Below are 83,819 nucleotides of genomic sequence, written 5' to 3' on the forward strand. Positions count from 1 at the left end.
CCTCTGCCCCGATCTGATCGAGGGAGCTTAGAACCCGAACTTCGATCTGTGCCTGATCCATGTGCCCTCCGCGCCTGAACAGTATCTGTGGCCGGACAACCCCGGATCAAGCCGAATGCGCAGCCAGATACCCCTCGAAGGTCACATTGTCGGCAACCTTGCGCGCCTCTGCCTCCTGCTCGGGCGAGCGGATCGTCCAGCACAGGATCGGCACACCGCGCGCCTTGAGTTCCTGAACGCGGGGGCGATTCAGGTCATGCCATTCATGGCTGATGAAGCTCGCCTGCACCCGGTCGAAGTCCGGAATATCGCGGAGGTGATCGCGAACGGCCTGTGACAGTGGCCAGTTTGAGCGTTCGTAAGCGCTGGTAACGATCCCGCGTGGGACGTCCGGCATCAGACGCGCCATGGCGGCGGTGCTGTTGGGGTTGAAGGACATGATTGCAAGCGGACCGTCATAGGCCGAGAGCATCGCCGCCGCCGCCTCTTCCAGCGCGCCGACGTCAGTGCCCATGCCGCCATCCTGATCCTTGATCTCGACCAACAGCGGCACCTGACCCGCGACCATGTTCAGCACCTCGGCAAGCGTCGGGATGCCCTCGCTATCGGAATGCAGCAGCGACACCGCCTCGGCCTCGGCCGCGGTCAACCGGCGGATCGGGCCGGGCTGGCCGGTCAGGCGCGTCATGTCATAGTCGTGAAACACCATGGCCTGACCATCAGCGGTCAGTTGCAGGTCGATCTCGATCCCGTACCCGGCCTTGATGGCCGCGCGGATCGCCGCGCGGCTGTTTTCAGGGCGCCCCTGCGTGATGTCGTGCAGCGCCCGGTGGGCAATCGGCACGTCCAGAAAGGCGCGTGGCAACTCCGGCGTCATCGGATCTCGAAGATCCCTTCGATCTCAACCGCAACGCCCAGCGGCAGGGCCGCCGCGCTAACCGCCGAGCGCGAATGCCGCCCGGCATCGCCCAGCGCCTCGACCAGAAAGTCGGACGCGCCGTTGATGACCTGCGGCTGCTGGGTGAAATCGGCGGTCGAATTCACAAATCCGGTTAGCTTGATCACCCGCACCAGCCGTTCGATATCTTCGTCGCACGCGGCCTTGACCTGTGCCAGAAGGTTGATCGCACAGACACGCGCCGCCGCAGCACCTGCCTCGACCTCCATACCGTCGCCCAGCTTGCCGGTGATCAGGTCGTCATCCTTCGAGATCTGGCCCGATACATAAACGATGTTGCCGACACGCACGAAAGGCACATAGTTGGCCGCCGGTGCCGGAGCGTCCGGCAGGGTCACGCCCAGGCTTTCAAGTTTTGCTGCGATGCTCATGAGTCGCGTCCTCCCACAATCAGGTTCCGGCGGACGCTAGCCGGGATCGAGGCGGTCGAAAAGCCCGAAACCGAGCACTACCCACAGAGAATTGACCCCCGCCCTACCATTCGCATGGGCAAACGCCCCGGCCCTATTCCATGCGCGTATCTCCTCTCATCCGGTCACGCTGATAGGTGTGCCGCTTTACCTTATCGCCTGAGCGCGATACATGCTTGCCTGTTTCATATCCGTCACTCATCCACTATGTGTCAGCAACACCGCGCCAATCACATTGAACCCCGGGCGATTATCTAGTTTGACCTGGCTGCGCCGCCGCCTAGCCGCCATGGAGTACCCAAGACCGTGTTGACCAGTCAGTTTATCAAGTCCCTCTGCGCCCTGGCCTTGGTGGCGGCCCTGTCGGCCTGTGCCCAGCAACCGCCCGAACAGGCCTCGCGCGGTGAGATCCATGACCCGTACGAGAACACCAACCGGTCGATTCATGCCTTCAACCGCGGGGTGGATCGGTACTTCTTCCGCCCGGCGTCGAAGAGCTATGTGAGGATCTTTCCTGATCCGGTCGTGACGGCGTTCAGCAACTTTGCGCGCAACCTGTCCACACCGGGGCAGGCCGTGGACTATCTGCTGCAGGGGAAACCGCGCGAATCCGGCAGTGCCCTGCTGCGGTTCACCGTGAACACGATCTGGGGCATCGGCGGCCTGTTCGATCCGGCCAGCGAGATGGAGATCGCGCGGCCGGACACGGATTTCGGTGAAACTCTGCACACTTGGGGCTTTGGCGAAGGCGCTTATGTCGAACTGCCGCTTTACGGCCCCTCGACCACCCGGGACGCGGTGGGTGTGGTGGTAAACCTTTTCACCAACCCGATCGATTTCGCCCCGACCCGGCCCGCCGACAACCTCGGTCTCTATGCCGAGGTTGTGCGCCGCATGGGGGACCGGGGCCGTTATTCGGACACGGTCGATTCAATTCTTTACGGCAGTGCAGACAGTTACGCCCAATCGCGCCTGATCTACCTGCAAAACCGCCGCTTCGAACTGGCAAGTGGCGACGACGACGCCTATCTAGGCCTTTATACCGATCCCTACGCCGCGGTGAACGGAGAAGACGCGGCCCCGGATCCGTATCTCGACCCATATGAGGATCCATATGCAGAGTAACATGATGAACCGCCGCCTTTTCGTGACCACCGCGCTGGCCGGGGCCGGCCTTGTCGCGCTGCCGGTGCCCGCACTGGCGCTGAGCGAGGCCAGCGCCGTCAATCTGGTCAACAGCGTGGTCGCCGAGATCAACAAGGTGATCGCCTCGGGCAAATCCGAGAATGCGATGCTCAGGGATTTCGAGAAGATTTTCGTGCGCTACGCGGATGTACCGATCATGGCGCGATACGCGTTGGGGGCTGATGCCCGCAGCGCCAGCAAGGCGCAGTTGCGGCAATTCACCCAGGCATTCCAGGGCTATATCGCCCGCAAATACGGTCGCCGCTTCCGCGAATTCATCGGTGGCGAGGTGAACGTCAAGAACGCCCGCAAAATCCGTGCAGGTTATGAGGTGCGCAGCACCGTCAAGCTGCGGGGCGAAGCGCCTTTCGAAGTGACGTTCCTGGTCTCAGACAAATCCGGCAAGGACAAGTTCTTCAACATGTTCATCGAAGGGGTGAACGTGTTGCTGACCGAGCGCACCGAGATCGGCGCCATGCTGGATGCACGCAAGGGCAATCTGGACCGCCTGATTCAGGACCTGCCCAAGGCAGGCTGACCGGTTCTGCTCATCGCGACAATGACAAGCCCGCACCCCATGGTGCGGGTTTTTCTATGCGCTAGCGGCGGGTCGGCTTTTCCTGAGACATAAAACGGGCGATGGCCTCGCCGGGCATCGCATCGGCGGCGTAGGTGAAGGTTCCGGTGGTCAGAACCTCATCGGCAGCACGTCTCAGCGCGCCCAGCGCCGCCCGCGCAAAAGAGCCGCCGACACTGATCCGGCGCACCCCTGCCTCGGACAGTTCTTGCACCGAATAGGTCGGGGCTTGAAGCCCCATGACCACATTCACTGGCTTGTCGACCGCCCGGCAGACCGCCTTTATCGCGTCGATATTAGGAAGGCCCGGAGCATAAAGCACATCCGCGCCCGCCTCGGCGAACGCGACCAGGCGTTGGATCGTATCGTCCAGATCGGGACGGTCCCACAAGTGGTTTTCGGCCCGGGCGGTCAGCAGGAACGGCAGATCGCGGGCTGCCTCGGCAGCCGCGCGAACGCGGTCAACGGCTGTGTCCATCTCATAAATCGGATTGTCGGGGTCGCCGGTCGCGTCCTCGATCGAACCGCCAACCAGTCCGATGTCACATGCCATCCGGATCGTCTCGGCACAGGCCTCAGGGGGCGCACCAAAGCCGTCCTCAAGATCAGCCGATACCGGCAAGTCGGTGGCGGCGACGATTTCCCCCGCGTTGGCCAGCAGTTCCTGTCGCGACAACGCAGCAGAGGAATCGCGCCTGCCTGCCGAAAACGCGTATCCCGCGCTGGTGGTAGCGAGGGCGGCGAACCCCATCGAGCTTAAAATCCGGGCGGTCCCAGCATCCCACGGATTTGGCATCACGAAAGCGCTCTCACCCTGATGCAGCGCTTTGAACTGTTCGTATTTCTCGGTCTGATCTGGCATCCGCTCACTCCGAAATTGCCGTGGCTCTTCGGTAGCACAAGCAAGAACAATTAGCGAACATTTTCTATGGAACGCAGAGCGCGATCAGACCAACCCGCCTTTCCTCAATTGCCCCCGAAGATATCCTTGAGCAGCCTGTCCACCGCCTGCCCGAAACCTCCACCCCTCCTTGGCTTACGGCGTTTGGGCTGCTGGGCCGTGCGGACCGGCTGTTTCGGCGCCAGCATCGGTAGCGGACTGGGGGTCATCCCCTCGGTCACGCGCACCATCGTCTCGTGCCAGATTTCCGCAGGCAGCCCGCCGCCGGTCACGCCCGACAGCGGCGTGTTGTCGTCATAACCCATCCAGACACCGGTCACGTAGTCGGCAGTAAAGCCAATGAACCAGGCATCCCGTGCGGCCTGCGTCGTGCCGGTCTTACCCGCCACCTGCCAACCAGGAAGTGCCGCGCGTTTGCCTGACCCTTGCGAGACGACCTTTTCCATCATCCAGGTCAGCTGCCGTGCCGCATCCGTCCGGATCACCCGCTCGCCAATGCCGGTGCTGGTGTCCATCAGAGGCTCGTCCTCGCCCAGCAGTTTCAACTGGGTCAGCCCGTATGGCTCGACCGAAGAACCGCCGTTCAGGATACCGGCATAGGCCCCGGTCATCTCGATTAGCGTGCTTTCCGATGCCCCCAGCGCCAGCGCCGGACCTGCGGCCAGATCGCTCTGAATTCCGAAATTGCTGGCCACGGTACGCACATTGTCCAGCCCCGCCACCTCGGCCACCTTGACCGCCGGCACGTTCAGCGAATCCTTCAGGGCCTGGGTCAGAGTCACCCGGCCGTAGTGTCTCTTGGTGTAGTTCTTGGGGCACCACCGGCCCGACCCGGGGATGTTGAGGCAGTAAGGCTCGTCCAACACGATGTCGTTTGGCGAATAACCAAGTTCAAGCGCCGTGGCATAGACAAACGGTTTGAACGACGACCCGGTCTGCCGCAGCGCCTGCGTCGCCCGGTTGAAGGCACCCGAAACGCGGGTCTCGCGCCCACCGACCATCGCGCGCACCGCGCCATCGGCGGACATCACGACAATCGCCGCCTGTGCCTTGGACCCCGGCTTGACCTTTTCCTGGAACACGAACTGCATCGCCTCTTCGGCGGCAGTCTGCAGGCGCTGGTCCAGTGTCGTGCGGATCACCACATCCTCGGTGGTGTTGCGGGTAAAGAACTCGGGCCCGCTGGCCATGACCCAGTCGGCAAAGTAACCGCCCGCACGCGCCGCCGCCGCCTCGGACAATTGCGCGGGATTGGCGCGCGCACTCTTCGCTTCGGCAGTACTCAGGTAACCCTGCTCCTCCATCAACCCGATCACCAGCTGGGCCCGATCCTGCGAGCGTTGCAGGTTGTTGGTCGGCGCATAGCGTGTCGGCGCCACCAGCAGACCGGCCAGCATCGCCGCCTCGGCGGGGCTGACCTCGGCCGCCGACTTGCCGAAATAACGCTGGCTGGCGGCCTCGAAGCCGCGCGCGCCGGCGCCGAGGAAGGCGCGGTTCAGATAAATGGTCAGGATCTCGTCCTTGGAATACTTGACCTCCATCGCCAGCGCATAGACGGCCTCTTTAACCTTGCGCCAGAGCGAGCCCTGACGGCAGTCGGACTCGTAGGCCGCCTCGGACTCCCACTGCCCCGGCTCATACGGAACCCCGAGGCACAGCAGCTTGGCGGTTTGCTGCGTGATGGTCGAGCCACCATGGCCGGACAGAGGCCCGCGCCCCTCGCGCAGGTTGATACGCACGGCACTGGCGACACCGCGCGGGCTGATGCCGAAATGGCGGTAGAACCGCTTGTCCTCAGTCGCGACCACCGCGCTCTTCAGATGTTTCGAGACAGTGTCGGCAGTGATCACCCCGCCGAACTGATCGCCGCGCCAGGCAAAGACCTTGCCTTCGCGGTCGAGCATGGTCACAGACCCACGCGCACGCCCATCAAGCAGCGCATCGACCTCGGGCAGCGTTGTGTAGACCAGGCCCACTGCCAACGCGACGAGCAGCATGACAACCATCCCGATGCGCCAGGTAAAGCCCCAGATCATTCCGAAGATCCAGCCGAAGAACCGCCGGATCGCACCGGTGATCCCGCCGCCACGCGTACCGCGCCGAGCCGTCTTGCGCGCAGTCCTTTTCGGCTTGGCTTTACGGGTCGTGGTTTTCTTTGGCGACGCCTTGCGGGTGGACTTGGCCGACGTCTTCTTCCTGCCCGCCGACGGGTATCGTTTGTCCGCCACCAATGTCGGCTTGCGCCGCTTTGAATCCGTCATTCTCAGCTCTGCCCGTTTTTTGCTTTTGCCGCACAATACCCCGACCAGCCCCGCGTGTTGAGGTGTGAATTTCCGGTATTTCCCCTCGCAACTATGCCGCTTTTTTAATCGTTCGTGTCGGTTTGTGCAAAAATTGTGCAAGATCGCCGACTTCTCATTAGATTTCAGCCCCCCGACTCGTTTCTTTGCGCGCGCAGAAACGGTCTCTTTCTGCGCGTGCAAACACGCCGATCAGATCGGCAGAACGAGGGGTAACAACGTGAAACTGATCATTGCAACGATCAAGCCGTTCAAGCTCGAAGAGGTGCGCGAGGCCCTCACCGAGGCGGGGATACGCGGCATGATGGTAACCGAAATCAAAGGGTTCGGATCCCAGTCCGGCCATACCGAGATCTATCGCGGTGCGGAATACGCGGTGAATTTCGTGCCCAAGATCAAGCTCGAAATCGTGGTGCCTGCGGGCATGGTCGAGACGATTGTCGACACCATCACGAACACCGCCAAGACCGGCAAGATCGGCGACGGCAAGGTCTTTGTCCTCGACGTCGAACAGGCGGTGCGGGTGCGCACCGGGGAAACCGATCAAGAGGCGCTTTAAGCGGCCTTTCGCTGATATCACGCATAGGGAAACGGACATGATGAAACTGAACAAGATATTTATACCTGCCGCGGCGCTCGTTGCGCTGCCGCAGATGGGGATGGCGCAGGAGGCCGCCGCCGCCGGCGAGGCCGCGCTGCACACCAAATACATCCTGACCTCGCTGCTGTTCCTGATGGGCGGCTTTCTGGTATTCTGGATGGCCGCGGGCTTTGCCATGCTCGAGGCCGGTCTGGTGCGCTCGAAGAATGTGACCATGCAGCTGACCAAGAACATGGGGCTTTTTGGCTTTGCCGCGATCATGTACTGGCTGCTGGGCTTCAACCTGATGTATCCCGGCGACGGCTGGACCATCACCGGCGTTCTCGGTGCCTTCTCGCCCACCTCGCTGGAACCGGTGGGGCTGGCCGATACCGAAACCGCGCTGGATTATGCCTCGGTCGGGTCGGACTTTTTCTTTCAGTTGATGTTCTGCGCCACCACCGCCTCGATCGTTTCGGGCACCATGGCCGAGCGGGTGAAGCTGTGGCCGTTCCTGCTGTTCGTGGTGGTGTTGACCGGTGTGATCTATCCCATCGAGGCGTCCTGGCAGTGGGGCGGCGGCTGGCTGTCCGAGATGGGCTTCAGCGATTTCGCCGGCTCGACCCTCGTGCACGCAGCCGGTGGCTTTGCCGCGCTGGCCGGGGCCATCGTTCTGGGGCCGCGTATTGGCAAGTACAACAAGGATGGCAAGGTAGTACCGATCCCGGGCTCGAACCTGGCGCTGGCGACGCTGGGTACCTTCATCCTGTGGCTGGGCTGGTTCGGCTTTAACGGCGGCTCGCAACTGGCGATGGGCACCATCGGCGACATCGCAGATATCAGCCGCATCTTTGCCAATACCAACATGGCCGCCGCTGCCGGTGCTGTCGCCGCGCTGATCCTGACGCAGGTGATGTTCGGCAAGGTCGACCTGACCATGACCCTGAACGGCGCGCTGGCCGGTCTGGTGTCTATCACGGCCGAACCTCTGGCTCCGTCACTGTTCCAGGCGCTGATCATCGGCGGCATCGGTGGTGTGATCGTGGTCTTCGCGGTGCCGATGCTGGACCGGATGAAAATCGACGACGTGGTCGGTGCTATCCCGGTTCACCTGATCGCCGGGTTCTGGGGCACCTTCATCGTGGCCTGGACCAACGCTGACGCCTCATTCGTCACCCAGATTATCGGCTTTGCCGCCATCGGCGGGTTCGTCTTCGTGGTCAGCTACGTGCTGTTCCTGATCATCAAGAGCACCGTCGGTCTGCGGGTCGGCGAAGAGGAAGAGATCAACGGGCTCGACATGGCCGAGCTGGGGATGGAGGCCTATCCGGAGTTCTCGAAGGGTTAAGACCCGTCTGAAAGGAAACCAAGCCCGGGCGTCCACGCCCGGGTTTTTTCTTGCGCCTACCGCCTACCTTGACACGGGCGACCAGCCCGGGCCGCGCCCGACCCTCCCCTCGGGAGGGCGCAATGGCGATGTCACCTCCCGCTCGACCTGAGTCCGGGGCTTTTGAGATAAAGCACCGACCACAAGCGTTGCAAAACGCCCACCCAGGATCGGGCGCGTCCCTCTGCAAAGCGCTCAAACGAAAGGCCGCCTGCGCGAAACAGACTACCCAATCAAGATCTTCAAACGGTCAATGCCGGATCAGACACCTGCGTCAACAATCGCCTTGGCAAGGATCGGCACCGTCTTCGCGTTCAGACCCGCAATATTCATCCGGCTGTCACCGACCATATAGATGGCATGTTCGGCCCGCAGTTTCTCGACCAGTTGGGGTGTGGTGCCCAGACGCGAGAACATGCCGCGATGCTGGGCAATAAAGCCAAAGCGGTCCGACCCGGTCAGGCGCTGCAGCTCGTCGGCCAGTTGCTGACGCAGACCCAGCATCGACAGGCGCACTTCTTCCAGCTCTGCCGCCCAATCGGCGCGCAGGGCGTCATCATTGAGAATGGTCGTCACCACCCGCGCGCCGTGATCCGGTGGGAACGAGTAGTTCTGGCGGTTCAGAAACGCCAGCGTCGCCTGATTCAGCGTCGTCTGGCCACTGTCCTGCGACACTGCCATCAGCAGGCCGGTCCGCTCACGGTAAACCCCGAAATTCTTCGAGCACGACGCCGCGATCAGGCATTCCTTGACCGACGAGGCCACCAGCCGGGTCGCCTGCGCATCCTCTTCCAGCCCGTCGCCAAAACCCTGATAGGCGATGTCGACCATCGCGACCAGACCTTGGGCGTTGATCAGGTCCACGACCTCCCGCCACTGCACCAGATTCAGGTTGGCACCGGTCGGGTTGTGGCAGCATCCATGCAGCAACACCACGTCGCCCGCCTTGGCCTGCTTGAGATCCTCAAGCATCCCATCGAAATTCACGCCCCGGGTCTCGCTGTCGAAATAGCGATAGGGGACCATCTCCATGCCCAGATAGTTCAGGATCGAGATGTGGTTGGGCCAGGTCGGGTCCGACACGAAAATGCGGGCACCGGGGCTGGCCATGCGGATCAGCTCAAACGCCTGACGGCAGGCGCCGGTGCCACCCGGAGTGGCCGCGGCGCCCACATTCGCGCGCGGCACCGCGTCGCCCAGGATCAGCTTGATCATAGCATCCGAATAGGCCGGATCGCCGATCAGGCCAGTATAGGATTTCGACTGCTGCTCCTCCCAGACCACCTTTTCCGCGGCCTTGACCGCACGCATCACCGGGGTCACGCCCTCGGCATTCTTGTAGACCCCCACACCCAGATCGATCTTGGTCTCGCGCGGGTCCTCGCGATAGGCCTGCATCAGCGCCAGAATCTTGTCGGCAGGCTGCGCCTTGAGATTTTCGAACATCAGTTTTCTCCGGTTGCGACGGGCAGGGTCGGGAAGGCACCCCATTCGGCCCAGGAGCCGTCATAAAGCGAGTGATCGGTCTTGCCCATGCGTTCGAGCGCGAGGCTGAGGATGGCAGCCGTCACGCCCGAGCCGCAGGTGGTGATGGCGGGTTTGCTCAGGTCCACGCCAGCGGCTTCGAACACGGCGCGGCAGTCTTCGGGCGCCTTCATCGTGCCGTCCTTGTTGAACAGCTCAGGAAACGGAACGCTGCGCGAGCCGGGGATGTGGCCCGAACGCAGACCTTCGCGCGGCTCGGCCTCGGTGCCATTGAACCGGCCTGCGGCGCGGGCATCAATGACCTCATGATCGCCCAGCTTGGCAGCGGCAGAGACCTGTGTCACGTCGCGCACCAGATGGTTCTGCACGCGCACCGTCATGTGGCGGTCGCGGATAACAGGCGGCAGATCCTCGGTCTCGCGCTCTTCGGCCTGCCATTTCGGCAACCCGCCATCGAGCACGGCGATGTTCTCCTGCCCCATCAGCTTGAACAGCCACCAGACGCGGGCCGCCGATTGCAGCCCGGCGCCATCATAGACCACCACCTGATGACCATCGCCAACCCCCATCGCACGCATGCGGGACATGAACTTCTCGACCGGAGGCGCCATGTGCGGCAGGTCCGAGCGGTGATCGGAAATCTCGTCAATATCGAAGAACCGCGCACCGGGGATATGGGCAGCGTCATATTCGGCCTTGGCGTCGCGCTCTTGCTGGGGAAGATACCAGGACCCGTCCAGAATCCGCAGATCCGGGTCCTTGATATGGGCGGCAAGCCAGTCGGTGGAAACCAGTGTTTTCGGATCGTCCTGCATGCGAACCTCCCCTTTGCGCGCAAGGGTTTCCCTATACGCGCGCGGGTTGGGGTTCAAGGTGGTATGGCGTCGAACGGTCTACAGTGTGGCCCGCAATGCCTCGGCAGCGCGACGCTCGAAATCGGCATATTGCGCTGCGACCGGCTGCAGCGCCTGGATCAGCGGCAGGCGCTTTTCGAAATCTGCTACCGAAGCGGCCTCGATGGCGCGCCGGATGTCGGCCTTGCCGTTGCAGACGATCATCCCCTCCGGGTCAATGAACCGGTCGATATTGGGGCAACCCCAATAGATCGGGACGGTGTTACAGAGGATCGCGTCGATCAGTTTTTCCGAGAAATAATTCGGCTCCTGCACGTTCTCGATCACCACCGAATAGCGATAGGGCGCCAGCCCGTCGGATTTCCGCTCGAACGGGGTATAGCCCCGGCCCATGATATCCACGTCCTGCCCGGTCTCGCGGACCCATTCGACCACTGCGTGGCGCAACTGGTGCCCGGTGGTGTCCCGCTTGGCCGAGGCGATGAGTGAGCAGGATTTGGTTTTCTCCAGCGGCAGATCGCGCCATTCCGGCACCCAGGTGGTGCCATAGGGCAGAAACACCGCATTGGACAGGCTGTTCACCAGCGTTTCGTGAAAGGTGAAGACGCGATAAAAACGCCGCCAAGTGTAGCGCAGCAGCTTGATATGCTTGGCATGGATCGCCGCCGGTTCGCCCATCATCAGCGAGATCCGCGCCCGCGTGCCACGGCGCAAACGGAAATGCGCCATGGTGTTGGGGAACATGATGATGTGGTCAGTGCGCTCCAGATCGCCCACGGTAGCGCTGGCCAGCCGGTCAGGACAGCCCAGCGGCCAGATCAGATCGGACGCCGGCAGTTGCGCTAGATCGGGGCCCAACCGTAGCCCGTAGGGCAGGACGGCAATTGCGGGGTCGGGCATCAGGCGACCTCCTGCGGCAGATCGACCTGACCGCGCATAAGCACATGTCCGGTACCCGCGACGCGAATGCCTGTCATCGCCTCAGGCGGGCCTAAGCGGGTGACGGTGGCGCGGCCCGGGCGGCCCATGTCATGGCCCTGTTCGGCTACAAAACTATCCTTGTCCATCAGCCCGCGCTTCCACAGATACGCCGCCATCGCCCCGGTAGCCGAGCCGGTGAACGGGTCCTCGGGCGGGCTGGGCGGCGCCATCAGCAGGCGCGAGAACGTGTCGCCCGCGTCTGTCGCGCCTTCAAGCGTCACCAGAAAGGGCTCCATCATGTCTGTACCGTCATAGCCTTGGGTTTCGGCCATCCGGCGCAGGGCCTCGACATTCAGCCGCGCAGCGCGCAGCGCCGCGTGATCGCGCAGGACGGTGATGCAGAACGGTAGACCGGTCGACACCATCTGCGGCGGCGAAATGATCGCATCGGCATTCAGCCCGATCCCTTCGGCCACCAATTCGGCGGGCACCAGAGCACCGAATTGCGGAGCAACCTGCGTCATCTCGATCTCGTCACCGGCAAGGCGAATCGAGACGATCCCCGCCCCGGTCTCAAGCGTCAGGGCATCGCCCTTGATCATCCCGCGCGACCGCATGGCAGCGACGGTGGCGATGGTGGGATGACCGGCAAAAGGGATCTCGCGGCTGGCAAGGAAATAGCGGACGCGGATATCGGCGACCTCTGACGGCCCGGTAAAGGTGCATTCGACCAGCGAGGTTTCACGGACGTAAGCGGTGCAAACCGCCTCGGGCAGGGACGCGCCGCCATGCACCACAGCGCAGCCATTGCCGCCAAAGGCGCGGTCGCTGAAGGCATCCACCCAATCGAAATCGAACCAGCTCATCCGCCCTCTCCCGCGTGGTCAACCCTTGGGACGGCGGGAATGCCCTGCCGACCGGGCTGCATGTTTCGCCCGAACGGCGGCAATTGTCACGTCAAATCGGTTAGTGGACCGCGACCGGAGACAGGTCGTGCTGCCGGGCCAGAGTAAAGGCCAGGTTGCGGTCGGCGACCAGCGCCAGTTGCTGGCCGTCCGCGTCATGCACGGCATAAAGCTGCGCGCGGTCACCCGCCTGCACCCGCACGTCATGCGGCAGGTCGGCAACATCGACAGCCTTGACGTAGACGATCCGGCTGCCTTCTTCCTTGAATTCATACGGTGTATGCATCGATTACCCCTTCTTTATACTGATCGTCTGCACCACGGTTTCCGGCACCGCGCGGCTGAGATCGATATGCAGCAGACCGTTTTCCATCACGGCCTCGCCCACTTCAACCCCGTCGGCCAGCACGAACATGCGCTGGAACTGACGCGCGGCAATGCCGCGATGCAGAAAAACGCGCCCCTCGCTGTCGTCGCGTTGACGGCCCCGGATCACCAGTTGCCGATCCTCGATGGTGATCGCCAGATCCTCTTCGGCAAAACCGGCCACGGCCAGCGTGATCCGGTAGGAAAAATCCGAGGTCTGTTCGATATTGTAGGGCGGGTAGCCTTCGTTCCCGGCCTTGGCCGAACGTTCCAGAAGGCGTTCCAATTGTTCAAACCCAAGCAGATGCGGGTATGAACCCAGAGTAAGTTTCGACACGTTTTCTCGTCCTTTATTGTCAAAGCGACGTTGCGCACGGCCCCGCTCAGGCAGCCGCGCCCCTGTGAATATGGGGAGAATCCCCGGCTTCCACAAGGTCTAGGCGAAAACATCCCGACCGCGTATCCTGTCGCGCAAACAGTACTAAGAAGAGCCGAGTCGCCCATGAATGCACCCACCGATCTGTCGATGAAAACCGATGAAGTTCTGAGGGTCGAATTGGAAGTGTTCCGCCGCCAGCACCGCGATCTGGACGAAGCCATCGAAGCGCTCGAGGCCAAGGCCACTGCGGATCAGCTGACGATCAAACGCCTGAAAAAGCAGAAACTGCGCCTCAAGGACATCATCCGGCTGATCGAGGATCGCCTGACCCCCGACATCATCGCCTGAACCTACCTGTCCTCGGGCGGGATATCCCGGATGCGGGCCACATGGTCGGCGATATCGTCCTGCGAGAACTTGGAATGGCGGCGCCTGTCGCTGGCCGGGTGGTTGGCAAGGCCCAACTTCAATTCAGACCGCCAGGATTTGCGCGGGCGGATCGGACGGGACGCAAAACCGCCACCGCACGTTGGGCAGACATTGTGCAGCCGCGCCTCAACGCAATCGGCGCAATAGGTGCATTCATAGCTGCAAATGCGCGCCTCAGCACTGTCGGGCGGCAGGTCGCGGTCACATAGTTCGCAGTTGGGGCGAAGTTCCAGCATGAGCACCTCCAATCCCCGCCTGAATACCCGGGATTCGGCCCCGGCGAAAACCCCTTGCGCGCGCCCTTCGTACCGCATTGCCACACCGCCCGATTTGGCTATAGTGCGCGCTCTTTCCTAAGCCGGGGGCAGAGTGGATGGCCGAGATAAAGGTAGGGATCATCATGGGCAGCCAGTCGGACTGGCCGACCATGAAAGGTGCAGCGGATATTCTGGACGAGTTGGGCGTGGCTTACGAGGCACGCATCGTCTCGGCGCACCGGACACCCGACCGGCTGTGGGATTATGGCAAGACCGCAGCGGATCGCGGATTGCACGTGATCATCGCGGGCGCCGGAGGGGCAGCGCATCTGCCCGGCATGATGGCCTCGAAAACCCGGGTGCCGGTGATCGGTGTACCAGTACAGACCAAGGCGCTCTCGGGCGTAGATTCGCTCTATTCCATCGTGCAGATGCCCAAGGGCTATCCGGTCGCCACCATGGCCATCGGCGCTGCCGGGGCCTCCAACGCAGGCCTGATGGCGGCTGGCATTCTGGCGCTGCAGGATGCGGCACTGGCCAAGAGGCTCGACGACTGGCGCGCGGCGCTTTCGGCCTCGATCCCGGAGGCTCCGAGCGATGACTGAAACCCTCTCCCCCGGCGCAACCATCGGCATCCTCGGCGGCGGCCAGTTGGGCCGCATGCTTTCGGTCGCGGCTGCACGGCTGGGGTTAACCACCCATATCTATGAACCCGGCGCCAACCCGCCCGCCGGACAGGTCGCCGACCGCGTAACCACGGCGGCCTATGACGATGCCGCCGCACTTGAGGCTTTCGCCGCCTCGGTCGATGTCATCACCTACGAGTTCGAGAACATCCCCACCCAGGCGCTCGACCTGCTTGAGGCGCACTGTCCGATCCGCCCGGGGCGCGAGGCGCTGCGGGTCAGCCAGGACCGGTTGACCGAAAAGACCTTTCTGCAAGGCCTCGGCCTGCAAACCGCGCCTTTTGCCGACATCACCGATCTGACCAGCCTTCAGGTCGCCATCGAGACCATAGGCACCCCCGCCATCCTGAAAACCCGCCGCTTCGGATACGACGGCAAGGGACAGGCGCGGCTGAATACGCCCGGGGATGCTGAGACCGCGCTAGCCGACATGGCAGGCGCACCCGCGATCCTTGAAGGCTTCGTGAACTTCACCCACGAGGTCTCGATCATCGCCGCACGCGGGCTGGACGGTCAGGTGGCCTGCTTCGATCCGGGTGAGAACATCCACAGCGACGGCATCCTGCGCACCACCACCGCCCCTGCCCGCCTGTCGCCACCGCAACGGACAGACGCGGTTCTGCTCGCCGCCAACATCCTGAACGCGCTGGACTATGTAGGCGTGATGGGGGTCGAGCTGTTCGTGACGCCGCAGGGCCTGATCGTGAATGAGATCGCGCCGAGGGTGCATAATTCCGGCCACTGGACCCAGAATGGCTGCGCCGTGGATCAGTTCGAACAGCATATCCGCGCCGTGGCCGGCTGGCCGCTGGGCGACGGGCAGCGCCATTCGGACGTGGTGATGGAGAACCTGATCGGCGCCGATATGGACCGGTTGCCCGAACTGGCGCAGGAACGTGATGTGGCGATCCACCTCTACGGCAAGGCCGAGACCAAACCGGGCCGCAAGATGGGCCACATCAACCGCGTCAAGCGCTCCGCCTGACACCGGCACCTGCGAAATCCCCGAAGGATTTCGCACGCGGTAACGAGGGCCCGCCGGGCCCGAGGCGCCGTGTAGCCTCACTCAGGGACCTAACTTACGAACCGCGCCGCGATATCCCCGCTCATATAGCTGACCCGCCCCGCCGACAGCGTCGCCGCCACCCGGTGCGAACCCTGCTCCAGCACCACCAGATCCGCCCGTTTGCCAGGGGCAAGCACCCCACGATCCGGCAATTCCAGCACCCGTGCAGGCCCTTCCGAAACCAGCGCCCAGGCCTCGGCCGGATCCAGCAGCCCCGACCGCACCAGCATCAGCGCCGCCCGGCGCGGGCTGGGATAGTGATAATCCGACGCGATCGCATCGCAAAGCCCCATGGCGATCAGTTCCACCGCGCTGACATTGCCCTTGTGCGAACCGCCCCGCACCACATTGGGCGCACCCAGAATAACGTGATCGCCCGCCGCCTTGGCCGCCTCCGCCGCCTCCAGCGTTTCTGGAAACTCGGCAATCCTGGCCCCGCGCCCGTGCCAGACTGCGCGACCCGAAGCAGTCGCATCGTCATGGCTGCCCATCCGCACCCCCTGCGCCGTAAGATGGGCACACAGTACATCTAGCGCCGCCGGAACCTCGGCCGACCGCACATGCAGTGCCATCAGCAACTCGAAGTGCGCCTCGGGATTGCGCCCGGCCTTCAGCGCCTGCCCGGTCAGGCGCGGCGGTTTGCGCCCCTCGGCCAGACGGTCATGCGGTAAGTGATTGTTGAAGACCACATAAGGCACGCCCCACTGCGCCAGACGCTCGGGCAGGCCATCATAGTCCTCCAGCAGATGCGTTTCGAACCGCAATTGCGGCATTAGGTCGGTCACTACCTCATCCTGGACCGCCGCAATCGCATCAAAGACCTGCGCCGCGAACTCCGGCCCGCGCAACCCGCCCTCCCAACTGTGAAACTGCGCCAGCACGGCGGTGGTGATGCCGTTGGCGGCTAGCTCGGCCTCGGTCGCGATGATGCCCTCGTTCATCTGCTTCATGGCCCCACGCCGGGGCGCCAGATGCCGCTCGAACCCGTCGCCGTGCAAATCCACGATACCCGGCAGGATCAGATAGCCCGACAGATCCACTCGTCTTCCGGACCCGGCGGCCTCGACTACCGCCCCATCGGCTATCGACAGTTCACTCCGCACCACGCCCTCACCCGGCAGCAGCACATCCGCCCCGCTAAACGTCAGGTCGAGTGCGGTCATTGCGTCGGTTCCGATTGCGGCTCCGAGCAATCCTGCCCGATGCAGATCTCGTCAATCGTATCCAGCACCGCATCCAGCCATGAAATCTCGGGATCAAACCGCCCGAATTCGATGAAATGCAGCGCCTGCGCGATGACGCGGGGGTTGTTCATCATAAAAGTATGGGTGACCGGCAGCACGATGTGATCTGCCATCCCCTGAACCCGTGTCGAGGCGACCGAGACCTTACCGTCATCCGGGCCCTCAATGACCGACGAAAACAGCGGGTTCAGCGAGTTCGACCCGGCAATGACGCCCAGATCGAAATTCACCGGCGGCAGGCCGAGCGGCACGCTGCCGGGGCCGGTGCCCAGCGACAGGCCCGCAGGCCCGTGCAAAAGGCCGAACACCTCCCAATCGCCCAGCTCATCTACCAACTCGCTGCCCTGATTCGGCGGCCCCATCATGACCACGCGGCCAAGATTTTCGGGTGCCCCATCGCGCAGCCAATAGCGCACCAGAATCCCGCCCATGGAATGCGCCACGATATGCGTGCGCTGATCGCCGCACTCCGCCATTGCCGCCGGCAGCGTCCGCTCGGCCAGATCCGCAATCGGCAGGTCGGTGGACGGATAGCCAGGGCGCACCACGTCATAGCCCTCGGCTAGAAACAGTTGCTCGACCACCGCAAAAGACGCCTCGGTCCGCGCCAGCCCGTGTAACAGCACCACACATTCGGCCCGCAGGGCCGCAGGCCAGAGAAACAGCAGAAGAAGCACCAGATACCGCATACCAGCGGGATACTTGGAAACGGACATCAGGAAAACCCTCAGCCCGGGTGACGCCGCGATACGGCCAGCGCAATTCCGCCCAGCACCAACACCGTACCAAGCATCAGCCGCAGGCCAACCGTCTCGCCCAGCAACAGAACGCCGCCAATGATGGCAATAACCGGAACGCTCAGTTGCACCGTGGCTGCCACCGAGGCCGTCAGTTGCGGCAATACGCTATACCACAGCGCATATCCGAGCCCCGAGGTCACCGCACCCGACAGGATCGCCAACCCGGCCCCGATGGGCGTCATACCCCAACTCCCACCCAAAATCAGAATGGCCGCGCCGGTAACCGGCAGAGCCACCACGAAATTCGCTCCTGTGCCCGCGAGCGCATCCGCCTCCGCCCGCCCGGCCAGCGTGTAGGCCGCCCAACCCACTCCGGCCAGCGCCATCAACACGGCACCTACCGGATCGACCTGCACCGTTCCCGCAGGCCAGAGGATGTAGACCAGCCCGCCAAAGGCGATACCCGCGCCCGCTAGTTGCCGCGCAGCGGGCAGCGAACCGGTGGCAGAGGTTACCCCGAACATGGTGATCTGCACGACGCCGAACAGGATCAGCGCCCCCAGCCCCGCATCAAGCGTCAGGTAGGCCGTCGAAAACCCGACCATGTAAAGCGACAGCGCCCCCGCGCCGATCATGCGCCGGCTTGACCAAAGCGGCAGACGCCCACCCCGCATCCGCACCAGCATCGCCAGCGTCACAGCCCCGGCGAAAACCCGCAGCACGGCAAAACTGCTGGGATCGCTGCCGCCACTCTCCACCGCCAGACGGTTGAGCAATGAGTTGGCCGCAAAGGCGGTCATGGTGAGGCAGGTCAACAAAAACAGGCGCATCATGCGGCCATAACCCGAGGCGCTTCGGCAGGAAACTCAAATCTGTGTTTGAGGCGCAAGGAAGGCGGGCGGGTAGATCAGTTCCGCCTCTGGCACATCCTCACCCGGTGCGGCCAGCATAGTGTATTCAGACGGGTAGGGTGTTTTCAGCTTTGCCGCCCTCGCGCGGGAAAACCCGCATTTCTCATAGAATTCCGGGTTGCCCAGAACCACGATGGCCGGAACCTGTTCAAGGGCGGGGCTTTCAGCGGCAATCGCGATCATGCTCACCAGTCTGCGCCCAACCTGCCAGTACTTCTTGCGGCCGTCCACCGGTGTGAGGGCCCCTCGCTGGAACTCAAGCCAGACGGCCACCGGGGCCAGACACAACCACCCTTCGGGCGCCACCATCCGCGACAGCGCTGCATATCCGGCAACCCGCCCGTGCCAGCAGGTAACACTCTCCGATGCCATGTCGCCATCCCGTCGCAAGGCATGGACCAGTGCCACCTCATCCTCGCCGCCGAAGGCCGCGCGCAACAACGCGTCCACCTCGGCCTCTTCACCCGGAAGCATTTCCCGACTGGAATCCGGACCGATGACCATCGCGCACCCTCCACCCTTCTTCTGTTCAAAAATATCCCCGCCGGAGGCATGCCCGCGCAGCGGGCATTCAAAACAAAAAGGGGCCGCCCAACCGGCGACCCCTCAAATCTTTGCACAAAGGTGCAGCAGATTACATCATGCCGCCCATGCCGCCCATGTCGGGCATGCCGCCTGCAGGCGCTGCGCCTTCTTTGGCAGGCTTGTCTGCAACCATCGCTTCGGTGGTGACCAGCAGACCAGCAACCGATGCCGCGTCTTCCAGAGCGGTACGGACAACTTTGGCCGGATCGATCACGCCGAACGAGAACATGTCGCCATATTCTTCGGTCTGAGCGTTGAAGCCAAAGGCCGCATCCGAGGACTCGCGCACTTTGCCGGCGACAACCGCACCGTCAACGCCCGCATTCTCGGCGATCTGGCGCAGCGGCGATTCGATGGCCTTGCGCACGATGTTGATGCCTGCGTTCTGGTCGGCGTTTTCACCTTCCAACTCGTTCAGGGCCTTGCCGGCCTGAACCAGAGCGACACCGCCGCCTACGACAACGCCTTCCTGTACGGCAGCGCGGGTTGCGTTCAGAGCGTCGTCCACACGGTCCTTGCGCTCTTTCACTTCAACCTCGGTCATGCCGCCGACGCGGATAACGGCAACACCGCCCGCCAGTTTGGCAACGCGTTCCTGCAGCTTCTCACGGTCGTAATCCGACGAGGTTTCTTCGATCTGGGTGCGGATCTGGGCAACCCGTGCTTCGATCTCGGCTTTCTCGCCAGCACCGTCGACGATGGTGGTTTCGTCCTTGGTGATTTCGATCTTCTTGGCGGTACCCAGCATGTCCATGGTGACGGACTCGAGCTTCATGCCCAGATCTTCGCTAATGACCTGACCGCCGGTCAGGATTGCGATGTCCTGCAGCATGGCCTTGCGGCGGTCGCCGAAGCCCGGTGCCTTGACAGCAGCAATTTTCAGACCGCCGCGCAGTTTGTTGACAACCAGAGTTGCCAGCGCTTCGCCTTCAACATCCTCGGCAATGATCAGCAGCGGCTTCTGCGACTGGATCACCTGCTCGAGCAGCGGAACCATCGGCTGCAGCGAGCTGAGTTTCTTTTCGTGCAGCAGGATCATGCAGTCGTCGAGCTCCGCGATCATCTTGTCTGCGTTGGTGACGAAGTAGGGCGACAGGTAGCCACGGTCGAACTGCATGCCTTCGACAACAACGGTCTCGGTTTCCAGACCCTTGTTTTCTTCGACGGTGATCACACCTTCGTTGCCAACCTTCTGCATCGCGTCCGAGATCTGGCGGCCAATTTCGGCTTCGCCGTTGGCCGAGATGGTGCCAACCTGAGCGACCTCAGCCGAGTCCTTGACTTCGCGCGAGGCAGCTTTGATGCCTTCGACAACCTTGGCGGTGGCCAGGTCGATGCCGCGCTTCAGGTCCATCGGGTTCAGACCGGCGGCAACCTGCTTGAGGCCTTCTTTCACGATCGACTGGGCCAGCACGGTTGCAGTGGTGGTGCCGTCACCGGCTTCGTCGTTGGTGCGGGAAGCAACTTCCTTCACCATCTGGGCGCCCATGTTTTCGAACTTGTCTTCCAGTTCGATTTCCTTGGCAACCGACACACCGTCCTTGGTGATGCGCGGCGCGCCAAAGGATTTGTCCAGAACCACGTTGCGGCCTTTCGGGCCCAGGGTCACTTTGACAGCGTCGGCCAGGATGTTCACGCCAGCCAGCATGCGATTGCGGGCATCAGTGGTAAACTTGACGTCCTTAGCAGCCATTATCTTGCTCCTTGAGAATTCTTGATTGGATTGAGCGATCTGAGATCAGAGAAAGCGCGCGCTTACTCGATGATCCCCATGATGTCGCTTTCCTTCATCATCAGCAGTTCTTCACCGTCGATGTTGACTTCGGTGCCCGACCATTTGCCGAACAGGATCTTGTCACCGGCCTTGACGGCCATCGCGATCAGCTCGCCGCTATCCTTGCGCGCACCTTCGCCGGTTGCGACGACTTCGCCTTCGCTGGGCTTTTCTTTTGCGCTGTCGGGAATGATCAGGCCGCCTGCGGTTTTCTCTTCGCTTTCCACGCGGCGAACCAGCACACGGTCATGAAGCGGTTTCAATGCCATCTTTGCAGCTCCTTGGGCTCAAAGTTCGTTTCTTTTCCGACCCCGCGATATGTCGCGAGAGGCCGTTAGCACTCGTCACTCGTGAGTGCTAACGGGCGAATAGCTAGGCAGATAAAAATCCTGAGTCAACGCCCTGATGAAAAAAAACGCGACTTATCCGGCTTCCCAGCTATGGGCCCAGTGCTCCAGCCCCTTCGATCCCTCGGGTGTCAGCGCATAGAGGCCGGTCCCGACACGGTCGAACCAGCCGTAGTGATTGTCGCGCATCAAACGTGTCGCCTGTTCCACCCCCGTGGCCGCCGCCACCTCGGCGCCCCGACAGGTGCCATGCTCGGCCAGATGTGCAGCACAACGCAGCGCGTCCTGCCGGTAGGCGGTGACGATCCCGTGCCGCGTTGCCCCGCCAGCGTTGGGATCGCCCTGCAACCGTTCAAACTCGCGTAGTAGCCGCGCGGTGCGCTCTTTCGACTTTCGGGGCGCGTAGGGTCCGGGATCGCATTGCACCTCGACCCGCCCGTCGGTACGCACAGTGATCAAGCCCAATCCCAGGCGGCGGCAGAGCAAAAGATTGTCCCGCAGCGCTCTCCGGGCCGTCTTGCCCTTGGGTTTCACAACCGCGACGTAGACCTGATCCGTGATCTTCAGCCGCGCCACCGCCTGATGGAACAGGCTGAGCGAGAAGCGCAGCTTGAGTTCGACGATCACCGGTGGCTCGTCCCCGCGGCGCGCAACGATATCGGCTGCGCCAACCTCGCCCTTGACCACATAGCCCTGGCCTTCCAGCAATTCCTTGATCGGTGGGTACAGATCCCGCTCGCGCTCCATAAGCGTATGCTAGCCTCTCCAGAACCGGGGGCACAATTTGCGTTTGCGGGCCGCTGCAGGACGCGCAACTATGACCCAAGCCCCACGTGTCAGGAGTAAGCCCATGATTCGCGCAATTGTCACCCTGATGCTGTGTTTGGGCATTGCCTTTCCGGCGTTTGCCCGATGCACCGGGACGGATTTGCGCAATCACCTGACCCCATCCGCCCAGAAACGGCTGGAACAGGAGATTCGTGACACTCCCTTTGCCTATGGCAACCACTGGGTCGCCACCAAGGGCAGCAAGCGCATTCACGTGGTCGGCACCCAGCACAACGGGGACAGCCGGATGCGCAAGGTGATGCGCAAACTGCGCCCGGTGATCCGGTCGGCGGATGCGGTCCTGCTTGAAGTGACAGAGGCCGAACTGAGCAGGCTGGACGAGGTGCTGCGGAAAAACCCCTCGATCCTGCTGATCCCGCGCGGCCCCGGCCTGCCCGAGATGATGTCGGCCGAGGACTGGAGCATGCTGCAACTGCGCATGGGTTTCGAGGGTGTTGACAGTGATCTGCTGGCCCGGCTGCAGCCCTGGTATATCTCGATGGCCCTGTCGCGCTCGGGCTGCGGCGGACGCGGAATCGCCGCCTATGCGGGCCTTGATGAGCGGATCGAGCGGATCGCGATTCGTCACCGGGTGCCGGTGGGTTCGCTGGAGCGCGTCGGCGACGGCATGCGCTCACTCTCGCGGCAACCGATCCGCGATCAGTTGGCCCTGCTGGAGCTGGATATCAAAAGCGGCCTCAACTTTGACGACCAGATTGTCACGCTCAGCAACGCCTATTTCGAGGAAAGCCTGGCCGAGGCGATGCTGATCCAGAAATGGACACTGTATCGCGACATCGACATCCCCCGGCGCGAGGTGGCGCGCCTGCTGGAACAGTATGACCGCCAGATTCTCGACCGCCGCAACCGTGCCTGGATCCCGGTGATCCTCGGGACCAAGGGAAACACCATTGTTGTCGCGGTTGGCGCCGCACATCTTCCGGGCCGTGTCGGTGTTCTGAACCTGCTCCGGCAACAGGGCTTTACCCTATCCCGCGCAGCATTCTGACGCCCCCGTTGGTGGTCTGGCAGGCCAAGGGTCGCACCCCTGCGGCTGCCGGGTGACAACCGGCAAGACCCACCCTATAAGGCGCCAAAATTTCCCCGAACGCAGGACAGCGACATGACCATCCAAGTTTTTGGCCACAAATCCCCCGATACCGATTCCACCGGCTCGCCCATCCTGTGGGCCTGGTACCTGAACGAGGTACAGGGCGTCGACGCCACCCCGGTGCTGCTGGGGGAACCCAACACCGAGGCCGCCTTCATGCTGCAGCGCTGGGGGCTGGAGAAGCCGGCGATCATCGCGGATGTGGAGGACGACGCACCTGTCGTGATCGTGGACACCAACAACCCGGCCGAACTGCCCACCAACATCAACAACGCCGATATCCGCACCATCATCGACCATCACAAGCTGGTCGGCGGGCTGGAAACCAAGGGCCCCATCGACATCACCGTGCGCCCGCTGGCCTGCACGGCCACCATCATGGTTGATCTGATGGACGACGATGCCGACAAGATGCCCGAGGCCATCAAGGGCGCCGCCCTGACCTGCATCCTGTCCGACACGCTGGAATTCCGCTCGCCCACCACCACCGATCATGACCGCGAAGTGGCCAAGAAGCTGGCCGCCGATCTTGGCCTCGATATCTCGGCCTATGCTGCCGACATGTTCGCGGCAAAATCGGACGTTTCGTCCTTCTCGGATGCCGAACTGATCCGCATGGACAGCAAGGAATATGAGGTCGACGGCACCAAGTTCCGCGTCAGCGTTCTGGAAACCACCGCGCCGGGCGTGGTGCTGGACCGCAAGGCCAGCCTGACCGGCTCGATGACCGAGGTCGCCCAGGAGGATGGCGTCGATCAGGTGCTGCTGTTCGTCGTGGACATCCTGAACGAAGAGGCCACCCTGCTGGTGCCCAACGATCTGGTCAAAGGCGTCGCCGAAAAGAGCTTTGGTGCCTCGGTCGACGGCGACGCCGTGGTTCTGCCCGGCATCATGAGCCGCAAGAAACAGATCATCCCGAACCTCAAGGTGTAAACCGCACCAATCCCAGATCAGGCCCCGCTGCACCGCAAGCGGGGCCTTTTTTATTCCCAGGTTTGGCGGGTTCATCCCCCATGGCCTCGCCCGCCGGGATCGGGCATAACCAACACAACCAAGCAACCCGAAGGCCCCCATGACCCAGATCATCACTGCCCTTTCCGAGGTCTCCGACCGCTACAAGGCCCTGTTCGTCGACCTGTGGGGATGCGTCCACAACGGCATCACCGCCTACCCCGAGGCTGTCGCCGCCCTGCAATCCTACCGCGCACAGGGCGGGATCGTGGTTCTGGTCACCAACTCGCCCAAACCCCGTGCAGGCGTCGGAGAACAACTGACACAGTTCAACGTGCCAACGGATGCCTATGACACCATCGCCACCAGCGGCGACTCCGCCCGCTCGGCAATGTTTCTGGGGGCCGTGGGCGAAAAGGTCTATTTCATGGGCGAATGGCAGCGCGATGCGGAGTTTTTCGAACCGCTCAAGCTGCTGGAACACCCGATCCATATCGAGCGCGTGCCGCTGGATCAGGCCGAGGGGATCGTGTGCTGCGGCCCCTTCGACCCGCATGCGGACCCGGACGTGAACCGGCCGGATTTCCTGCTGGCCAAGCAAAATGGCCTGAAACTGCTCTGTGCCAATCCGGATATCGTGGTGGATCGCGGCGAGGTGCGGGAATGGTGCGCGGGCGCCCTCGCGCGGCTCTACACCGAGATGGGGGGCGAGAGCCTCTACTTCGGCAAACCGCACCCGCCGATCTACGATCTAGCCCGCCGCAGGCTGATGGCGCTTGGCACCGATGTGCCGGATTCCGAGATCCTTGTGATCGGGGACGGCCCACATACCGACATCGCCGGTGGGATCGGCGAAGGCCTCGATTCCCTGTTCATCACCGGCGGACTGGCCGCATCGGAAACCAAAACATCATACCAGCCGGATCCGGATGCGCTAAGCCGCTATCTTGAAATGGAAAAAATGGATCCGACCTATTCGATTGGCCGTTTGCGCTAGCGGAATTGGGGCTTGATTTTCTGCGACTGCGAAGTAATAAAGTTGCCAACTTGAGGCTGGACATGATGGAATGTTACCCAGCCGATGCTGAAAGAGGGCGACATGTTGGACAATCTTCCGCGCGGAACGATCTGTATCGAAGACATCGAGATGGGCATGACCCGGCACCTGCGCAAAGTGGTGACGGATGAGGACATCGAGATGTTCGCCCAGATCTCGACCGACCGGAACCCGGTGCATCTGGACGACGACTACGCCCGCGACACGATTTTTCAGGGCCGCATCGCCCACGGGATGCTGACCGCCGGCCTGATCTCGGCGGTGATCGGCGAGCAGCTTCCGGGCCACGGCACGGTCTATATGGGCCAGTCGCTGAAATTTCTCGCGCCAGTGCGGCCGGGCGACATGGTCTATGCCGAGGTCAAGGTGGTCGATATCGACATATCCAAACGCCGCGTGAAGCTCGATTGCCACTGCGCGGTCGATGGCAAGAAGGTCCTGGTGGGCGAGGCCATGGTGCTGGCGCCGTCGCGCAAATTCGACTGAGCGCATATCCTTTTCCAACGAACTTATGGGCGCCCGACCGGCGCCCATTTTTTGTTCGTTCCGCGTCCTGACCGGAATTTCCTGCCTCGCGGTCAGGCGATCGGGGATCTCTTGCCTTTGGGTTGATATGCATCAAGGGGTGTCGGGTGGTTTGCGTCCATTTTCTCTACGGTAAATAGCTGGAACGCATGTGTGACCGACAATGGCAGCAACAAACAAAACCGAACTGCTTGAGGTTAGCGAAAAGGAATTCGCGAAGCTGGAGAGACTGATTGCCGCGATCACGAACGAGCAGGCCATTCAGCAAGATGAGGATGCAACATCGATCAAGGATGTAGTCGCCCATCGGGCGCACTGGATCGGTCTCTTTCTGGGGTGGTATTCGGACGGGCAGGCCGGGAAACCCGTCTATTTCCCGGCAAAAGGGTACAAGTGGAATGACCTGAAGCGATACAATTCCGAACTCCGATTGCAACAAAAGGACATGGGCTGGGATGCGGCTGTCAGTGCGTTGCAGGACGGAAACGCCAAGCTCATGCAGTTTATCCAATCCCACTCGAACAGCGGATTATATGATGGCCCGATGCAAGGTGCGAACAACAACTGGACCACGGGACGTTGGGCAGAGGCCGCAGGACCGAGCCACTTCAGATCTGCCGCGAAATACATACGGGCACGCCTTCGGTCGATGTGATTTGTCCAGGGTGTAGACAACTGATGACCGCATTGAAGCACCACCCGACCATGGGCGCGCGCGCAAGTTCCCTGTTTGTTGCATCATTCTGAGCCCGTCGTGAAAGCTGGCAACCACAATCAAGCGCTTGAACATGCCCCCCACTGCCATTACCCAAGCGCTCATGCGGATCATTAGGGACCATCAGTTTGTTGAGCCAGAAGATCGCGGCGCCAGCGTCGCGATTGGCAATTTTGACGGTGTGCATGTCGGTCACCAGTCGGTGATCGACCTGGCCCGTCAGGCTGCGCCTGAGGCGCCGCTGGGCATCATGACGTTTGAGCCGCACCCGCGCGAGTTTTTTGCCCCCGACGCCCCTCCGTTCCGGCTGATGCGCGGCAGCACCCGCGCCCACCGGCTTGAGAAGCTGGGGGTCAAGCGTCTCTATGAACTGAACTTCAACGCCTCCCTCGCAGGCCTGACGCCCGAAGAATTCGCCAGAGGCGTGATCTGCGACGGGCTAGGGCTGGCCCATGTGGTCGTAGGTGCCGATTTCTGTTTCGGCAGGGGCCGCAGTGGGAACGCACAGGACATGCTCCGGTTCGGGCAGGACATGGGCTTTGGCGTAACAGTTGCACCGCTGCTGGAACGATCGGAAAACGTGGTCTCCTCCACCGCAATCCGCACCGCGCTGACCGAGGGCCGCCCCCGGGATGCCGCCACCATGCTGGGCCACTGGCACCGGATCGAAGGCGAGGTGATCGGGGGTGAGCAGCGGGGGCGCGACTTGGGCTATCCCACTGCCAACATGTCCATCGACGGGCTGCACCCGCCGAGATTCGGCGTCTACGCTGTGCTAGTCGACGTGCTGGACGGCCCACATCAGGGCAGCTACCGCGGCGCTGCCTCGGTCGGCACCCGGCCAATGTTCCATGGCGAACAGCCGAATATTGAAACCTTCCTGCTCGATTTCTCGGGCGACCTTTACGGCACCACCCTGTCGGTCGGCCTGATCGACTACCTGCGCCCCGAGATGACGTTCGACGGGCTCGACGCGCTTGTCGCCCAGATGGATGCCGATTGCGCCAAGGCGCGAGACATACTGGCCGCGCTATGAAAGACCCGATCGACCGCTCGGGCCTGCGCCCGCAGTTTTGGAAGCGTCTGCCGCTGGACAAGCTGACCAAAAAGGAGTGGGAGGCACTCTGCGATGGTTGCGGCAAATGCTGCCTCAACAAACTGGAAGACGAGGATAGCGGCGAAGTCGCCCTGACCCGAGTGGCCTGCCGCTTGCTCGACGACGAAACCTGCCGCTGCACGCAATATCCGATCCGGCACCAGTTCGTGCCGGAATGCATCGTCCTGAAACCCTCGAACCTCGACACCCATGCTTACTGGATGCCGCAGACCTGCGCCTATCGGCTGCTGTGGGAGGGCAAACCCCTTTACGACTGGCACCCGTTGATATCTGGTACGCCGGACAGCGTGCACAAGGCCGGGGTGTCGGTGCGCGGCTGGACCGTCTCGGAATTCGAGACACCCGAGGACGAGTGGGAAGATCATATCATCGAGGAGCCGACCTGATGTTCTTTGCATCCGACAATTCCGGACCGGTCCATCCGGAGGTGCTGCAGGCGCTGGCCGAGGCCAATCAGGGCTATGCGATGGCTTATGGCGCCGATACGTTGATGAACGAGGTCCGCGACCGCATCCGCGCCGTGTTCGAGGCACCCGGCGCGGCGGTTTATCTGGTGGCGACCGGGACGGCGGCGAACTCGCTGGCTTTGGCCACCCTGTCCGAACCATGGCAGACCGTGTTCTGTTCGCCCGTCTCCCACATCCACGAAGACGAATGCAACGCGCCGGAGTTTTATAGCGGCGCCAAGCTGACTCTTGTGCCAGGCGGCGACAAGATGACCCCCGAGGCCCTGCGCGGCTCAATCACAGCGGAAGAAACACGTGGCGTGCACGGCCCGCAACGCGGGCCGGTGTCGATTACGCAGGTGACCGAACGCGGCTCGGTCTATTCGCTGGCCGAGTTGCAGGCGCTTTGCAGCGTGGCCAAGGAGTATGGCCTGCCCGTCCACCTGGACGGCGCGCGCTTTGTCAATGCGCTGGTGGCGCTGAACTGCTCGCCCGCCGAGATGACGTGGAAAGCCGGGGTAGATGCCGTCAGCTTTGGCGGCACCAAGAACGGCCTCATGGGAGTCGAGGCGGTGATTTTCTTCGATGAATCCAAGGCCTGGGAATTCGAACTGCGCCGCAAGCGTGGGGCGCATCTGTTTTCCAAACACCGCTATCTCTCGGCCCAGATGGCGGCCTATCTGCGCGACGATCTGTGGTTGAAGTCGGCACGTCAGGCCAACGCGAACTGCGCCCGCCTCGCCGATGGCCTGCGCGCGGCCGGGGCGTCCTTCCTGCACGAACCGCAGGCCAATATCGTCTTCGCCAGCTTCCCCCGCAACACCCACAAGCGCCTGCACGAGGCCGGAGCGGTCTATCACCTCTGGGGCGATACGCTGGAGGGCGCGGATGAGGCCGAGGCTCTGGCCTGCCGCCTTGTCTGCGACTGGTCCATCAGCACCGATCAGATCGACCGGTTCCTGTCGCTCCTGCAATCAGGCAAAAGATAACCATCCGACGCAAAGGCGTTTGCAAACGCCTTGAAGCGGTTTCGAAACCGCTTAAGCCGCTTGCAAGCGGCTTCCCCGCCCCGGCCTAACCGCCCGCCCAAAAGGCGCGGATCTGCGCGGCTGCCTCACCCGGGTGCGAGATTGGCAGCATATGCCCGGCTCCGTCGACCACGGCGCTTGCTGCATCCGGCAGGCGCCGCGCCAGCCCCTCGTTGATCGCAGCCATCACGTGATGCGTCAGCGACCCCCTGAGCAACAGGACCGGCATCGAGGCCCGGTCCAGAACGCCCGGTTGCAGCAGCCCGACCCGATCCGCAAACAACGCCTGATCGACGGCCGGCACGACGTGAATGCCGCGGATCATCGCGGCCCGTGTGCTCTCGGGCAGGTCGGGCCAGCGCGGGCTGCCCTCGGTGCTCCACATCCGGTTGAACAACCGCGCGGCCAGTGCCTCATCGCCTGCGGACAGGGCCTCCATATAGGGTTGCGCGTCCTGCCCATGCCGCTCGATCAGCTCCGGCGCGTCCTGCACCGCAACCGCAAAGAACACCGGCTCGATCAGCACGACACTGCGCATCAATTCAGGACGTTCCACCGCCAATCGCAGCGCCACTGCTGCGCCGAAGGAATGACCGATCAGATCCATGGACCCGGTCAGTTGCGCCAAAGCAATCTCGGTGATCCGGTCGTAGAAATCGCCCTGCCGATCCCAGTCCGGACTGCGCCCGTGCGACAGCATATCGGGCGCGGTGAACGTCGCCTCCTGCCCCAGCAGGCCAGCCAACCCTTTCCACGCCCCAGAATGCGCAATGGTGCAGTGAAGGGCGAGGACCCGGCGCGGGCCCTCCCCCAGTTCACGCACATGGACCGGTTGCGCCAGCCGGGGCAGGTCCTTCACCCCTTGAGCCCGGCCAGATGCGCGTCAAGGTCATCCAGCCGGTCCTGTCCCCAGAACCGCTGCCCGTCGGGCGTGATGTAGAAGGGCGCGCCAAAGACGCCCCGATCCACCCCCTCTTCCAGATTGGCGGCATAGGTCTCGGCGCCCACCAGCAGGCCACTATCGGCCAGCTTGGGATCGAACCCGGCGCCTTCAAGGCAGTCGCGGATCACCGCGTCCTCGGCGATGTCCTTGTCCTCGGCCCAACAGGCGCGCAGGATCGAGTGGCACAGCTTGCCCACGTCGCCGTTGCCATCCTGAGTGGCCGCGATGATGGCGTAAGACGACGGCGCCGCGTTGGTCGGCCAATGCGCGGGCTGTAGGTTGAACTCCATTCCCAGCTTTGCCGCCTGCCGCACCAACTCCTGCGCGCGGTACTCGATGCGCGAGATGTGACGGTCCTTGGGGGGCGTGCCCCCGGTGCGGCCGAACAGGGCGACGATATCCATCGGCTTGTACGCGATGCTCGCCCCGTGCTTGGCGGCGATCTCCTCCAACCGGGTGCCCGCAAGGTAGGAATAGGGCGAGAGTGTCGCAAAAAAGTAGTCAATATCGGCCATGTTCACTTTCTCCGCTGGGTTATCTTTGCGGGACGGTAAGCCCATGCTAAGCGGTGTCAACATCACGAATCTGTCACATACCGTTGCTGCCCGGGGACTTCTGACAATGCCATCACTCCACGAACCCAAGCTAATCGCTGGGAACGCAAACCTGCCGCTTGGCCAATCCATCGCGCGCCGCATGAGCTTGTATCGCGGTGTCGATCAGGGCCTTGTCGATGCGCGGGTCGAACGGTTCAACGATGGCGAGATCTTTGTCGAAGTGTTCGAGAATGTCCGGGGCGAGGACATGTTCATCATCCAGCCGACCTCGAACCCGGCCAATGATAACCTGATGGAATTGCTGATCATCGCCGACGCACTGCGCCGGTCTTCGGCGGCGCGGATCACCGCTGTCATCCCCTATTTTGGCTATGCCCGCCAGGACCGCCGCACCAAGGCGCGCACGCCGATCTCGGCCAAGCTGGTGGCCAACATGCTGACCGGCGCGGGGATCGAACGGGTGCTGACCATGGACCTGCACGCGGCCCAGATTCAGGGCTTTTTCGACATTCCCGTGGACAACCTCTACGCCTCGCCGATCTTTGCGCTGGATGTGAAGAACCAGTTCAAGGACCGGCTTGACGAGATCATGGTGGTGTCGCCCGACGTCGGCGGCGTAGCTCGCGCGCGTGAGCTGGCCAAGCGCATCAACGCGCCGCTGTCGATCGTGGACAAGCGCCGTGAAAAGGCGGGCGAAGTGGCCGAGATGACCGTGATCGGCGACGTGAAGGACAAGATTTGCCTGATCGTGGACGACATCTGCGACACAGCCGGGACCTTGTGCAAAGCAGCGCAGGTGCTGACCGACAACGGCGCGAAAGAGGTGCATTCCTACATCACGCACGGCGTCATGAGCGGCCCCGCCGTTGAGCGGGTGACCAATTCGGTGATGAAGTCGCTGGTTCTGACCGACACGATCCAGCCCACCAAGGAAATCCAGAAGGCATCGAATATTCGCACCGTGCCCACCGCCCCGATCTTCACCCAGGCGATCCTGAACATCTGGAACGGCACCAGCGTCTCGTCGCTGTTCGAGGACAAGACCCTGACCCCGATCTACGAATCGCTCTATCACATGGACTGAGGCAGGTTGCAGGCCGGGGAAAACTCGGCAACGGGCTGGTGTGTGTCGGGTTGATCGACGCGCCCACCACGATCTTTGGCCTGGCACCCTCAACCGGCTGCAAACATATCCTTGTACTGCTCGCGCAGGATGTTCTTTTGCACCTTGCCCATCGTGTTGCGGGGTAGTTCGTCCAACAGGATCAACTGCTGGGGATGCTTGAAGCGGGCCAGCGCCTCACGCACGGCCTCCATGATCGCACCCACGTCCAGAGACTGACCGGGCTCGGGTACGATCACACCCAGCACGGTCTCGCCGAAATCCGGATGCGGCACGCCGATCACCGCGCTTTCCAGCACGCCGGGCTGGTCGTCCAGCACCAGTTCGATCTCTTTGGGATAGATGTTGTAGCCGCCCGAGATGATCAGGTCCTTGTTGCGGCCGACGATATGGACATAGCCTTCTTCGTCGATGTGGCCCAGATCGCCAGTGATGAAGAAACCATCCGCGCGCAGCTCCGCGGCGGTTTTCTCAGGCATCTGCCAGTAGCCCTTGAACACGTTCGGACCGCGCACCTCAATCTGGCCGATCTCGCCTTGGGCCACTTCGGTGCCGTCTTCTGAGTTGGTGATCTTCAGCTCCACCCCCGGCAGCGGAAAGCCGACAGTGCCTGCGCGGCGCTCGCCGTCATAGGGGTTCGAGGTGTTCATATTGGTCTCGGTCATGCCATAGCGTTCGAGGATGCGGTGGCCGGTGCGCTGCTCGAACTGCACATGAGTTTCCGCCAGCAGCGGTGCCGAACCAGAGATGAACAGGCGCATATGCGAGGCCAGGTCCCGGGTGAACCGGTCATCGCCCAGCAGCCTTGTGTAAAAGGTTGGCACCCCCATCATCGAAGTCGCCCGCGGCATATGCGCGATGATCTCGTCCAGATCGAATTTCGGCATGAAGACCATGCTGCCGCCCGTCAGAAGCATGATGTTTGTGGCCACGAACAGACCGTGAGTGTGAAAGATTGGCAGCGCGTGGAGCAACACATCCTGCGCCGTGAACCGCCATTCGGTCACTAGTGTCTCGGCATTTGACAGCAGATTGTTCTGGGTCAGCATGGCGCCTTTGGAGCGGCCTGTGGTGCCAGAGGTGTATAGAAAGGCGGCAAGGTCCTCGCCGTCACGCTCGACGGTGGCAAAAGACGCGGGCATCGCCTGAGCCTGATCCGTCAGGCTGCCCGATCCGTCGGCGTTCAGCGTTTCGATGCGGGCGCCCAGACCCTCAGCAATTGATGCCAGTGCGCCTTCGCTCTTCCCGTCGCAGACGATCAAGGACGCGCCGCTGTTTTCGATGAAATAGGACAGCTCATCGACCGTATAGGCGGTGTTGAGCGGCAGGAACACCAGACCGGCCTGCACGCAGGCAGCATAAAGCGCCAGCGCCTCGGGCGATTTCTGCACTTGTGCGGCAACCCGGTCGCCGGGTTTCAATCCGACCTGCGACATGACATGGGCAAGCTGGGCCGCCATGGCGAGAAAGTCCTGGTGAGACACAACCTGACCGCCGGGGAGATAGAGAAAAGGCGTGGATTTTCCGGCATGGACGCCGAACAGGCGGTCGTAGAGAGGGTTCGCCATGGGATCACCTTTCCTGCGCGGATCAACGACCGGCCACCCGTCAGGCACTATGGCTCTGGCCGTCGCCGGAGCCTTGCTGGTCATCCTCGAACTTGTGATGGTTTTGCGCGATCCCAGCCCGGTCGTAAAGGCCGTTGACGATCATCTTGTGGGAACGCGCCCGCTATCGTCTCATGTGCCGGTCGATCTCGACGGGTATCTTGATCCGCTGGATCTTGCCTGACGGGCCTTTCGGCAACTCATCCAGCAGAAACACCTGATCGGGCGATTTGAACTTGCCCAAACGCTTCTCGCATATTGCAATCAGATCCGAAGGTGTGACCGAAGACCCGCTGCGCAGCCTGACCGCGGCCTCAACCCGTTCACCATAACTCGTGCAGGGACGACCAAAAGCGGCGGCCTCGATGACGTCGGGATGCGAATAAAGCGCTTCGTCGATCTCGCGCGGCGCGATGTTCTCACCGCCTTTGATGATCAGCTCTTTCAGGCGGCCTGTGATAAAGACATACCCGTCCTCGTCCTGCCGCCCCAGATCCCCGGTGCGCAGCCAACCGTCCGGGGTGAAGCTATCGGCAGTGGCCTCGGGGTTCTTGAGGTATTCCAGCATCACATTGGGGCCGCGAATCACGAGTTCGCCCTCCTGCCCCGGAGGTAGCTGCCTGAAATCGCTGTCGAAAATCGCCACCTCGTTGCCGACCCCGATCCCCGGCGAGCCGATCTTGCGTGTGCCGGGCGGCAGCGGGTTCGACAGGATCTGGGCGGCGGTTTCGGTCAGGCCCATGGTCTCGACAATGGGAATGCCGAAGCGGGTCTCGAACGCGCGCTGCACCTCGGGCGCCAGCGCGGACGAGGCCGAGCGGCCAAAGCGCAAGCGGGCGATGCAGTCAGGATCGGGATCGCTTTCGGAGTGCAGCAGGTGAGAGATGATGGTCGGGACCACCGAGAACCATGTCACCTCGCTCTGAGCTGCCTGCGCCCAGAAATTGCTGGCCGAAAAGCGCGAGACCAGTGCCAGAGAGCCGCCCGAAACCAGCGCCCCCATGACCGTCACGCACAAGCCGTTGATGTGGTAGATCGGCAGCACGCACAGGCCCCGATCCTCGGGCGTCAGCGCGTGGGCAATGGCCGTGGTCCAGCCGCCCGCAAGCAGGCTGGACTGGGTGTGCACGACCCCCTTGGGCCGCCCCGTCGTGCCCGACGTGTACATCAGCAGCGCGTGACTTTGCGGGGTCACCTCATGCAGAGGCACATCCGGGGACGGGTCGCAATCCGGGCTCAGCGCGGTGATGTGCGCGGGATCGGTCGTTCGGGAAAACAACTCTTCCTGCTCCGGACCGACGAAAGCAAAGCGCGCCTCACTGTGAGAAAGCGCGTAGGAGATCGCCTCGTCGCCTGCCACAAGATTGATCATCGTGGCCCGGAACCCGCCATAGAGAACGCCGAACAGGCATTCGAAGGACGGGCGGCCATTGGGCATCATGATGGCAATGCTTTCCCCGGCAGCGATCCCTTGCGACGTGAGCGTCGCAGCAATCTCACGGGCCCTGCTTCGCAGCGAGTCCCAGCTCAGTGGGGATGCGCCTTCGGGAAAGACAAAGCCGGTCCCGCCCGCATCCGCGCGCGCATCCAGCCACTCGCGAACGGTGCCCTCAGGCGGATGATCGCGATGCAGCTTCATTGACCAGCCTCGGCCCAGTAACCCGCGAAGATATCCTCGACGGTCGGCTCGACCGGGTCGATGGGGCGCACGATCTTAGTGGTCTGGACGAAATGCCGCCAGTTGAGGTTGGTGTCGATCGAGTTGCCGCCCCAACTGCCGCACCCCATCGACAGGGAAAACGGCATGCCGTTGTTGAAACCGCCGCCAGTTGCGAAGGTATGCGCCTGATTGACGATGACCCGGCAGGTGGGCATGTCGCGGCCCAGCCCGACCGCGCGGGCATCGTCGCCCGTGTGGATGCCGATGGAGTGGCCCGCACCCTGATAGGCGAGGATGCGGGCGGCCACTGCCTTGGCCTCATCGAAATCCGCTGCCCGGTAGAGCGCCAGAACCCGGCTGAGCTTTTCCCCTGACAGAGGATGATCCGGGCCGATACTGCTGGTTTCCACCGCGAGGAATTTGGTGTCGGCGGGCACCTTGCCGGTCATGTCCAGCGCCGCCAGCATCTTGTCGGCATCCTGCGCGATGACCGAGCGGTTCAGGTGCCCGTCGGGCCACAATTTGGCAACGATCCCAGCGCTGTCGGCCTCAGGCACCAATGTGCCGCCTTCCGCCGCCAGTGCGGCGACAAAGGCGTCATAGACTGCGCCGACCACCACCACCGCGTTCTCGGACGAACAGGAGGTGGCGTTGTCGAAGCATTTCGAGGCAGTGATCTTGGCCGCCGCCGCTGCCAGATCGGCGGTTTCGTCGACGATGACGGTGACATTGCCTGCACCCACCGCCACGGCGGGTGTACCGCAGGATTGTGCGCGGTGGACGTTGTTCTGGCTGCCGGTGCAGATCACCCGATCAACCGTCTCCATCAGCCGCTGGGTCTTCGCCTTCGATCCTGGCGCAGGCAGCATCTGGACCAGATCGCGGTCCAGCCCCAGCTTGTCGAACTCGGCATGGATGTAGGACAGCAACAACTCGCACGAGGCGACGCCCTTGGGCGATGGCGCCACCACAATGGCGTTACCCCCTTTGAGAGCGTTGATGATGTTGTTGGCGGGCGTGGCCGCCGGGTTGGTCGAGGGCACGACGGCGCCGATCACTCCGATGGGACGCGCAATCTCGGTGATGCCGGTCGCGGGGTCGTCGCTGATCACGCCATGGGTCTTCGCCCCGGCAATATCGCGCAGCAGGCCCAGCGTCTTGCGGTGGTTCTTGGTGATCTTGTCGGGCACATTGCCCAGGCCTGTGGTCTGCACCGCGATTTCAGCCAGCGCCCGATTGCGTTCCGGTTCCATGATGGCCCAACCCGCCGCCAGCGCCGCCTTGTCATACAGCGCCTGACTGCCACCGGCTTCATAAGCCCTTTGAGCAGCCCTTGCCCGCACCACGATCTGATCCACCTCGGCGATCTCCGTCGCAATCTCGTCCTGAGCGTTCATCCTGTGTCCTCGATCGGTTGTCCGGGGCGGAACCCGCCCCGGTGGGGTTTCAATTCAGAGACCGGCCAGCAGTTCCTTGAGCGTCTGCTCGCGCGCGGCCCACATCTCGATCACCTCGTCGCGGGTCATCACATGCATGGGCGAGCCACCGGCTTGCATCTTCTTGGCCACACGGTCGTTCTTGAACATCTCGGGCACCGTGGCGGCCAGCTTGTCGATCACCTCTTGCGGAGTGCCTTTGGGCACCATGACGCCCCGGAAATTGACCGATGAGTTGTCCACGTCCAGCCCCTGCTCCATCATCGTGGGTACGTCGGGCAGAAACTCGGAGCGTTCCAGATCGGCGACGCCCAGGATCTTGACGTTCCCGGCCTCCTGCGCGCGGAAGGCATCCGAAAGGTTGTTGATACCGCCCATGACCTCACCCGCAATGACAGCCTTCATCGCTGCGGCCCCGCCGCCCTTGGTCGGGATATAAGCCATCTTAACGCCCGCTGCCTTTTCGATCTGCAACGCGGCGATGTGGTGGCCGACGAACAGCCCCGCACCCGAGAAGGTCAGCTTGCCCGGGTTCTCCTTGGCATGGGCGACCACATCTTCCATCGAGTTGAACTGGCTGTCGGTGGCCACGACGAATACCGCCGGGTCGGCCCCCCAGTTGGCGATGGGTTCGAAGCTGTCCGCCGAATACTCCACCCCGCCCTTGATCGACTGGGCGATGAAATGCGGGACGTTATAGGCGGCCAGGGTATAGCCGTCGGGATCGGCCTGCGTTGCAAACCAGTTCCAACCGACGCGGCCACCCGCGCCTGGCTTGTTGATGATGGCGATGGGCATGCCCAGCGCGTCCTCGTTCCCGGCGGTCATAGTCACGATACGGGCCTGGAAATCGGTCGCCCCGCCCGCGCCGTAGGACACCATCATCATGATGGGCCGCTCGGGATAGTCCTGCGCCATGGCGCCTCCGGTCAGGCTCATGAGGGCTAAGGCCGCCCCTGCGATCAGTCGTTTCATTTTGCGTTTCCTCCCTTTGATATCGACCGCACCCCCGTGCGGTCAGAACAGAATTTCCCGTGGCGTGTAGACGTTCAGCAACAGGGCAAAGAGCCCATACATCACGGCCACGAAAACTCCGGTGATGATCCCGCGCCTGATCCAGGTCCAGACCTCGGAATGCGGCGCCGGATCGTAGAGCGAGAGCAGGATGAAAAAGGCGGCGGCGGTTGCCGTGTAGAAGCCCAGGGCCTTCGCCGCCCAGAAGACATAGATCAGAGCCACGAGCAGGCCCGGGGTCAGATTGATGATCATCGAGCGCGAGACGCCGGCACCCACCTTGCTGAGCCCCAGAACCGCCTTACCAAAGGTCCAGGCGGCCAGCACCACAAAGACGGTGGCGATCAGGCGCGGGAACAGAAAGGCCTCGGCCGGTTGTTGCGTATAGCTGATCCAGGCGACCCAGCAGCCGACGGCAAAAACGATACCGGACGGGACGATATGTTGCGCGCGGTTCATGCCATAGCCTCCTCTTTGGTGGTGTGGCGGCGGGCGCGAAGCTCCATCCATACGGAGTAAGCGATCGAGGCCAATACCACGGCGATAAGAAACATGTTCAGCCCGCCGGTCAGGAAATAGGAGGCCTTGCCGACGGTTGCGTCCGCGATCATTCCGCCCTGAATGAAGTTCGCCTCGGCAATCGGTCCAAGGATCAGGCCCAGCACCAGCGGTGCCGCGGAAAAGCCGAAGCGTTCAAGGAAGAACATGCCGATACCGAGGCAGGCCATCACATAAACATCGCCCATCGAGCTTTGCACCGAATAGGCCCCGAACACCGACAGCGCCAGTACGATGGCCGCCATCACCGATTGCGGCACCTGCGCCACGCGGGCGGCAAGCCCGGCCACGTAGAGGCCGAAGAGGCACATCAGCACCTGCCCGATCAACATCGAGTTGATGAAGGTCCAGGCCACGTCCGGGTGGTTGTCGAACAGGTCCGAGCCAGGGAAAATCCCATGGATCAGCAGCCCGCCCAACAGCACGGCAGCGGTGGGGCTGCCGGGGATCGACAGGGTCAGCAGCGGCACCAGCGACGGGCCGACCATGGCGTTGTTGGCGGATTCCGCGGCGATCACGCCCTCGGAGTGACCTTTGCCGAACTTGTCCTTGTCGGCGCTGAATTTCTTGGTCTGGTCATAAGCCACCAGCCCCGCGATCTGTCCGCCGACGCCGGGGATCAGCCCGATGATCGACCCGGTGAGGGTACCGATGCTCAGCGCCCGGGGGCGGCGGAACAACTCGCGCATGGCGGCGAGGATCGAGTGTTTCTGCACCTCGATCACCTCTGCCCCGGCGGTGCGGCGGCCCTTGGCGAACATGGTCAGCACCTGCGGGATGGCGAACAGGCCGATCAGCGCGGCGATGATATTGATGCCGCCGCCGAGCGCGGGGTGAAAGATGAACCGCTGCGCGCCCATAATGTCGTCGAACCCGATAGTGGCCAGCCACAGCCCGATACAGCCTGACAAGAGCCCCTTGACCACCGAGGCCGAGTCCAGCGAACCGATCACCGTCACCCCCAGAATGGCCAGCCAGAACAGGTGTGACGGCCCGAATGCCAGCGCCCATTGCGCCAGAACCGGGGTTAGAAAGATCAGCAGCAACACGCCAAAGATGCCGCCCACCGCCGAGGCGAGAAACGACAGCTGTAGCGCCTTGGCCCCCTGCCCTTGCTTGGCCATGGTATGCCCGTCGAGCGTGGTGGCGATATTGGCCGGCGCGCCGGGGATCTTAAGCAGGATGGCACTGACCGCCCCGCCCGCAACGGTCGAGGTATAGGCCGCGCCCAGCAGGATCAGACCCTGCACCGCTTCAAGCTGGAAGGTGAACGGGATGAGCAGTGCCACCGCCATCGTGGGCGACAGGCCCGGCGTCGCCCCCAGGATCAGCCCTCCGATCGTGCCGCCCAGAAGCAGCAGGAACGACAGGGGCGAGAACACGTCGCCGAAGTAATAGATGAACTCCATCCCGGGGCCTCCCCACCCGTTTGTCCGCGTCTTGGACTTTCGTTGACAATTCAGGGTAGGAGATGAAAATAGTATTGCAAATGTTTTCATAAAATTACCTGCGGGGCAAAAAATAATGGCTCGAAAACAAAAGCATAAGGTGGATATCATTGCCGTTGCACAGGCCGCAAAAGTGTCTGCGTCCACCGTCTCACGCACATTCAACCACCCGGAAATGGTCAATCCGGCGACTCGGAAGAAGATCGACCGGGCGGTGCGGCGGTTGGGATATATCCGCAATCGTGCGGCACAGACCATGCACGGGAAGCGTTCGGGCACCATCGGGCTGGTGGTACCGACCATCAACCACGCGATCTTTGCCGAGGTCATTCAGGCGTTCTCGGATTCCATCGACAAGGCGGGGTTCAGCCTGCTGATCGCCTCGCACGGATACGATCTGGACCGCGAATACGCGATGATCCGCAAGCTGCTGGAGCATCGTGTGGACGGCGCGGCGCTGATCGGGCTCGAGCATTCCGATGCCACTTTTCGCCTGATCCAGCAGCAAAAGATCCCGGCGCTGGCGATCTGGAACTATTCCGAGGACACCGATCTACCCTGCGTCGGCACCGACAACCGGCAGGCCGGGCGGATGGCGATGGAGCATCTGCTGGCGCTGGGTCATCGCGAGGTTGGGCTGATCTTTCCCGACACCTCGGGCAACGACCGGGCACGGCACCGGCTGGAAGGCGCGTTGGCGGCACTGAATGCGCGCGACATCACGGTGCCCGATCCATGGCGGTCCGAGGCGCCTTACAGCATTTCGCAAGCCAAACAGGTGACGCTGGACCTGCTGGCGATGTCAGAACGCCCGACCGCGCTGCTCTGCGGCAACGACGTGATCGCGCATGGGGCGCTCTATGCCGCCCAGTCCCTTGGGCTACGGGTGCCGGACGAGATTTCGATCATGGGGATCGGGGACTTCAAGGGCTCGGTCGATCTGGAACCTGGACTGACAACGATCCGCATTCCCGCCGAGACCATCGGCACCCTCGCCGGAGAGCGGTTCACCGATTACATCACCTCGGACGAGCCCGAGCTGTTCCAGATTTGTTGCGAGTTGAACTGCATCCTACGAGGCACGACCGGGGCGATTTCCTAGGCCACTGCCTCTGGGTCCAGAACCGTCTCGATGGCTTCCTCGACCCAGGCTTTCCAACTGGTCACGAACGCGCTGGCAAGGCGGGACAGCGGACGTTGATGCGGCGTCAGGATGGCATAGCCGAAATCGACGCTGGGGGTCAGCGGGCGGAAAACGATCTTGGGATCGGTGGGATTGCTCTGACGGTAGCTCACCGCGCTCAGCACATCGACGACTGCGCAGATCTGGCCCGCCTCGATGAAATGGAACAGCGGCAGGAAATACTGCGAGTCGATGCGGATGTTGAACCTTGCGCCCACCGCCGCAAAGGCACTGTGCGTGTCGCGATAGGTCGAATGCTCGGGCTGGAGCGCCCCCATGGGCACGCCGTCCAGATCGCGGGCATTCACCACCTCCTTCTGGGCCAGAGGATGCCCGCGCGGCAAGGCGCACAGGCAGGTACAGGGGATGCTCTCGCCCAGAAACAGCTTGTCGTCATGCACGCCCGCGCCGATATCGCAGAACCCGACATCAAAGCTCTGCGCCGCGATCAGGTTGCGCACCTGCGGCGAGCTGCGGGTGGCCAGCGAGACCTGCGTTTCGGGCTTGTCGGCGATGAACCGGCTGATGAAGGACGGCAGCAGTACCGAGGACGGCCCCGGCATCGCCACGATCCGCAGCGACCCCTTGAGCCGGTCGCGCATGCTGGTCAGGTTCTGCTTGGCGGTGGTGAGCTTGTCCAGCACCTCGGACACCTCGGACAGCAGGTAATGCGCCTCGGGCGCGGGAATCATCCGCCGCCCGTCCCGCAGGAACAGGTCCATGCCCAGATCGGCCTCAAGCGCCTTGAGCGAAGCACTGACCGCGGGCTGCGTTCGGTGCAGATTGCGCGCCGCCTGACTTACGGAACCGGTTTTCATGACCTCCCGAAATACGGCAAGCTGTTGCAGGTTCATGATTTCTCCGGCTCCATAAGCATAATCTATGGATACCATAGAATTTGGAGTTTGTATTTATTGATTTAGATTTACACCATAGGTGGGTCCGAATTCACCGCGCGTAACCGCACAAGACGGGCGCGCCTCAAACAGGGAACGACAATGGGTATTTTCAGCAAACTGACCGGCGCGGCCTTGGCCTGCACCATGATGACCGGCGTGGCAGCGGCGCAGGAGATGAGCTTTTTCCGGATCGGCACCGGCGGCGCGGGCGGCACGTATTTCCCGATCGGCGGCATCATCGCCAACGCCATCTCGAACCCGCCGGGCTCGCGCGCCTGCGAAGAGGGCGGCAATTGTGGCGTTCCGGGTCTGGTCGCCATCGCGCAATCGACCAACGCGTCGGCGCATAACGTTAACGCAATTCAGGCAGGCCAGATGGAGGCCGGTCTGTCCGGCGCCGCAACCCTGCACTTCGCCTATCACGGCGTCGGCAAATATGAAGGCAACGCCAAGCCCGACCTGCGGGTGATCGCCAACCTCTTCCCCGAGGATCTGCATCTGGTGCTGCCGAAGGATGCCGCGCTGGACGGTCTGGCGGACCTGAAGGGCAAGCGCGTCGGTATCGCGCAGGCCGGTTCCGGCACGCAGATCGCGGTCGAGCTGATCCTCGGCGACCACGAGGTCAACCGGGACAACATCGACGAGGCTGAACTGAACAACGCGCAATCCGCCGAGCGGATCGCGGACGGGCAGCTCGACGCCTATTTCTACGCCGCCGGCACCCCGGTCGCCGCGATGATCCAACTCGACAACACCAAGGGGATGGAGCTTTACTCTTTCACCGATGAAGAGGTGAAACAGGCCAACACGACCGTGCCTTACTACATCCCGTCGACCATTCCGGCAGGCACCTATCCGGGCGTTGACTATGACGTGAACACCGTCGCGGTGTCCGGCATCCTGGTGACCAACGCCAACATGGACGAAGAGCTGATCTATCAGGTCACCAAGGCGATGTGGTCCGACACCGCGCGGAAGCTGCTGGATAACGGCCATCCCAAGGGCAAGGTGATCACGCTCGAAACGGCGTTGGACGGGATCGATGGCATCGGTGTGCCGCTGCACCCGGGCGCCGAGCGTTTCTACCGTGAGGCCGGGGTACTGAAGTAAGACCCCCAGCACCTGCGGCAGCGGCGGGATACCCCCGCTGCCGCTTTTTTGACCCGGCGGTGACCCCTTTGGACCTTTGAGGCCAAAGGCAGCGGCACCGCTCGGACACCAGGACTACCGGAGGATCCGGCCATGCCCATGCAATCCCATCTCGACAACAAGGCACTCGAAGAGCTTGAAAAGCAGTATGACTCGGCTCTGAACACCCGGGACAACGGGCCGGTTCTGACCCGGGTGATCTACTGGGCCACGATCTGCTTTGCGCTCTATCACCTGTGGACCGCCGGGTTCGGAACGCCGGTGGACCATGTGCATATGGGCATCCATCTGGCAGGCCTCTTTCTGTTCATCTTCGTGGGCTTTCCGTTGATCAAGACGGCACGCAGCCTGGAATGGCGCGGGCCGAACGCACTGGCGCCGGGTAATGTGCCGCTTTACGACTGGGCACTGGCCGGGCTGGCCATCGCCGCCTCGCTGTTCCTGTGGCTCAGCTGGCGCGGCTTTTCCGGCCTTGGCTTCGATCTGCCGGAACAGGCACTGCGGCAGGGCAACCCGTCGGGGCTGGATGTGTTCTTTGGCTCGGTCCTGATCCTCACTGTGCTTGAGATTGCCCGCCGCACCATCGGTTTCGTGCTGCCACTGATCATTCTGGTGTTCATGAGCTATGCGCTGTTCGGCCCTTACATGCCCGCGCAGATCCTGAAACACCCGGGCGTCGACTGGCGGCAATTCGTCAACAACATGTATTTCCCGTCCGAGGGCATCTTTGGCGTCACGCTCTGGGTGGTCTCGACCGTGGTGTTCCACTTCGTCCTGTTTGGCGTGGTGGCGCAGCGCATGGGGCTGGGGCAGTTCTTTGTCGACAACGCCATGATCCTTGCAGGCCGCTATACTGGCGGTCCGGCCAAGGTGTCGGTGGTCTCCTCGGCATTCTTCGGCACCATCTCGGGCTCGTCCATCGCCAACACCGTCTCGACCGGTTCGCTGACCATCCCGAACATGAAACGGCTGGGCTATCCCGGACATTTCGCGGGCGGGGTCGAGGCTGCGGCCAGTGCCGGTGGCCAGATCACCCCGCCAATCATGGGTGCGGCCTCCTTCCTGATGGCCGAATATCTCGAGGTGCCCTATACCACCATCGTGATCGCTGCCATCGTGCCCGCGATGATGCACTATATCGGCGTGATCTCGATCGTACATTTCACCGCCAAGAAACTGGGCCTGACCGCCTATCCCAAGGATCAACTGCCCCTGTTCATGCAGGTCTGGCGCGAAGGCTGGTTCACCATCATCCCACTGGTCGCCCTACTGGTGGTGCTGTTCTCGGGATATTCGCCGAACATGGCGGCCTTTATGGGCCTGTCGCTCTGCGTCGTCGTGGGCTTCTGCGCCTTCAACAAACCCGCCTCGCTGGTGGTTCCATTGGCCCTGCTCGGGTTCATCTTCTGGAAGGCATCGCCCTATAGCGGCGAGGGCTTCTCGCCGGTCATGGCAGGTATCCTCAGCGCGCTGACGATCCTCGGCTGCCTGCACCGCAATGAACGCCAAAGCTTCCGCGACCTGTTCGACAGCTTCCATGTCGGCGTGCAATACGCGCTGGCCGTGGGTGCGGCCTCGGCGGCGGTCGGCATCGTGGTGGGTGTCATCAACACCACCGGCGTCGGCTTCCGGCTGGGCTTCATGGTCACCGGCGGCGCGGCGGATATGGCCGCCAGCTTGGCGCCGCTGTTCGACTGGACCGGGATCGAGGGCTTTTCGCAACCCTCCATCCAGCAGTTCCTGTCGCTGGTGCTGATCGCCATGGCCTGTATCCTGATGGGTGCGGGCCTGCCGACCACCGCGCTCTATATCATGCTGGTGGCCGTCGCGACCCCGGCGCTGAGCCAGCTTGGCGTGCCGCCGCTCGCCACCCACATGTTCGTACTCTATTACGGCGTGATCTCCGAGATTACCCCACCGGTCTGCGCCTCGGCCTATGCAGCGGCAGGCATCGCAGGGTCGAACCCGTTCCGCACCGGGCTCAACGCGTTCACGCTGGGTCTGGGCAAGCTGATGGTGCCAATGGTGTTCGTCTATGCGCCGACGATGCTGATCGTGCTGCCCGAGTACTTCACGATCACCAGCTTCGTCCAAGTCACCGCGACCTGCGCGCTGGGGGTCTTTGCCATCGCCACTGCCGTCTCGGGCTATTTCCTGGCGCCGCTCGGCGGGCTGTGGCGGATCCTGATGGCTATCGGCGGCCTGCTTCTGGTCGCGCCCTCGACCGGCTCGGACCTGACCGCGCTGGCAGTGATGGCGCCGGTTCTGATCCAGCAGTTCGGGCAGCAACGCAAACTGCAGGCCGCGGAATGAGCGACACGGCCCCTCCGGATGTGACGGTTCTGGGCGCCGGGATCGTTGGCATCTGCTCGGCCCTGTCGCTGGCCGAGCGGGGCCTCAGGGTCCGCCTGATCGACCGCGACGCGCCTGGTCAAGCGACCTCCTACGGCAATGCGGGCATCATCTCGCCCTGGTCGGTGGTGCCGCAGTCCATGCCGGGCCTGTGGAAGAAGGTGCCCGGCTGGCTTCTGGACCCGCTGGGGCCGGTGACGATCAAGCCCAGCTATCTGCCACGCGTAGCCTTCTGGGGCCTGCGGTTCCTCTATCAGGGGCGCGCGGGTCGGGTGGGCCAGATCTCGGATGCTATGGACCTGCTGAACCGGGATTGCGTCGATCTCTACCGGCAGCATCTGGACGGGACGGGACATGAGGATCTGGTGCGTGACAGCTACTATGTGCATGCCTTCCGCAACGCCGATGCCGCCGATCCGGAGGCCATCGACTACCGGATGCGGCGCGAGCGTGGGGCGGATATGGAGCGGATCGGCGCCGCCGAGTTGCGCGCGCTGGAACCGGCACTGACACCCGAGTTTCAGGCCGCAATCCTGATCAAGGAACAGGCGCGGGCCATCTCGCCGGGACGGATCGGCACCGTGCTTGCCGAGAAGTTTCTGGCTATGGGCGGCGAAATTCTACGTCAGTCGGTCCGGGGCATCCTGCCGGCCGAAAGCGGCGGCTGGACCTACACGACCGAGGCGGGAACGGACTGGACGCCCAAGCTGGTGCTGGCGATGGGTGTGTGGTCGGCCGAGCTGCTGAAACCGCTTGGCATCAAGGTGCCGATGCAGGCCGAGCGCGGCTATCACGTATCGTTCCGCGATCCGGGGGTGGAGCTGAACCACTCGATCATGGACATGGACATGAAATTCGTCGCCTCCTCGATGGAGGAAGGCCTGCGCGTGGCCGGAACCGCCGAGTTCGCGGGGCTCGATCAACCGATCAACCAAAAGCGGTTGGACGGGCTGATCAAGCTGGCTAAGGCGCTGCTGCCCGATCTGCAAGCCGACGATATCCAGACCTGGTCCGGCCAGCGCCCCAGCCTGCCCGACAGCCTGCCCTGTATCGGCGAGATCGAGGGCTTTCCGGACCTGATCGGCGCCTTCGGACACAGCCATTACGGCCTGATGATGGCCCCAAAAACCGGTCGGATCGTCGCCGATCTGGTGGCCAACACCGCATCCAACATCGACCTGTCGCCGTTCCGCGTGCGGCGCTTCTGAGGGACAAGACCCATGACCATCCATCCCGGCGGGCAGAATATCTGTGGCATCTCGATCGGCGTGCTGTCGCTGGAAAGCTACTTTCCGAAACCGCCCGGCCATATCAAGAACCCCTCCAGCCTGCCCTTCACCGTGATGTACGAGATGCTCGACGGCATCACCGTGCCCGAACTGCTTGGCAATCCGACAGGCGAAATGAAGGGCTGCCTGATCGAGGCGGCCAAGCGGCTTGAGGCAAAAGGCGTGCACGCCATCACCGGATCCTGCGGGTTTCTGGCCCTGTTCCAGCGAGAGATTGCGCAGGCGGTCTCCGTGCCGGCCTTCGTGTCCTCGCTGATCCAGGTGCCGATGGTCTATCAGATGACCCGGGCACCGGTTGGCGTGCTCACTGCCTCTGCCGATGCGTTAACGGATGCACATCTCGAAGGGGTGGGCGCCGCTGGCGTCCCCATCGTTGTGCAGGGTCTGGACCACACCGAGGAGTTCGCCACGGTAATCCTGCGCAACGAACGCACGGCAATGGATCTGGAGAAGGTCGAGGCTGAGCTGATTGAAGCCGCGCAAGGCATGATGGCACGCGCGCCCGAGATTGGCGCCGTGGTGCTGGAATGCACAGACCTGCCGCCTTACGCGCACAAGCTGCAACAGGCGATCCGTCGTCCGGTATTTGATCTGACGACGCTCACGACGATGGTGCATGACGCCGCCATCCGCCGCGCCTATTCCGGGTTCATCTGACGCCGGGGCGCACCCTCCCCTAACTCCCGGCACCGATGAACCAAAGGCCCCGGCGGATCGCTCCGCCGGGGCCTTTTAGTCTCTAACAGAGGATCACGCCCTACTGGTCGAGATAACCGGACAGCTCTGCCACCGCCTCGGGCGCGGCCATCAGAGAGGCCTGCCCCAGATCGGGCAACTGGTGGGCGATACCCTTGTGGCAGCTGATACAGGTCTTTTCGCCGGTGAACAGGAACCGCTCATGCGCCTCGGCAGCGCGGGTGCTCTGCCGGGTGATGTCCATCGACTCAGCGGAATGGCAGTTGCGGCATTCCAGCGAGTCGTTTGCCTCAAGCCGCGCCCATTCGTGCTGGGCCAGTTCAAGCCGCTTTTCCAGGAACTTCTCGCGCGTGTTGATGGTGCCAAAGATCTTGCCCCAGACCTCTTTGCTGGCCTGCATCTTGCGCGCGATCTTGTTGGTCCACTCATGCGGCACGTGACAATCGGGACAGGTGGCCCGCACGCCCGAGCGGTTGGTGTAATGGATAGTAGGCTGGAGTTCCACGAACACGTTGTCACGCATCTCGTGGCAACCGGTACAGAACGTCTCGGTATTGGTCAGTTCCAGCGCGGTGTTGAATCCGCCCCAGAACACAACGCCCATGACAAAGCCGCCCATGGTCAGAAAACCAAGGGAATAGTGGACGCTGGGGCGGCGTACCGCACCCCAGGTCCGGCGCAGGAAACCCAACATCAGTCAGATCCCCCCTGCTGGTTTTTCACGTATTCCAGAACCGAGTCGATATCCACAAAGCCGTTCTCGACCAGCGGGCGTGCTTCGGTCTGGACCACGTGGCATTGGTTGCAAAAATACCGGCGCGGCGTGACCGAGGCGAGGAACTGGTTGTCCCGGCTCATGAAATGCGTGATCGAGACCATCGGCGCCTGGCTGATCTCAATCGCCTCGCGGCTATGGCAGGTCAGGCATTTGTTGGCGTTCAGGTCGATCTGATAGCCGTCAATCTTGTGCGGGATCAGCGGTGGCTGCTCGGGGTAGTTGCGCACCTGACGCAGGTCTGTATTCACCACTTTGGGAATGACCATCGGATCGGCATTGTCGGCCAGCGGGGTGCCACCCCGCAGGGTGGCAACCGATTGCTGGGCAAGGGCCGCGCCGCCGATGGCAGCCGCCAGGATGGCGGCGATCAAAGCTGTCTGGCGTTTCATGTGTTTACACTCCCACCGGCACGATCTTCACCGCGCATTTCTTGAAGTCGGTCTGTTTCGACAGCGGGTCGGTGGCATCCAGCGTGACCTTGTTGATCAGCTGGCGCGCATCGAACCACGGGACAAAGATCAGCCCCTTGGGCGGCTTGTTGCGGCCCCGGGTCTCGACCCGGCTGACGATGTGGCCGCGCCGCGATTCGACCTTGACCGCCGATCCCCGCCGGACACCCATCGCCTGCGCGTCATCGGGATGCATGTAGACCAGCGCGTCCGGCACCGCCTTGTGCAGTTCCGGCACCCGCTGGGTCATCGACCCCGAGTGCCAGTGTTCCAGCACGCGACCGGTGGTCAGCCAGAACGGGTACTCGTCATCCGGGCTTTCGGCGGCAGGTTCGAAGGGCAGCGCAAAGATCACAGCCTTGCCGTCGGGCTTGCCGTAGAACTCGAAATCCGAGCCCGGGGTCACGTAGGGATCGTACCCCTCCTTGAAGCGCCACTGGGTCTCTTTGCCGTCGACCACAGGCCAACGCAGACCGCGGATTTCGTGGTAGGTATCGAAGGAGGCCAGATCGTGCGCCTTGCCGCGCCCGAACTCGGCATATTCCTCGAACAGACCCTTCTGGATGTAGAACCCGAAATCCTCGGATTCGTGGTTGCCGTATTCCTTGGCCTTTTCGGTCAGCTCGTACTGATCGACCTTGCCATTGGCAAACAGCACCTCGAACAGGGTCTTACCCTTGTATTCGGGGTTGGCGTCGAGGATTTCCGCTGGCCACACCTCATCGGTGGTGAAGCGCTTCGAAAACTCCACGACCTGCCACATATCCGACTTGGACTCACCCGGTGCGTTGACCAACTGATACCAGAACTGGGTGCGGCGTTCGGCGTTGCCATAGGCGCCTTCTTTCTCCACCCACATGGCAGCGGGCAGGATCAGGTCAGCAGCTTCTGCCGTTACGGTCGGATAGGCATCCGAGACCACGATGAAGTTGTCGGGGTTGCGATAGCCCGGCAGCCCCTCCTCCATCATATTGGGCGCGGCCTGCATGTTGTTATTGACCTGCACCCAGTAGCAGTTGATCTCGCCATCCTTCAGCTTACGGTTCTGCACCACCGCATGGGCGCCGTTCCAATCGGGCACAGTGCCCTCGGGCAGTTGCCAGATCTTTTCGGCAATCGCGCGGTGCTCGGGGTTCTTGACCACCATGTCAGCGGGCAGGCGGTGCGAGAAAGTACCAACCTCACGCGCGGTGCCGCAGGCAGAAGGCTGACCGGTCAGCGAGAACGGCGAGTTGCCCGGCTGCGAGATTTTCCCGGTCAGCAGGTGGACATTGTAGATCATGTTGTTGACCCACACACCGCGGGTGTGCTGGTTCACGCCCATGGTCCAGAGCGACATGACCTTGGTGTCGGGATCGGCGTAAAGCTTGGCGATATTCTCCAGCGTGTCAGCCGGAACGCCGGACATCTCGGCCGCTTTCTCAAGCGTGTATTCCGACACGAACTCGGCGAATTCCTCGAACGTCATCTCTTCGGACGCGCCCGAGTTCGGGTTGGCGGCAGCCTGTTGCAGCGGATGATCGTCGCGCAGGCCATAACCGATATCGGTGGCGCCCCTGCGGAAATTCACGTGCTTGGAGACGAAATCCTCGTTCACCGCGCCGTTCTGGATGATGTAGTTGGCGATGTAGTTCAGGATCACCAGATCCGTATGCGGCGTGAACACCGCCGGAATATCGGCCAGATCGAAACTGCGATGGATAAAGGTCGACAGCACCGCCACCTTCACATGCGGATGGCTGAACCGGCGGTCGGCCAGGCGGGTCCACAGGATCGGATGCATCTCGGCCATATTCGAGCCCCAGAGCACAAAGGCATCCGCGTTCTCGAAATCGTCATAGCAGCCCATCGGCTCGTCGATGCCGAAGGTTCGCATGAAGCCGCCCACGGCGGACGCCATGCAGTGCCGCGCATTCGGGTCGATATTGTTCGACCGGAACCCGGCCTTCATCAGCTTGGCGGCGGCATAGCCCTCCCACACTGTCCACTGGCCCGAGCCGAACATGCCGATCGCGCCGGGGCCTTTCTCGGCCAGGGCCTTCTTCCACTTTTCGGCCATGGTGTCGAAGGCCTCATCCCACGAGACCGGCTCGAAATCGCCATCCTTGTAGTATTGGCCGTCTCTCTTGCGCAAGAGCGGCTGGGTCAGGCGGTCCTGCCCGTACATGATCTTGGACAGGAAATAGCCCTTGACGCAGTTCAGGCCGCGATTGACCTCGGCCTCGGCATCGCCATGCGTGGCGACGACGCGGCCTGCCTTGGTGGCAACCATGATGGAGCAGCCCGTGCCGCAGAAACGGCAGGGGGCCTTGGACCATTTCAGGTCCGTAAGCTCGGCTTCAGTGATCAAGTTCTGTGCTGCAGCGGGGATCGGGATGCCCGCCGCGGCAGCGGCGGCAGCGACCGCCTGTGCCTTGATGACATCACGTCTGGTAACTTCAGTCATGCAATTCTCCCCGTTCCGGCCTTATGCCGGGACTTCTGGTTCGGTTTCGGTTTGATGATAGACGAGCGACGCGCTGGCGACGCCGTCGATAAGATTCAACTCGTTGAGATGGTTCACGATTTCCGCTTCGCTTTCGGTTACAAGCGTCACGATGATCTTGCCGGACGGGTCGGTGACCTGCGTCTCGGCGGCGGCGATCTTGCCGATTTCGGCCTCTACGGTTTCCATCTGGGCCGGGTCGGCCAGAACCATGAGGCTGGAGATATGAACGAGATCAGCCATTGAGGTGATCCTTTTTAGGTGTTTCGACGGTAATGGCCCCGACCGGACAGACCGGCAAACAGGCGCCGCAGCCGTTGCAGGCCTCGGCATTCACCGCGATGCGGCCAACGGGCCGGTGCGACAGATCCAGGCGCAGGGCCGTCTGCGGGCAGGTGTCGGTGCACAGCTGGCAACCGATCCCGGCGGCCTGAATGCAACCCGATCCGATGACGGCGATCTGGTCCCAGGGCTTGGCAGTGATCTCGGCGAATACCGCCTCGTCACAGGCCTCTGCGCAGGCGCCGCAAAAGGTGCATTCACCAAGTTCGAAGTCGATGGCTGGCGTGTCCGCATATCCGGCAAACAGGATGCCCTCGGGACAGGCCTCTATGCACCTTCGGCAGCCAATACATGCATTTCGAATGCTACTTTCAGTGGACCAAGGTGGGCGTTGGTAATCCGATCTTTGTCGGAACATCTGGCGTGGGTTTGCTGTTCTTACCTGGCCAGACATTCCACCGTCACCCGGTTGGGGGTCCGTAGATCAGTTGGAACATCCAGATGAGGAAGCCCCATCCGCCCACGATTGCAATTGCAAGCGCGGGGGCGAGGAAAACCGCAAGCAGTATGAAAGCACGGCGTTCGTCGCGCTTCAAGTCCTGCACTGGCTCATGGGTGGTAGACAATTCAGACGTCTCCGATCGCATTGGCTGACCCGAGTCTAGATCAACGCGGACAGGAATGTCCACAGCAGGAATGCTGAATAGCCGCAAATTCCGATCTGGTGCTTAACTCGTTTAATATGAATAAGTTACGCGATCCACAAACGCGTTATATCCGATCACTGACAACGCCTTACGATGCGACTCAGGCGCGAAAGCCAGCGCGAAAAAATATGACCGCAAAACGCTACTTTTTAGCCCCGGAATCACTGGCGTCGCATCGGATGGTCGAGGCCCGCAACACCAGTTCAGGCTCCAGCAAATGAGGCCGCGGCTCCCGGCGCTGTTCCACCCACCCGGCAATCGCATGGGCGGCGGCTTCGCCCATGCGCGAAACCGGCAGATGAACCGTTGTCAAACCCGGCGCCGTATGGGCCGAACCGGGCAGATCGTCGAGCCCCATCAGCGACATTTCATCCGGCACACGGATACCCTGACGCTGCAACTCGAACAAAACCCCCGTGGCCAGAACGTCCGACAGGCACATCACGGCGCTGACCCGCGCATCGGCAGCCAAAATCGCCTGCGCGGCATCGCATCCTCCGGAAATCGCGATCACGGCCTCATGACATTGCACCGTGACACCATCGCCCGCCCCCAACACGCCCTCCAGCCGCGCCCGCGTCCGGTCATTGTTGGCACGTGGGCCGTGCACAACGGCAATCCGGCGATGCCCCAGCCCGATCAGATGCTGCAACGCCAGCCGCGCGGCGGCAGCGTTGTCATATCCGATGGTCGGTAAGCCGTAGTCCGGCGCATAGAAGGACGTGGCGATGGCGGGCAGCTGGCAACGCTCGATCAGCGCATCAAGATCGGGGGCATGGGTAATGCCGGACACGATCAGCCCCTCGGCGCCGATATCTACCAAATTCTGCGCCTTTGCCGCCTCGATGCCGGGATCGTCATGGGTGGTTGCCACCACTAGCGACAGTTTGTGCTCGCCCAATACACGCTCAAGCGCCGCCAGGAACCGGGCAAAGATTGCGTTGTCCAGCGTCGGCACCAATGCTCCGACAAACCTCGTCCGGCCAGAGTTGATAGCGCGCGCGGCGGCGCTGGGGACAAAGCGTAGCTCGGAAATCGCCGCCTGCACTTTCTCCCGCGTCTCTAGCTTTACCGCGCCAGGGGCGTTCAGCACCCGGGACACGGTGGCAACCGATACGCCCGCCGCTTTGGCGACGTCCCGCAGGTTTGCACGCTTTTTAGGCTCGGGGCCTGTCATAATGGTCTGAATTCCCTGACTAACGAGAGTCGGCTCATGAAAGGCTTGACATATGTAACTAGTTTCATCAACTCTTGTAACTAGTTACATTTCAGCGATTCCGCGAAAATGATGCACGGCCAGACAGTCATACACGACTTCAGCAACATGGGGTTCGACACGTCCGGACGCCGGTTCCCCGGTTTTCCGAAAACCACTGGCGCGCGGCCATATGCGTTGGCCCCGCGTGAGGCCGTAAAGCTGGAGATGCTGGCGGGCGACCTGATCTCGGTGGACGGGATCACACTATCGAGCCCGCTTGAACTCGCCACGTTCGATGCCTCAGGGCAGCCGATGCTGGCAGCGCTTGGGCTGACGTCGAACGGCGCGGTTGAGCTTTCGGATTTCGACAGCGCCCGGTTCAGCGACTGGATCGCGGCACAAGGCGGCGACCCTTATCAGCCGGTTCTCTCCCACCGGCTGGCGCAGGCGGAGGATGCGTTGATCCTCAGGGCGGACCAGCCTCTGACCATCTGGCTGATCCGCCCGGCGCCTGCCCAGAACATGATCGATGGCGCTGGCGGCGGCAGCGTCACCGTGCTGCACAAGCCCGCTATCGTGAACGGCCCGCTGCTGCCGCCGCTGTTGGGCGACACGAGGGACGAGTTCACCGTGCCGCGCGGCACCGGATGCGCCTACGAGGTCAAGGCCGGTGAGGTCATCCAGATCATCGACATCGAGGGGCAGCAATGCTCGGACTTCATGGCCCTGCATGCCGACGGGCTGAACCGGGGTGACGAGTGGATAATCGACTCGACCGCCACCCGTTCAATGGTGCGGCGCGCCTATCCCGGTCCGGGTCTGCTGGACAAATTCTACGACCGCGAAATGCGCCCGCTGCTGAACGTGGTGCAGGATACCTGCGGGCGGCATGACACGTTCGGGCTGGCCTGCACCGCTCGAGGGTACGAAGAACGCGGCTTTCCCGGCCATGTGAACTGCTCTGACAACATGTCGAACGCGCTCGCCCCTTATGGCGTCGCGCGGCGTTCGGCCTGGCCTGCGATCAACTTTTTCTGGAGCACGTGGATCGACCCCACGACGCATCACCTGCTGACCGAAGAATCCCACTCCCGCCCCGGCGACTACGTCGCCATGCGCGCGATCGAGGATCTGATCTGTGTCTCGACCGCCTGCCCCGACGATATCGACCCGATCAACGGCTGGAACCCGACGGACGTGCATGTGCGCATCTACCGCCCCGAAACCCCGATCCGCCGCGCCGTTGCCTATCGCGAAAAGGAAGACGCCCTTATGTCGATCAGCCAGGATTCCGCGTTCCATGAGCGTCTGGCCCCCCTGACCCAGCATTTCGCCCCGGCGCGCGATCTGTGGGCGCCGGTCAGCTATCCCTCGCATGGCACTTTGGGTGAATATTGGGCCTGCCGCGAGGCGGTGACGGTGCAGGACATGAGCGGGCTGCGCAAATACGACATTGTCGGCCCGGATGCCGAGAAACTGATGCAGCAGGCCACCACTCGCAACGTGGCAAAGCTGCCGGTCTGGCGCGGTTCCTACACGCTGATGTGCGATGAGAGCGGCACCGTCATCGACGACGGCACCCTGTTCCGACTGGCGCCTGATCTGTTCCGCTGGTGCTGCGGGTCCGAGGAAAGCGGGCGGGTGCTGCAAGCGCTGGCCGCCGAGCGCGGACTACAGGCGCGGGTGCATGCGATGCGCGGGGCGCTGCCGAATCTGGCACTACAAGGCCCGAAATCGCGAGATCTGCTGCGCAAAATCGCCTTCACCCAGCCGCATGTGCCGGTGCTGGATCACCTCAAATGGTTCGGCGTCACCGTGGCGCGGCTGAATGACCGTGAGGGCGCGCCCTTCATGCTGTCGCGCTCGGGCTATACCGGCGAACTGGGATACGAGATCTTCTGCGCCAAATCCGACGCCATCGCGGTCTGGGACGCGGTGATGGCGGCGGGCGAGGAATTCGGGATCACCCCCATGGGCTCCGCAGCACTGGAAATCATCCGGATCGAGGCCGGGCTGGCCGCCGCAGATGCCGAATTCGCCTCGGGCGTCGATGCGTTCGAGGCTGGGCTGGGCTTTGCCGTTGATCTGAACAAGGCCGACTTCACCGGCAAGGCGGCGCTCGAGCGCAACGCCCGCGACCCGCGCCGGATTCTCAAGGGCCTGCTGATCGATTGCGATGACGTGCCCGCCCATGGCGCCCATGTCTATCTGGGTGAGCGGCAGGTGGGCGTGGTCACCTCGGCCACCCGCTCGCCCTCGCTCGAACGTGCCATCGCCATGGCGCGACTGTCGATCGAACATGCAGACAACGAAACCCGGCTTGAAATCGGGCAGCTCGATGGGCGGATGAAGCGCCTCGGCGCCACCGTCACGGACATTCCATTCATTGACCCGCAACGCAAGCGGGCGCGCGCCTGACAGCGTAACCGACACAATCAACAGGAGAGAACCAGGAATGAAACAGATCAAGACACTTACAGCCGCTCTGGCCCTTACATTCGGCGCCACCGGCGCGATGGCACAGGACAAAGTGATGGTGGGCGAGCCCAGCTGGCCCGGCGCCAAGATTATGAGCCGGGTAATCGGTCAGGTGATCGAAGCCCGTCTGGGTGGCGAAGTAGGCTATGCCCCGGGCGCCAACGCGGTGATCTTTGCCGCCATGGACGGCGGGCGCGGCGATATCGACGTGCACCCGGATGTCTGGCTGCCAAACCAGTCGTCCTTCACCGATGAATATGTCGACCAGAAGGGCACCGTCGCCCTGTCCGAAGGCAGCTACGAGGGCCGCGCGGGCATCTGCGTACCGAACTACATGGTCGACGATCACAACATCAAATCGATCTACGATCTGGCCGCTCCCGCCGCGCAAGAGCTGTTCGACTCGGATGGCGACGGCATGGGCGAGGTCTGGGTAGGAGCGTCGGGCTGGGCCTCGACCAACACGTTCAAGGTGCGCGTGCGCGACTATGGCATAGAAACCTTCCTGACCCCCACCACCGAAGATGAAACCGTGTTCTACTCGCGGCTGAAGGACCTCGTGGATCAGGGCAAGGGTGCGGCCTTCTACTGCTACGCGCCGCATTACGTCCACGCGCTTTATGATGTGACCATTCTGGAAGAGCCCGAGCACGACGCGGCCACCTACAAGATGGTGCAGCCGGATCAGGATGCCGATTGGTACAACAAGTCCAATGTCAGCACCGGCGAGCCGGTCAAGACCGTGACCGTGGCGCATTCCAAATCGCTGGAACAGCGCAACCCGGCGGCGGCCTCGTTCCTGGCCAAGATCGACATGGATGCGGACCAACTGAGCGGGCTCACCTATGAGGTGGTCGTGAAAGGCCGCGAGATCGATGAGGTGGTTACGGAATGGATCGCTGCCAACGGCGATATCGTGGATGGTTGGCTGGGCCTGAACGTCAACTGAGCCGAACATGACCCCGGCGGAAGGCTGCCGGGGTCCAATACCACCAAACCAATATCAGCGGGGCCAGTATGACAGCGGATATCGCAATCGACGCGCGTGGCGTCTGGAAAGTGTTCGGCAACCGGGCACAAGAAGCGTTGAAGGCCATTCATGCCGAAGGGCTGAGCAAGGCCGACGTGCTCGATAAGTATGACTGCGTCGTGGGCGTCGCCGATGCCAGCTTCGAGATCGAACGGGGTGAGCTGTTCTGTGTCATGGGCCTCTCCGGTTCGGGCAAATCAACCCTGGTCCGCCATGTGAACCGTCTGCTGGAGCCTACCGACGGGCATATTTATCTGGACGGCGACGATGTGATGGGCCTCAACGATGAGGGGTTGCGCGATTTGCGCAACCGCCGCGTCGCGATGGTGTTCCAGAACTTCGGGCTCATGCCGCACCGCACCGTGCGCGACAACGTGGCGATGCCGCTCGAGATCCGCGGCACCGGCAAGGCTCGCCGCTGGGAAGAGGCGGACCGGGTGCTGGAACTGGTGGAACTCACCGGCTGGGAAGACAAATACGCCCATGAACTGTCCGGCGGCATGCAGCAGCGCGTAGGCCTTGCCCGCGCCATCGCCGCCGACCCCGAGATCCTGCTGATGGACGAGCCGTTCTCGGCGCTCGACCCGCTGATCCGCAAGCAGTTGCAGGATCAGTTCATGGAGCTCAGCCACAAGCTCAACAAGACCACGATGTTCATCACCCACGATCTCGACGAGGCGATCCGCATCGGCCACCGCATCGCGATCATGAAGGATGGCCGCATCGTGCAGATCGGCACGCCCGAAGAGATCATCCTGAACCCTGCCGATGACTACGTGGCCGATTTCGTGGCGGGGATCTCCAAGCTCAACATGATCTTCGCCCATTCGGTGATGAAACCGGTGGACGAGTTCGAGGCCCATCACGGCGAGGTGCCCAAGGACGCCAAGGAGGCGCATCCGGAAATGGACCTATCGGACCTTATGAATCTCTGCGTCGATGGGCATGGCGTCGTCGCTGTAACGCAGGGCGGGAAGACCGTAGGCGTGATCAACCGCGCGGGGCTGATCCGTGCCATTCAGGACAGCCAGGCTTAAGGAGGCGGACATGAAACACGTGGGCGATGCAGAGATCAAACCGGAAACCGCCGACCGCCTGAACACGCTGATCGCGGAGTTCGTGGGCAGCGGGCAGGCCTATTACCAGCAGACGTTCGGCTACATGATGCAAGCGCCGGGATACCGGTTCACGCTGAACAAGGCGGCGGCCCTGCTGGGGCCGATCTGGTTCGGCGCACGCGGGCTCTGGTCCTGGTTCCTGGGCTTTCTGGTGCTGGAAACCCTGGCCTATATCCAGATCGGGCTGGGCCTTATCGGCGATCTGGGCCGTGATTTTCGAGAGCGGGCCGCGCAGATCGAGCAAACGCTGGAACTCCGGCGGCAACAGATCGCGGCGGCGGAACAATCCGGGGCCGCGTCCCTCGATTCGCTGAAGCGAGCGGCGGAATCTCTGGAGGGTGCGCTGGCTGGCGCCCAAGAGGCCGCGCGCAGCGCGGATTCCACGGGCGTGACCTACCTGATCATCGGCATTGTGTTGTTGCTCGGAGTAAAATTCCTCGCCGCATCGCTCGCCAACTGGACGCTCGAAGGCCAGTTCGCCCGGTGGCGGTCCGATCACAGCGTCGCGAATGGCTGGTCAGGGCCAAGGCTGCTTGTCTCTTCGGTGCTCACGGTCGCCGTCGTGGTGCTGACCACGATAAAGTTCGCTCAGCCCGACGCGGTGAACCTGCTCAAGACCTTCCCAACCAACCGCGACTGGCGGCTGAACGTGGGCGACGGGGTGCAGGCTGTGTTCGAATGGACCAAGACCGCCGGGCGCGGGTTCTTCGACGGGCTGACCTACGGGATGCGCACGTTGCTCGACTGGATCGAGGTTGTGCTGGTCGACACGCCCTGGCCCGTCGTGGCGCTGGTAATCATCATGCTCGCCTTTCTCTCCGCTGGTCCGCGCGTGGCGATCTTTACCGGTGCGGCACTGGCCTATCTGGGGCTGCTGGATTTCTGGGAAAAGGCGATGACCACCATCGCGCTGCTCGGCGCGGCCGCGCTGATCTCGATCACACTGGGCATTCCGTTGGGCATCTATTGCGCCCGCAGACCGCGCGCCTTCGCTATCGTGCGACCCATTCTGGACTTCATGCAGTCGATGCCGTCCTTCGTCTACCTGATCCCGGTCGTGGCTTTCATCGGCTCGGGCAAGCCCGCTGGCGTGGTTGCGACGATGATCTTCGGCAGCCCGCCGGTGATCCGCTTTACCGTCCTTGGCCTGCAACAGGTGCCCGAAACGGTGCGCGAGGCGGCGCTGGCCTTTGGTGCGACGCCCCGCTACCTGCTCTGGCGGGTGGATCTGCCGCTGGCGCATAAGACGATCATGGCAGGCGTGAACCAGACCATCCTGATGTCGCTGGCCATGGTGGTCGTCGCCTCGCTGATCGGCGCCAAGGGGTTGGGTGAGGACGTGCTGGAGGCGCTGCAATACGCCGCCGCTGGACAGGGCATTCTTGCGGGTCTCGCAATCCTGTTCTGCGCGCTGATCCTGGATCGTATCGTGGCGGGCAAACGCTAAAGTCACCGGCGCTTAACAGCGCCGGTTACGTGTCCATGTCGTGCAGTTCGTTGAGCAAGTCCAATAGGGCCTCGTACTGATCAGGCCCTAAATGTGCCCGGATGCGCTCGGCGGCCTGAATGCTGGCGGTCAGGTTATCGTGAATGATCTTCTGCCCGGGATCTGTGATCTTGATGATCTGTTTGCGCCGGTCATCCGGATCCGGGCGCCGGTCAATCAGCCCCTTCTCGTCCAGCTTCTGCAGGATCCTCGTCAGACTCGGCAGCAACAGGCATGCGCGTTCGGCGATGCGGGTGGGGTCCTGAGGGCCCTCCTCCTCCAATACACGCAGAACCCGCCATTGCTGTTCCGTGATTCCGACATCGCTGAGCATCGTGCGGATCGGCCCCATGACGCTTTCGCGTGCCCGCAGCAGAGCGATTGGCAAGGACCTTGAAGTAAGCGGTAATTCGCGTGTCATACCAAACCTTTGCCGAATTCGGCCTCTTTCGCAACCGGTGATTGATTTGGCGGTGGTTGACAGAATCATAAAATTACTTCACATGTTAATTAAAGGAGAGCGCAGATGCCGCACGTCATCGTGGACTATTCCGCCAATATGGAGACCCGCACCGATATCCGCGCGCTCTGCGAGGCGCTGCGGGTGGCCGCGCTGGAAACCGGAATTCTCCCGCTTGCCGGTATCCGTGTCCGGGCGATCCGCGCCGATCATGTGGCGATCGCGGACGGTGATCCAACCCATGGCCATGTGGACATCTCGGTCCGCCTGCGCGGCGGGCGCGACCTGCCGGCGCGGAAAGACGCGACCGCACATATCTTTGCGGCGGCGGAACGCTTCCTCGCCCCGGCAATGGCCAAACACTCCGTCGCCCTGTCGTTGGAGATGCGCGACATCGACCCCGAGCTGTCCCCGAAGACCGGCACGATCCGGGACCATCTGAAAAAGGCTGATCAGGATGACTGACCTCGACACCAATATCGCGAAACTGAACGGACATCTGGAACGGTTCCGCACCAGCGGCATCCAAAACCTGATCGGTGGAGAGTCCGTGGACGCGCCCTCGGGCGCGCGGTTCGAGACACATTCCCCCGTTGATGAGAGCCTGATCTGCCCCGTCGCACGTGGTAACGCGGCCGATATCGACGCCGCCACCGAGGCGGCAAAGAACGCGTTCCCGGCATGGCGTGACATGCCGGCGCTGGAACGCCGCAAGATCCTGCACCGCATCGCCGACCTGATTGTCGAGCGCGCCGAGGAAATCGCGCTGTGCGAATGCTGGGACACCGGTCAGGCTTTGCGCTTCATGTCCAAGGCAGCACTGCGCGGCGCCGAGAACTTCCGGTTCTTTGCCGACAAAGCCCCGGCGGCGCGGGACGGGCAGAACCTGCAATCGCCGACCCTGATGAACGTCACCACGCGGGTACCCATCGGCCCGGTCGGCGTCATCACCCCGTGGAACACGCCCTTCATGCTCAGCACCTGGAAGATCGCCCCGGCGCTGGCGGCAGGCTGCACCGTGGTGCACAAACCGGCCGAGTTCTCGCCCCTGACCGCCCGCATTCTGGCCGAGATCGCCCATGAAGCCGGTCTGCCCGCCGGCGTCTGGAACCTGGTCAACGGTTTCGGCGAAGAGGCCGGCAAGCGACTGACCGAGCACCCCGACATCAAGGCCATCGCCTTTGTCGGCGAAAGCAAAACCGGCTCGATGATCATGAAACAGGGCGCCGACACGTTGAAGCGGGTGCATTTCGAACTCGGTGGCAAGAACCCGGTCGTGGTGTTCGACGACGCCGATCTTGACCGCGCACTGGATGCCGCGATCTTCATGATCTACTCTCTGAACGGCGAGCGCTGCACCTCATCCTCGCGCCTGCTGATCCAGGACAGCGTGGCGGATGCGTTCCTGGCCAAGCTGACCGCCCGCGTGAACAACATCCGCGTCGGCCATCCGCTGGATCCAACAACCGAGATCGGCCCGCTGATCCACAAGGTGCATTTCGACAAGGTGACGTCCTATTTCGAGACCGCCAAAACCGACGGCGCCACCATCGCTGCGGGCGGTGAGCGGGTCGGTGACACAGGCTGGTTCGTGCGCCCCACCCTCTTCACCGATGCCACCAACGACATGACCATCGCGCAGGAGGAGATCTTTGGTCCCGTCCTGACCGCCATCCGGTTCAGCGATGAAAATGAGGCTCTAACACTGGCCAATGACACCCAATACGGCCTGACCGGCTATATCTGGACCAACGATCTGACCCGCGCCCTGCGCTTCACCAATGCGCTTGAGGCGGGCATGATCTGGGTCAACAGCGAAAACGTCCGCCACCTGCCCACCCCGTTCGGAGGCGTCAAGGCCAGCGGCATCGGGCGCGACGGCGGCGACTGGTCCTTCGAGTTCTACATGGAACAGAAACATGTCGGCTTTGCCACCGGCCAGCACAGTATCCCGCGCCTCGGCGCCTGAAACCTCGGGGAAACGCGCACCCAATCTTTGAGGAGGAGAGAATGGGCGAAATCGTTCTCGCAGCCAAATGCACTCATGTCCCGACCATGCTGATGTCGGAACAACCCGGACGTCTGGAAGGCGCCCGCACACCGGCCATCGACGGCCACCGCGAAATCGCCAGGCGCGCCAAGGCACTGGGGGCCGATACCATCGTGATTTGCGATACCCATTGGGTGATCAATGCGGGCTATCACATCAAAGCCAATCTCCGGTTCGAGGGGCTGTTCACCTCGAACGAGTTCCCGCAGTTCATCCAGAACCTGCCCTATGCCTACGAAGGCGACCCGGTGCTGGGTGACGCCATCGCTGCCAAGGCCACCGAAAAAGGCGTCTACACCCTGTCGCACCAACTGGACTCGCTGGAACTGGAATACGGCACCCTTGTTCCGATGCGATTCATGAGCCGCGAGGGCGATTTCAAGGTCGTCTCTATCGCCGCCTGGTGCACCGTGCACGACCATGACGAAAGCCGCGTGATCGGCGAGGCAATCCGCGAGGCGGTCGAGGCCAGCGACAACAAGGTGCTGCTGGTTGCCTCGGGCTCGCTCAGCCACAAGATCTGGGCCAACAAGGACTACGCCGCCAATAACGGCACCTTCACGATCAGCTCGGAATTCAACCGCCAGATGGACCTGCGTGTTCTGGAGCTGTGGCAACAAGGTGATCACGCGACCTTTCTGAAGATGCTGGGCGAATATGCTGACTTCTGCTGCGGCGAAGGCTCGATGCACGACACCGCCATGCTCTACGGTGCGCTCGGCTGGGACAGCTACACCGCGCCCTGCGAGCTCATCACCGAGTATTTCCCCAGTTCCGGCACCGGCCAGACCAACGTGATCTTCCCGGTTCAATAAGGAGGCCCGATATGCCCGTCCCTGCCCCGAACCTCTATCCGCCGTTCAACATCGTGCGGCTCAGCCATGTGGAATACCGCGTGACCGACCTGTCCGCCTCGCGCGCCTTTTACGTGGACACGCTGGGCCTGCAGGTCACGCACGAGGACGACACACGCATCTACCTGCGCGCGATGGAGGAACGCGGCCATCACTGTATCGTGCTGGCGCAGGCGGATACGGCCGAGGTGGGCGTGCTGGGTTTCAAACTGTTCGATGAGCTTGATCTGGACAAGGCCGCCGAGTTCTTCGCCGCGCGCGGCCTGCCGGTCGAGTGGGTGGACCGTCCGCATATGGGCCGCACCCTGCGCACCCGCGATCCCTGGGGCATTCCGCTGGAATTCTACGTCCGGATGGAGCGACTGGAGCCGATTCACCAGAAATACAGGCTCTATAAAGGGGTAAAACCGCTCCGCATCGACCATTTCAACATGTTCTCGGCGGATGTGGATGCGGCGGTTGAGTTCTACAGCGACATCGGATTCCGCGTCACCGAATACACCGAGGATGACGACAGCGGCAAAATCTGGGCCGCCTGGATGCACCGCAAGGGCGGGGTGCATGATGTGGCGTTCACCAATGGCTTCGGCCCGCGCCTGCATCACACCGCCTTCTGGGTGCCCAACCCGCTGAACATCATTGACCTTCTCGATCTGATGTCCACCACTGGCTATGTCGACAATATCGAGCGGGGACCAGGGCGGCATGGAATTTCGAACGCATTCTTTCTCTACGTGCGCGACCCGGACGGGCACCGGATCGAGATCTATTGCTCGGATTACCAAACGGTCGACCCGGACCTTGAGCCGATCAAATGGTCCCTCACCGACCCGCAGCGCCAGACCCTCTGGGGTGCCCCCGCACCGCGCAGCTGGTTCGAAGAGGGCTCGACCTTCGAAGGTGTCACGCCTGCGCCCAGCGCACTCGACGCCCAGCCGATCATCGCACCCTGACCCAACGGGCACCAAAGCCCTCTCCCCTCAGGGGAGAGGGTTGGGTGAGGGGGCGCCAGCCACAAGGATCACCGCATGAAGTGGAACGAGTTCGCCGACTGGGGCCGCAAGGTCGCCGACTGGACGCAGGACTATCACCTGACCGTGGGCGACCGCCCGGTGCGGGCGCGGACCGAGCCGGGCGATGTGCTGAACGCGCTCCCAGAGACACCGCCAGAGACACCCGAAGCCATGGAAGATATCTTTCGCGATTTCGAGGATGTCGTTATGCCCGGGCTAACCCATTGGCAACACCCAAGATTCTTCGCCTATTTCAACTCGAACGCCTCGGCGCCTTCGGTTCTGGCCGAGTTTCTGGCCAGCGCCATCGCGCCGCAATGCATGCTGTGGCAGACCTCTCCGGCGGCGACCGAGATGGAAACCCGGATGATGGACTGGCTGCGTCAGGCGCTGGACCTGCCCCAAGGATTCGCAGGCGTCATTCAGGACTCGGCGTCCTCGGCAACGCTCGCGGCGGTGCTGACCATGCGGGAAAAGGCGCTGAACTGGCAGGGAAACGAACAGGGCTTCTTCGGGCAGAAAACACTGCGGGTCTATTGCTCGTCCGAGGTGCACACGTCGATCGACCGCGCCATCTGGGTTGCCGGGATCGGGCAGCAGAACCTCATCCGCATTCCCATCATGGGCGGCTGGCGCGGCATGGACCCCCAAGCGCTGGAAACAGCGATTCAGGCTGATTTAGAGTCTGGTTTTCAGCCTGCGGGCGTGATCCTCTGCGTTGGTGGCACCGGCACCGGCGCCACCGATCCGGTGGATCAATGTCTTGAGATTGTCGAGAAATATGGCCTCTATACCCATGTGGATGCCGCCTGGGCCGGGTCCGCGATGATCTGTCCGGAATACCGCCACTATTGGCCGGGGGTGGAGCGTGCCGACAGCATCGTCTTCAACCCGCATAAATGGCTGGGCGTGCAGTTCGATTGCTGTGCGCATTTCCTCAAGAACCCGGACGATCTGGTGCAGACGCTGGCGATCAGTCCGGAGTATCTGAAGACCCATGGCAAGGATGGGATCATCAATTATTCCGAGTGGTCCGTGCCTCTGGGCCGTCGGTTCCGCGCGCTGAAGCTTTGGTTCGTGATCCGCACTTACGGGCTGGAAGGTCTGCGTGAACGGCTGCGCAATCACGTGAATTGGTCGCAAGCCTTGCATGACCGGCTGGCGGCGGAGCCGGATTTCGAAATCGTTACCAAGCCCATGTGGTCGCTCTGGACCTTCCGTTTTGTACCGGGTTCTGACCCCGGTTTGTACAATTTGGACGATCTGAATCTGCGGCTGGTGAACGCCATCAACGACGATGGCCGCATCTATCTGACCCAGACCCGCGTGGATGGAGATCTGGTGATCCGTTTTCAGGCCGGGCAGTTCGAGACCACCGAGGAGGATGTGAGGATGGCCTTCGACGTCATCACCGAAATTGCGAGAGGGCTCCTCTGATGCGCTTTGCCACTTACAGTTCGAAGGGGGAAACCTTTTACGGCGCCGTGACCGAGGGCGGTATGGTAGCCCTGTCGCCCGATTTCCCGCATTGGCCGACGCTGCGCGAGGTGATCGAGGCCGACGGGCTGCACGCTCTGGCGCTGGCGGCGAAGGACAGGCCAGTCACCCATCCGGATGGCAGTTTCCGCTATGAAATCCCGATCCCCGCGCCGGAAAAGATCATCTGTGTCGGCGTGAACTTTCCCGACCGCAATGCCGAGTACAAGGATGGGAAAGAGGCGCCGCCGAACATGTCGCTGTTCATCCGGTTCCCGCGCTCGTTCACCGGGGCCGGGCAACCGCTTATCCGGCCGCCAGAGACGCCGCAACTGGATTACGAAGGCGAGATCGCGGTGGTGATCGGCAAGGGCGGGCGCCGTATCGCGCAGGACGAGGCTTATGACCATATCGCGGCCATATCCCTGTGCAACGAGGGTACCCTGCGCGATTGGGTGCGGCACGCGAAGTTCAACGTCACCCAAGGTAAGAACTGGGACAAATCCGGGGCGATTGGGCCTTGGTTAGTGCCTTTTACGGCCCCGGCGCAGCTTGATGACATCCAGCTGACTACCAAGGTAAACGGTGAGCTGCGGCAGGATGATCGCACCAGCCGGATGCTGTTCCCGATCCGGCGGCAGATCGAATATATCTCGACCTTCACCACGCTGGTGCCCGGCGACATCATCATCACCGGCACCCCCACCGGTGCCGGCGCCCGGTTCGACCCGCCGCGATTCCTGAAACCCGGCGACGTGATCGAGGTTGAGGCCGAAGGCATCGGAACACTCGTCAACACGGTGGAGGACGAATGACCCCGGATCAGCATGAAGAGGCTGCCGAAACGCTGTTTCAGGCCGAACAGAGCGGCACGCAATGCGGGCTGCTCAGCCTGCGCTATCCCGGCATGACGCTGGACGATGCTTATGCGGTGCAGAAACAACTGGTGGCGAAGAAGCTGGCGGCGGGGCGGCACCGGATCGGCTGGAAGATTGGCCTGACAAGCCGTGCCATGCAGGACGCGCTGAAGATCGACACGCCGGACAGCGGTGTGCTGCTGGACGACATGGCGTTCGGGAATGGCAGCACAGTGCCAGCAGGCCGGTTCATCCAGCCGCGCGTCGAGGCCGAGATCGCCTTTGTCATGAAAGCTCCGCTGGCCGGGGCGGATTCCACCCACGAGGATGTGCTGGCGGCGACCGATTATGTCTGCCCGTCGCTGGAGATCCTCGACACCCGCATCCTGCGCGCCGATCCCGAGACCGGGCAGGCCCGGATCATCACCGACACGATCAGCGACAATGCGGCCAATGCGGGTGTGGTGCTGGGCGATGAGCGCCATGCGGTGGACGCCCATGGCCTGCGCTGGGTCGGGGCCATCGTCACCCGCGATGGCGTTGTCGAGGAGACCGGGCTGGGCGCCGGGGTGCTCAACGACCCGGTGACCTCGGTCCTGTGGCTGGCGCGGCGGATGGCCGAGTATGGACTTGTGATCGAGGCTGGCGATATCGTCCTGTCAGGCTCGTTCATCCGGCCCATCGAGGCGCCCCCGGGCGCCGCGTTCCACGCCGATTTCGGGCCGTTCGGCTCGGTTGATATCAATTTCGCCTGAAAGGTTTCGCCATGGCCGCCCCGACAAACACGTTCAAACAGGCTCTGAAACGGGGCGATCGGCTGATCGGCTGCTGGATGAGCTTTGCCGAATCCAACACCGCCGAGATCATGGGCACGACGGGTTTTGACTGGCTGGTGATCGATGGGGAGCACGCGCCCAACGACATTCGCTCGATCCGCGATCAGTTGATGGCGCTGGCGGCCAGCCCGTCGCATGCCGTCGTGCGGGTGCCGGTGGGCGAGACCTGGATCATCAAGACGGTGCTGGATGCGGGGGCGCAGACGGTGCTGGTGCCCATCGTGGAGAGCGCCGAACAGGCGCGGGAACTGGTCCGGGCCTGCCAGTATCCGCCGCATGGCGCGCGCGGTGTCGGGGCCACGGCGGCGCGGGCTGCGATGTTCGGGACGGTGAGCGAGTACATCCCCACGGCGGATCGGGAGATCTGCCTGCTGGTACAGGTCGAGAACCGGGCGGGTATCGACGCGCTGGACGATATATTGCGGGTCGAGGGTGTGGACGGCGTGTTCATCGGCCCGGCGGATCTGTCCACCGATATGGGGTTTCAGGGCAACAGCGCAGCCCCCGAGGTGCGCGCGGTGATCGCCGACGCCATCACCCGGATCAGGGCGGCGGGCAAGGCGCCGGGTATTCTGGGGGTCAGCGAAGAGGCGACGCAGGCCTATCTGGACATGGGCGCGCAGTTTCTGGCGGTGGGGATCGACGTGCTGATCCTGGCGCAGAACGCACGGGCGCTGTCGGCGCATTGGAAGGCGAAATAGCCCCTATTTAGGCTCTATCTGCTCAGTTTGGCCGCTGCTTGCGTGTAGCCGCCCGAAGCGCCGTCGATGAAATGCACGTGGTCGTCGCGCAGTGCCGAGGGGACGATGCAGGTCACCATCGCCTCGTCCTGCGCAAACAGGCCATAGCGGATCTTGCCGCGCCCGCGCGCCTCGTCCAGAAGTGCCTCGATCCGGGCGCGGGTGGCCTCGTCGCAATCGAGCGTCATTTTCAGGCCGTCATCGAATTTGCGGAAATCGGCGTTGCTGCTGACCATGCGGGCATAGTGATCGGGGTCGAAAGAGCCCAGGTTCTTGCCGGTCTTGAACAGCAGCCAGATCAGAAGGTTCTGGCCCAGCAGGAACAGCTTGTGCAGCATCAGGTTGCGCCCGGCGCGCGAGACATGGGCGTCGAGGTCCAGCCCCGGCGGCGGCCAGTTCACTGCCGGCCCTTCGGCAGGCACCGGGTGGCCGCCGCGCGCCAGCCCTTCCGAAGCCGCCACCACGCGCTGCGCCAGATCAGCGAAGTCACGCTCGGTCGCGCGGTCGGTGGGCAGCACCACCAGCGACAGGATCTGGCCGTTCTGCGCCCGGGCATTGGACCAGCGGCAGGAGAGACCGGTCAGGTCCGGTTGCGCGCCGGGGGCGGCGGGGTCGATCCCGTACTCTCCGGCTTTCATCCGGGTCTCGGCCCAGGCCAGTCCGCGCCCGGCGAACATGGCGTAATCCACCCCGTCCGAGGCCGCAAAGCGCGCCACCCGCACATCGAGGCCTGCTGAGCGGATGCCCCTGACCGGCACCAGCGCGGCGCGCAGGGAGATCGCGAACTCTTCTTCGGCCCAGCGCCGCAGGGTCGCCAGCACCTGCCGGGTCTGGTCGGCCTGATCCCCCGGCACCGCGAATGAGGCACCGTCGCCGCCGAATATGTAGGGAAACTGCTGATCGCCCAAAGCGTTGATCATCGCCGAGATCACCGCCGCACCGACCATGTTCACCGTCTTGTAGCGGCCTTTGGCGATCTCGCCGGTTGAATTGACGATGTCGGAAACGCCCACGAACCAATCGTCGGGCACCGGCTGGAACCGGCTGGGTTCGGCCATCCGCGCAAACTCGCGCTGGGGCACAAGCTGCGCATAGAACGGATCGTGCCTGTCAAACATCTGTGCCCTCACTCACATGTGAAGCAGCATAGCGCAGTCGGGTCCGGGAACCGGGGATTGCAACAAATCACACGCGCTTGTGCATGGGCCGATAACATGTCAACCATCCCGGGTCGGAGGCGGTTATCGGAGGGGCGGGTCATGCAGGCAGGGTTGGTGGTCTTGTGCCTGGCCTATGTGCTGAGCCAGTTCTTCCGCGCCTTTCTGGCCGTTCTGACCGCCGATCTGGGCCGTGATATCGAAGCGGCGCCGGACGATCTGGCTGCGGCCTCGGGGCTGTGGTTTCTGACCTTTGCGCTGATGCAATTGCCGGTGGGCTGGGCGCTGGACCGGATCGGGCCGCGCCGGACGGCGGCGGTGCTTTTACTGCTGGGTGGAGGCGGCGGGGCGGCGCTCTTTGCGATGGCGACGGCACCGGTGCATGTGAGCCTGGCGATGGTGCTGATCGGGGTGGGCTGTTCGCCGGTGCTGATGGCGTCGTATTTCATCTTCGCGCGCGAGTATCCTCCGGCCAAGTTCGCCACGCTGGCGGCGGTGATGCTGGGGGTGGGCTCGGTCGGCAATCTGGTCGCCTCCTACCCCACCGCGCTGGCGGTCGAGCTGATGGGCTGGCGCGCGACGCTGGGTGGGCTGGCGCTGATTTCGGCGGCGGTGGCGGTTGGCATCTGGGTCAGTGTGCAGGACCCCAAGCGGGTCGAGACCGACGAAACGGGCTCGGTTCTGGATCTGCTGAAGGAACCCGCGCTCTGGGCCATTCTGCCGCTGATGCTGGTGGCCTATGCGCCCTCGGCAGCACTGCGGGGGCTGTGGGCGGGCCCCTATCTGCGGGATGTGTTTGACCTGAACACGGCCCAGATCGGGCAGGCCACGCTGATCATGGGGACGGCGATGATTGCCGGGACCTTCGCCTATGGACCGCTCGACCGCATCCTGCACACGCGCAAATGGGTGATCCTTGGCGGCAACCTGCTGGGAGCGGCGGCATTGGGGCTGCTCTGCCTGTGGATCGGGCAGGCGGTGTGGATCTCGGTGGCGCTGCTGGCGGCCATCGGCCTGCTGGGCGCCTCGTTCCCGGTGATCATGGCCCATGGTCGCGCCTTCATCCCGCCGCATCTGGTGGGGAGGGGTGTGACTCTGCTGAATCTCTTTGGCATTGGCGGCGTCGGTATCATGCAGTTCGTGACCGGGCGCATCCATACGGCAACCGTCGATCTGGGCGCCTCGGCGCCCTACACTGCCATCTTCGGCTTTTTTGCGGTCGCACTTGCCGCCGGTTGCGCGGTATATGTTTTCAGCCGCGACAGTGTCGAGTGACGGCATCAAAGGCCCGCGCCAGGAGAGCCCCGTGAAAGACGTGCGTGTCATCGCCCCCAATCTCAAACGCAGGTTGTCCGGCGTCACCGCGACCATTGCCCGGCTGGTGCCGCTGCAAAACCGGTGGATCGGGATCGCCGCCACCGGCCCGGGTCTGCCCAAGGACATCCCGCATATTCCGCTGTCCAAGGTGCCGTTCATGCCGCGCGGGCAGATGCGGGTCTGGCACGCAAGGCGCAATACCGAGATGCTGCTGGGCCTGATCCTGCGCGGCCTGTTTCGGATGCGGCTGAAACTGCTGTTCACCAGCGCCTCGCAGCGGGCGCATACCGGCTACACCAAATGGCTGATCGGCAAGATGGACGCGGTGGTGGCCACCTCGCGCAAGACCGCCGGGTATCTCGATTGCGATGCGCGGGTGATCATGCACGGGATCAACCTAGAGGATTTCACGCCGCCCGAAGACCGGGCCGCGCTGCGGAACAAACTGGGGCTGCCGGACGGCCTGTTGCTGGGCTGTTACGGGCGTATTCGGCATCAGAAGGGCACCGATGCCTTTGTCGATGCGATGATCGCGCTCTGCCGTGAGTTCGACGATGTGGCGGGGATCGTCATGGGCCGGGCCACGGAGAAGCACACCGCCTATCTGGCTGAACTCAAGGAACGGGTGGTTGAGGCCGGGCTGGCCGAGCGCATCCTGTTCAAGCCCGAGGTCACGGTGGACCGCATTGCCGAGTGGTATCAGGTGCTCGATCTGTTCATCGCGCCGCAGCGGTGGGAAGGGTTCGGCCTGACCCCGCTTGAGGCGATGGCCTGCGGTGTGCCGGTGGTGGCGACCGATGTGGGCGCGTTTTCCGAGATCGTGACCGATCCTTCGCTGGGCCGGGTGGTGCCACTGGATGACATCCCGGCGCTGACCGAGGCCGCCGCCGAGATGCTGCGCGACCGCGATTCTCTGGCGCAGTCCGGCAGCGCCGCCCGCGCCCATGTGGAACAGCATTTCGACATCGAGGGCGAGGCCAAAGCGCTGGTCGAGGTCTACCACGCGCTGCTGGATCCGGCCTGAGACACCGCGCCACGGCTCAAATCGGCGTCAAACCCGGAAATGCGCCCCCTTTGCCCCTTTTTTCTTTCGGACAAGGCGGCTATGAACGCGCGTCCTTAATTCAGGAGACACAACATGGGCTATCGCGTCGTTGTCGTCGGCGCCACCGGTAACGTGGGCCGCGAAATGCTGAACATCCTGGCCGAGCGCCAGTTCCCCGTGGACGAACTTGCCGCCCTGGCAAGCCGTCGTTCGCTGGGCACCGAAGTCAGCTTTGGCGACAAGACACTGACAACCCAGGACCTGGACACCTTTGATTTCACCGGCTGGGACATGGCGCTGTTTGCCGTGGGCTCGGCGGCGACCAAGGATTATGCGCCCAAGGCGGCGGCGGCAGGCTGTGTGGTGATCGACAACTCGTCGCTCTACCGTTACGACCCGGACGTTCCGCTGATCGTGCCCGAGTGCAATCCGCAGGCGGTCCACGGCTATTCCAAGAAGAACATCATCGCCAATCCCAACTGCTCGACCGCGCAGATGGTGGTGGCGCTGAAGCCGCTGCATGACCGCGCCACGATCAAGCGGGTTGTCGTCTCGACCTATCAGTCAGTGTCGGGCGCGGGCAAGGAAGGCATGGACGAGCTGTGGGATCAGACCAAGGCCGTCTACAACCCGATCAACGAGGTTGAGCCGAAGAAGTTCCAGAAGCAGATCGCCTTTAACGTCATTCCGCATATCGACGTCTTCATGGAAGACGGCTCCACCAAGGAAGAATGGAAGATGGTGGCCGAGACCAAAAAGATCGTGGACCCCGCGATCAAGGTCACCGCGACCTGCGTGCGGGTGCCGGTGTTCGTCGGCCATTCCGAGGCCGTGAACATCGAGCTCGAGGAGTTTCTGGACGAGGATGAGGCCCGCGATATCCTGCGCGAGGCGCCGGGTGTCATGGTGATCGACAAACGCGAAAGCGGCGGCTACGTGACCCCGGTGGAATGCGTGGGCGATTTTGCCACCTTCATCAGCCGCATCCGTCAGGATTCGACCATCGAGAACGGTCTGAACCTGTGGTGCGTCAGCGACAACCTGCGCAAGGGTGCGGCGCTGAACGCGGTGCAGATCGCCGAGCTGCTGGGCCGGGAAGTCCTTAAAAAGGGCTGAGAAATATAGCGTTATCGACTGAGGCCGCCCCGGACAGGGCGGCCTTTTTCGTGCGGCAAGGGCCGTTTTGGCCACAAATTTCCCCCTTGCGCGGGCCCGGAACGTGCTTGCCAAGCCGCCGGTGCCTTGCGACGCTTGTTGCAGTTATTTCCTGCATCGAAGCGAGCTGTCATGCGCTATCTCATTTCTCTTTTTACCCTGATCCCGTCCCTTGCCCTGGCCGAAACCTTTCCGGTGGAAACGCAGGTTTCCGAGGTGACGCTCTACCCGCAAAGTGCCGCGGTCACGCGACGGGCGCAGTTCGAGGTGCCCGCCGGGGATCACCGGCTGGTTCTGCTGGGCATTCCCGCCTCGGACTCGATCCTTGAGACGCTGGATATCCAGCTTGAAGGCGCGGCGCAGAACGCGCTGGTGGTGCGGACCGATAATGTGCCCTGGTATGATTACAAACGCGACGAGGTGCGCGCCGCCGAGGATCGGATCACCGAGATCGAGCGCCGGATCGAGGCGGTTGAGGTCGAGGCCGCCCGTGCCCGCCTGAAGGCCGAGGCCGCCGCCCAGACGATCGCGTTTCTGGGCAAGCTGGGCGACAATGAAGGGCTGGCCGAGGCCGGCAGCGATGGGCTGCGCGATATTGCCCGGATGATCGGAGAAGAGGCGCTGAGCGCCGGGGAGGCCGCACAGACTGCCGAGATTGAGGCCGGTGAGATCGAATTGCGGCTGGAGGCGTTGCAGGAGGAGCTGCAGGCGGCTCAGGCGGATCTGCGCGCCATTGCGCTGGAGGATGAATCCCGGTTGTTCACCGCCGTCGACATCAGTGCGGCGGAGGCGGTTCAGGGTTCGGTTTCCATCGACTACCTTGTCATCGGCGGCGGCGAATGGGCGCCGGTCTATGAGTTCGACCTGAAGACCGGTGAGGCGCCCGAGATTGCCATCGCCCGCAGCGCGGTTCTGAGCCAGAACACCGGCGAAAACTGGGAAGACGTGACGCTGCACCTGTCCACGTTACAGCCGACCGGGGAAAACAGTGCCTCGTACCTTGTGCCCTGGCGCCGCATGATCTTTGAGCCCACGGCGCGAAAGCTGAGCACGGAGGGGGCAGTGTTTTCGATGGCGCAGCCGTCCGCCGAGGCCGATATGGCCTTTGAAGAGGCGGCACCGGCTGTGCCGGTGACGTCCGCAGTCGAAGGGACCGGGGTGACCTTCACGTTACCCAACCCGGTCTCGCTGGCCTCGGGCGCGGAATTCATGGAGATGCGCATCGACACGCTGACGCAAGGCGCCGAGGTGTTTGCGCTGGCGGTGCCCCTGCAGGACCGGACCGCGTTCCGCACGGCGCGGTTCACCAACGAGTCCGGTCAGACGCTGCTCGAATCCAGCCTGTCCAAGTGGTATGTGGACGGGGTGTTCGTGGCCGCCGGGTACGCACCGATGATCCGCCAAGGCGAAGAGGTCGAGATGGGGTTCGGGCCGCTGCACGGGCTGGCGATCAAGCGTGATGTCCTCAACCGCAGCAGCGGCGATACCGGCATCATCACCAGCTCGAACCAGCAGGTGGAGCGGGTCGAGATCCTGATCGAGAACCTGACCTCGCAAAGCTGGCCTCTGCGGCTGCTGGACCGGGTACCCTATTCCGAGCAGGACGATCTTGAGATCGACTGGAGCGCCTCGCCCCATCCGGACGAGGAGAATGTCGACAAGCAGCGCGGCATTCTGGCGTGGGAGATGGAGCTGTCCCCGGGCCAGACCGAGACCATCCGGCTGGACACCACGCTGGGCTGGCCCGAGGGGATGGAGCTGCGCTAGAGCGGGTAGCGTTGCATCGCACCCTTCAGCATCGGCGAACGCGTCATGCTTCGCAAACGCTGCCTTCGGGTTCACAACTCCGATCAAACGCGACCCGCTCTAGTCAGCCCTGCGCTTCGACCAGCTGTTTGAGGTTGGCCAGACCGGCCTCATAATCGGCGCCGACCCAGCTATCCATCATCAGGCCCATCCAGCGCATGGCAGGGTTCAGGCCGAGCTCGGTCTCAAACCCCCATGTGACCTCGGTCCCCTCTCCGGCCGGGGTCAGGGTGAACTGGGCCGTGGCCGTGCCCATGTCACCGAAATCGAGCGCGGTTTTCACCGATTGGTTCTCGACACTTTCGATGATCTCCTGCGTGCCGGACCCCACCTGCGGATGCTCGGACGCCCATTGCAGCTTGTTGCCCACGCCCGCCTCGGCGCCGGTATAGGTCAGCTGCGTCTGCGGATCGCGGGACAGCCAGGGCGACCAGCCCTCGGTTTTCTGCATCGAGTTCACGTGCGGAAACACCGCCTCGGGCGCGGCGTCGATGGTGATCGAGCGCGCCACGACGGCCTTGCCGGGCAGCAGATAGGCGATCACGACAAGGGCGACGATGATCACCACCAGAACCGTCAGAATTCGTTTGATCAATCGCATTTCCTGCTCCAATCCAAATTGGGTTAACCTGCCGTGATCATAACAGAAAAAGGGCGCGGACAGAGCCCTGTTCCGCACCCTTTGGCAATTCCTTGCTGGGGCTGTCTGCGCCTCAGACCTCGACGAATGTCTCGGTCTGCGGGTCGTAGCATTGCAGCCCGCCTTCGCCGATATCGGTCCAGAGGCCATGCAGGCTGAGCGCCCCTTCCTCGACCGCCGAGGCGATGAAGGGGAAGGTCATCAGGTTGTCGAGCGATGCCACAACCGCCTGTTTTTCGAACTGACGCGCCTGTTCGGTGCTGTCTTCCACGTCGGCGACCAGATCGTATTTGGGTTTCAGGATGTCCATCCAGCGGCCGACGAAGCTATCCTTGGCCTCAAGCTGCGGCGCCTTGCCCTTGCACATGTCGATGCAGCCCTGCACGCCGCCGCATTGGGAATGACCCAGCACGATCAGATGCGCGACCTTCAGCGCGGTTACCGCATATTCAATCGCGGCGCTGGTGCCGTGGTGGTCGCCGTCGGGCGCATAAGGTGGCACCAGATTGGCGATGTTGCGGTGAATGAAGAACTCACCCTGATCGGCACCGAAGATGGAGGTGACATGTACGCGGCTGTCGCAGCACGAGATCACCATTGCGCGCGGGCGCTGCCCCTCGGTGGCCAAACGTCGGTACCAGACCTGATTTTCGGAATAGGTCGTGGCCTTCCAGCCATGGTAGCGTTTCACCAGATAGCTCGGCAAAGGTCGGGCAAAATCCATCTAATCGTCCCTGTGTTTGTCGGTTCTGTCCGGTCATTTAGTGGGTATTGAAGAAAAATTCGAGACATTATCCGGTCCTGCGACAACCTTTTGCAAACTACTGTGGCCGCAGGATGCTGTCCGTGCCGTGGGGGTACGTGACTATTGGGGTGAACGTGGTGGATAAAGTTATCACACTCGTACAGAACGAATCCGTGCGTCTGGATCCCGAACGTCTGGGCGGGCTTTATTCTCAGCTCGGCGATGCCGGGGCCGAGGATGTGGTGTGCCGGGCCATTGAGGAACTGGCCGTGCGTCTGTCGAATTGCGAGCGGTTGTGGCGGCAGCAGGATTGGCTGGACCTGCGCAAGAGCGCGCGCTCGCTGATCGCGATCTCGGACCAGATTGGCATGACCGCGCTGGCCCGGGTGGCGGGCGACGTGACCGAAGCGGTCGACAGTGGCGATCCGGTTGCGACCAGCGCCACTCTGTTCCGACTGATCCGCGTTGGCGAACGTTCGCTGACGGCGGTCTGGGATTTGCAGGATCTTTCGGTCTGAGCGGGGTTGCGGGCGCGGGTTCGCAGGCTAGTCTGGGTTGCATCTGAATTGAGGTGAGCCGCCCATGACCCTGTCCTTTGCCGCGCCAAGCGATGGCGCCATTCCGTTGCATGTGATCGAACAGTCCGAGCTGGAGGGCTGGCTGTCGGACCAGCCGGATGCTGTCCGGTCCTGGGTTGAGGCGAACGGGTTTACCGGCGCCATCGGACAGGCTCTGCTGGTTCCCGGCGTTGATGGCGTGGGCATGGCGCTGGCCGGATATGGCACGGCGGCCAAGCGGGCGCGCAAGCGATTCCCGCTGGCCGCTGCCGCCGAGAAGCTACCGGAGGGCGCGTATCGTATCGCGTCAGGGGTGGGCGATGACGCCCTGCCGACCGAGTGTGTCGGCTGGCTGATCGGCGGCTATGCCTTTGACCGGTACAAGAAACAGTCGCCTGCCAAGGCGCGGCTGATCGCGCCTGACAGTGTGGATGCTGCCCGGATTGAGGCTCAGGTGAATGCCGAGGCGCTGATCCGCGATCTGGTGAACACGCCGGCCTCGGACATGGGGCCGGAGGCGTTGCAGGCGGCTGCCGAAGGGCTGGCCGGTGAGTTCGGGGCTACGTGCGACACGATTACGGGCGATGCGCTGCTGGCGCAGAACTTTCCCATGATCCACACGGTGGGCCGCGCCGCCGAACAGGCACCGCGTCTGATCGAGATGAACTGGGGCGCATCGGGGCCAAAGCTAACGCTGGTGGGAAAAGGGGTTTGTTTCGACACGGGTGGGCTGGACCTGAAACCTGCCGCCGCCATGGGGCTGATGAAAAAGGACATGGGCGGGGCGGCCAATGTGCTGGGGCTGGCACGGATGATCATGGCGCTGGAGCTGCCGCTGCAATTGCGGATGCTGATCCCGGCGGTGGAAAACTCGGTTGCGGGCAACGCGTTCCGGCCCGGCGACATCCTGACCTCGCGCAAAGGGCTGACGGTCGAGATCAACAATACCGATGCCGAGGGACGGCTGGTGCTGGCCGACGCGCTGGCGCTGGCGGATGAGGGCGCGCCGGATCTGGTGATCTCGATGGCGACGCTGACCGGGGCCGCACGGGTGGCTTTGGGGGCGGATCTGGCGCCGTTCTATACCGATGATGATACGGCAGCTTCGGCCTTGGCGCAGGCGGCAATAGAGGCGGCAGATCCGGTCTGGCGGATGCCGTTTCACGAGCCTTACGAGGCGCTGATCGAGCCGGGGATTGCCGATCTCGACAATGCGCCCTCGGGCGGGTTTGCGGGGTCGATCACCGCCGCGCTGTTCCTGCGCCGCTTCGTGACCGAGAGCCGTTATTTGCATTTCGACATCTACGCCTGGCAGCGGAGCAAGGAGCCGGGCCGAACGAAAGGCGGGTTGGGTCAGGGACCACGCGCGCTGCTTGCAGCCCTGCCCGAGTTGCTGGGGCTATGAGCACGCGGCGCGTCACCGCCCCGGTCGTCGATCTGCTGCGCGCACCGGAGGGACCGCGCGACCGGCAGCTGCTCTATGGCGATACGGTGCAGGTCGAGGATGAGGCCGACGGGTGGAGCCGTGTGGTGGCCGACAAGGACGGCTATCCCGGTTGGCTTCGATCGGAATGGCTGGGCCTTGAGCAGGCCGCGACCCATTGGGTCAGCGCGCTTGGCACCCATGCCTATGAGCAGGCGGATATGAAAAGCCCGGACCGGCTGTCGTTGAGTTTCGGCAGCCGGGTGGCGGCGCTGTCCGAGACCGGCGGTTTCATCGAGACCAACCTGGGCTTTATTCCCAAGGCGCATCTGGTGCCTGAGGGTACGGTTCTGTCCGACCCGGTGGCGGTGGCGGCGTTGTTTCTGGGCACGCCGTACCTGTGGGGCGGCAACAGCCGGTTCGGGCTGGATTGTTCGGGCCTGGTGCAGGCAGCGCTGCTGGCCTGCGGGCAGGATTGCCCCGGTGACAGTGGTGCTCAGGAGCACGCTTTGGGCGCGACGCTGCCCGAAGGTACGGCGCCGCAGCGGGGGGACCTGATGTTCTGGAAGGGGCATGTGGCCTGGGTTGCCGACGCGGACACGCTGCTGCATGCCAACGCGCATCACATGGCGGTGCAATATGAGCCGATTGCCGAGGCCCTCCCGCGCATTCTGGCGCAGGGCGACGGGCCGGTGACCGCGCATAAGCGGCTCTAATCCGGGTCGACTGCGCGGATCAGCTTGCGTTCCAGCACCCGCAGGACCGTGCGCAGGTCCTGTCCGCGCTTGAGGATGCGCCCGTCCATGCCGACGACCGAATACATGCCCTGCCGCTGACGCAGGCGGGGGTGTTTTTCGACGCGGTAAATGGGATGTTCGGCGGTGCGGCGGAAGATTGAGAAGACGGCCGTGTCGCATAGGCTGGAAATGCCGTAATCCCGCCACTCTCCCAAAGCCACCATCCGGCCATAGACAGAGAGGATAAGGGACAACTCGCGCCGGTCGAACGCGACCTGCATCTGGGCCGGGCCCGTACCAAACGGGCTGGGAGGCTGCATATTCATGCCGCAAGCCTCGCCATTTTTTTTCATCAAATCAAGCCTGCAGCGCGCAAATCGCTGGCAGTTGAGGCGGCGCGATCACTCAGCGGCGATGCGCCCCGGGCACCCAGTCGGCGGTTTTGCGATTCCAGAACCGGTTGGGATTGTCCTCATCCACGCCGCGGATATGGCAGGTGCGGAAGGCCGGAACGATCTGGATCACGGGTTCCTCATAGGGGTGGGCGTCATAGGTCGCGCGCAGGATTTGCTCCAGCTTTTCCGGGTCGGCGCGGGTGAACACCGAAAGCTCGAGGCAGGGCACCTTGACCACCGTCTCGGCCGCTGCATTGGCCCCGCCGGGCAGCGAGCGGAACTGCTGGGTGCCCGAAGTGGCAAAGGCGACCCGGTCATAATCGCCATAGGGCAAGGGATCGTAAGACAGGATGGCCTGCAGCACCGCGTCGCAATCGGGTTCGGGCACCTGCACCAGGATGCGATACCCGGTTTCGGTGCGGAACCGGTCCGAGGTCAGATGCAGCACTGTCATGCGGCATTCCAGCTGATCCCGAGGATCTGTTGAAACGTCTCCGCCCCGGCGCGGGTCACGGTCAGGCCGCGCTCGGCGCGTTTGCGTTGCAGCCAGTCGCGCTCCAGCGCCTGTGTCAGGATCTGGCGCCCGATGGGTCCGGCGATGTGGGATTTGCGCTCGGTCCAATCGAGGCAAGGGCGGGCCAAAGGGGCGCGGCCCGTGAGGCGAACGCCCAGTTGCGCCCAGCGCTGCGAGGGTTGCGGCAGGAACCGGTCGTCATCCCGGATCAGGTCGCCGTTGGCCTCGAGAGCTTCGGCGATCATCACGCCGAGTTTTCCGGCCAGATGGTCGTAGCAACTGCGCGCCGCCAGCATCTGTGCCCGTGCGCCCTTGCGCTGCTGCGCGCGGTAGAGGTGATCGCAGGGCGCCAGCGTGGCCAAGGTTTCCAGCGCCTCGGCGACCTGCGCGCCCGCGATCCGGTGGTAGAGACAGCGCCCGCTGCGTTCGGCCGCGATCAGCCCGGCCTCTTCCAACTTGCGCAGATGGGCGCTGGCGGTTTGCGGGGTGATCCCGGCGGCGCCGGCCAGTTCCTTGTTGGTGAAGGCGCGCCCGTCCATCAGTTCGCACAGCATCCGGGCGCGGCTGGTGTCGGCCAGGGCGGAACCGAGGATATCGAGGCGCGGGGTCAGGGTCATGGTGTCAGCCTAGCGCGGGGCGCGGCGCAGCCACAGGGAAAACACTTCGCCCGCCGCCTGAGCGTCACGCAAAGCTTCCCTGACAGAACCAGCCCGAGGACATCGTGCCGCCATGGCCGTAGAACAGCCACAGCCGGTCGCCCTGCTCGGTCACCACCACCCAGTAGTCGCGCACGCCGCTGCGCCAGTTGGGATCGTCCAGCCACCATTCCGGCGCGATGCGTTCGGGCCCCGAGGCCTGTGCCAGCCGCCAGTCGCGCCCGCGCCAGCGGAAGGTTTGCGGCACGGCGGATGTGTCCGGCGCGGTCACCGGTTCCGGCTGCCACAGAAGCAGAGGCCGGGGACGCGCCGGGGCAGGCCAGTCGCGGGCGGGCTCGGACCAAGCGGCGGCCAGGGTCTGGGCGGTTTTCTCGGGGATGTGGGACGCGGCCGGGTGGCGGCGGGTGATCGCCTCGAGCCCCACCCGCGCGCCCAGCTTGCCGATCAGGTCATCGACGGCGGTGTTGCCCGCCAGCCGGTCGCGCACGGCGCGACTGGCCTCGGCATGGCCGGTCAGGGTGCGGGCATGGACCGGCTCGGTCTGCACCGCCTCAAGCCGCAGCATGTCGATGCCATAACCGGCGTCGATCTGGTCGATTTTCATCTCTAACAAAGGGCGAATGCGGTATTTGTCGAAGGACGGACGGGCCAGTCCGACCTCGACCACCTCGGCGGCCTGATCGGTGCGGTGCGCCTCGAGCCGCAGGGTGCGCACGCCGCGCGCCTTGTCCTCGAGCCGGGTGCAGAGCGTGGGCAGCATCCGGTCGATCGCCGCCATCACGTCCTCTTGCAGCCCGATCGGGTTGGGCAGGGTCATCCGCACCGCGAAGTGATGCGGCGGGCGGGCGGGCGAGACCGGCTCGGGCGCGCTGCCCATGGCCTGATCCATCCGCGCCACCAGCCCGCGTCCGAAGCGGCGGGCCAGCCCGGCACGCGGCTGGCCCAGCAGGTCGCCGACCCGCCGCAGCCCCAGCCGGTTGAGCTGTGCCATTGTGTGATCCTCAAGCCGGAGGGCGGCAATCGGCAGCGGGCTGAGCGCGCCATAGGTCTGGCCCGGCGGAGCGATCCGGGCGCCGCCGCCCAGCGCCACCACCTGCGGTGCCGCGCCGCCCCGGGTCCAGTGCCGCCGCTTGCCCGCACGGGCGCGGGTGGCGCGGGCCTCTTGCGAAATCGCGTCGCCATTGCGATCCGATGTGGCCTCCTGCCCCGCATAGCGCGCCAGCGCCCAGGCCGCGCCCAGCGTGTCGGCGATGCCCATCTGCACGCTGAGCCCCATGTCGGCGCAATCCTGTTCGACCAGGCTGAGCAGTGTTTCTTCCCCGCCGAAGAGATGGGCGCAGCCCGACAGGTCGATGACCAGCCCGTCCGGCAGTTCCTCGGCCACCCAGGGGCTGAACTTGCCCGCCCAGCGCCGGATCGCGGTGAGAAAGCTGGCCTCGGCCGGGGCGTTGCGGGCCCGCGTGATCAGCGCCGCGCACATGGCGTGGGCATCGCGCACCGGCTGGCCGATGCGCAGACCGGCGGTCTCGGCCTCGGCATTCATCGCGGAAATGACCTGCATGTTGGACTGTTCCGCCACCACGGCCAGCGGGCCAGTCTGCAGGCCGCGCGCGGCGCGCATCAGCCGTTCCGCACCGAGGCGGGGAAACCAGAGGGAGAGGATACGGCGTCTGGGCATGGGCAGGCAGCAAATGTTCTTATTTTGTTCTTACCTGGGAATCACCTGCAGAGTCGAGTCCCACTCCGGACCCAAGTGGTGTCGATATCGATATGAAAAAGGGCTTAGCCGCAGGTCAGGCGCTGGATCACCCCGGCCCCGTTTACGAAGACGTTCAGCCGGTCGATGCGATAGTCCTGCGTGGCGATGTCATTGGGGCCGAGCACGCGGGACCGGGCGGGCAGCGTGGCCTGGATCGTCGACACCGGCTGGCCGACGGCATCCACGAACGGCTCACCTTCGCAGAAGGCCAGATCAACCGGCGCGGCTTCGGGCTCTGCCGTGAGGTCCACCGGCGCGCCGGTTTCGGTGCAGGCGGCCAGCAGCGGCAGGATCAGAACAAAACGGTGCATTGGCGCTCCTCTCTCCGGCGGTGTCGGTTCTGGAAGGTCGTTCTTTCCGGCACCCTGTCATGAAACGGGAGTTGAAAACACCCTGTATTTGACGCAGGGTCGAGCGAAGTTGACAGGGAGAGATAACACCATGCGTACCCGTGCCGCCGTTGCCCTTGAGGCGGGCAAGCCCTTGGAAGTGATGGATGTTAACCTCGAAGGCCCCAAGGCGGGCGAGGTTCTGGTCGAGATCAAGGCCACCGGCATCTGCCACACCGATGAGTTCACCCTATCGGGGGCCGACCCCGAGGGGCTGTTCCCCGCCATCCTCGGCCATGAGGGCGCGGGCGTGGTGGTTGAGGTCGGCCCGGGCGTGACCAGCCTGAAGCCGGGCGATCACGTGATCCCGCTTTACACGCCGGAATGCCGCGAGTGTGAATACTGCCTGCATCCCAAGACCAACCTGTGCCGGGCGATCCGTTCGACGCAGGGCCAGGGCCTGATGCCCGACGGGACGTCTCGTTTCTCGACACTGGATGGCGATCCGATCCTGCATTACATGGGCTGTTCGACCTTCTCGAACCACACGGTTCTGCCCGAGATCGCGCTGGCCAAGGTGCGCGAGGACGCGCCGTTCGACAAGATCTGCTATATCGGTTGCGGCGTGACCACTGGCATCGGCGCGGTGATCAACACGGCGAAGGTCGAGATCGGGTCACGCGCCATCGTGTTCGGCCTGGGTGGTATCGGGCTGAACGTGATTCAGGGTCTGAGACTGGCGGGCGCTGATCAGATCGTCGGTGTCGACCTGAACCCCGCAAAGGTGGAAATGGCCACGAAATTCGGCATGACCGATTTCGTCAACCCCGGCGAGGTCGAAGGCGATCTGGTGCCTTATCTGGTGGATCTGACCAAGGGCGGAGCGGACTACACCTTTGACGCCACCGGCAACGTGGGCGTGATGCGCGCGGCGCTGGAATCGGCGCACAAGGGTTGGGGTGAGTCCATCATCATCGGCGTGGCGCCCGCGGGGGCCGAGATCTCGACCCGTCCGTTCCAACTGGTCACCGGCCGGTCCTGGCGCGGGACGGCCTTTGGCGGCGCCCGGGGGCGGACGGATGTGCCCAAGATCGTGGACTGGTACATGGAAGGGAAGATCGAGATCGACCCGATGATCACCCACACCATGGGACTGGACGACATCAACAAGGGCTTTGACCTGATGCACGCGGGCGAGAGCATCCGGAGTGTGGTGATTTACTAACATCTGAACCTGAAGGGCCGGTCATTCCGGCCCTGAATTCAGCGACTTTAAATGGTCTGCTATTTGCAACTTTACTGTCCTTCGCTGTGAGCGACGAAAGGTCGCTTCAACGGGGCAGAACCAGAATTTGCTGCTATAGATGCACTGATTTGTATGGCACGCCTTCAAGACCGCTGTACGTTTCGAGGCAATGTCGCTTAAGTGCTTCAAGCAGCTCTGAACTCAGTTCCCCTTTAACAGTAACCGCAATCTCGTGCATGTCCTCCACAAATCGAACGACGACACCGGCTACGAGAATTCGATGCACACGATATTCCTCGCTGTCTGGATCAGGTTCGAGGACACTATGTGGAACAGGCGGAGAAAAACGAGCGTAGAATAGATTTGGGTCGACAACGTGCCCTCGTTCTTCAAATTCAGCCCGATACCTCTCTGCAAACGTGTCTTGGCGTGATGAACGACTTGCACACGCCACCTGTTCGATTTTCCACAAATCGTTCCAACTTTCATCTTCGCGGAGCAGCATCCATCGTTGACCTGATTCAGTCGCCATGGGATTCCAGGACTTCGATTCAAGATCGAATTCCCATGTTGTCAGGTTCTCAACCGTGAATTCCGTGGGATGGTGAGTAACTTGACCACCTGTGCATATTAATCTCTTACCGTCACTCGCCAACTCTGCCTTGTGTTCGTAGAGCCATGACGGAGCGTCGCCTTGAGTTTCCACGCGGTGAATGGAGAAATCGGTTAGCCGCAATCGAAAAACGAACGTATCGCTGTAATCACGATGTTCATGATAGCGCAATCCACCAACAATAATTATCTCATCACCACACAAGGTCGCGCTGTGGAAGTCGGTCGGCGGGAAGACATCGGTTGGGTAGCCGTAGATTTCGATCGACGCATCTGATCGCACGACGACAACATCGTTATATATGTAAAAGTCGGGGTCGTAGTGATCCTCGTGTTCTCCTCCGATGTAAACTACCGAGCCGTCAGGAAGATGTGTTGCTGATTGTCCAAATCGGTCAAAACACCAGCCGGGTGATTTTTTATCACCGGTGCTTGTGACCTTCCCCCCGATTTTCGGGCCATTGCGAACTGGAATTTTCCACCTTTGAAT

At 63.0% G+C, this 83,819-nt stretch carries 87 protein-coding genes (1 of these 87 only partly in view); 42 read left to right on the plus strand and 45 right to left on the minus strand.

Going from position 1 to position 83,819, the window contains the following annotated elements; genetic code table 11:
• The 3 genes in view from GOX53_RS18450 to GOX53_RS18460 are tightly spaced (at most 45 nt apart) and all read right to left on the minus strand, a layout consistent with a single transcriptional unit that may run on beyond the window.
• Positions 1-61, minus strand: the 5' portion of a protein-coding gene (locus GOX53_RS18450) for a GNAT family N-acetyltransferase (protein ID WP_171178906.1). The gene continues 1,127 nt to the left of window position 1, outside the view; the window shows 61 of its 1,188 coding nt (coding positions 1-61); the start codon lies at positions 59-61; its stop codon lies off the left edge, out of view.
• A gap of 45 nt (positions 62-106) precedes the next feature.
• Entirely contained in the window at positions 107-877 is a 771-nt protein-coding gene (locus GOX53_RS18455; RefSeq protein ID WP_171178907.1) for a glycerophosphodiester phosphodiesterase family protein, read from the minus strand.
• Positions 874-1,329 (minus strand): RidA family protein, encoded by a 456-nt coding sequence (locus GOX53_RS18460; RefSeq protein WP_171178909.1) that lies wholly within the window; start codon positions 1,327-1,329, stop codon positions 874-876. Before GOX53_RS18460 ends, GOX53_RS18455 begins: the two co-directional genes overlap by 4 nt.
• A gap of 345 nt (positions 1,330-1,674) precedes the next feature.
• On the opposite strand from GOX53_RS18460, the gene GOX53_RS18465 reads away from it, so the two are divergent.
• Positions 1,675-2,493: a VacJ family lipoprotein gene (locus tag GOX53_RS18465; protein WP_371810354.1), complete on the plus strand. Its 819-nt coding sequence runs from the start codon at positions 1,675-1,677 to the stop codon at positions 2,491-2,493.
• A complete protein-coding gene (locus GOX53_RS18470; protein WP_171178911.1) occupies positions 2,483-3,091 on the plus strand; it encodes a phospholipid-binding protein MlaC in 609 nt (202 codons plus the stop codon). Before GOX53_RS18465 ends, GOX53_RS18470 begins: the two co-directional genes overlap by 11 nt.
• A gap of 61 nt (positions 3,092-3,152) precedes the next feature.
• Here the strand turns inward: GOX53_RS18470 and GOX53_RS18475 are convergent, their stop codons facing one another.
• Complete coding sequence (locus GOX53_RS18475; RefSeq protein ID WP_171178913.1) at positions 3,153-3,992, minus strand: oxaloacetate decarboxylase; 840 nt, start codon at positions 3,990-3,992, stop codon at positions 3,153-3,155.
• Between the two features lie 104 nt (positions 3,993-4,096).
• The gene (locus GOX53_RS18480; RefSeq protein ID WP_171178916.1) at positions 4,097-6,292 is read right to left on the minus strand and encodes a transglycosylase domain-containing protein; all 2,196 of its coding nucleotides are present in this window, start codon (positions 6,290-6,292) and stop codon (positions 4,097-4,099) included.
• 259 nt (positions 6,293-6,551) lie between these two features.
• On the opposite strand from GOX53_RS18480, the gene GOX53_RS18485 reads away from it, so the two are divergent.
• Together GOX53_RS18485 and GOX53_RS18490 are read left to right on the plus strand one after the other, a co-directional pair.
• Entirely contained in the window at positions 6,552-6,890 is a 339-nt protein-coding gene (locus GOX53_RS18485; protein ID WP_171178918.1) for a P-II family nitrogen regulator, read from the plus strand.
• A 40-nt stretch (positions 6,891-6,930) separates the two neighbouring features.
• On the plus strand, positions 6,931-8,259 hold the full coding sequence (locus GOX53_RS18490; RefSeq protein ID WP_171179076.1) for an ammonium transporter: 1,329 nt from the start codon (positions 6,931-6,933) through the stop codon (positions 8,257-8,259).
• Positions 8,260-8,559: 300 nt separating this feature from the next.
• Here GOX53_RS18490 and GOX53_RS18495 read toward each other — a convergent pair whose 3' ends face one another.
• The 6 genes from GOX53_RS18495 to GOX53_RS18520 form a co-directional block, all read right to left on the minus strand.
• On the minus strand, positions 8,560-9,744 hold the full coding sequence (locus GOX53_RS18495) for an amino acid aminotransferase (RefSeq protein WP_171178920.1): 1,185 nt from the start codon (positions 9,742-9,744) through the stop codon (positions 8,560-8,562).
• Positions 9,744-10,598, minus strand: a complete 855-nt coding sequence (gene sseA / locus GOX53_RS18500) for a 3-mercaptopyruvate sulfurtransferase (protein WP_171178922.1) — start codon at positions 10,596-10,598, stop codon at positions 9,744-9,746. Before sseA ends, GOX53_RS18495 begins: the two co-directional genes overlap by 1 nt.
• A 78-nt stretch (positions 10,599-10,676) precedes the next feature.
• Positions 10,677-11,537, minus strand: coding sequence for a glycosyltransferase family 10 domain-containing protein (locus tag GOX53_RS18505; protein WP_171178924.1), 861 nt, complete (start codon positions 11,535-11,537; stop codon positions 10,677-10,679).
• A complete protein-coding gene (locus tag GOX53_RS18510) occupies positions 11,537-12,424 on the minus strand; it encodes a PhzF family phenazine biosynthesis protein (protein WP_171178926.1) in 888 nt (295 codons plus the stop codon). Before GOX53_RS18510 ends, GOX53_RS18505 begins: the two co-directional genes overlap by 1 nt.
• A 100-nt stretch (positions 12,425-12,524) precedes the next feature.
• Complete coding sequence (locus GOX53_RS18515) at positions 12,525-12,749, minus strand: DUF1150 family protein (RefSeq protein WP_171178927.1); 225 nt, start codon at positions 12,747-12,749, stop codon at positions 12,525-12,527.
• A 3-nt stretch (positions 12,750-12,752) separates the two neighbouring features.
• Positions 12,753-13,166 (minus strand): Hsp20 family protein, encoded by a 414-nt coding sequence (locus tag GOX53_RS18520; RefSeq protein ID WP_171178929.1) that lies wholly within the window; start codon positions 13,164-13,166, stop codon positions 12,753-12,755.
• A 165-nt stretch (positions 13,167-13,331) separates the two neighbouring features.
• Here GOX53_RS18520 and GOX53_RS18525 point away from each other — a divergent pair, with 165 nt between their 5' ends.
• Positions 13,332-13,556 carry a YdcH family protein gene (locus GOX53_RS18525; protein WP_171178931.1) on the plus strand — a complete coding sequence of 75 codons (225 nt, stop codon included), beginning with the start codon at positions 13,332-13,334 and terminating at the stop codon, positions 13,554-13,556.
• A gap of 2 nt (positions 13,557-13,558) precedes the next feature.
• Here the strand turns inward: GOX53_RS18525 and GOX53_RS18530 are convergent, their stop codons facing one another.
• Positions 13,559-13,873 carry a DUF1272 domain-containing protein gene (locus GOX53_RS18530; protein ID WP_171178933.1) on the minus strand — a complete coding sequence of 105 codons (315 nt, stop codon included), beginning with the start codon at positions 13,871-13,873 and terminating at the stop codon, positions 13,559-13,561.
• 137 nt (positions 13,874-14,010) lie between these two features.
• Between GOX53_RS18530 and purE the strand changes: the two genes are divergently transcribed.
• Complete coding sequence (purE, locus tag GOX53_RS18535) at positions 14,011-14,499, plus strand: 5-(carboxyamino)imidazole ribonucleotide mutase (RefSeq protein ID WP_171178935.1); 489 nt, start codon at positions 14,011-14,013, stop codon at positions 14,497-14,499.
• The gene (locus GOX53_RS18540; RefSeq protein WP_171178936.1) at positions 14,492-15,565 is read left to right on the plus strand and encodes a 5-(carboxyamino)imidazole ribonucleotide synthase; all 1,074 of its coding nucleotides are present in this window, start codon (positions 14,492-14,494) and stop codon (positions 15,563-15,565) included. The genes purE and GOX53_RS18540 overlap by 8 nt, the downstream gene beginning before the upstream one ends.
• Before the next feature lie 89 nt (positions 15,566-15,654).
• On the opposite strand, the gene GOX53_RS18545 is transcribed toward GOX53_RS18540, so the two are convergent.
• From GOX53_RS18545 to GOX53_RS18575, 7 genes are all read right to left on the minus strand, one after another.
• Complete coding sequence (locus tag GOX53_RS18545) at positions 15,655-16,809, minus strand: alpha-D-ribose 1-methylphosphonate 5-triphosphate diphosphatase (protein ID WP_171178938.1); 1,155 nt, start codon at positions 16,807-16,809, stop codon at positions 15,655-15,657.
• Positions 16,806-17,579 (minus strand): triacylglycerol lipase, encoded by a 774-nt coding sequence (locus GOX53_RS18550; RefSeq protein ID WP_171179078.1) that lies wholly within the window; start codon positions 17,577-17,579, stop codon positions 16,806-16,808. The genes GOX53_RS18545 and GOX53_RS18550 overlap by 4 nt, the downstream gene beginning before the upstream one ends.
• 38 nt (positions 17,580-17,617) lie before the next feature.
• A complete protein-coding gene (locus GOX53_RS18555) occupies positions 17,618-18,460 on the minus strand; it encodes a DMT family transporter (RefSeq protein ID WP_171179079.1) in 843 nt (280 codons plus the stop codon).
• A gap of 36 nt (positions 18,461-18,496) precedes the next feature.
• Positions 18,497-19,045, minus strand: coding sequence for a GNAT family N-acetyltransferase (locus tag GOX53_RS18560; RefSeq protein WP_171178940.1), 549 nt, complete (start codon positions 19,043-19,045; stop codon positions 18,497-18,499).
• A 130-nt stretch (positions 19,046-19,175) separates the two neighbouring features.
• The gene (gene groL, locus GOX53_RS18565; RefSeq protein ID WP_171178942.1) at positions 19,176-20,819 is read right to left on the minus strand and encodes a chaperonin GroEL; all 1,644 of its coding nucleotides are present in this window, start codon (positions 20,817-20,819) and stop codon (positions 19,176-19,178) included.
• Between the two features lie 62 nt (positions 20,820-20,881).
• Complete coding sequence (gene groES / locus GOX53_RS18570; protein WP_171178944.1) at positions 20,882-21,169, minus strand: co-chaperone GroES; 288 nt, start codon at positions 21,167-21,169, stop codon at positions 20,882-20,884.
• A 153-nt stretch (positions 21,170-21,322) separates the two neighbouring features.
• The gene (locus GOX53_RS18575; protein WP_171178946.1) at positions 21,323-21,994 is read right to left on the minus strand and encodes a DUF2161 domain-containing phosphodiesterase; all 672 of its coding nucleotides are present in this window, start codon (positions 21,992-21,994) and stop codon (positions 21,323-21,325) included.
• 103 nt (positions 21,995-22,097) lie between these two features.
• Between GOX53_RS18575 and GOX53_RS18580 the strand changes: the two genes are divergently transcribed.
• The 8 genes from GOX53_RS18580 (at position 22,098) to GOX53_RS18615 (ending at position 28,986) form a co-directional block, all read left to right on the plus strand.
• The gene (locus GOX53_RS18580) at positions 22,098-23,084 is read left to right on the plus strand and encodes a TraB/GumN family protein (protein ID WP_171178947.1); all 987 of its coding nucleotides are present in this window, start codon (positions 22,098-22,100) and stop codon (positions 23,082-23,084) included.
• A 114-nt stretch (positions 23,085-23,198) separates the two neighbouring features.
• Positions 23,199-24,119 carry a manganese-dependent inorganic pyrophosphatase gene (locus GOX53_RS18585; RefSeq protein WP_171178949.1) on the plus strand — a complete coding sequence of 307 codons (921 nt, stop codon included), beginning with the start codon at positions 23,199-23,201 and terminating at the stop codon, positions 24,117-24,119.
• 139 nt (positions 24,120-24,258) lie between these two features.
• Positions 24,259-25,134, plus strand: coding sequence for a TIGR01459 family HAD-type hydrolase (locus GOX53_RS18590; protein WP_171178951.1), 876 nt, complete (start codon positions 24,259-24,261; stop codon positions 25,132-25,134).
• 102 nt (positions 25,135-25,236) lie between these two features.
• Positions 25,237-25,680 carry a MaoC family dehydratase gene (locus GOX53_RS18595; RefSeq protein WP_171178953.1) on the plus strand — a complete coding sequence of 148 codons (444 nt, stop codon included), beginning with the start codon at positions 25,237-25,239 and terminating at the stop codon, positions 25,678-25,680.
• Positions 25,681-25,882: 202 nt separating this feature from the next.
• Positions 25,883-26,374, plus strand: coding sequence for a ClbS/DfsB family four-helix bundle protein (locus tag GOX53_RS18600; RefSeq protein WP_171178955.1), 492 nt, complete (start codon positions 25,883-25,885; stop codon positions 26,372-26,374).
• A gap of 163 nt (positions 26,375-26,537) precedes the next feature.
• A complete protein-coding gene (locus GOX53_RS18605; protein ID WP_171179082.1) occupies positions 26,538-27,470 on the plus strand; it encodes a bifunctional riboflavin kinase/FAD synthetase in 933 nt (310 codons plus the stop codon).
• Positions 27,467-27,937: a YcgN family cysteine cluster protein gene (locus tag GOX53_RS18610; RefSeq protein WP_171178957.1), complete on the plus strand. Its 471-nt coding sequence runs from the start codon at positions 27,467-27,469 to the stop codon at positions 27,935-27,937. The genes GOX53_RS18605 and GOX53_RS18610 overlap by 4 nt, the downstream gene beginning before the upstream one ends.
• On the plus strand, positions 27,937-28,986 hold the full coding sequence (locus GOX53_RS18615) for a low specificity L-threonine aldolase (protein ID WP_171178958.1): 1,050 nt from the start codon (positions 27,937-27,939) through the stop codon (positions 28,984-28,986). Before GOX53_RS18610 ends, GOX53_RS18615 begins: the two co-directional genes overlap by 1 nt.
• A gap of 85 nt (positions 28,987-29,071) precedes the next feature.
• Here the strand turns inward: GOX53_RS18615 and GOX53_RS18620 are convergent, their stop codons facing one another.
• Both GOX53_RS18620 and GOX53_RS18625 read right to left on the minus strand, forming a co-directional pair.
• A complete protein-coding gene (locus GOX53_RS18620; RefSeq protein ID WP_371810357.1) occupies positions 29,072-29,884 on the minus strand; it encodes an alpha/beta fold hydrolase in 813 nt (270 codons plus the stop codon).
• Positions 29,881-30,483, minus strand: a complete 603-nt coding sequence (locus GOX53_RS18625; protein ID WP_171178960.1) for a 2-hydroxychromene-2-carboxylate isomerase — start codon at positions 30,481-30,483, stop codon at positions 29,881-29,883. Before GOX53_RS18625 ends, GOX53_RS18620 begins: the two co-directional genes overlap by 4 nt.
• Before the next feature lie 106 nt (positions 30,484-30,589).
• Here GOX53_RS18625 and GOX53_RS18630 point away from each other — a divergent pair, with 106 nt between their 5' ends.
• Positions 30,590-31,609 (plus strand): ribose-phosphate pyrophosphokinase, encoded by a 1,020-nt coding sequence (locus GOX53_RS18630; RefSeq protein WP_171178962.1) that lies wholly within the window; start codon positions 30,590-30,592, stop codon positions 31,607-31,609.
• A gap of 89 nt (positions 31,610-31,698) precedes the next feature.
• Here GOX53_RS18630 and GOX53_RS18635 read toward each other — a convergent pair whose 3' ends face one another.
• Positions 31,699-33,216 carry a malonyl-CoA synthase gene (locus GOX53_RS18635; protein WP_171178964.1) on the minus strand — a complete coding sequence of 506 codons (1,518 nt, stop codon included), beginning with the start codon at positions 33,214-33,216 and terminating at the stop codon, positions 31,699-31,701.
• On the opposite strand from GOX53_RS18635, the gene GOX53_RS18640 reads away from it, so the two are divergent.
• Positions 33,215-33,439 (plus strand): hypothetical protein, encoded by a 225-nt coding sequence (locus GOX53_RS18640; RefSeq protein WP_171178966.1) that lies wholly within the window; start codon positions 33,215-33,217, stop codon positions 33,437-33,439. The genes GOX53_RS18635 and GOX53_RS18640 overlap by 2 nt on opposite strands.
• Here the strand turns inward: GOX53_RS18640 and GOX53_RS18645 are convergent.
• From GOX53_RS18645 to GOX53_RS18665, 5 genes are read right to left on the minus strand one after another with little or no spacing between them, the layout of a single operon-like run.
• Positions 33,380-34,894, minus strand: coding sequence for an AMP-binding protein (locus tag GOX53_RS18645; protein ID WP_171178968.1), 1,515 nt, complete (start codon positions 34,892-34,894; stop codon positions 33,380-33,382). The two genes, GOX53_RS18640 and GOX53_RS18645, sit on opposite strands and share 60 nt — an antisense overlap.
• A complete protein-coding gene (locus tag GOX53_RS18650) occupies positions 34,891-36,312 on the minus strand; it encodes an aldehyde dehydrogenase family protein (protein WP_171178970.1) in 1,422 nt (473 codons plus the stop codon). The genes GOX53_RS18645 and GOX53_RS18650 overlap by 4 nt, the downstream gene beginning before the upstream one ends.
• Positions 36,313-36,366: 54 nt before the next feature.
• On the minus strand, positions 36,367-37,326 hold the full coding sequence (locus GOX53_RS18655) for a tripartite tricarboxylate transporter substrate binding protein (RefSeq protein ID WP_171178972.1): 960 nt from the start codon (positions 37,324-37,326) through the stop codon (positions 36,367-36,369).
• A gap of 42 nt (positions 37,327-37,368) precedes the next feature.
• The gene (locus tag GOX53_RS18660; RefSeq protein WP_171178974.1) at positions 37,369-37,824 is read right to left on the minus strand and encodes a tripartite tricarboxylate transporter TctB family protein; all 456 of its coding nucleotides are present in this window, start codon (positions 37,822-37,824) and stop codon (positions 37,369-37,371) included.
• A complete protein-coding gene (locus GOX53_RS18665; RefSeq protein ID WP_171178976.1) occupies positions 37,821-39,332 on the minus strand; it encodes a tripartite tricarboxylate transporter permease in 1,512 nt (503 codons plus the stop codon). The genes GOX53_RS18660 and GOX53_RS18665 overlap by 4 nt, the downstream gene beginning before the upstream one ends.
• 115 nt (positions 39,333-39,447) lie before the next feature.
• Here GOX53_RS18665 and GOX53_RS18670 point away from each other — a divergent pair, with 115 nt between their 5' ends.
• On the plus strand, positions 39,448-40,473 hold the full coding sequence (locus GOX53_RS18670) for a LacI family DNA-binding transcriptional regulator (RefSeq protein ID WP_171178978.1): 1,026 nt from the start codon (positions 39,448-39,450) through the stop codon (positions 40,471-40,473).
• Here the strand turns inward: GOX53_RS18670 and GOX53_RS18675 are convergent.
• Positions 40,470-41,408 (minus strand): LysR family transcriptional regulator, encoded by a 939-nt coding sequence (locus GOX53_RS18675; RefSeq protein WP_171178979.1) that lies wholly within the window; start codon positions 41,406-41,408, stop codon positions 40,470-40,472. The two genes, GOX53_RS18670 and GOX53_RS18675, sit on opposite strands and share 4 nt — an antisense overlap.
• 144 nt (positions 41,409-41,552) lie before the next feature.
• Here GOX53_RS18675 and GOX53_RS18680 point away from each other — a divergent pair, with 144 nt between their 5' ends.
• The 4 genes from GOX53_RS18680 (at position 41,553) to GOX53_RS18695 (ending at position 46,900) form a co-directional block, all read left to right on the plus strand.
• Positions 41,553-42,563, plus strand: coding sequence for a TAXI family TRAP transporter solute-binding subunit (locus GOX53_RS18680; protein WP_171178981.1), 1,011 nt, complete (start codon positions 41,553-41,555; stop codon positions 42,561-42,563).
• A 132-nt stretch (positions 42,564-42,695) separates the two neighbouring features.
• A complete protein-coding gene (locus GOX53_RS18685) occupies positions 42,696-44,915 on the plus strand; it encodes a TRAP transporter permease (RefSeq protein WP_171178983.1) in 2,220 nt (739 codons plus the stop codon).
• Positions 44,912-46,162 carry an FAD-binding oxidoreductase gene (locus GOX53_RS18690; protein WP_171178985.1) on the plus strand — a complete coding sequence of 417 codons (1,251 nt, stop codon included), beginning with the start codon at positions 44,912-44,914 and terminating at the stop codon, positions 46,160-46,162. Before GOX53_RS18685 ends, GOX53_RS18690 begins: the two co-directional genes overlap by 4 nt.
• Positions 46,163-46,174: 12 nt before the next feature.
• Entirely contained in the window at positions 46,175-46,900 is a 726-nt protein-coding gene (locus tag GOX53_RS18695; protein WP_171178987.1) for an aspartate/glutamate racemase family protein, read from the plus strand.
• 100 nt (positions 46,901-47,000) lie between these two features.
• Here GOX53_RS18695 and GOX53_RS18700 read toward each other — a convergent pair whose 3' ends face one another.
• The 7 genes from GOX53_RS18700 to GOX53_RS18730 all read right to left on the minus strand — a co-directional run bounded on the left by GOX53_RS18700 (position 47,001) and on the right by GOX53_RS18730 (position 52,817).
• Positions 47,001-47,633, minus strand: a complete 633-nt coding sequence (locus tag GOX53_RS18700) for a NapC/NirT family cytochrome c (RefSeq protein WP_171178989.1) — start codon at positions 47,631-47,633, stop codon at positions 47,001-47,003.
• Positions 47,633-48,106: a nitrate reductase cytochrome c-type subunit gene (locus GOX53_RS18705; RefSeq protein ID WP_171178991.1), complete on the minus strand. Its 474-nt coding sequence runs from the start codon at positions 48,104-48,106 to the stop codon at positions 47,633-47,635. The genes GOX53_RS18700 and GOX53_RS18705 overlap by 1 nt, the downstream gene beginning before the upstream one ends.
• A 4-nt stretch (positions 48,107-48,110) precedes the next feature.
• On the minus strand, positions 48,111-50,612 hold the full coding sequence (gene napA, locus GOX53_RS18710) for a periplasmic nitrate reductase subunit alpha (protein WP_171178993.1): 2,502 nt from the start codon (positions 50,610-50,612) through the stop codon (positions 48,111-48,113).
• A gap of 21 nt (positions 50,613-50,633) precedes the next feature.
• Positions 50,634-50,894, minus strand: coding sequence for a chaperone NapD (locus tag GOX53_RS18715; protein ID WP_171178995.1), 261 nt, complete (start codon positions 50,892-50,894; stop codon positions 50,634-50,636).
• Positions 50,887-51,351: a ferredoxin-type protein NapF gene (locus GOX53_RS18720; RefSeq protein ID WP_254446623.1), complete on the minus strand. Its 465-nt coding sequence runs from the start codon at positions 51,349-51,351 to the stop codon at positions 50,887-50,889. Before GOX53_RS18720 ends, GOX53_RS18715 begins: the two co-directional genes overlap by 8 nt.
• A gap of 43 nt (positions 51,352-51,394) precedes the next feature.
• Complete coding sequence (napE, locus tag GOX53_RS18725; protein ID WP_171178999.1) at positions 51,395-51,580, minus strand: periplasmic nitrate reductase, NapE protein; 186 nt, start codon at positions 51,578-51,580, stop codon at positions 51,395-51,397.
• Between the two features lie 202 nt (positions 51,581-51,782).
• The gene (locus tag GOX53_RS18730) at positions 51,783-52,817 is read right to left on the minus strand and encodes a LacI family DNA-binding transcriptional regulator (protein ID WP_171179001.1); all 1,035 of its coding nucleotides are present in this window, start codon (positions 52,815-52,817) and stop codon (positions 51,783-51,785) included.
• Between the two features lie 108 nt (positions 52,818-52,925).
• Here GOX53_RS18730 and GOX53_RS18735 point away from each other — a divergent pair, with 108 nt between their 5' ends.
• The 4 genes from GOX53_RS18735 (at position 52,926) to GOX53_RS18750 (ending at position 58,911) form a co-directional block, all read left to right on the plus strand.
• Positions 52,926-55,256 (plus strand): DUF1989 domain-containing protein, encoded by a 2,331-nt coding sequence (locus GOX53_RS18735; protein WP_254446625.1) that lies wholly within the window; start codon positions 52,926-52,928, stop codon positions 55,254-55,256.
• 37 nt (positions 55,257-55,293) lie between these two features.
• A complete protein-coding gene (locus GOX53_RS18740) occupies positions 55,294-56,265 on the plus strand; it encodes a glycine betaine ABC transporter substrate-binding protein (protein ID WP_171179004.1) in 972 nt (323 codons plus the stop codon).
• 68 nt (positions 56,266-56,333) lie between these two features.
• Complete coding sequence (locus tag GOX53_RS18745) at positions 56,334-57,383, plus strand: glycine betaine/L-proline ABC transporter ATP-binding protein (RefSeq protein ID WP_171179006.1); 1,050 nt, start codon at positions 56,334-56,336, stop codon at positions 57,381-57,383.
• A 10-nt stretch (positions 57,384-57,393) separates the two neighbouring features.
• Complete coding sequence (locus tag GOX53_RS18750) at positions 57,394-58,911, plus strand: proline/glycine betaine ABC transporter permease (RefSeq protein WP_171179008.1); 1,518 nt, start codon at positions 57,394-57,396, stop codon at positions 58,909-58,911.
• Between the two features lie 25 nt (positions 58,912-58,936).
• Here the strand turns inward: GOX53_RS18750 and hpaR are convergent, their stop codons facing one another.
• The gene (gene hpaR, locus GOX53_RS18755) at positions 58,937-59,371 is read right to left on the minus strand and encodes a homoprotocatechuate degradation operon regulator HpaR (RefSeq protein WP_171179010.1); all 435 of its coding nucleotides are present in this window, start codon (positions 59,369-59,371) and stop codon (positions 58,937-58,939) included.
• Positions 59,372-59,476: 105 nt separating this feature from the next.
• On the opposite strand from hpaR, the gene GOX53_RS18760 reads away from it, so the two are divergent.
• The 8 genes from GOX53_RS18760 (at position 59,477) to GOX53_RS18795 (ending at position 67,197) form a co-directional block, all read left to right on the plus strand.
• Positions 59,477-59,875, plus strand: coding sequence for a 5-carboxymethyl-2-hydroxymuconate isomerase (locus tag GOX53_RS18760; RefSeq protein WP_171179012.1), 399 nt, complete (start codon positions 59,477-59,479; stop codon positions 59,873-59,875).
• A complete protein-coding gene (hpaE, locus tag GOX53_RS18765) occupies positions 59,868-61,379 on the plus strand; it encodes a 5-carboxymethyl-2-hydroxymuconate semialdehyde dehydrogenase (protein WP_171179014.1) in 1,512 nt (503 codons plus the stop codon). The genes GOX53_RS18760 and hpaE overlap by 8 nt, the downstream gene beginning before the upstream one ends.
• A gap of 41 nt (positions 61,380-61,420) precedes the next feature.
• Positions 61,421-62,275, plus strand: coding sequence for a 3,4-dihydroxyphenylacetate 2,3-dioxygenase (hpaD, locus tag GOX53_RS18770; RefSeq protein WP_171179016.1), 855 nt, complete (start codon positions 61,421-61,423; stop codon positions 62,273-62,275).
• An 11-nt stretch (positions 62,276-62,286) separates the two neighbouring features.
• Entirely contained in the window at positions 62,287-63,267 is a 981-nt protein-coding gene (gene hpaD, locus GOX53_RS18775) for a 3,4-dihydroxyphenylacetate 2,3-dioxygenase (RefSeq protein WP_171179018.1), read from the plus strand.
• Positions 63,268-63,342: 75 nt separating this feature from the next.
• On the plus strand, positions 63,343-64,764 hold the full coding sequence (locus GOX53_RS18780; protein ID WP_171179021.1) for a pyridoxal-dependent decarboxylase: 1,422 nt from the start codon (positions 63,343-63,345) through the stop codon (positions 64,762-64,764).
• Complete coding sequence (locus tag GOX53_RS18785) at positions 64,764-65,618, plus strand: fumarylacetoacetate hydrolase family protein (RefSeq protein ID WP_171179022.1); 855 nt, start codon at positions 64,764-64,766, stop codon at positions 65,616-65,618. Before GOX53_RS18780 ends, GOX53_RS18785 begins: the two co-directional genes overlap by 1 nt.
• Positions 65,615-66,415 carry a 2-oxo-hept-4-ene-1,7-dioate hydratase gene (gene hpaH / locus GOX53_RS18790; RefSeq protein WP_171179023.1) on the plus strand — a complete coding sequence of 267 codons (801 nt, stop codon included), beginning with the start codon at positions 65,615-65,617 and terminating at the stop codon, positions 66,413-66,415. Before GOX53_RS18785 ends, hpaH begins: the two co-directional genes overlap by 4 nt.
• An 11-nt stretch (positions 66,416-66,426) precedes the next feature.
• Complete coding sequence (locus tag GOX53_RS18795) at positions 66,427-67,197, plus strand: HpcH/HpaI aldolase/citrate lyase family protein (protein ID WP_171179024.1); 771 nt, start codon at positions 66,427-66,429, stop codon at positions 67,195-67,197.
• Positions 67,198-67,211: 14 nt separating this feature from the next.
• Here GOX53_RS18795 and GOX53_RS18800 read toward each other — a convergent pair whose 3' ends face one another.
• Entirely contained in the window at positions 67,212-68,354 is a 1,143-nt protein-coding gene (locus GOX53_RS18800) for a DUF3095 domain-containing protein (RefSeq protein ID WP_171179025.1), read from the minus strand.
• A 141-nt stretch (positions 68,355-68,495) separates the two neighbouring features.
• Between GOX53_RS18800 and GOX53_RS18805 the strand changes: the two genes are divergently transcribed.
• From GOX53_RS18805 to GOX53_RS18820, 4 genes are all read left to right on the plus strand, one after another.
• The gene (locus tag GOX53_RS18805) at positions 68,496-69,668 is read left to right on the plus strand and encodes an MFS transporter (protein ID WP_171179026.1); all 1,173 of its coding nucleotides are present in this window, start codon (positions 68,496-68,498) and stop codon (positions 69,666-69,668) included.
• A gap of 31 nt (positions 69,669-69,699) precedes the next feature.
• The gene (locus GOX53_RS18810; RefSeq protein WP_371810359.1) at positions 69,700-70,734 is read left to right on the plus strand and encodes a glycosyltransferase family 4 protein; all 1,035 of its coding nucleotides are present in this window, start codon (positions 69,700-69,702) and stop codon (positions 70,732-70,734) included.
• A gap of 114 nt (positions 70,735-70,848) precedes the next feature.
• Positions 70,849-71,871, plus strand: a complete 1,023-nt coding sequence (locus GOX53_RS18815; RefSeq protein ID WP_171179029.1) for an aspartate-semialdehyde dehydrogenase — start codon at positions 70,849-70,851, stop codon at positions 71,869-71,871.
• Between the two features lie 171 nt (positions 71,872-72,042).
• Positions 72,043-73,677: a DUF4139 domain-containing protein gene (locus tag GOX53_RS18820; protein ID WP_171179031.1), complete on the plus strand. Its 1,635-nt coding sequence runs from the start codon at positions 72,043-72,045 to the stop codon at positions 73,675-73,677.
• A 103-nt stretch (positions 73,678-73,780) separates the two neighbouring features.
• Here the strand turns inward: GOX53_RS18820 and GOX53_RS18825 are convergent, their stop codons facing one another.
• On the minus strand, positions 73,781-74,317 hold the full coding sequence (locus GOX53_RS18825; protein WP_171179033.1) for an SRPBCC family protein: 537 nt from the start codon (positions 74,315-74,317) through the stop codon (positions 73,781-73,783).
• A gap of 112 nt (positions 74,318-74,429) precedes the next feature.
• Positions 74,430-75,080 (minus strand): carbonic anhydrase, encoded by a 651-nt coding sequence (locus GOX53_RS18830; RefSeq protein WP_171179035.1) that lies wholly within the window; start codon positions 75,078-75,080, stop codon positions 74,430-74,432.
• A gap of 149 nt (positions 75,081-75,229) precedes the next feature.
• On the opposite strand from GOX53_RS18830, the gene GOX53_RS18835 reads away from it, so the two are divergent.
• The 3 genes from GOX53_RS18835 (at position 75,230) to GOX53_RS18845 (ending at position 77,797) form a co-directional block, all read left to right on the plus strand.
• The gene (locus tag GOX53_RS18835; protein WP_171179088.1) at positions 75,230-75,619 is read left to right on the plus strand and encodes a hypothetical protein; all 390 of its coding nucleotides are present in this window, start codon (positions 75,230-75,232) and stop codon (positions 75,617-75,619) included.
• A 64-nt stretch (positions 75,620-75,683) separates the two neighbouring features.
• A complete protein-coding gene (locus GOX53_RS18840; protein WP_171179038.1) occupies positions 75,684-77,063 on the plus strand; it encodes a M17 family metallopeptidase in 1,380 nt (459 codons plus the stop codon).
• A complete protein-coding gene (locus tag GOX53_RS18845; protein WP_171179040.1) occupies positions 77,060-77,797 on the plus strand; it encodes a C40 family peptidase in 738 nt (245 codons plus the stop codon). The genes GOX53_RS18840 and GOX53_RS18845 overlap by 4 nt, the downstream gene beginning before the upstream one ends.
• Here GOX53_RS18845 and GOX53_RS18850 read toward each other — a convergent pair.
• The 5 genes from GOX53_RS18850 to GOX53_RS18870 all read right to left on the minus strand — a co-directional run bounded on the left by GOX53_RS18850 (position 77,794) and on the right by GOX53_RS18870 (position 81,453).
• On the minus strand, positions 77,794-78,144 hold the full coding sequence (locus tag GOX53_RS18850; RefSeq protein WP_171179042.1) for a DUF2794 domain-containing protein: 351 nt from the start codon (positions 78,142-78,144) through the stop codon (positions 77,794-77,796). The two genes, GOX53_RS18845 and GOX53_RS18850, sit on opposite strands and share 4 nt — an antisense overlap.
• Before the next feature lie 79 nt (positions 78,145-78,223).
• Positions 78,224-78,667: a hypothetical protein gene (locus tag GOX53_RS18855; protein ID WP_171179044.1), complete on the minus strand. Its 444-nt coding sequence runs from the start codon at positions 78,665-78,667 to the stop codon at positions 78,224-78,226.
• Positions 78,664-79,344 carry a helix-turn-helix transcriptional regulator gene (locus GOX53_RS18860; RefSeq protein ID WP_171179046.1) on the minus strand — a complete coding sequence of 227 codons (681 nt, stop codon included), beginning with the start codon at positions 79,342-79,344 and terminating at the stop codon, positions 78,664-78,666. The genes GOX53_RS18855 and GOX53_RS18860 overlap by 4 nt, the downstream gene beginning before the upstream one ends.
• 64 nt (positions 79,345-79,408) lie before the next feature.
• Positions 79,409-81,061, minus strand: a complete 1,653-nt coding sequence (locus tag GOX53_RS18865) for a DNA polymerase Y family protein (RefSeq protein WP_171179048.1) — start codon at positions 81,059-81,061, stop codon at positions 79,409-79,411.
• 104 nt (positions 81,062-81,165) lie between these two features.
• Positions 81,166-81,453 carry an I78 family peptidase inhibitor gene (locus GOX53_RS18870; protein WP_171179049.1) on the minus strand — a complete coding sequence of 96 codons (288 nt, stop codon included), beginning with the start codon at positions 81,451-81,453 and terminating at the stop codon, positions 81,166-81,168.
• 130 nt (positions 81,454-81,583) lie between these two features.
• Between GOX53_RS18870 and GOX53_RS18875 the strand changes: the two genes are divergently transcribed.
• A complete protein-coding gene (locus GOX53_RS18875) occupies positions 81,584-82,696 on the plus strand; it encodes an S-(hydroxymethyl)glutathione dehydrogenase/class III alcohol dehydrogenase (protein WP_171179050.1) in 1,113 nt (370 codons plus the stop codon).
• A 133-nt stretch (positions 82,697-82,829) separates the two neighbouring features.
• On the opposite strand, the gene GOX53_RS18880 is transcribed toward GOX53_RS18875, so the two are convergent.
• Positions 82,830-83,819, minus strand: a 990-nt coding sequence (locus GOX53_RS18880; RefSeq protein ID WP_171179052.1) for a hypothetical protein, incomplete at its 5' end; no start/stop codon positions are given.

This window comes from Ruegeria sp. HKCCD8929 (assembly GCF_013031405.1).
In the GTDB taxonomy this organism is placed as follows: Bacteria; Pseudomonadota; Alphaproteobacteria; order Rhodobacterales; family Rhodobacteraceae; genus Ruegeria.

What these genes read in the sequence shown, in the direction of transcription:
- GOX53_RS18455 (WP_171178907.1), bottom strand. Translation starts at nt 877, where the DNA reads ATGACGCCGGAGTTGCCACGCGCCTTTCTGGACGTGCCGATTGCCCAC.
- GOX53_RS18460 (WP_171178909.1), bottom strand. Translation starts at nt 1,329, where the DNA reads ATGAGCATCGCAGCAAAACTTGAAAGCCTGGGCGTGACCCTGCCGGAC.
- GOX53_RS18470 (WP_171178911.1), top strand. Translation starts at nt 2,483, where the DNA reads ATGCAGAGTAACATGATGAACCGCCGCCTTTTCGTGACCACCGCGCTG.
- GOX53_RS18475 (WP_171178913.1), bottom strand. Translation starts at nt 3,992, where the DNA reads ATGCCAGATCAGACCGAGAAATACGAACAGTTCAAAGCGCTGCATCAG.
- GOX53_RS18480 (WP_171178916.1), bottom strand. Translation starts at nt 6,292, where the DNA reads ATGACGGATTCAAAGCGGCGCAAGCCGACATTGGTGGCGGACAAACGA.
- GOX53_RS18490 (WP_171179076.1), top strand. Translation starts at nt 6,931, where the DNA reads ATGAAACTGAACAAGATATTTATACCTGCCGCGGCGCTCGTTGCGCTG.
- GOX53_RS18495 (WP_171178920.1), bottom strand. Translation starts at nt 9,744, where the DNA reads ATGTTCGAAAATCTCAAGGCGCAGCCTGCCGACAAGATTCTGGCGCTG.
- sseA (WP_171178922.1), bottom strand. Translation starts at nt 10,598, where the DNA reads ATGCAGGACGATCCGAAAACACTGGTTTCCACCGACTGGCTTGCCGCC.
- GOX53_RS18505 (WP_171178924.1), bottom strand. Translation starts at nt 11,537, where the DNA reads ATGCCCGACCCCGCAATTGCCGTCCTGCCCTACGGGCTACGGTTGGGC.
- GOX53_RS18510 (WP_171178926.1), bottom strand. Translation starts at nt 12,424, where the DNA reads ATGAGCTGGTTCGATTTCGATTGGGTGGATGCCTTCAGCGACCGCGCC.
- GOX53_RS18515 (WP_171178927.1), bottom strand. Translation starts at nt 12,749, where the DNA reads ATGCATACACCGTATGAATTCAAGGAAGAAGGCAGCCGGATCGTCTAC.
- GOX53_RS18525 (WP_171178931.1), top strand. Translation starts at nt 13,332, where the DNA reads ATGAATGCACCCACCGATCTGTCGATGAAAACCGATGAAGTTCTGAGG.
- GOX53_RS18530 (WP_171178933.1), bottom strand. Translation starts at nt 13,873, where the DNA reads ATGCTGGAACTTCGCCCCAACTGCGAACTATGTGACCGCGACCTGCCG.
- purE (WP_171178935.1), top strand. Translation starts at nt 14,011, where the DNA reads ATGGCCGAGATAAAGGTAGGGATCATCATGGGCAGCCAGTCGGACTGG.
- GOX53_RS18540 (WP_171178936.1), top strand. Translation starts at nt 14,492, where the DNA reads ATGACTGAAACCCTCTCCCCCGGCGCAACCATCGGCATCCTCGGCGGC.
- GOX53_RS18545 (WP_171178938.1), bottom strand. Translation starts at nt 16,809, where the DNA reads ATGACCGCACTCGACCTGACGTTTAGCGGGGCGGATGTGCTGCTGCCG.
- GOX53_RS18550 (WP_171179078.1), bottom strand. Translation starts at nt 17,579, where the DNA reads ATGCGGTATCTGGTGCTTCTTCTGCTGTTTCTCTGGCCTGCGGCCCTG.
- GOX53_RS18555 (WP_171179079.1), bottom strand. Translation starts at nt 18,460, where the DNA reads ATGCGCCTGTTTTTGTTGACCTGCCTCACCATGACCGCCTTTGCGGCC.
- GOX53_RS18560 (WP_171178940.1), bottom strand. Translation starts at nt 19,045, where the DNA reads ATGGTCATCGGTCCGGATTCCAGTCGGGAAATGCTTCCGGGTGAAGAG.
- groL (WP_171178942.1), bottom strand. Translation starts at nt 20,819, where the DNA reads ATGGCTGCTAAGGACGTCAAGTTTACCACTGATGCCCGCAATCGCATG.
- groES (WP_171178944.1), bottom strand. Translation starts at nt 21,169, where the DNA reads ATGGCATTGAAACCGCTTCATGACCGTGTGCTGGTTCGCCGCGTGGAA.
- GOX53_RS18575 (WP_171178946.1), bottom strand. Translation starts at nt 21,994, where the DNA reads ATGGAGCGCGAGCGGGATCTGTACCCACCGATCAAGGAATTGCTGGAA.
- GOX53_RS18580 (WP_171178947.1), top strand. Translation starts at nt 22,098, where the DNA reads ATGATTCGCGCAATTGTCACCCTGATGCTGTGTTTGGGCATTGCCTTT.
- GOX53_RS18585 (WP_171178949.1), top strand. Translation starts at nt 23,199, where the DNA reads ATGACCATCCAAGTTTTTGGCCACAAATCCCCCGATACCGATTCCACC.
- GOX53_RS18590 (WP_171178951.1), top strand. Translation starts at nt 24,259, where the DNA reads ATGACCCAGATCATCACTGCCCTTTCCGAGGTCTCCGACCGCTACAAG.
- GOX53_RS18595 (WP_171178953.1), top strand. Translation starts at nt 25,237, where the DNA reads ATGTTGGACAATCTTCCGCGCGGAACGATCTGTATCGAAGACATCGAG.
- GOX53_RS18600 (WP_171178955.1), top strand. Translation starts at nt 25,883, where the DNA reads ATGGCAGCAACAAACAAAACCGAACTGCTTGAGGTTAGCGAAAAGGAA.
- GOX53_RS18605 (WP_171179082.1), top strand. Translation starts at nt 26,538, where the DNA reads ATGCGGATCATTAGGGACCATCAGTTTGTTGAGCCAGAAGATCGCGGC.
- GOX53_RS18610 (WP_171178957.1), top strand. Translation starts at nt 27,467, where the DNA reads ATGAAAGACCCGATCGACCGCTCGGGCCTGCGCCCGCAGTTTTGGAAG.
- GOX53_RS18615 (WP_171178958.1), top strand. Translation starts at nt 27,937, where the DNA reads ATGTTCTTTGCATCCGACAATTCCGGACCGGTCCATCCGGAGGTGCTG.
- GOX53_RS18625 (WP_171178960.1), bottom strand. Translation starts at nt 30,483, where the DNA reads ATGGCCGATATTGACTACTTTTTTGCGACACTCTCGCCCTATTCCTAC.
- GOX53_RS18630 (WP_171178962.1), top strand. Translation starts at nt 30,590, where the DNA reads ATGCCATCACTCCACGAACCCAAGCTAATCGCTGGGAACGCAAACCTG.
- GOX53_RS18640 (WP_171178966.1), top strand. Translation starts at nt 33,215, where the DNA reads ATGGGATCACCTTTCCTGCGCGGATCAACGACCGGCCACCCGTCAGGC.
- GOX53_RS18635 (WP_171178964.1), bottom strand. Translation starts at nt 33,216, where the DNA reads ATGGCGAACCCTCTCTACGACCGCCTGTTCGGCGTCCATGCCGGAAAA.
- GOX53_RS18645 (WP_171178968.1), bottom strand. Translation starts at nt 34,894, where the DNA reads ATGAAGCTGCATCGCGATCATCCGCCTGAGGGCACCGTTCGCGAGTGG.
- GOX53_RS18650 (WP_171178970.1), bottom strand. Translation starts at nt 36,312, where the DNA reads ATGAACGCTCAGGACGAGATTGCGACGGAGATCGCCGAGGTGGATCAG.
- GOX53_RS18655 (WP_171178972.1), bottom strand. Translation starts at nt 37,326, where the DNA reads ATGAAACGACTGATCGCAGGGGCGGCCTTAGCCCTCATGAGCCTGACC.
- GOX53_RS18660 (WP_171178974.1), bottom strand. Translation starts at nt 37,824, where the DNA reads ATGAACCGCGCGCAACATATCGTCCCGTCCGGTATCGTTTTTGCCGTC.
- GOX53_RS18665 (WP_171178976.1), bottom strand. Translation starts at nt 39,332, where the DNA reads ATGGAGTTCATCTATTACTTCGGCGACGTGTTCTCGCCCCTGTCGTTC.
- GOX53_RS18670 (WP_171178978.1), top strand. Translation starts at nt 39,448, where the DNA reads ATGGCTCGAAAACAAAAGCATAAGGTGGATATCATTGCCGTTGCACAG.
- GOX53_RS18675 (WP_171178979.1), bottom strand. Translation starts at nt 41,408, where the DNA reads ATGAACCTGCAACAGCTTGCCGTATTTCGGGAGGTCATGAAAACCGGT.
- GOX53_RS18680 (WP_171178981.1), top strand. Translation starts at nt 41,553, where the DNA reads ATGGGTATTTTCAGCAAACTGACCGGCGCGGCCTTGGCCTGCACCATG.
- GOX53_RS18685 (WP_171178983.1), top strand. Translation starts at nt 42,696, where the DNA reads ATGCCCATGCAATCCCATCTCGACAACAAGGCACTCGAAGAGCTTGAA.
- GOX53_RS18690 (WP_171178985.1), top strand. Translation starts at nt 44,912, where the DNA reads ATGAGCGACACGGCCCCTCCGGATGTGACGGTTCTGGGCGCCGGGATC.
- GOX53_RS18695 (WP_171178987.1), top strand. Translation starts at nt 46,175, where the DNA reads ATGACCATCCATCCCGGCGGGCAGAATATCTGTGGCATCTCGATCGGC.
- GOX53_RS18700 (WP_171178989.1), bottom strand. Translation starts at nt 47,633, where the DNA reads ATGTTGGGTTTCCTGCGCCGGACCTGGGGTGCGGTACGCCGCCCCAGC.
- GOX53_RS18705 (WP_171178991.1), bottom strand. Translation starts at nt 48,106, where the DNA reads ATGAAACGCCAGACAGCTTTGATCGCCGCCATCCTGGCGGCTGCCATC.
- napA (WP_171178993.1), bottom strand. Translation starts at nt 50,612, where the DNA reads ATGACTGAAGTTACCAGACGTGATGTCATCAAGGCACAGGCGGTCGCT.
- GOX53_RS18715 (WP_171178995.1), bottom strand. Translation starts at nt 50,894, where the DNA reads ATGGCTGATCTCGTTCATATCTCCAGCCTCATGGTTCTGGCCGACCCG.
- GOX53_RS18720 (WP_254446623.1), bottom strand. Translation starts at nt 51,351, where the DNA reads ATGTTCCGACAAAGATCGGATTACCAACGCCCACCTTGGTCCACTGAA.
- napE (WP_171178999.1), bottom strand. Translation starts at nt 51,580, where the DNA reads ATGCGATCGGAGACGTCTGAATTGTCTACCACCCATGAGCCAGTGCAG.
- GOX53_RS18730 (WP_171179001.1), bottom strand. Translation starts at nt 52,817, where the DNA reads ATGACAGGCCCCGAGCCTAAAAAGCGTGCAAACCTGCGGGACGTCGCC.
- GOX53_RS18735 (WP_254446625.1), top strand. Translation starts at nt 52,926, where the DNA reads ATGATGCACGGCCAGACAGTCATACACGACTTCAGCAACATGGGGTTC.
- GOX53_RS18740 (WP_171179004.1), top strand. Translation starts at nt 55,294, where the DNA reads ATGAAACAGATCAAGACACTTACAGCCGCTCTGGCCCTTACATTCGGC.
- GOX53_RS18745 (WP_171179006.1), top strand. Translation starts at nt 56,334, where the DNA reads ATGACAGCGGATATCGCAATCGACGCGCGTGGCGTCTGGAAAGTGTTC.
- GOX53_RS18750 (WP_171179008.1), top strand. Translation starts at nt 57,394, where the DNA reads ATGAAACACGTGGGCGATGCAGAGATCAAACCGGAAACCGCCGACCGC.
- hpaR (WP_171179010.1), bottom strand. Translation starts at nt 59,371, where the DNA reads ATGACACGCGAATTACCGCTTACTTCAAGGTCCTTGCCAATCGCTCTG.
- GOX53_RS18760 (WP_171179012.1), top strand. Translation starts at nt 59,477, where the DNA reads ATGCCGCACGTCATCGTGGACTATTCCGCCAATATGGAGACCCGCACC.
- hpaE (WP_171179014.1), top strand. Translation starts at nt 59,868, where the DNA reads ATGACTGACCTCGACACCAATATCGCGAAACTGAACGGACATCTGGAA.
- hpaD (WP_171179016.1), top strand. Translation starts at nt 61,421, where the DNA reads ATGGGCGAAATCGTTCTCGCAGCCAAATGCACTCATGTCCCGACCATG.
- hpaD (WP_171179018.1), top strand. Translation starts at nt 62,287, where the DNA reads ATGCCCGTCCCTGCCCCGAACCTCTATCCGCCGTTCAACATCGTGCGG.
- GOX53_RS18780 (WP_171179021.1), top strand. Translation starts at nt 63,343, where the DNA reads ATGAAGTGGAACGAGTTCGCCGACTGGGGCCGCAAGGTCGCCGACTGG.
- GOX53_RS18785 (WP_171179022.1), top strand. Translation starts at nt 64,764, where the DNA reads ATGCGCTTTGCCACTTACAGTTCGAAGGGGGAAACCTTTTACGGCGCC.
- hpaH (WP_171179023.1), top strand. Translation starts at nt 65,615, where the DNA reads ATGACCCCGGATCAGCATGAAGAGGCTGCCGAAACGCTGTTTCAGGCC.
- GOX53_RS18795 (WP_171179024.1), top strand. Translation starts at nt 66,427, where the DNA reads ATGGCCGCCCCGACAAACACGTTCAAACAGGCTCTGAAACGGGGCGAT.
- GOX53_RS18800 (WP_171179025.1), bottom strand. Translation starts at nt 68,354, where the DNA reads ATGTTTGACAGGCACGATCCGTTCTATGCGCAGCTTGTGCCCCAGCGC.
- GOX53_RS18805 (WP_171179026.1), top strand. Translation starts at nt 68,496, where the DNA reads ATGCAGGCAGGGTTGGTGGTCTTGTGCCTGGCCTATGTGCTGAGCCAG.
- GOX53_RS18815 (WP_171179029.1), top strand. Translation starts at nt 70,849, where the DNA reads ATGGGCTATCGCGTCGTTGTCGTCGGCGCCACCGGTAACGTGGGCCGC.
- GOX53_RS18820 (WP_171179031.1), top strand. Translation starts at nt 72,043, where the DNA reads ATGCGCTATCTCATTTCTCTTTTTACCCTGATCCCGTCCCTTGCCCTG.
- GOX53_RS18825 (WP_171179033.1), bottom strand. Translation starts at nt 74,317, where the DNA reads ATGCGATTGATCAAACGAATTCTGACGGTTCTGGTGGTGATCATCGTC.
- GOX53_RS18830 (WP_171179035.1), bottom strand. Translation starts at nt 75,080, where the DNA reads ATGGATTTTGCCCGACCTTTGCCGAGCTATCTGGTGAAACGCTACCAT.
- GOX53_RS18840 (WP_171179038.1), top strand. Translation starts at nt 75,684, where the DNA reads ATGACCCTGTCCTTTGCCGCGCCAAGCGATGGCGCCATTCCGTTGCAT.
- GOX53_RS18845 (WP_171179040.1), top strand. Translation starts at nt 77,060, where the DNA reads ATGAGCACGCGGCGCGTCACCGCCCCGGTCGTCGATCTGCTGCGCGCA.
- GOX53_RS18850 (WP_171179042.1), bottom strand. Translation starts at nt 78,144, where the DNA reads ATGAATATGCAGCCTCCCAGCCCGTTTGGTACGGGCCCGGCCCAGATG.
- GOX53_RS18855 (WP_171179044.1), bottom strand. Translation starts at nt 78,667, where the DNA reads ATGACAGTGCTGCATCTGACCTCGGACCGGTTCCGCACCGAAACCGGG.
- GOX53_RS18860 (WP_171179046.1), bottom strand. Translation starts at nt 79,344, where the DNA reads ATGACCCTGACCCCGCGCCTCGATATCCTCGGTTCCGCCCTGGCCGAC.
- GOX53_RS18865 (WP_171179048.1), bottom strand. Translation starts at nt 81,061, where the DNA reads ATGCCCAGACGCCGTATCCTCTCCCTCTGGTTTCCCCGCCTCGGTGCG.
- GOX53_RS18870 (WP_171179049.1), bottom strand. Translation starts at nt 81,453, where the DNA reads ATGCACCGTTTTGTTCTGATCCTGCCGCTGCTGGCCGCCTGCACCGAA.
- GOX53_RS18875 (WP_171179050.1), top strand. Translation starts at nt 81,584, where the DNA reads ATGCGTACCCGTGCCGCCGTTGCCCTTGAGGCGGGCAAGCCCTTGGAA.